This is a genomic window from Desertihabitans brevis (assembly GCF_003327535.1).
In the GTDB taxonomy this organism is placed as follows: domain Bacteria; phylum Actinomycetota; class Actinomycetes; order Propionibacteriales; family Propionibacteriaceae; genus Desertihabitans; species Desertihabitans brevis.
Genome location: NZ_QOUI01000010.1, coordinates 55,937 through 167,215 on the forward strand (window position 1 = coordinate 55,937; position 111,279 = coordinate 167,215).

117 protein-coding genes (2 of these 117 only partly in view) are annotated in these 111,279 nt (G+C 72.7%); 63 read left to right on the forward strand and 54 right to left on the reverse strand.

Annotated features, from left to right (window positions below):
- Window positions 1-36, forward strand: the 3' portion of a protein-coding gene (locus tag DT076_RS15095; RefSeq protein ID WP_158548159.1) for a DUF4245 domain-containing protein. 516 nt of this gene lie to the left of the window's left edge; 36 of the gene's 552 nt are visible here — the last part of the coding sequence; its start codon lies off the left edge, out of view; it ends in the stop codon at window positions 34-36.
- Between the two features lie 78 nt (window positions 37-114).
- Here the strand turns inward: DT076_RS15095 and DT076_RS15100 are convergent, their stop codons facing one another.
- The 4 genes from DT076_RS15100 to DT076_RS15115 are packed head-to-tail and all read right to left on the reverse strand — an operon-like array spanning window position 115 to window position 4,086.
- Window positions 115-1,128, reverse strand: a complete 1,014-nt coding sequence (locus tag DT076_RS15100) for a sugar phosphate isomerase/epimerase family protein (protein ID WP_114127530.1) — start codon at window positions 1,126-1,128, stop codon at window positions 115-117.
- A gap of 32 nt (window positions 1,129-1,160) precedes the next feature.
- Window positions 1,161-2,243: a Gfo/Idh/MocA family protein gene (locus DT076_RS15105; RefSeq protein ID WP_233493993.1), complete on the reverse strand. Its 1,083-nt coding sequence runs from the start codon at window positions 2,241-2,243 to the stop codon at window positions 1,161-1,163.
- A complete protein-coding gene (locus DT076_RS15110; RefSeq protein ID WP_114127531.1) occupies window positions 2,240-3,337 on the reverse strand; it encodes a Gfo/Idh/MocA family protein in 1,098 nt (365 codons plus the stop codon). Before DT076_RS15110 ends, DT076_RS15105 begins: the two co-directional genes overlap by 4 nt.
- Window positions 3,337-4,086 (reverse strand): sugar phosphate isomerase/epimerase family protein, encoded by a 750-nt coding sequence (locus DT076_RS15115; RefSeq protein WP_114127532.1) that lies wholly within the window; start codon window positions 4,084-4,086, stop codon window positions 3,337-3,339. The genes DT076_RS15110 and DT076_RS15115 overlap by 1 nt, the downstream gene beginning before the upstream one ends.
- Before the next feature lie 138 nt (window positions 4,087-4,224).
- Between DT076_RS15115 and DT076_RS15120 the strand changes: the two genes are divergently transcribed.
- Window positions 4,225-5,370: an ROK family protein gene (locus tag DT076_RS15120; protein ID WP_233493994.1), complete on the forward strand. Its 1,146-nt coding sequence runs from the start codon at window positions 4,225-4,227 to the stop codon at window positions 5,368-5,370.
- Here DT076_RS15120 and DT076_RS15125 read toward each other — a convergent pair.
- From DT076_RS15125 to xseA, 5 genes are all read right to left on the reverse strand, one after another.
- Complete coding sequence (locus DT076_RS15125; RefSeq protein ID WP_233493995.1) at window positions 5,354-6,964, reverse strand: ABC-F family ATP-binding cassette domain-containing protein; 1,611 nt, start codon at window positions 6,962-6,964, stop codon at window positions 5,354-5,356. The genes DT076_RS15120 and DT076_RS15125 overlap by 17 nt on opposite strands.
- 226 nt (window positions 6,965-7,190) lie before the next feature.
- Window positions 7,191-7,820, reverse strand: a complete 630-nt coding sequence (locus DT076_RS15130) for a three-helix bundle dimerization domain-containing protein (protein WP_114127535.1) — start codon at window positions 7,818-7,820, stop codon at window positions 7,191-7,193.
- A gap of 87 nt (window positions 7,821-7,907) precedes the next feature.
- Window positions 7,908-8,777: a Rieske 2Fe-2S domain-containing protein gene (locus DT076_RS15135; RefSeq protein WP_114127536.1), complete on the reverse strand. Its 870-nt coding sequence runs from the start codon at window positions 8,775-8,777 to the stop codon at window positions 7,908-7,910.
- Window positions 8,778-8,901: 124 nt separating this feature from the next.
- A complete protein-coding gene (locus tag DT076_RS15140) occupies window positions 8,902-9,168 on the reverse strand; it encodes an exodeoxyribonuclease VII small subunit (RefSeq protein WP_114127537.1) in 267 nt (88 codons plus the stop codon).
- Window positions 9,165-10,430 carry an exodeoxyribonuclease VII large subunit gene (xseA, locus tag DT076_RS15145; RefSeq protein WP_114127538.1) on the reverse strand — a complete coding sequence of 422 codons (1,266 nt, stop codon included), beginning with the start codon at window positions 10,428-10,430 and terminating at the stop codon, window positions 9,165-9,167. Before xseA ends, DT076_RS15140 begins: the two co-directional genes overlap by 4 nt.
- A gap of 68 nt (window positions 10,431-10,498) precedes the next feature.
- Here xseA and DT076_RS15150 point away from each other — a divergent pair, with 68 nt between their 5' ends.
- Window positions 10,499-11,536, forward strand: a complete 1,038-nt coding sequence (locus DT076_RS15150; RefSeq protein ID WP_114127539.1) for a 4-hydroxy-3-methylbut-2-enyl diphosphate reductase — start codon at window positions 10,499-10,501, stop codon at window positions 11,534-11,536.
- Between the two features lie 11 nt (window positions 11,537-11,547).
- Here the strand turns inward: DT076_RS15150 and DT076_RS15155 are convergent, their stop codons facing one another.
- A complete protein-coding gene (locus tag DT076_RS15155) occupies window positions 11,548-12,297 on the reverse strand; it encodes an SDR family oxidoreductase (RefSeq protein WP_114127540.1) in 750 nt (249 codons plus the stop codon).
- An 86-nt stretch (window positions 12,298-12,383) separates the two neighbouring features.
- Between DT076_RS15155 and DT076_RS15160 the strand changes: the two genes are divergently transcribed.
- A complete protein-coding gene (locus DT076_RS15160; RefSeq protein ID WP_233493996.1) occupies window positions 12,384-12,977 on the forward strand; it encodes a TetR/AcrR family transcriptional regulator in 594 nt (197 codons plus the stop codon).
- On the opposite strand, the gene rmuC is transcribed toward DT076_RS15160, so the two are convergent.
- Entirely contained in the window at window positions 12,965-14,533 is a 1,569-nt protein-coding gene (gene rmuC, locus DT076_RS15165; protein ID WP_233493997.1) for a DNA recombination protein RmuC, read from the reverse strand. The two genes, DT076_RS15160 and rmuC, sit on opposite strands and share 13 nt — an antisense overlap.
- A 177-nt stretch (window positions 14,534-14,710) precedes the next feature.
- Here rmuC and DT076_RS15170 point away from each other — a divergent pair, with 177 nt between their 5' ends.
- The 5 genes from DT076_RS15170 (at window position 14,711) to DT076_RS15190 (ending at window position 18,726) form a co-directional block, all read left to right on the forward strand.
- Window positions 14,711-15,448, forward strand: a complete 738-nt coding sequence (locus tag DT076_RS15170) for a YceI family protein (RefSeq protein WP_114127543.1) — start codon at window positions 14,711-14,713, stop codon at window positions 15,446-15,448.
- 68 nt (window positions 15,449-15,516) lie between these two features.
- Window positions 15,517-16,851, forward strand: coding sequence for a M18 family aminopeptidase (locus DT076_RS15175; RefSeq protein WP_114127544.1), 1,335 nt, complete (start codon window positions 15,517-15,519; stop codon window positions 16,849-16,851).
- An 87-nt stretch (window positions 16,852-16,938) separates the two neighbouring features.
- Window positions 16,939-17,340: a DUF6069 family protein gene (locus tag DT076_RS15180; RefSeq protein WP_114127545.1), complete on the forward strand. Its 402-nt coding sequence runs from the start codon at window positions 16,939-16,941 to the stop codon at window positions 17,338-17,340.
- Between the two features lie 7 nt (window positions 17,341-17,347).
- Window positions 17,348-17,827 carry an EVE domain-containing protein gene (locus DT076_RS15185; protein ID WP_199539215.1) on the forward strand — a complete coding sequence of 160 codons (480 nt, stop codon included), beginning with the start codon at window positions 17,348-17,350 and terminating at the stop codon, window positions 17,825-17,827.
- Window positions 17,824-18,726 carry an alpha/beta fold hydrolase gene (locus DT076_RS15190; protein WP_114127546.1) on the forward strand — a complete coding sequence of 301 codons (903 nt, stop codon included), beginning with the start codon at window positions 17,824-17,826 and terminating at the stop codon, window positions 18,724-18,726. Before DT076_RS15185 ends, DT076_RS15190 begins: the two co-directional genes overlap by 4 nt.
- Window positions 18,727-18,745: 19 nt before the next feature.
- Here the strand turns inward: DT076_RS15190 and DT076_RS15195 are convergent, their stop codons facing one another.
- Window positions 18,746-20,812, reverse strand: coding sequence for an MMPL family transporter (locus DT076_RS15195; protein ID WP_199539216.1), 2,067 nt, complete (start codon window positions 20,810-20,812; stop codon window positions 18,746-18,748).
- A gap of 49 nt (window positions 20,813-20,861) precedes the next feature.
- Between DT076_RS15195 and DT076_RS15200 the strand changes: the two genes are divergently transcribed.
- Window positions 20,862-21,326 (forward strand): MarR family winged helix-turn-helix transcriptional regulator, encoded by a 465-nt coding sequence (locus tag DT076_RS15200; protein WP_158548160.1) that lies wholly within the window; start codon window positions 20,862-20,864, stop codon window positions 21,324-21,326.
- A 6-nt stretch (window positions 21,327-21,332) separates the two neighbouring features.
- Here the strand turns inward: DT076_RS15200 and DT076_RS15205 are convergent, their stop codons facing one another.
- On the reverse strand, window positions 21,333-22,028 hold the full coding sequence (locus DT076_RS15205) for a DNA-3-methyladenine glycosylase family protein (RefSeq protein ID WP_158548161.1): 696 nt from the start codon (window positions 22,026-22,028) through the stop codon (window positions 21,333-21,335).
- Window positions 22,029-22,092: 64 nt separating this feature from the next.
- Here DT076_RS15205 and ychF point away from each other — a divergent pair, with 64 nt between their 5' ends.
- Window positions 22,093-23,166, forward strand: coding sequence for a redox-regulated ATPase YchF (gene ychF / locus DT076_RS15210; protein WP_114127548.1), 1,074 nt, complete (start codon window positions 22,093-22,095; stop codon window positions 23,164-23,166).
- Here ychF and DT076_RS15215 read toward each other — a convergent pair.
- On the reverse strand, window positions 23,118-23,594 hold the full coding sequence (locus DT076_RS15215) for a VOC family protein (RefSeq protein ID WP_114127549.1): 477 nt from the start codon (window positions 23,592-23,594) through the stop codon (window positions 23,118-23,120). The genes ychF and DT076_RS15215 overlap by 49 nt on opposite strands.
- Before the next feature lie 107 nt (window positions 23,595-23,701).
- Here DT076_RS15215 and DT076_RS15220 point away from each other — a divergent pair, with 107 nt between their 5' ends.
- Window positions 23,702-24,703 carry a helix-turn-helix transcriptional regulator gene (locus tag DT076_RS15220; protein ID WP_114127651.1) on the forward strand — a complete coding sequence of 334 codons (1,002 nt, stop codon included), beginning with the start codon at window positions 23,702-23,704 and terminating at the stop codon, window positions 24,701-24,703.
- 121 nt (window positions 24,704-24,824) lie between these two features.
- On the opposite strand, the gene DT076_RS15225 is transcribed toward DT076_RS15220, so the two are convergent.
- Window positions 24,825-25,073: a hypothetical protein gene (locus tag DT076_RS15225; protein ID WP_114127550.1), complete on the reverse strand. Its 249-nt coding sequence runs from the start codon at window positions 25,071-25,073 to the stop codon at window positions 24,825-24,827.
- A 353-nt stretch (window positions 25,074-25,426) separates the two neighbouring features.
- Here DT076_RS15225 and DT076_RS15230 point away from each other — a divergent pair, with 353 nt between their 5' ends.
- Entirely contained in the window at window positions 25,427-26,104 is a 678-nt protein-coding gene (locus tag DT076_RS15230; protein ID WP_147264162.1) for a catalase family protein, read from the forward strand.
- Window positions 26,105-26,206: 102 nt separating this feature from the next.
- On the opposite strand, the gene DT076_RS15235 is transcribed toward DT076_RS15230, so the two are convergent.
- Window positions 26,207-26,395, reverse strand: coding sequence for a hypothetical protein (locus DT076_RS15235; protein WP_114127552.1), 189 nt, complete (start codon window positions 26,393-26,395; stop codon window positions 26,207-26,209).
- The gene (locus DT076_RS19445) at window positions 26,392-26,568 is read right to left on the reverse strand and encodes a hypothetical protein (protein WP_158548162.1); all 177 of its coding nucleotides are present in this window, start codon (window positions 26,566-26,568) and stop codon (window positions 26,392-26,394) included. Before DT076_RS19445 ends, DT076_RS15235 begins: the two co-directional genes overlap by 4 nt.
- Before the next feature lie 407 nt (window positions 26,569-26,975).
- Here DT076_RS19445 and DT076_RS15240 point away from each other — a divergent pair, with 407 nt between their 5' ends.
- On the forward strand, window positions 26,976-27,620 hold the full coding sequence (locus DT076_RS15240) for a DUF6357 family protein (RefSeq protein ID WP_114127553.1): 645 nt from the start codon (window positions 26,976-26,978) through the stop codon (window positions 27,618-27,620).
- Between the two features lie 227 nt (window positions 27,621-27,847).
- Here DT076_RS15240 and DT076_RS15245 read toward each other — a convergent pair whose 3' ends face one another.
- The gene (locus tag DT076_RS15245) at window positions 27,848-29,143 is read right to left on the reverse strand and encodes an ADP-ribosylglycohydrolase family protein (RefSeq protein WP_147264163.1); all 1,296 of its coding nucleotides are present in this window, start codon (window positions 29,141-29,143) and stop codon (window positions 27,848-27,850) included.
- A 174-nt stretch (window positions 29,144-29,317) separates the two neighbouring features.
- Window positions 29,318-29,746: a hypothetical protein gene (locus tag DT076_RS15250; RefSeq protein WP_114127554.1), complete on the reverse strand. Its 429-nt coding sequence runs from the start codon at window positions 29,744-29,746 to the stop codon at window positions 29,318-29,320.
- A gap of 59 nt (window positions 29,747-29,805) precedes the next feature.
- Between DT076_RS15250 and DT076_RS15255 the strand changes: the two genes are divergently transcribed.
- The 4 genes from DT076_RS15255 to DT076_RS15270 all read left to right on the forward strand — a co-directional run bounded on the left by DT076_RS15255 (window position 29,806) and on the right by DT076_RS15270 (window position 33,108).
- The gene (locus DT076_RS15255) at window positions 29,806-30,012 is read left to right on the forward strand and encodes a fatty acid desaturase (protein WP_233493998.1); all 207 of its coding nucleotides are present in this window, start codon (window positions 29,806-29,808) and stop codon (window positions 30,010-30,012) included.
- A 71-nt stretch (window positions 30,013-30,083) separates the two neighbouring features.
- Window positions 30,084-30,995, forward strand: coding sequence for a diacylglycerol/lipid kinase family protein (locus DT076_RS15260; protein ID WP_199539217.1), 912 nt, complete (start codon window positions 30,084-30,086; stop codon window positions 30,993-30,995).
- Window positions 30,996-31,246: 251 nt separating this feature from the next.
- Window positions 31,247-31,393, forward strand: coding sequence for a hypothetical protein (locus DT076_RS19450; RefSeq protein ID WP_158548163.1), 147 nt, complete (start codon window positions 31,247-31,249; stop codon window positions 31,391-31,393).
- A 185-nt stretch (window positions 31,394-31,578) separates the two neighbouring features.
- A complete protein-coding gene (locus DT076_RS15270) occupies window positions 31,579-33,108 on the forward strand; it encodes an alkaline phosphatase D family protein (protein WP_114127558.1) in 1,530 nt (509 codons plus the stop codon).
- 9 nt (window positions 33,109-33,117) lie between these two features.
- Here DT076_RS15270 and DT076_RS15275 read toward each other — a convergent pair whose 3' ends face one another.
- Window positions 33,118-33,963, reverse strand: coding sequence for an NAD-dependent epimerase/dehydratase family protein (locus tag DT076_RS15275; RefSeq protein WP_114127559.1), 846 nt, complete (start codon window positions 33,961-33,963; stop codon window positions 33,118-33,120).
- 81 nt (window positions 33,964-34,044) lie between these two features.
- On the opposite strand from DT076_RS15275, the gene DT076_RS15280 reads away from it, so the two are divergent.
- The 7 genes from DT076_RS15280 to DT076_RS15310 all read left to right on the forward strand — a co-directional run bounded on the left by DT076_RS15280 (window position 34,045) and on the right by DT076_RS15310 (window position 38,654).
- A complete protein-coding gene (locus DT076_RS15280) occupies window positions 34,045-34,533 on the forward strand; it encodes a glutathione peroxidase (RefSeq protein ID WP_114127560.1) in 489 nt (162 codons plus the stop codon).
- A 32-nt stretch (window positions 34,534-34,565) separates the two neighbouring features.
- Window positions 34,566-35,219: an alpha/beta hydrolase gene (locus tag DT076_RS15285; RefSeq protein ID WP_114127561.1), complete on the forward strand. Its 654-nt coding sequence runs from the start codon at window positions 34,566-34,568 to the stop codon at window positions 35,217-35,219.
- A 61-nt stretch (window positions 35,220-35,280) separates the two neighbouring features.
- Window positions 35,281-35,625, forward strand: a complete 345-nt coding sequence (gene speD / locus DT076_RS15290) for an adenosylmethionine decarboxylase (RefSeq protein WP_114127562.1) — start codon at window positions 35,281-35,283, stop codon at window positions 35,623-35,625.
- Complete coding sequence (locus DT076_RS15295) at window positions 35,625-36,320, forward strand: hypothetical protein (RefSeq protein ID WP_114127563.1); 696 nt, start codon at window positions 35,625-35,627, stop codon at window positions 36,318-36,320. The genes speD and DT076_RS15295 overlap by 1 nt, the downstream gene beginning before the upstream one ends.
- Before the next feature lie 25 nt (window positions 36,321-36,345).
- Window positions 36,346-36,576 carry a DUF350 domain-containing protein gene (locus DT076_RS15300; protein WP_114127564.1) on the forward strand — a complete coding sequence of 77 codons (231 nt, stop codon included), beginning with the start codon at window positions 36,346-36,348 and terminating at the stop codon, window positions 36,574-36,576.
- Entirely contained in the window at window positions 36,573-38,189 is a 1,617-nt protein-coding gene (locus DT076_RS15305) for a polyamine aminopropyltransferase (RefSeq protein WP_199539218.1), read from the forward strand. Before DT076_RS15300 ends, DT076_RS15305 begins: the two co-directional genes overlap by 4 nt.
- 78 nt (window positions 38,190-38,267) lie before the next feature.
- Complete coding sequence (locus tag DT076_RS15310; RefSeq protein WP_114127565.1) at window positions 38,268-38,654, forward strand: hypothetical protein; 387 nt, start codon at window positions 38,268-38,270, stop codon at window positions 38,652-38,654.
- 25 nt (window positions 38,655-38,679) lie between these two features.
- Here the strand turns inward: DT076_RS15310 and DT076_RS15315 are convergent, their stop codons facing one another.
- Entirely contained in the window at window positions 38,680-40,551 is a 1,872-nt protein-coding gene (locus tag DT076_RS15315; RefSeq protein ID WP_114127566.1) for an ABC transporter ATP-binding protein, read from the reverse strand.
- A 47-nt stretch (window positions 40,552-40,598) separates the two neighbouring features.
- A complete protein-coding gene (locus DT076_RS15320) occupies window positions 40,599-41,717 on the reverse strand; it encodes a carboxylate-amine ligase (protein ID WP_158548164.1) in 1,119 nt (372 codons plus the stop codon).
- A gap of 130 nt (window positions 41,718-41,847) precedes the next feature.
- Between DT076_RS15320 and DT076_RS15325 the strand changes: the two genes are divergently transcribed.
- A complete protein-coding gene (locus DT076_RS15325; protein WP_114127568.1) occupies window positions 41,848-42,699 on the forward strand; it encodes a DUF1206 domain-containing protein in 852 nt (283 codons plus the stop codon).
- A 13-nt stretch (window positions 42,700-42,712) separates the two neighbouring features.
- Here DT076_RS15325 and DT076_RS15330 read toward each other — a convergent pair whose 3' ends face one another.
- From DT076_RS15330 to DT076_RS15340, 3 genes are read right to left on the reverse strand one after another with little or no spacing between them, the layout of a single operon-like run.
- The gene (locus tag DT076_RS15330) at window positions 42,713-43,378 is read right to left on the reverse strand and encodes a TenA family protein (protein WP_158548165.1); all 666 of its coding nucleotides are present in this window, start codon (window positions 43,376-43,378) and stop codon (window positions 42,713-42,715) included.
- Window positions 43,379-43,404: 26 nt separating this feature from the next.
- Complete coding sequence (locus tag DT076_RS15335; RefSeq protein ID WP_114127570.1) at window positions 43,405-44,187, reverse strand: fructosamine kinase family protein; 783 nt, start codon at window positions 44,185-44,187, stop codon at window positions 43,405-43,407.
- A gap of 19 nt (window positions 44,188-44,206) precedes the next feature.
- Window positions 44,207-45,526 (reverse strand): hypothetical protein, encoded by a 1,320-nt coding sequence (locus DT076_RS15340; RefSeq protein WP_114127571.1) that lies wholly within the window; start codon window positions 45,524-45,526, stop codon window positions 44,207-44,209.
- 162 nt (window positions 45,527-45,688) lie between these two features.
- On the opposite strand from DT076_RS15340, the gene DT076_RS15345 reads away from it, so the two are divergent.
- Both DT076_RS15345 and DT076_RS15350 read left to right on the forward strand, forming a co-directional pair.
- Entirely contained in the window at window positions 45,689-46,480 is a 792-nt protein-coding gene (locus DT076_RS15345; RefSeq protein ID WP_114127572.1) for an SDR family NAD(P)-dependent oxidoreductase, read from the forward strand.
- Window positions 46,481-46,513: 33 nt separating this feature from the next.
- Entirely contained in the window at window positions 46,514-47,872 is a 1,359-nt protein-coding gene (locus DT076_RS15350; protein WP_233493999.1) for an MFS transporter, read from the forward strand.
- Window positions 47,873-47,881: 9 nt separating this feature from the next.
- On the opposite strand, the gene DT076_RS15355 is transcribed toward DT076_RS15350, so the two are convergent.
- The 3 genes from DT076_RS15355 to ligD (DT076_RS15365) are packed head-to-tail and all read right to left on the reverse strand — an operon-like array spanning window position 47,882 to window position 51,938.
- On the reverse strand, window positions 47,882-49,291 hold the full coding sequence (locus DT076_RS15355; RefSeq protein ID WP_199539219.1) for a serine hydrolase domain-containing protein: 1,410 nt from the start codon (window positions 49,289-49,291) through the stop codon (window positions 47,882-47,884).
- Between the two features lie 21 nt (window positions 49,292-49,312).
- On the reverse strand, window positions 49,313-50,293 hold the full coding sequence (ku, locus tag DT076_RS15360) for a non-homologous end joining protein Ku (protein WP_114127573.1): 981 nt from the start codon (window positions 50,291-50,293) through the stop codon (window positions 49,313-49,315).
- A 19-nt stretch (window positions 50,294-50,312) separates the two neighbouring features.
- Window positions 50,313-51,938 (reverse strand): non-homologous end-joining DNA ligase LigD, encoded by a 1,626-nt coding sequence (gene ligD, locus DT076_RS15365; RefSeq protein WP_114127574.1) that lies wholly within the window; start codon window positions 51,936-51,938, stop codon window positions 50,313-50,315.
- Window positions 51,939-52,049: 111 nt separating this feature from the next.
- Here ligD (DT076_RS15365) and DT076_RS15370 point away from each other — a divergent pair, with 111 nt between their 5' ends.
- Window positions 52,050-53,351 carry an outer membrane protein assembly factor BamB family protein gene (locus DT076_RS15370; protein WP_114127575.1) on the forward strand — a complete coding sequence of 434 codons (1,302 nt, stop codon included), beginning with the start codon at window positions 52,050-52,052 and terminating at the stop codon, window positions 53,349-53,351.
- Between the two features lie 41 nt (window positions 53,352-53,392).
- Here DT076_RS15370 and DT076_RS15375 read toward each other — a convergent pair whose 3' ends face one another.
- Window positions 53,393-54,394, reverse strand: a complete 1,002-nt coding sequence (locus tag DT076_RS15375) for an LLM class F420-dependent oxidoreductase (RefSeq protein ID WP_233494000.1) — start codon at window positions 54,392-54,394, stop codon at window positions 53,393-53,395.
- Window positions 54,395-54,413: 19 nt separating this feature from the next.
- Window positions 54,414-55,586, reverse strand: a complete 1,173-nt coding sequence (locus DT076_RS15380; protein WP_114127577.1) for a GNAT family N-acetyltransferase — start codon at window positions 55,584-55,586, stop codon at window positions 54,414-54,416.
- Window positions 55,587-55,696: 110 nt separating this feature from the next.
- Between DT076_RS15380 and pepN the strand changes: the two genes are divergently transcribed.
- The 6 genes from pepN (at window position 55,697) to DT076_RS15410 (ending at window position 64,149) form a co-directional block, all read left to right on the forward strand.
- Window positions 55,697-58,162 (forward strand): aminopeptidase N, encoded by a 2,466-nt coding sequence (gene pepN, locus DT076_RS15385; protein ID WP_114127578.1) that lies wholly within the window; start codon window positions 55,697-55,699, stop codon window positions 58,160-58,162.
- 224 nt (window positions 58,163-58,386) lie between these two features.
- Window positions 58,387-60,039, forward strand: a complete 1,653-nt coding sequence (locus tag DT076_RS15390; RefSeq protein WP_114127579.1) for a peptide ABC transporter substrate-binding protein — start codon at window positions 58,387-58,389, stop codon at window positions 60,037-60,039.
- A gap of 113 nt (window positions 60,040-60,152) precedes the next feature.
- Window positions 60,153-61,073 carry an ABC transporter permease gene (locus tag DT076_RS15395; protein WP_114127580.1) on the forward strand — a complete coding sequence of 307 codons (921 nt, stop codon included), beginning with the start codon at window positions 60,153-60,155 and terminating at the stop codon, window positions 61,071-61,073.
- Window positions 61,066-62,019: an ABC transporter permease gene (locus DT076_RS15400; protein WP_114127581.1), complete on the forward strand. Its 954-nt coding sequence runs from the start codon at window positions 61,066-61,068 to the stop codon at window positions 62,017-62,019. The genes DT076_RS15395 and DT076_RS15400 overlap by 8 nt, the downstream gene beginning before the upstream one ends.
- Window positions 62,020-62,026: 7 nt before the next feature.
- Window positions 62,027-63,130 carry an ABC transporter ATP-binding protein gene (locus tag DT076_RS15405; RefSeq protein ID WP_114127582.1) on the forward strand — a complete coding sequence of 368 codons (1,104 nt, stop codon included), beginning with the start codon at window positions 62,027-62,029 and terminating at the stop codon, window positions 63,128-63,130.
- Window positions 63,127-64,149 carry an ABC transporter ATP-binding protein gene (locus DT076_RS15410; protein WP_114127583.1) on the forward strand — a complete coding sequence of 341 codons (1,023 nt, stop codon included), beginning with the start codon at window positions 63,127-63,129 and terminating at the stop codon, window positions 64,147-64,149. The genes DT076_RS15405 and DT076_RS15410 overlap by 4 nt, the downstream gene beginning before the upstream one ends.
- A gap of 46 nt (window positions 64,150-64,195) precedes the next feature.
- On the opposite strand, the gene gdhA is transcribed toward DT076_RS15410, so the two are convergent.
- Window positions 64,196-65,533, reverse strand: coding sequence for an NADP-specific glutamate dehydrogenase (gdhA, locus tag DT076_RS15415; protein ID WP_114127656.1), 1,338 nt, complete (start codon window positions 65,531-65,533; stop codon window positions 64,196-64,198).
- 73 nt (window positions 65,534-65,606) lie between these two features.
- Complete coding sequence (locus DT076_RS15420; RefSeq protein ID WP_114127584.1) at window positions 65,607-66,521, reverse strand: hypothetical protein; 915 nt, start codon at window positions 66,519-66,521, stop codon at window positions 65,607-65,609.
- 62 nt (window positions 66,522-66,583) lie between these two features.
- Between DT076_RS15420 and mshB the strand changes: the two genes are divergently transcribed.
- From mshB to dapC, 5 genes are all read left to right on the forward strand, one after another.
- Entirely contained in the window at window positions 66,584-67,501 is a 918-nt protein-coding gene (mshB, locus tag DT076_RS15425) for an N-acetyl-1-D-myo-inositol-2-amino-2-deoxy-alpha-D-glucopyranoside deacetylase (RefSeq protein WP_233494001.1), read from the forward strand.
- Window positions 67,498-68,130, forward strand: a complete 633-nt coding sequence (locus DT076_RS15430; protein WP_199539220.1) for a flavin reductase family protein — start codon at window positions 67,498-67,500, stop codon at window positions 68,128-68,130. Before mshB ends, DT076_RS15430 begins: the two co-directional genes overlap by 4 nt.
- On the forward strand, window positions 68,127-69,848 hold the full coding sequence (locus DT076_RS15435) for a VanW family protein (protein WP_114127586.1): 1,722 nt from the start codon (window positions 68,127-68,129) through the stop codon (window positions 69,846-69,848). Before DT076_RS15430 ends, DT076_RS15435 begins: the two co-directional genes overlap by 4 nt.
- Window positions 69,849-69,957: 109 nt before the next feature.
- Complete coding sequence (gene fdxA, locus DT076_RS15440) at window positions 69,958-70,284, forward strand: ferredoxin (protein ID WP_114127587.1); 327 nt, start codon at window positions 69,958-69,960, stop codon at window positions 70,282-70,284.
- A gap of 92 nt (window positions 70,285-70,376) precedes the next feature.
- Window positions 70,377-71,477, forward strand: coding sequence for a succinyldiaminopimelate transaminase (dapC, locus tag DT076_RS15445; RefSeq protein WP_114127588.1), 1,101 nt, complete (start codon window positions 70,377-70,379; stop codon window positions 71,475-71,477).
- Between the two features lie 12 nt (window positions 71,478-71,489).
- Here the strand turns inward: dapC and DT076_RS15450 are convergent, their stop codons facing one another.
- On the reverse strand, window positions 71,490-71,996 hold the full coding sequence (locus tag DT076_RS15450; RefSeq protein ID WP_114127589.1) for a hypothetical protein: 507 nt from the start codon (window positions 71,994-71,996) through the stop codon (window positions 71,490-71,492).
- A gap of 96 nt (window positions 71,997-72,092) precedes the next feature.
- On the opposite strand from DT076_RS15450, the gene DT076_RS15455 reads away from it, so the two are divergent.
- Window positions 72,093-74,348: an MMPL family transporter gene (locus DT076_RS15455; protein WP_114127590.1), complete on the forward strand. Its 2,256-nt coding sequence runs from the start codon at window positions 72,093-72,095 to the stop codon at window positions 74,346-74,348.
- Window positions 74,341-75,108, forward strand: a complete 768-nt coding sequence (locus tag DT076_RS15460) for an LmeA family phospholipid-binding protein (protein WP_114127591.1) — start codon at window positions 74,341-74,343, stop codon at window positions 75,106-75,108. The genes DT076_RS15455 and DT076_RS15460 overlap by 8 nt, the downstream gene beginning before the upstream one ends.
- A 25-nt stretch (window positions 75,109-75,133) precedes the next feature.
- On the opposite strand, the gene DT076_RS15465 is transcribed toward DT076_RS15460, so the two are convergent.
- Window positions 75,134-75,841, reverse strand: a complete 708-nt coding sequence (locus DT076_RS15465) for a FadR/GntR family transcriptional regulator (RefSeq protein ID WP_114127592.1) — start codon at window positions 75,839-75,841, stop codon at window positions 75,134-75,136.
- 89 nt (window positions 75,842-75,930) lie between these two features.
- Between DT076_RS15465 and DT076_RS15470 the strand changes: the two genes are divergently transcribed.
- Genes DT076_RS15470 through DT076_RS15490 form a run of 5 tightly spaced genes read left to right on the forward strand, consistent with a single transcriptional unit; the run spans window position 75,931 to window position 80,720 of the window.
- Window positions 75,931-77,238 carry an enolase C-terminal domain-like protein gene (locus tag DT076_RS15470; protein ID WP_114127593.1) on the forward strand — a complete coding sequence of 436 codons (1,308 nt, stop codon included), beginning with the start codon at window positions 75,931-75,933 and terminating at the stop codon, window positions 77,236-77,238.
- Window positions 77,235-78,113 carry an amidohydrolase family protein gene (locus tag DT076_RS15475; RefSeq protein ID WP_158548166.1) on the forward strand — a complete coding sequence of 293 codons (879 nt, stop codon included), beginning with the start codon at window positions 77,235-77,237 and terminating at the stop codon, window positions 78,111-78,113. Before DT076_RS15470 ends, DT076_RS15475 begins: the two co-directional genes overlap by 4 nt.
- Window positions 78,113-79,132, forward strand: a complete 1,020-nt coding sequence (locus tag DT076_RS15480; protein WP_114127658.1) for an aldo/keto reductase — start codon at window positions 78,113-78,115, stop codon at window positions 79,130-79,132. Before DT076_RS15475 ends, DT076_RS15480 begins: the two co-directional genes overlap by 1 nt.
- The gene (locus tag DT076_RS15485; protein WP_114127595.1) at window positions 79,129-79,974 is read left to right on the forward strand and encodes a fumarylacetoacetate hydrolase family protein; all 846 of its coding nucleotides are present in this window, start codon (window positions 79,129-79,131) and stop codon (window positions 79,972-79,974) included. The genes DT076_RS15480 and DT076_RS15485 overlap by 4 nt, the downstream gene beginning before the upstream one ends.
- A 2-nt stretch (window positions 79,975-79,976) precedes the next feature.
- On the forward strand, window positions 79,977-80,720 hold the full coding sequence (locus tag DT076_RS15490; RefSeq protein WP_114127659.1) for an SDR family NAD(P)-dependent oxidoreductase: 744 nt from the start codon (window positions 79,977-79,979) through the stop codon (window positions 80,718-80,720).
- Between the two features lie 18 nt (window positions 80,721-80,738).
- Here the strand turns inward: DT076_RS15490 and DT076_RS15495 are convergent, their stop codons facing one another.
- Window positions 80,739-81,035 (reverse strand): hypothetical protein, encoded by a 297-nt coding sequence (locus DT076_RS15495; RefSeq protein WP_114127596.1) that lies wholly within the window; start codon window positions 81,033-81,035, stop codon window positions 80,739-80,741.
- Between the two features lie 92 nt (window positions 81,036-81,127).
- Here DT076_RS15495 and DT076_RS15500 point away from each other — a divergent pair, with 92 nt between their 5' ends.
- Entirely contained in the window at window positions 81,128-82,015 is an 888-nt protein-coding gene (locus DT076_RS15500; RefSeq protein WP_114127597.1) for a sigma-70 family RNA polymerase sigma factor, read from the forward strand.
- Here DT076_RS15500 and DT076_RS15505 read toward each other — a convergent pair.
- From DT076_RS15505 to DT076_RS15520, 4 genes are all read right to left on the reverse strand, one after another.
- Complete coding sequence (locus DT076_RS15505) at window positions 82,002-82,883, reverse strand: hypothetical protein (protein WP_114127598.1); 882 nt, start codon at window positions 82,881-82,883, stop codon at window positions 82,002-82,004. The genes DT076_RS15500 and DT076_RS15505 overlap by 14 nt on opposite strands.
- 87 nt (window positions 82,884-82,970) lie before the next feature.
- On the reverse strand, window positions 82,971-83,891 hold the full coding sequence (gene dapD / locus DT076_RS15510) for a 2,3,4,5-tetrahydropyridine-2,6-dicarboxylate N-succinyltransferase (RefSeq protein WP_114127599.1): 921 nt from the start codon (window positions 83,889-83,891) through the stop codon (window positions 82,971-82,973).
- Window positions 83,892-83,950: 59 nt separating this feature from the next.
- Complete coding sequence (locus DT076_RS15515) at window positions 83,951-84,535, reverse strand: HAD family hydrolase (protein ID WP_199539221.1); 585 nt, start codon at window positions 84,533-84,535, stop codon at window positions 83,951-83,953.
- A gap of 13 nt (window positions 84,536-84,548) precedes the next feature.
- A complete protein-coding gene (locus tag DT076_RS15520; RefSeq protein WP_114127601.1) occupies window positions 84,549-85,214 on the reverse strand; it encodes a DUF6226 family protein in 666 nt (221 codons plus the stop codon).
- A gap of 62 nt (window positions 85,215-85,276) precedes the next feature.
- Here DT076_RS15520 and dapE point away from each other — a divergent pair, with 62 nt between their 5' ends.
- The gene (dapE, locus tag DT076_RS15525) at window positions 85,277-86,344 is read left to right on the forward strand and encodes a succinyl-diaminopimelate desuccinylase (RefSeq protein WP_114127602.1); all 1,068 of its coding nucleotides are present in this window, start codon (window positions 85,277-85,279) and stop codon (window positions 86,342-86,344) included.
- A gap of 171 nt (window positions 86,345-86,515) precedes the next feature.
- Window positions 86,516-87,382, forward strand: coding sequence for a serine protein kinase RIO (locus tag DT076_RS15530; RefSeq protein ID WP_114127603.1), 867 nt, complete (start codon window positions 86,516-86,518; stop codon window positions 87,380-87,382).
- Window positions 87,383-87,389: 7 nt separating this feature from the next.
- Here the strand turns inward: DT076_RS15530 and ligD (DT076_RS15535) are convergent, their stop codons facing one another.
- Window positions 87,390-89,393, reverse strand: a complete 2,004-nt coding sequence (gene ligD / locus DT076_RS15535; protein ID WP_114127604.1) for a non-homologous end-joining DNA ligase — start codon at window positions 89,391-89,393, stop codon at window positions 87,390-87,392.
- Between the two features lie 91 nt (window positions 89,394-89,484).
- On the opposite strand from ligD (DT076_RS15535), the gene DT076_RS15540 reads away from it, so the two are divergent.
- A complete protein-coding gene (locus DT076_RS15540; protein WP_407642738.1) occupies window positions 89,485-90,300 on the forward strand; it encodes an LOG family protein in 816 nt (271 codons plus the stop codon).
- A gap of 9 nt (window positions 90,301-90,309) precedes the next feature.
- Here the strand turns inward: DT076_RS15540 and DT076_RS15545 are convergent, their stop codons facing one another.
- Both DT076_RS15545 and DT076_RS15550 read right to left on the reverse strand, forming a co-directional pair.
- Window positions 90,310-91,296: a phosphotransferase family protein gene (locus DT076_RS15545; RefSeq protein ID WP_114127606.1), complete on the reverse strand. Its 987-nt coding sequence runs from the start codon at window positions 91,294-91,296 to the stop codon at window positions 90,310-90,312.
- A gap of 39 nt (window positions 91,297-91,335) precedes the next feature.
- The gene (locus DT076_RS15550; protein WP_114127660.1) at window positions 91,336-91,539 is read right to left on the reverse strand and encodes a heavy-metal-associated domain-containing protein; all 204 of its coding nucleotides are present in this window, start codon (window positions 91,537-91,539) and stop codon (window positions 91,336-91,338) included.
- Between the two features lie 66 nt (window positions 91,540-91,605).
- On the opposite strand from DT076_RS15550, the gene DT076_RS15555 reads away from it, so the two are divergent.
- From DT076_RS15555 to DT076_RS15585, 7 genes are all read left to right on the forward strand, one after another.
- A complete protein-coding gene (locus DT076_RS15555) occupies window positions 91,606-91,974 on the forward strand; it encodes a DivIVA domain-containing protein (protein ID WP_114127607.1) in 369 nt (122 codons plus the stop codon).
- Entirely contained in the window at window positions 91,965-92,549 is a 585-nt protein-coding gene (locus tag DT076_RS15560) for a DNA-3-methyladenine glycosylase I (protein ID WP_325048377.1), read from the forward strand. Before DT076_RS15555 ends, DT076_RS15560 begins: the two co-directional genes overlap by 10 nt.
- 2 nt (window positions 92,550-92,551) lie before the next feature.
- A complete protein-coding gene (locus DT076_RS15565; RefSeq protein ID WP_147264164.1) occupies window positions 92,552-93,004 on the forward strand; it encodes an SRPBCC family protein in 453 nt (150 codons plus the stop codon).
- A 57-nt stretch (window positions 93,005-93,061) separates the two neighbouring features.
- A complete protein-coding gene (locus DT076_RS15570) occupies window positions 93,062-93,229 on the forward strand; it encodes a DUF3117 domain-containing protein (RefSeq protein ID WP_114127609.1) in 168 nt (55 codons plus the stop codon).
- 225 nt (window positions 93,230-93,454) lie between these two features.
- A complete protein-coding gene (locus DT076_RS15575) occupies window positions 93,455-93,889 on the forward strand; it encodes a hypothetical protein (RefSeq protein WP_147264165.1) in 435 nt (144 codons plus the stop codon).
- A gap of 369 nt (window positions 93,890-94,258) precedes the next feature.
- Window positions 94,259-94,603 carry an HIT family protein gene (locus DT076_RS15580; protein ID WP_114127611.1) on the forward strand — a complete coding sequence of 115 codons (345 nt, stop codon included), beginning with the start codon at window positions 94,259-94,261 and terminating at the stop codon, window positions 94,601-94,603.
- 41 nt (window positions 94,604-94,644) lie between these two features.
- Entirely contained in the window at window positions 94,645-95,211 is a 567-nt protein-coding gene (locus DT076_RS15585) for a GNAT family N-acetyltransferase (protein WP_114127612.1), read from the forward strand.
- A 57-nt stretch (window positions 95,212-95,268) separates the two neighbouring features.
- On the opposite strand, the gene DT076_RS15590 is transcribed toward DT076_RS15585, so the two are convergent.
- Window positions 95,269-95,925 (reverse strand): class I SAM-dependent methyltransferase, encoded by a 657-nt coding sequence (locus DT076_RS15590; protein ID WP_114127613.1) that lies wholly within the window; start codon window positions 95,923-95,925, stop codon window positions 95,269-95,271.
- A 303-nt stretch (window positions 95,926-96,228) separates the two neighbouring features.
- On the opposite strand from DT076_RS15590, the gene DT076_RS15595 reads away from it, so the two are divergent.
- Entirely contained in the window at window positions 96,229-97,167 is a 939-nt protein-coding gene (locus DT076_RS15595) for a phosphotransferase (RefSeq protein WP_158548167.1), read from the forward strand.
- A gap of 82 nt (window positions 97,168-97,249) precedes the next feature.
- On the opposite strand, the gene DT076_RS15600 is transcribed toward DT076_RS15595, so the two are convergent.
- The 4 genes from DT076_RS15600 to DT076_RS15620 form a co-directional block, all read right to left on the reverse strand.
- Complete coding sequence (locus DT076_RS15600; protein WP_114127615.1) at window positions 97,250-98,254, reverse strand: hypothetical protein; 1,005 nt, start codon at window positions 98,252-98,254, stop codon at window positions 97,250-97,252.
- A 722-nt stretch (window positions 98,255-98,976) separates the two neighbouring features.
- A complete protein-coding gene (locus DT076_RS15610) occupies window positions 98,977-99,666 on the reverse strand; it encodes an ATP-dependent DNA ligase (RefSeq protein ID WP_158548168.1) in 690 nt (229 codons plus the stop codon).
- Window positions 99,667-99,857: 191 nt separating this feature from the next.
- Window positions 99,858-100,199: a GNAT family N-acetyltransferase gene (locus tag DT076_RS20460; protein ID WP_114127618.1), complete on the reverse strand. Its 342-nt coding sequence runs from the start codon at window positions 100,197-100,199 to the stop codon at window positions 99,858-99,860.
- On the reverse strand, window positions 100,094-100,387 hold the full coding sequence (locus DT076_RS15620; RefSeq protein WP_114127619.1) for a hypothetical protein: 294 nt from the start codon (window positions 100,385-100,387) through the stop codon (window positions 100,094-100,096). Before DT076_RS15620 ends, DT076_RS20460 begins: the two co-directional genes overlap by 106 nt.
- Before the next feature lie 203 nt (window positions 100,388-100,590).
- On the opposite strand from DT076_RS15620, the gene DT076_RS19215 reads away from it, so the two are divergent.
- The gene (locus DT076_RS19215; RefSeq protein ID WP_147264166.1) at window positions 100,591-101,298 is read left to right on the forward strand and encodes a hypothetical protein; all 708 of its coding nucleotides are present in this window, start codon (window positions 100,591-100,593) and stop codon (window positions 101,296-101,298) included.
- Between the two features lie 83 nt (window positions 101,299-101,381).
- Here DT076_RS19215 and DT076_RS15630 read toward each other — a convergent pair whose 3' ends face one another.
- The 3 genes from DT076_RS15630 to DT076_RS15640 form a co-directional block, all read right to left on the reverse strand.
- Entirely contained in the window at window positions 101,382-101,957 is a 576-nt protein-coding gene (locus DT076_RS15630; RefSeq protein WP_114127621.1) for a DinB family protein, read from the reverse strand.
- Window positions 101,958-102,144: 187 nt separating this feature from the next.
- A complete protein-coding gene (locus tag DT076_RS15635) occupies window positions 102,145-103,041 on the reverse strand; it encodes an aminoglycoside phosphotransferase family protein (RefSeq protein ID WP_114127622.1) in 897 nt (298 codons plus the stop codon).
- 142 nt (window positions 103,042-103,183) lie between these two features.
- On the reverse strand, window positions 103,184-104,212 hold the full coding sequence (locus tag DT076_RS15640) for a serine hydrolase domain-containing protein (RefSeq protein WP_147264167.1): 1,029 nt from the start codon (window positions 104,210-104,212) through the stop codon (window positions 103,184-103,186).
- A gap of 154 nt (window positions 104,213-104,366) precedes the next feature.
- Between DT076_RS15640 and DT076_RS15645 the strand changes: the two genes are divergently transcribed.
- A complete protein-coding gene (locus DT076_RS15645) occupies window positions 104,367-104,888 on the forward strand; it encodes a GNAT family N-acetyltransferase (RefSeq protein WP_199539222.1) in 522 nt (173 codons plus the stop codon).
- Between the two features lie 68 nt (window positions 104,889-104,956).
- Complete coding sequence (locus DT076_RS15650) at window positions 104,957-105,619, forward strand: HAD family hydrolase (RefSeq protein ID WP_114127625.1); 663 nt, start codon at window positions 104,957-104,959, stop codon at window positions 105,617-105,619.
- A gap of 195 nt (window positions 105,620-105,814) precedes the next feature.
- On the opposite strand, the gene DT076_RS15655 is transcribed toward DT076_RS15650, so the two are convergent.
- Both DT076_RS15655 and glgA read right to left on the reverse strand, forming a co-directional pair.
- Window positions 105,815-106,528, reverse strand: coding sequence for a class I SAM-dependent methyltransferase (locus DT076_RS15655; RefSeq protein ID WP_114127626.1), 714 nt, complete (start codon window positions 106,526-106,528; stop codon window positions 105,815-105,817).
- Window positions 106,529-107,044: 516 nt separating this feature from the next.
- On the reverse strand, window positions 107,045-108,265 hold the full coding sequence (gene glgA, locus DT076_RS15660) for a glycogen synthase (protein ID WP_114127662.1): 1,221 nt from the start codon (window positions 108,263-108,265) through the stop codon (window positions 107,045-107,047).
- Between the two features lie 147 nt (window positions 108,266-108,412).
- On the opposite strand from glgA, the gene glgC reads away from it, so the two are divergent.
- Window positions 108,413-109,636: a glucose-1-phosphate adenylyltransferase gene (gene glgC, locus DT076_RS15665; RefSeq protein ID WP_114127627.1), complete on the forward strand. Its 1,224-nt coding sequence runs from the start codon at window positions 108,413-108,415 to the stop codon at window positions 109,634-109,636.
- A gap of 24 nt (window positions 109,637-109,660) precedes the next feature.
- Here glgC and DT076_RS15670 read toward each other — a convergent pair whose 3' ends face one another.
- Both DT076_RS15670 and DT076_RS15675 read right to left on the reverse strand, forming a co-directional pair.
- The gene (locus DT076_RS15670) at window positions 109,661-110,602 is read right to left on the reverse strand and encodes an SDR family NAD(P)-dependent oxidoreductase (protein ID WP_114127628.1); all 942 of its coding nucleotides are present in this window, start codon (window positions 110,600-110,602) and stop codon (window positions 109,661-109,663) included.
- A gap of 39 nt (window positions 110,603-110,641) precedes the next feature.
- Window positions 110,642-111,279: the 3' portion of an O-methyltransferase gene (locus tag DT076_RS15675; RefSeq protein WP_114127629.1), read on the reverse strand. It continues 16 nt past the right edge of the window; only the last 638 of its 654 coding nucleotides appear in the window; its start codon lies off the right edge, out of view; the stop codon is at window positions 110,642-110,644.

Here is a 111,279-nt window from a genome sequence, read left to right on the forward strand (position 1 = left end):
CTGGTGGCCTTCGCGGGGACGCTGAGCACGGGCTGACGCCGCACCCGGACGAGCTGAGCCCGCCGGGGCACGGTCTCCCGCGCCCCGACGGGCTCAGCCCGGAACCGGTTCAGCTCACTGGTTGCTGAAGGCGGCGTCGAAGGACTGCTCCGGCAGCTTCCACAGCAGCTTGCGGATGGCGCCGACCGCCTCGGCCGCACCGTGCTCGCGGTCCATGCCGGCGTCCTCCCACTCGATCGAGATCGGACCGCTGTAGCCGATCGACTTCAGCGCGCGGAAGGCGTCCTCCCAGGGCACGTCGCCGTGGGTGGTGGAGACGAAGTCCCAGCCGCGCCGCGGGTCGCCCCAGGGCAGGTGCGAGCCGAGGATGCCGGCCCGGCCGTTCTGCGGGCGGAGCCGGGTGTCCTTGCAGTCGACGTGGTAGATCCGGTCGGCGAACTCCACGATGAAGCTCACCGGGTCGATGTTCTGCCACATCATGTGCGAGGGGTCCCAGTTGAAGCCGAAGGCCTCGCGGTGCTCGATCGCCTCCAGGCTGCGCACCGAGCTCCAGTAGTCGTAGGCGATCTCGGAGGGGTGCACCTCGTGGGCGAAGCGGACGCCCTCGGAGTCGAAGACGTCGAGGATCGGGTTCCAGCGGTCGGCGAAGTCCTGGTAGCCCTCGTCGATGACCGAGGCGGGCACCGGCGGGAACATCGCCACGTAGGGCCAGATCTTGGAGCCGGTGAAGCCGACCACGACGTCCACGCCGAGCTTGCGGGCCACCCGGGCGGACCGCTTCATGTCCTCCGCGGCCCGCTGGCGCACGCCCTCGGCGTCGCCGTCGCCCCACACGTAGTCGCGCAGGATGGCCTGGTGGCGGAAGTCGATCGGGTCGTCGCAGACCGCCTGGCCGCCGAGGTGGTGGCTGATCGCGAAGCACTTCAGCCCGTGCTTGTCGAGGATGTCGAGCCGGCTCTGCACGTAGGCGTCGTCCTCGTCGGCGCGCTTGAGGTCGAGGTGGTCGCCCGAGGCGGCGATCTCGAGGCCGTCGTAGCCCCAGGACGCCGCCTTGGCGGCCAGCTCCTCGAACGGCATGTCGGCCCACTGGCCGGTGAACAGGGTGACGGGATGGGTGGACTCGGTCATGGTTCCTCCTGGCGTCGGTGCGGGTGGCGTGGTCACAGCCGGACCCAGGTGCCCTGCTCGCACGAGTCGAGCACGGCCTGGGTGATGCGTCCGGCCCGCAGGCCGTCGGCGAAGCGGGGCAGGCCCTCCGGCTCCTCGCCGCGGGTGGCGGCGTAGGTGTCGGCGGCGAAGGCGTCGAAGGCGTCCTGGTAGCCCATCGGGTGCCCGGCCGGCACCCGGCAGAGCCGGGCCGCGTCCGGGGCGAGCTGGTCGGCGTCGCGGGGGAGCAGCTGGCTGCCGGCGCGGCGTCCGAGCCAGATGGTCTCCGGCTGCTCGGTGTCGAGCCCGAGGGTCTGCTCGGCGCCGGCGATCTCCAGGTGCAGCCGGTTCTTGCGCCCCGGCGCCACCTGGGAGACCAGCAGCGAGCCGATCGCCCCGCCCTCGGTCTGACACGTCAGCGCGACCGCGTCCTCGGTGCTGACCGGCCGGTCGCCGCGGGTGCCGAAGACGGTGCTCTTGGACGCTGCCAGCGCGACCACCCGGTCGGCGGTGATGAACTCGAGCAGGTCGACCAGGTGCGAGCCGATGTCGCCGAAGGCGCGCGAGCGGCCGCCGTCGGTGACGTCGACCCGCCAGTTGTCGTCGTCGGCGGTGAGCAGCCAGTCCTGCAGGTAGCTGCCGAGGACGGTGGTGATCCGCCCCATCTCGCCGGCGGCGAACCGGGCCCGCGCCTCGCGCACCAGCGGGTAGAAGCGGTAGACGAACGGGACGGTCGCCACCACCCCGGCCTGCTCGGCCAGCTCCACCAGCCGCTCGGCGTCGGTGACGCTGGTGGCCAGCGGCTTCTCGCAGACGACGTGCTTGCCGGCTGCCAGCACCGCCTCGGCCTGCGCGGCGTGCAGCGCGTTCGGGGTGCAGACGTGCACCACGTCGACGTCCGGGTGGGCCACCAGCTCCTCCACCGAGGACGCGGCCGAGGCGAAGCCCAGCTGCTCGGCAGCGGCCCGCGACCGCTCGGGGGAGGAGGAGGCGACCGCCACCAGGGTGGCGCCGGCGGCGCGGGCGGCCCGGGAGTGCACCGAGGCCATGAACCCGCCGCCGACGACGCCGACGCCGACCGGGGAGGCGCCGGTCACAGGGTGGCCTCCGTGGGGTCCCAGTCCTCGGTCAGCGGCTCGACCACCTCGAAGGTGCTGGCCACCTCGACCGCCTCGCCCTTCTGGCCGGCCTCGATCGTCGTCTGCATGACGTCGAGGACGTGGTAGGCGAGCTTGCCGGAGGCGCGCTCCGGGCGTCCCGCGCGGATGGCGCGGGCCAGCTCGACCACGCCGGTGCCGCGACCGGCGCTGGCGCCCACCGGCGCGATCGCCTCGGGCTCGCTGCCGGCGACGTGCAGCACGGTGTCGCCGTCGAAGTTGTTGGGGTCGGGCACCTCGACCGTCCCGTCCAGGCCGGCCACCTCGAACTGCATCCGCTTGAGGTGGGAGTCGAAGCTGAAGGTCGAGGTGGCGGTCTGCCCGCTCTCGAACTCGAACAGCGCCGCGACGTGGGTGGGCACCTCGACCGGGAAGGTCTCCCCGGCCCGCGGACCCGACCCGATCACCCGCTGGGTGCGGGGCTGGCCGAGGGTGGACTGCACCCGTCGCACCGGGCCGAAGAACTGGGTCAGCGCGGTGATGTAGTACGGGCCGAGGTCGTACAGCGGCCCGGCGCCCACGGCGAACAGGAAGTCCGGGCTGGGGTGCCACAGGTCGGGGCCGGGGTTGAGCAGCATGGTGTGCGCGGTCTGCGGCGCCCCGATCCGGCCGGAGGCGACCAGCCGCAGCGCGGACTGCAGCCCGGCGCCGAGGAAGGTGTCGGGGGCGGTGGCCACCCGGCGTCCGACCCGCTCGGCGGTGTCCAGCAGCGCCTTCGCGCTGTCGGTGTCGAGGGTGATCGGCTTCTCGTTCCAGACGTGCTTGCCCGCCTCGAGCGCCTGGGTGGCGACCTCGGCGTGGGCGGCCGGGATGGTGAGGTTGATGACGATGTCGATGCCGTCGTCGGCCAGCAGCTCCTCGACCGTGCCGGCGGCCGGGACGCCGTGGGTCTCGGCCTGGCTGCGGGCCCGCTCGACGTCGATGTCGGCGACGAAGCGGACGTCGACGTCGGGGAAGGTGGCCAGGTTGGTCAGGTACTGGGTGGAGATGTTGCCGGCGCCGATGACGCCGATCCCCATCGGTCCGGAGGTCATCAGGCGGCACCCCCGTCGAGGGAGGCGAGGAAGGCGTAGGAGTCGGCGACGGCGGTGAAGCGGTCACCGCGGGAGTCGTCGAGCTCGATGACGTGCAGGCAGCCCGGGGTGGCCGCGACGATCTCGGCCACCGGCTGGGTGCCCTGACCGAGGGCGACCTGGTCCTTGTTCTCGGTGGTGCCGGGGCCGTCCTTGATGTGCACGGCCACCACGCGGGAGCCCAGGTTGGCCAGGATCTGCAGCGGGTCCTCACCGCCCACGGCGACCCAGTAGGCGTCGACCTCGAGCACGACCTCCTCGGCCAGCAGCCCGGCGAAGTACTCCAGGGCGGTGCGGCCCTCGATCTTCGGGGTGATCTCGTGGGCGTGGTTGTGGTAGCCGACGACGATGCCGTGCTCGGCCGCGATGGTCGCGGCGTGGTTGAGGGCCTCGGCGGTGGCGGCGACGCTCTCGGCGTCCTGCCAGCGGTCGGCGGGCACGTGCGGGTCGATGACGGTGCCGATGCCCAGCTCGGTGGCGGCGGCGAACACCTGCTCCAGCTCGGCGTCGGACTTGCCGATGAAGCCCTGGTGGGTGGTCGGGGCGACCAGTCCGGACGCCTCCAGCGCGGGCTTCAGCGCGTCGCCGAAGGAGAGGAAGCTGTAGGGCTCCACGCGGGTGAAGCCGAGGTCGGCGAGACGCTGGAGGGTGCCGGCGAGGTCCTCCTGGGCGAGCTCGCGCACGGTGTACAGTTGGACGGAGAGGTTCACGGTGCTCCTGTGCTGGGTGCGGTAGCTGGGTGGTGCCGCCGTCGGCGGGCCTCCCTGGCTCGCCCCGGCGCGCACCCGCCACTCTGCTCATGCTTCTGACGCCTGTCAAGCAAAAGTCCCGTGTGCTTTACTCAAAAGGTGGATGTCCTCGAGCTGCTCCGCGACGGCCGGGCCCGCACCCGGGCCGAGCTGGTGGCCGAGTCGGGGCTGAGCCGGTCCACCGTGGGCGCCCGGGTGGACGCGCTGCTCGGCCACGGGCTGGTGGTGGTGGCGGGGGAGGCCAGCTCCTCCGGCGGTCGTCCACCGGCCCGGGTGGTGTTCAACCCGACCGCGCGGCTGGTGGTCGCCGTGGACGTCGGCGCCACCCACGTCACGGTGGCCCTCACCGACCTGTCCGGGCTGGTGGTCGACGTGGTCACCCTCGACCTCGCCGTCGCGGCGGGCCCGGACGTGGTGCTCGGGGCGATCCTGCGCGAGGCCCGCCGGATGGTCGCCGCGGCCGGTCGGCGTCCCGCGGAGGTCGTGGGCGTCGGGGTCGGCGTGCCCGGGCCGGTCGAGCACGCCACCGGACGTCCGGTCAGCCCGCCGATCATGCCCGGCTGGGACGGCTTCGACGTGCCGGCCGCGGTGCAGCGCGTGTTCGACGTGCCGGTGCTGGTCGACAACGACGTCAACCTGCTGGCGCTGGCCGAGCAGCACGCGGCCTGGCCGGACGTCACCGAGCTGGTCTTCGTCAAGGTCTCCACCGGTATCGGCGCCGGCATCCTCGCCGGCGGGCAGCTGCAGCGCGGCGCGTCCGGCTCGGCCGGCGACCTCGGTCACCTGCGGGTGCCCTGGGTGCCCGACAGCCCGCGCCCGGCCGACGACCCCCGCGACCTCGAGGCCGTCGCCTCCGGCCCGGCCATCGCCGAGCGGCTGCGCGGGCTCGGTCTGGAGGCGCGCACCAGCGCCGACGTGGTGGCGCTGGTGCGCGGTGGCGACCAGCGGGTGCACGCCGCGGTGCGCCAGGCCGGCCGCGACCTCGGGGCGGTGCTGTCGGGGGTGGTCAACCTGCTCAACCCGTCGGTGATCGTGGTCGGCGGCAGCATCTCCCGGGCCAGCGAGCACCTCATCGCCGGGGTGCGCGAGGTGGTCTACGGACAGTCGATCCCGCTGGCCACCCACGACCTGCGGATCGTCCGCTCCCGCACCGACCACACCGCCGGTGTGCTGGGGGCGGCGCTGCTGGTCACCCGGCAGGTCTTCGCCGAGGACCCGCTGCCCCACCTCATCCGGTCGGGCTGAGCTCGACGACCCGGTCCGGGCCGAGCTCGTCGAGGAAGGTCTGGTCGTGGCTGACCACGAGCAGCGCACCGCGGTAGCCGGACAGGGCCTGCACCAGCTGCTCGATGCTCGGCAGGTCGAGGTCGTTGGTCGGCTCGTCCAGCACCAGCAGCTGCGGGGCCGGCTCGGCCAGCAGCAGGCAGGCCAGGGTGGCCCGCATCCGCTCCCCGCCCGACAGCGTGGACGCCGGCTGGTCGGCGTCACGGCCCCGGAAGAGGAAGCGGGCGAGCCGGGAGCGGATCTCGGTCGGGTCGGCGTCGGGGGCGTGCCGGGCCACGTTCTGGGCCACGGTCAGGGTGGGGTCGAGCAGGGTGCGCGCCTGCGGCATCATCCGCAGCGGCACGTGCACCTCAACCTCGCCGGCGGCCGGCGGCTCCGCCCCGGTGACCGCTCGCAGCAGCGAGGTCTTGCCGATCCCGTTCCGCCCCACGAGGCCGACCCGCTCGGGTCCGCGCAGGTCCAGGTCGACCTCGACGTCGCCGTGGGCGGGCCGGACGCCGGTGAGGGTGAGCACCCGTCGGCGGGGCGGGACGACGGTGGCCGGCAGGTCGACCACGATCCGCTGCTCGAGCCGCAGCCGCTCCTCGGCCTGCGCCAGCTCGTCCTCGGCAGCGGCCAGCCGCTCCTCGTGCACCCGGGTGTAGCGGGCGGCGCTCTCCTGCGCGGCGCGCTTGCGGCCGCCGGCGACGATCCCGGGCACCCGCTTCTCCCGCTCGGCCTTCCGCCCGACGGCGCGGCGGGTGGCGAGCACCTGCTGGCTGTCGGCGACGTCGCGGCGTTCGGCACGCAGCCGCGACTCCGCGGCGGTGACGGCCTGGCGGGCCGCCTGCTGATCGGCGGCCAGGGCCTCGGTGTAGGCCATCCACCCGCCGCCGTACCAGCGCAGGGTGGAGCTGCCCGTGCCGCGGGAGGAGGCCGCGCCGGTGCGGTGCAGCTCGGCGATGTCGTCCACGGTGTCCAGCAGCTCGCGGTCGTGGCTGACCACCAGCAGCGTGCCCCGGTAGCCCTGCAGGGCGGCGCCGAGGCGGGCGCGGGCCGTCCGGTCGAGGTTGTTGGTCGGCTCGTCCAGCAGCAGCACCGGCGGGTCGTCCAGCAGCAGCGCGCCGAGGCTGAGCAGCTCCAGCTCACCGCCGGAGAGCGAGCCGACCCGGCGGTCGAGGTCGAGGTGGTCCAGCCCGAGCCGGCCGAGCTGGGCCTCCGCGCGGTCGGCGACGTCCCAGTCGGAGCCGACGGTGTCGAAGTCGGCCACGTCGACCGAGCCGGCCTCGATCCGGGCGAGCGCGGCGAGGACGCCGGTGATGCCGAGGACGTCGGCGACGGTGTCGGACGGGTCGGCAGCGGGGTCCTGCGGCAGCAGCCGGGCGCCGGGGGCACTGACCGAGCCCGAGGTGGGTCTCAGCCGGCCGGCGAGCAGGTGCAGCAGCGTGGACTTGCCGACGCCGTTGCGGCCGACCAGGCCGTGCCGGCCGGGTCCGGCGGTGAGGTCGAGGCCCTCGAGGACGGGTGTGCCGTCGGGCCAGCAGAAGGTCAGGGCGGAGGTGGTGACGGAGGGCACAGGAGCTCCAGGGGTTCGTCGGGTCGGGACGTCTGGAGACGCTGCGCGGGGACGGTGACGCCGGGAGCCGGCGGACCGAGGGGCCCGGGGTGAGGTCGAGGGACGCGACATCCGTCGCGCGCGCGTCTCGGCCTCACAGATCCACGGGTGGGAGCACTCCTCGGGAGGGGATGGAACGCCCGCCAGTCTATGCGCGCCTTTCAAGGACCTCCACCCATTAAGGCGGTCAGGTCCGTGGTGCCGACGGGCTGATCGCCTCCACCAGCTCCTCGACCCGGGCGCGGATCTCGTCGCGGGTGGCGCGGGTGGTCTCCAGCCCCTGGCCGATCACCGGGGCGATGTCCCACTCGAGGAGGTGTGCGCCCTGCTCGGGCAGCTGCTCGGGCGGGACGCCGATGGCGACGATCGTCTCGGCCGCGCGGGTGGCCGAGCCGGTCACCGGCTTGGGGTAGGACTCGGCGAGGTCGATGCCCACCTCGCGCATGGCCTCGACCACGTCCGGCAGCACCTGGCCCATCGGGTTGATGCCCGCCGACCAGGCGCGCACCCGCCCGGCGCCGAGCTGGTTGGCGAAGGCCGCAGCCATCTGGGAGCGTCCGGCGTTGCCGTTGCAGACGAACAGGACGTCGTGCAGGCCGTGCGGGTCGAGCCCGCGCTCCTCGGCCAGGTGGACCAGCTCGTCGCGGGCGAAGCGGCGGACGAAGACCGGCAGGAAGTCGGGGATGGTGGCGTTGGGCTCGAGGTGCGCGCGGCTGCGGCGGACCGCGGCCTCGACCTCCTCGCGGGTGAACTGGCCCTCGTAGCGGGTGGCCAGATCGGCCACGATCTGCTCGTGGTCGCGGTCGTCGAGCTGCATGGCTGCTCCTGGGGACGGCACGGCGGTGGGGCGTCGGGATATCCATTGAAACTCAGCCTGCGCCCGGCGCGCCAGGGCCGGCGACGCCTACCCGGTGGCGAGGTGGCGCACGAGCACCCGGCCATCCTCCTCGCGGGTCTCGAAGACCGGCTGGGGGCGGGTGGCGGGGCCGGTGACGACCGAGCCGTCGGCGAGGGAGAACCGGCTGTCGTGCCAGGGGCAGCGCACGCAGCCGTCCTCCAGGGTGCCCTCGTGCAGCGGCCCGCCGCGGTGGGTGCAGCGGTCGGCCAGGGCGTGCAGGGTGTCGTCGGCGTCGCGGGTGAGCACGAGCTCGACACCGGCGGCGCTGGCCCCGGTCAGCCGGCCGTGCTCGACCTCGGTCGAGGCGGCGACGTCGACCCAGCCGGGCACCTCGGGGTCGAAGGCGGTGACGTCGACGCCGACACCGCGGGCGTAGGAGAGGTGGCCGCCGAGCGAGCCGGAGGCGCCGAGCAGGGCGAAGCCCGGGATGGTGAGCAGCTGACCGGCGCGGTGGTGGCCGCGGCGGCGGGCCATCCAGCTGGCGGCGTACAGCCCGATCGCGGACACGTTGAGCAGGGCGTGCACCCAGCCGACGCGGCGCTGACCGCCCACGGTGGAGGTCCAGTCGTGGGTGCCGGTCGCGGCGGCCAGCGGAGCGGTGAGCAGCCCCACCCCGATCGCGGTCCGCGCCCCGGACTTGTTGCCGACCAGGTCGAGCACCATGGCCGCCGCCCAGGAGCCGATCGGGACGGTGATCAGCAGCGGGTGCAGCGGGTGGCTGAGCGGGGTGCCGGCCAGCAGGCTGCGCACCCGGGGACCGCCGTAGAGACGACCGGCGCGCTCGGCGACCGGGTCGGCGGTGGCGTCCAGGCTCTCGGCGGTCTCGATCCGCCGCACGAGCCGCTCGAACAGGGTGCCGAACCGGTTGATCAGCATCGGCGGCCTCCGCTCGCGCGGGACGGTACGGGCGGGATCGACGTGGGCACGGAAGCTCCTCCTGCGACGACGGGCCTGGTGACCGGGGGCGTACCCCGTGTGGGCGTGGGCAATCGCGACACCGTCAGCCTGCGCTCTCCGTGCCCTGCTGCCGGGCTGACTCGACCAGCGCACGGGCGCCGTCGAGGCGGGCCTGGCAGACCTGCGCCAGCTTCTCGCCGCGCTGCCAGAGCACCAGCGACTCGGCCAGCCCGGCGCCTCCGGACTCCAGCTCGCGCACCACCTGGCCGAGCTGCTCGCGGGCGTCCTCGTAGCTGAGTGCGTCGAGGCGGGCCAGCTCCTCCTCGCCCAGCTGCGGGGCGACCGGTGCGGCCGGGGTGGGATCGGTCATGGCTGCTCCTCGGGGTCGGGGTCGGTGGGGGTGGCGGGCTCTTCCGCCGCGGGGTGCACGGTGTGGACGGTGAGCTCGGCGGTGCCGTCGCGCAGCCACGCCGTCACCGCCTGCTGCGGGCTGAGCCGCGAGGTGGTGCTGACGGTGTGGCCGTCGGCGTCGGCCAGCACGGTGTAGCCGCGCTCCAGCGTCGCGACGGGGGAGAGGCTGCGGGCCCGCGCCACCAGGTGCTGCACGGTGGTGGCCTCGTGCCGCAGGTGCTGCTCGACGGCCCGGCCGAGCCGGTGGCGCCACCCCTCCAGCTGCTCGGAGTGCACCGCGAACGCGGCCAGCGGGTCGGTGAGCACCCGGCGTCCACGCAGCTCGGCCAGCCGGTGCTGCTCGGCGTCGAGGCGGTGCAGCAGCGCCCGGCCGAGGCGGCTGCGGGCCGAGGCGACCAGCTCGGTCTCGGCGGCGACGTCGGGCACCACCGCGCGGGCGGCGTCGGTGGGGGTGGAGGCACGGTGATCGGCCACCAGGTCGAGGATGGGGGAGTCGCTCTCGTGCCCGATCGCGCTGACCACCGGGGTCCGGCAGGCGGCGACGGTGCGCAGCACACCCTCGTCGGAGAAGGGCAGCAGGTCCTCGATCGAGCCGCCGCCGCGGGCGACCACGATGACGTCGACCTCCTCGTCGCGGTCCAGCGTGCTGACCGCGTCCATCACCTGCGCGGCCGCGTTCACCCCCTGCACCTGGGCGTGGCAGGTGCGGAACACCACCCCCGGCCAGCGGCGCCTGGCGTTCTCGACGACGTCGCGCTCGGCCGCGCTCTGGGCCGCGGTGACCAGCCCCACCACCCGGGGCAGGAACGGCAGCGGTTTCTTGCGGCGCGGGTCGAACAGCCCCTCGGCCTGCAGCATCCGCTTGCGCTGCTCGAGCTGGGCCAGCAGCCGGCCCTCGCCGACCGGGCGGATGTCGTCGCAGTGGTAGGACAGCCGGCCGGCGGGGTTGTAGTAGCTGGGACGCAGGTGGGCGACCACCGTGGCGCCCTCGGTGAGCGGGCCGGCGGCGTCGAGCACCTGCGGGCCGGTGGTGACGCTGACCGAGACCTCGGCCAGCTTGTCGCGCAGCGTGAGGAAGACCGTCGCGGACCGGGCCCGCCGGTTGATCTCGATCAGCTGGCCCTCCACCCAGACCCAGCCGAGCCGCTCGATCCACTGCTTGACCTGCTGGGTGACCACGCGCAGCGGCTGCGGCTGCTCCGGTGACGACTCCAGACCCATGCCGGTGACCCTAACCGGGGCCGCCGACGGTTCCGGCCCGGCGCGGGACGCCACGTAGACTCGCGGCCATGAGCGCCCCCGAGCAGGACCGAGCCCCGAGCGCCCCCGAGCCGACGGCACAGCCTGGTGGGAAGCGGGTGGTCGTGGCCGCGCCCCGGGGGTACTGCGCCGGCGTCGACCGCGCGGTGGTCACCGTCGAGCGGGCCCTGGAGCAGTACGGCGCCCCCGTCTACGTCCGCAAGCAGATCGTGCACAACCGCCACGTGGTGGAGAACCTCGAGGCCAAGGGCGCGGTCTTCGTCGACGAGCTGGACGCCGTCCCCGAGCAGGCGATGGTGGTGTTCTCCGCCCACGGCGTCTCCCCGGCGGTGCACGCCGAGGCCGCCGAGCGGAACCTGCGCACCATCGACGCCACCTGCCCGCTGGTGACGAAGGTGCACAACGAGGCCAAGCGCTTCGCCCGGCAGGACAAGGAGATCCTGCTGATCGGCCACGCCGGCCACGAGGAGGTCGAGGGCACCTCCGGGGAGGCGCCCGACCACATCACCCTGGTGCAGTCGCCGGAGGAGGTCGACGCGCTGGAGGTGAAGGACCCGACGAAGCTGGCCTGGCTGAGCCAGACCACCCTCAGCGTCGACGAGACGATGGAGACGGTGCACCGGCTGCGCGAGCGGTTCCCGCTGCTGATGGACCCGCCCAGCGACGACATCTGCTACGCCACCTCCAACCGGCAGGCCGCGATCAAGCAGATCGCCGCGCGCTCCGACCTGGTGATCGTGGTCGGCTCGGCGAACTCCTCCAACTCCGTGCGGCTGGTGGAGGTGGCGCTGGAGGCCGGTGCGAAGACGGCCTACCGGGTCGACAACGCCGGTGAGATCGACGAGCGGTGGCTGGACGGGGTCGAGCAGGTCGGCGTCACCAGCGGTGCCTCGGTCCCCGACGACCTGGTCGAGGGCGTGCTGGCCTACCTGGAGCAGCACGGCTACCCCAAGGCGGTCGAGGAGCGGCTGACCGAGGAGAACCTGGTGTTCTCCCTGCCCAAGGAGCTGCGGCACTCCGCCCGCCAGGAGGCGGTCGCGGTGGGAGACCTGCAGCCCGGCTCCTGACGTCTCGTCCCTCAGCCCTGCACGGTCGGGCGGATGACGAGGGAACCGATCTCGACGTCCCGGGGCTGCTCGAGGGCGAAGGCCACGGCCCGGGCCACCGCGGCAGGGTCGAGGCCGAACTCCTCCATCCCGGTCCGCACCTGCTCACGGAAGCCTGTGGCCATCCCGTCGGCCAGCTCGGTCCGCACGTACCCGGGTGAGATCTCGGTGGTGCGGACGACGCCGTCGGTGGACTCCGCCCGCAGCGCCTCCATGACGGTGCGGGCGGCGTTCTTGGTGGCGGCGTAGACGCCCATCGTCGGCGAGATCGCCAGCCCGGCCGTCGAGACCGTGGTGACGACGTGGCCGTGGCCCTGCCGGCCGAAGACCGGCAGCACGGCGGCCAGCGCGTTGAGCAGGCCGCGCAGGTTGACGTCGATCATGGCCGACCAGCCCTCGGGGTCGGGCTCGTCGAGCCGGCCCAGCCGTGCCACGCCGGCGTTGCTGACGAGGGCGTCCACCGCACCCAGCTCGGTGACGGCGGTCCGGACCAGGCGCTGCAGGTCCTCGGCCACGGTGACGTCGGTGGGTACCGCGATCGCCGGACGACCCCGGTCGCGGAGGGAGGCGACCAGGGCCTCCAGCCGCTCGACCCGACGGGCGGCGAGGACCACCGAGGCCCCGCGCTCAGCGAGCAGGGTCGCACTCGCCCGCCCGATCCCGCTGCTTGCTCCGGTGACGACGACGACCTGTCCGTCCAACGGCCGCTGAGAGTCTGGCATCTGCTGCTCCAGGTTAAGGTGACATGTGTCCGGTTGTGCGCAACCGTAACCGGACACATGTCCGTTCAGCAACCTCGAGGAGGGCTGTGCCTGACCGCGCACTGCGTGCCGACGCCGCCGACAACCGGGAGCGCATCCTGCAGTGCGCCCGCCGCCTCCTGGTGGAGGATGCCGGGGTGGGGCTCAACGTCATCGCGAAGACCGCGGGCGTGGGCCAGGGCACCCTGTACCGCCACTTCCCGAACCGGACGGCGCTCGTGATGGAGGTCTACCGCGCCGACGTCGAACACCTCGGCGCCGTCGCCCGTGAGCTGCTGCGAGCTGCCGACACCGACGCGCCGTCGGCCCTGCGCCGGTGGTTCGACGAGGTGGCTGACTACGCCCGGGTCAAGCACGGCGTGCTCGCCGCGCTCAGCGTGGAGACGGGTCAGCAGCTGACCGGTCAGCACATCGGGGTGCTGAGCGAGGCGGTCGACCTGCTGCTCGAGGCGGGCCGGCAGCAGGGGGTCTTCCGCCGGGACGTGGGCTCCCCGGAGGTGCTGCTCCTGCTGGGCTTCCTGTCCCGGGTGGAGGAGGCGGGGGTCGGCGACCGGGTCGAACGCACCCTCGACCTGATCGTCGACGGGCTCCGTGCCCGGGAGGACCGGGTGGGAGGGCGTCCCTCCGGTCAGCCTGAGTAGCGCTGCTGCTCGTCGGCTCGTGTCGAGTCGTCGGGCGCCACCAGCTCGTCCAGCGTCGGCTCGCGGTCGAACAGCGCCTCCTCCTGCGCCGGCGGCAGGCTGCGCCGGCGGGTGCGCCCGATCAGCGGCTCGACCCGGGCGGCGTCCTCGACGAGCTCGGCGTCGACGATCGAGCGCACCGGCTCCTCGACCGGCGTGACCGCGTCCAGGTCGGCGTCGGTGACGTTGAGATCGCGGAACCGCCGGGCGCTCACCATCACCCGGGTCTCCAGGGTGCCGATGCTCTGGTTGTAGGCGTTCACGGCCGTCCGCAGCCCGCGCCCGACCCGGTCGAAGTGGCTGCCCAGCGTCCCGAGCCGGTTGTGCAGCTCGCGGCCCAGCCGCAGCACGTCGGCCGCGCTCTCGGCCAGCTTCGCCTGCTTCCAGCCGTAGGCCACCGCCCGCAGCATCGCGATCAGCGTGGTCGGGGTGGCCAGCACCACGTCCCGGGCGGCGGCGTAGTCGTGCAGGTCGGGCAGCACCTGGAACGCCTCGGCCGCCAGCGCCTCGCTGGGCATGAACAGCACCACGAACTCCGGGGTGCCCTCCTCGGCGGCCCAGTAGCGCTTCTGCGCCAGCTGGTCGACGTGGGTGCGCACGTTGTGGGCGAAACGGCCCATCGCGGCCTCGCGTTCGCGGGCGTCGTCGGTCTCGTGCGCGTCGAGGAAGGCGGTCAGCGGCACCTTGGAGTCGACGAAGACGCACTTGCCGTCGGACAGGTCGACCCGCATGTCGGGGCGGACCGTCTTGTCGTCGCTGGTGGTGGTGTGCTGGGCGGTGAAGTCGCAGTGCTCGACCATGCCGGCCACCTCGGCCACCCGCTTCAGCTGCATCTCACCCCACGCACCCCGCACCTGCGGCTTGCGCAGCGCGGTGGCCAGCGCGGACGTCTCGCGCCGCAGACTCTCCCCGGTGAGCTGGACCGCCTGCACCTGGTTGCGCAGGTCGGTGGCCAGCCGCACCCGCTCCTTCTCCACCTCCGACAACCGCTCGTTGACCGCCTTCAGGCTGTCGCGCACCGGCGCCAGCAGCGCCTCGGTGGCCCGCAGCCGCTGCTCGGCCTGGGCGTCGGCCTGCTGGCCCTGCTTCTCCAGCGTCTCGGCCGAGAGCACCTTGAACTGGTTGGCCAGCGCCTCCCGGTCGGCGGCCAGCTCGCGGGCGCGCTGCAGGGCGGCGTCCCGCTCGGCCCGGGCCGCCGACAGCAGCGCCGTCGCCTCGCTCGCCTCGGCGAGCGCGGCCTGCACCTCCGCGCGGGCCTCGGCCACCCGACGTCCCGCGTCGGCCGCGCCGGCCCTCGCCTCGGCCAGCTCGCCGCGGGCCACGGCGGCCTCGCCGCGGGCACGGTCGGCCTCGGCCCGCGCGCGCTCCACCTCCGCACCCGCCCGCTGCGCCTCGGCCTCCTGCTCGGCCCGCCCGACCTCGCGCCGGGACCGGCTCAGCAGCACCGTCGCGGAGAGGCCGAGCAGCAGGCCGACGACGAGGCCGGCCAGCAGGGCGGGGAGAGCAGCGGTGTCCATGCCGAGGATCCTGCCAAGGTGCTCCGACAGTTCCGGGGTGCCGCTCCGGCGGGCCCGCATCGGGGTCCGGCGCGGACGTCGGGGTCCCAGCATCCGAGACGTTCGCGCCGGCCCGGCACCCGACGACGACGGCGCCCGTTCCCCGGGTACTTGAACTTTCAACCGGATGGAGACGTCATGAACCGCCGCACCCGTCTGCTGCTCCTGATCGGCATCCCGGTCGTCGTGGTGGCCCTCGGGGCCGTGCTGTTCGGCCCCCGCATCTACGCCGGCCTGCAGCCCGAGGCACCCGCTCCGCTCTCGGTGCAGGACCCGGCGACGACCCCGACCACCGGCGCCGACGAGGTGAGCACGGAGGAGGAACCTGCGCCCACGGAGACGGCGCCGGAGGAGGCAGCGGCCGACATCGAGGGGGCCTGGCGGGTCGGTGAGGGCTCCCAGGCCGGCTACCGCGTCGAGGAGGTGCTGCGCGGCGAGGACGTCACCGTGGTCGGGCGCACCGACCAGGTGTCCGGGACCGCCGAGGTCGCCGACGGTGCGCTGACCGAGGCGGTGGTCGAGGTCGACGTCGCCTCGATCAGCACCGACTCGGGCAACCGCGACGACTACTTCGCCAACGAGGCGATGAACGCCGACGAGTTCCCGACCGCCACCTTCACCCTCACCGAGCCGGTGCCGCTGCCCGAGCTCGGCGCCGAGGTCAGCCGGGTGCAGGCCACCGGAACCTTGGAGATCGTCGGCCAGAGCCGACCGGTGACCGCCGACATCGAGGTCCTCCGCGACGGCTCGACGGTGCGCGCCTCCGGCTCGGTCGACGTCACCTTCGCCGACTGGGGGATCGAGGCCCCGAGCCTCGGCTTCGTCGAGGTCGAGGACACCGGCCAGGTGGAGTTCCTCGTCGAGCTCACCCGCTGACCGCTACGTCGGGCGGCGGGCGTCGGGGCTGGAGCCCGCCGTCGGACCCGTTTGCTTGGATGGAGCCCATGTCCGTCACCGACCCGCTGCCCCCCGTCGACGACGCCGGCGACCCGCCCGCCCGGCTGCACGCCGACGACCTGGTCGACTTCGTCGCCGCCAGCCCGTCCTCCTTCCACGCCGCGGCCGAGGGCGCGCGGCGGCTGCGGGAGGCGGGCTTCGTCGAGCAGGACGAGACGCTGCCCTGGGACGCCTCCGCCGGAGGCCACTACCTGGTCCGCGACGGCGCGCTGATGGCCTGGTGGGTGCCCGAGGGCGCCTCGCCGGCCAGCCGCTTCCGCGTCGTCGGCTCGCACACCGACTCACCCGGCTTCAAGCTCAAGCCCGACCCGCAGCTGTTCCAGCACGGCTACAGCCAGCTCGGGGTCGAGGTCTACGGCGGCCCCCTGCTCAACTCCTGGCTCGACCGCGAGCTCGGGGTGGCCGGCCGGCTGGTCAGCACCGACGGCGAGCAGCACCTGGTCCGCACCGGCCCGGTGGCACGGATCCCGCAGCTGGCGATCCACCTCGACCGCGGCGCCAACGACCAGCTCACCCTCGACAAGCAGCAGCACACCGCGCCGCTGCTCGACATGGTCGGCGGCACCTCGGTGCTCGAGGTGCTGGCCGAGCAGGCCGGGCTGCGTCCGCGTGAGGTCGCCGGGCACGACCTGGTCGTCTTCCCGACCGAGCGCGGCGGCTACTTCGGCGACTTCGGGCAGTTCCTGGCCTGCCCGCGCCTGGACAACCTCAGCAGCCTGCACGCCTCGCTGACCGCGCTGCTGGCCGCCACCGCCGACGGGGGCACCGACGTCCCGCCGGAGGCGGGCGGTGACATCGCCGTGCTGGCCGGGTTCGACCACGAGGAGATCGGCTCGGCCTCCCGCAGCGGCGCCAACGGCCCCGTGCTGGAGGACGTGCTGCGGCGCACCGCCCGGGCGCTCGGCGCCGACCCCGACCAGGTGGACGCGATGATCACCGGCTCCAGCTGCCTGTCCGCCGACGCCGGGCACGCCGTGCACCCGAACTACCCGGGCCACCACGACCCGGTGAACCGGCCGCTGCTCGGTGCTGGTCCGCTGCTGAAGATCAACGCGAACCAGCGCTACGCCACCGACGCGGTCGGGTCGGCGCTGTGGCGGCGGGCCTGCGACGCCGCCGGGGTGCGCACCCAGCCGTTCGTGTCGAAGAACACCATCCCGTGCGGGTCCACGATCGGCCCGCTGACCGCGACCCGCCTGGGGCTGCGGGTGGTCGACGTCGGCACGCCGCTGCTGTCGATGCACTCCGCCCGCGAGATGTGCGCGGTGGACGACGTGTACGCCCTGTCGCTGGCCCTGGCGGCCTACTGGCGAGGGGCCTGACCGCGCCGGAGGAGGTGCGGTTCGTCATGGTCGGACCACGACATCTCTCCCGGGTGGGCGGCGGCGCCCGGCCCTAGCGTCGGGGCCATGGTCGTCTCCGTCCGTCGTGCCCTGCTCGTCCTGCCCGCCGCCGTCGCCGTGGCCGCCCTGGTCTGGACGCTCGCCGTCGTCGTCGGCGGGCTCGCCCTGACCGCCCGCACCGGAGCCGTCGTCCAGACGATCGGCCTCGGATCGGTGCTGGCGGCCGCCGCGGTGGCCGGTTCGGCCGGCTGGGCCGTGGCCTCGCTGCTGACCCGGGTCAGCCGCCGCGCCCGCACGGTGTGGACCGTGCTGGCCTGCCTGGTGGCGGTGCTGTCCCTGGCCGGTCCGCTGACCGCCGGCACCACCCCCGGCGCGGTCGCGGTGCTCGTGCTGCTGCACCTCGTGGTGGCAGCCGTGGTGGTGCCCGGTCTGGCCCCGCGTCAGCGGGCCGTGGCCGGTGCGGTGTGATGGGCGGGTGAGCCGTACCGTCGACCGCTCCGTCCTGGGCGCCTGGCTGCTCAAGGCCAACCCCGCGGTGTGGGACCTGCGCGGGTTCCTCGCCACGGGGGATCGCCGGATGACGTCGTGGTCGGTCCGTCCCGGCTACCGCAGCGCCCTGATGGCCGTCGACGACCGGGTGCTGTTCTGGCTGTCGGGCGACGGCCGGGACGGTCTGGTCCGCGGGTTGTGGGGCGAGGGACGGGTCACCGGCCCGGCCGAGCCGTGGGTGGAGGGGGAACCCGGGCACTGGCGCCGGCCCGCGGACGCCGAGCGGGTGCGGGCCCGGGTGCCGGTCGACATCACGCTGTTCGACGAGCCGGTGCCGCACACCGAGCTCCGCGCCGTCGGCGTGCACGACATGGAGGTGCAGCGCCAGCCCTTCGGACCCAACCCGTCGTGGGTGTCGCGCGACCAGCTCGCCCGGATCGAACTGCTGCTCGGGTCGGCGCCGTGACCTTCCGGCGCACCCGGGTGCGGACGGGCGTGCTCGACGTCGCCGTGGAGACGGCGGGGCCGGAGGACGGCTGGCCGGTGGTCGCGCTGCACGGGTTCCCCTACGACCCGCACTGCTTCACGGCGGTGGCCGAGCTCCTCGTGCCACACGGTGCCCGCGTGCTCGCGCCCTACCTGCGCGGGTTCGGCCCGACCCGCTTCCGCTCGCCGGGGACGCCGCGGTCGGGCCAGCAGGCCGCGGTCGGGCGGGACGTCCTGGAGTTCCTCGACGCGCTCGACCTGCGCTCGCCGGTCCTGGTCGGGTTCGACTGGGGCGGCCGGGCGGCGTGCGTGGCGGCGGTGCTGGAGCCCGGGGCGGTTGGGGGGGTGGTCGCGCTGGGGGGCTACTCGGTGCAGGACATCGCGGCCTCCGCCGAGCCGGCCCCGCCGCTGGAGGAGAGCCGCGACTGGTACCAGTACTACCTCCACGGCGAGCGCGGGCGGGCCGGCCTGACGCGCTACCGGCGCGAGCTCGCGCTGCAGCTCTGGCACGAGTGGTCCCCGGCCCGGCCGGTGCGCGCCGCCGACTTCGACCGGCCCGCGCCGTCGTTCGACAACCCCGACTTCGTCGAGGTCGTCCTGCACTCCTACCGCCACCGGCACGGGCTGGTGGCCGGCGCCCCCCGCTACGAGGCGGACGAGCGGCTGCTGGCCGGGCTGCCGCCCGTGGACGTCCCGACGATCGTCCTCGACCCCACCGAGGACCCGGCGCTGCAGCCCCGCACCCGCGAGCAGCACGCCGCCTCCCTCACCCGGCTGCTGGACCACCGGCTGGTCCCCAGCGGTCACAACCAGCCGGCGGACGTCCCGGCCGACGTCGTCCGGGCCGTCCTCGACGTGCACGCGCACCTCGGGGGCTGACCCGGCGACCCACCACTCCTCAGCCGGGAGCGGGGGCGGTGACGCGGCGGGCGGGCCACCAGAAGGCGTCGCGGGTGAGGAAGGCCAGCGCCGGGACGAGCAGGGTCCGGACCACCAGGGTGTCCAGCAGGACGCCGAGGCAGACGATCACGCCGACCTGGGTCAGCGCCACCACGGGGAGCACGCCGAGCACGGCGAAGACCGCTGCCAGCAGCACGCCGGCGCTGGTGATCACACCGCCGGTGCTGCCCAGCGCGGTGATCATGCCCTCCCGGGCGCCCAGCCGCGCCCGTTCCTCCCGGGCCCGGGAGGTGAGGAAGATGTTGTAGTCCACGCCCAGCGCGATGAGGAACAAGAAGGCGTAGAGGGTGACGTTGGCGTCCAGCGCCGGGAAGTCCCAGACGGTGGTGAACAGCCAGGTGCCGGCACCGAGGCTGGCGAAGAACGTCCCCAGCACGCTGGCGATCAGGAGCACCGGGGCCAGCGCGGAGCGCAGCAGCACCAGCAGCACCAGCGCCACCACACCGAGGATGAGCGGCACGACCAGCCGCAGGTCGTCCTCGGCGGCGTCGAGGGTGTCCAGCGCGGTGGCGTCGGACCCTCCGACCAGGCTCCCCGCCAGCGCGGGGTCGTCGGCCAGGGTGGCGCGGAGTGCGCGCACGACCTCGAAGGCCTGCTCGCTCTGCGGGGCCGCGGACGTCGTCACCGTCAACCGGGTGAGGTCCTCGTGCTCGGTGCCCGGTCGCACCGACTCCACGCCCTCCACGGCCTGGACGCGCTCGGTCGCCGCCGGGACCTCCTCGCTGGGCACGAGGACGTCCACACCCCCGGACAGCCCGGCGCTGAAGGAGCGGTCCAGCACCCGCTGGGCCTGCACCGACTCGGGGTCGCCGGTCAGCTGCTCGGTCTGCGACAGCCCGACCCGGTAGCCGCCGAGCCCCAGGGCCAGCACCGCGATCCCCACCACGGCGGCCACGGCCACCAGGACGGGACGCCGGGCCACCCCCCGCCCCAGCCGCTCCCAGGCCCCGGCCCGCCGCTCCTCGCCCTCGGCCTGCACCCGTGGCACGAACGGCCAGAACAGCCCGCGTCCGCAGACCACCAGCGCGGCGGGGAGCACCAGCAGCGCGAACACCATGGCGATCCCCACGCCCAGGGCGCAGGCCAGCCCCAGCGCCCGGTTCCCCTGCAGCGACGCCAGCAGCAGGGTCAGCAGGCTGAGCGCGACGGTGCCGCCGCTGGCCGCGATGGCCGGTCCGGCGCTGCGGACGGCGGTCAGCATCGCCGCGTGCCGGTCGCTCTGGCGGGTCAGCTCCTCGCGGTAGCGGGCCACCAGCAGCAGCGCGTAGTTCGTGCCGGCCCCGAAGACCAGCACCGAGAGGATGCCGGAGATGGAGGCGTCCACCGGGAGCCCGGCGAGCTCGGCCAGCGGGGCCACCACCACCCGGGCGAGCCCGTCGGCGGTCCCCACCACGGCCAACGGCACCAGCCACAGCAGCGGGCTGCGGTAGGTGGCGATGAGCAGCACGGCCACCACCCCCACGGTGACCAGCAGCAGCCTCAGGTCGGCGCCGGCGAAGGCGCTGGAGACGTCGTCGGAGAAGCCGATCGGTCCGGTGAGCGCTGAGCGGAGCCCTTCGGGCAGGTCCTCCGCCGCCAGCGCCCGGAAGTGGTCGGCGGTGCCGGCCAGGTCGGCCTCGACGTCCGCGCCGTCCACCGGCACGACCACCAGGGCCGCGGTCCGGTCCTCGCTGAGCTGGGGCCGGACGGCCTGGGGTGTGGGCGACTCCGCGGCCAGCGCCTCCGCCCGCGCGGCGACCGCCGCCTCGTCCTCGTCGGTCAGCGGCTCCCCGCCGCGCTCGAAGACCAGCAGGGCGGCGCTCACGTCGGCGTCGGGGAACTCCTCCAGCAGGGCCTCCACCTGGGCGGACTGCGTCTCGGCCGGCAGACCGGCGGAGGGGAAGGCATCGCTCTCCACGCTCGGCACGAGCACGAAGAGGGCCGCGCTGGCGACCACCGCCAGGCCCAGCACGACCCAGGCCCCGACCCGTCCGACCAGCGCACGCAGCACAACGATCCACCTCACGACTTGGTAACCAAAACTTTTGGCTATCTACGGGTTTAGCATGTCCCACATGTCCACTGCGCACAAGGCCAGCACCGACGGGCCGGCGATCGCCGCCAGGGTGCGGCGCGTGCAGGTGATCTCCGACAAGGTGCAGCGCCGGCTCGCGCGGCTGCTGGAGGTCAACCCCACCGACCTGACGGCGATGGAGCACCTGCTGGAGAGCGGCCCGATGACGGCCAGCGAGCTGGCGAGCCGCATGCAGATGTCGACTGCGGCCACGACGCACGTCATCGACCGGCTGAGCCGGGCCGGGCACGTCCGGCGCGCGGCGCACCCGTCGGACCGTCGCAAGATCCGGGTGGAGACGGAGCCGGAGGCGGTGGAGCGGGCGATGGTGGAGCTGCGGCCGATCATCGCCGGCGTGGTGCAGGTGGCCTCGGCCCGCAGCGCGGAGGAGCGGGCGGTGATCGCCTCGTTCCTCGACGACGTGTCGGCGTTCTACGCCTCGCTGCTGGAGGAGCCGGAGCGCTGACCGGGCTCAGAGACCGTCGAGGCCCTCGACGACCGTCTCGGCGCGCCGCCGGCGTGCCAGGTAGTCGTGCCAGACCACCCGGGCGACGGTGGAGCGGTGCGGCACCCAGTCGCGGGCGACGTCGACCAGTGCCTCGCCGGTGAGCGGTCCGGGGGCGCCGACCACCTCGCCGCAGCCGACCTGCAGGGCCCGGTCGCCGACCGGCCACTCGTCGGGGAACCCGCGGCAGGCCAGCAGCCAGACGTCGGCCGTCCACGGTCCGATGCCGCGGACCCCCAGCAGGGCACGACGGCAGGCGTCCCGGTCGCCGGTGATCACCGCCGCCCAGTCCACCGTGCCGTCGAGGACGCCGCGGGCCAGGTCGGCGACGTAGCCGGCCTTCTGCCGGGTCAGGCCGCAGCCCCGCAGCGCGTCGAGGTCGAGTGGTGCCACCGCCTCGGGGGTGACGGCGCCGGCCAGCGCGCGGAGCCGGTCGAAGGTGGCCTTGCCCGAGGCGAGCGAGACCTGCTGCTCCAGCACCAGCAGCACCAGGGTGGCGAAGCTCGGTGGGCGGCTCCAGAAGCCGGGACGTCCGAACCGGTCGACCACCGCGGCCAGCCGGGCGTCGGCGTCGACCACCAGGTCGAGGGTGGCCGCGAACCGCTCGGCGTCGAGCGTGCCGCCGTCCGGGGGAGGAGGGGAGTCCGGTTCGGGCGGGCGCACCCCGGCACTCTGCCACGCCCGCGGAGGCCGTCGCGGCGGGTGGGCAGCGGTACAGTGCACGCCCGTGGCACTCACCATCGGAATCGTCGGCCTGCCCAACGCCGGCAAGTCGACCCTGTTCAACGCGCTGACCCGCAACGAGGTGCTGGCGGCGAACTACCCGTTCGCCACCATCGAGCCGAACGTGGGTGTGGTGGGCGTGCCGGATCCGCGGCTGCCGGTGCTGGCCGAGATGTTCGGCTCGGCCGAGATCATCCCCGCCACCGTCTCCTTCGTCGACATCGCCGGCATCGTCAAGGGCGCCAGCCAGGGCGAGGGGATGGGCAACGCGTTCCTCTCCCACATCCGTGAGGCCGACGCGATCTGCCAGGTGACCCGGGTGTTCCGCGACCCCGACGTCACCCACGTCGACGGCGCGGTCGACCCCGGCAACGACATCGAGACCATCACCACCGAGCTGGTGCTGGCCGACATCCAGACCTTGGAGAAGGCGGTGCCGCGGCTGCAGAAGGAGTCGCGGATGAACAAGGACCGCGCCGCGGTGCTGGAGGCCGTTCAGCAGGCGCTGGAGGTGCTGAACGAGGGCCGCACCGTCTTCCAGGCCGGGCTCGACCGCGAGCCGCTGCGCGAGTTCTTCCTGCTCAGCGCCAAGCCGTTCCTCTACGTCTTCAACTGCGATTCCGAGGAGCTGGCCGACGAGGCTCTGCTGCAGCGGATGCGCGAGCTGGTGGCCCCGGCCGAGGCGATCTTCCTCGACGCCAAGATCGAGTCCGAGCTGGCCCAGATGGAGCCCGAGGACGCCGCGGAGTTCCTCGCCGACCTCGGCGTGGAGGAGCCCGGCCTGGACCACCTGGCCCGCGTCGGCTACCAGACGCTCGGGCTGCAGTCCTATCTGACCGCCGGCCCGAAGGAGGCCCGCGGCTGGACGATCAAGGTCGGCGCGACCGCCCCGGAGGCCGCCGGCGTCATCCACACCGACTTCCAGAAGGGCTTCATCAAGGCCGAGGTCGTCTCCTTCGACGACCTCGTCGCCGCCGGCTCGATGGCCGCGGCGAAGGCGGCCGGCAAGGTGCGGCTGGAGGGCAAGGACTACGTCATGGCCGACGGCGACGTGGTGGAGTTCCGCTTCAACGTGTGAGGGGTCCCGCTTCCAGCGCTAGGGCGGTTGTCCTTCGCGAACCGGCGCTGGGCGCTCTCGCTGATCGGCGTGAAGAAGTTGATGAGGTTGCCGTCCGGATCCCGGGCGAGCAGCGAGCGGTTGCCCCACGGCATGTCCGTCGGCGCGTTGACGAACGCATCGACGACGTCCTGAAGATCCTCATAGGTCGCGTCCACGTCGTCGACGAGGAAGTCCAGGGTGACGCTGCGATTCGCGCGAGCCTCGGCGGCGTTGTCTCCGAGCAGCTGCACGGTGGCGGAGCTGGCGATGGCCAGCGTGCCCGATGGCGTGCGAAGTTCGGCGAACAGCGGGTGGAGCCGCTCGGCGGTGATTCCGGTGGCTGCTTCGTAGAACGCGACGAGCGCGTCGACGTCGTCGGTGATGATGCGAGTGGCTGCCAGCTGCATGGCCTTCTCCTTCTGTTGTGGATCTGGCCGACGGGCTCGGCCATGGACATCACGGTATGACCTATACCGGGCGAGAACTGTCCTGTATGTGGGCGACAATGGCTGTCATGGCCGACACGACCGCTCGGGCGCTGCGGGTGCTCGAGCTCCTCCAGTCGGCGCAGCAGCGCACTGTCGCCGAGCTGGCAGATCGACTCGGCGTCGACGAGCGGACCATCCGCAGAGACATGTCGCGGCTGGTCGACCTGGGGCTGCCCGTGGAGACGTTGCGGGGGCGCTACGGCGGCTATCGGCTCGCGCCCGGTCGGCGTGTCCTCCCGCTCATGTTCAGCGCCGAGGAGGCCGTCGCGGTGTACCTCGGGCTCGTCCGCGCGCAGGCGGCATCAGGTGAGCCCGAGATCGCCGCGCAGACCGCCCTCTCCAAGATCAGAAGAGCGCTGCCGACCGCTGGTGCGGAGCGGGTCGATGCCCTTCTGGGGGTGATGGCGCGTACCTCCCAGCACGGCGACGCTGCTCCCGACCCTGCCGTGATGCTGACCTTGGCGGAGGCCGTCGCGCGTCGACAGGCACTCGACCTGCGCTACGTCAGCCGTGACGGCGTCTCCTCCCGCCGAGCGGTCCACCCGTACGGCCTGGTCGCGCACTCGAACCGGTGGTATCTCGTCGCCTTCGATACGGAACGCCAGGAGGAGCGGACCTTCCGGGTCGACAGGGTTCGAGCGGCTCGATCCCTGCGCGAGACCTTCACCCCGCCTGACCGCCCGGATGCGGAAGGGCACCTGCTCGATCTGTTCGCCGATGCGGACTACCGGTGGCAGGTGGTGCTGCGCATCCGAACGACGGAGGATCGCATCCGGGTTCACCTGCCGCGGAGCGTGGCCCGGCTCGAGCGGCAGGGCCGCGGAGAGGCCGGGACGGGCGAGGGCAGCCTGCCGTGGTATCGGGCTGAGATCCACGCCGAGAGTCTCGACTGGCTGCCGTCCGTGATCGCGGCTCTCGACTGCGAGGTGACGATCGAAGGCCCAGGCGAGCTCCGAGACCGCGTCCGGGCTGCGGCGGCGAGGATGACGCGCGCCGCGGGCGACGACGTGAGACCGACCGGGCCATGAGCCAGCGGGGCGCGCAGGTGGTTCCCGCCGCGGCGACGTGGTCGAGCTCCGCTTCACCGTGTGAGCAGGTGTGCTTCGACCACCGTCTGACCGAGACGGCGTGGCGGTGGTCGGTTCGGTGTCAGAGCGCAGCGTTGATCCGCGGGTCGCGCGCGATCGCCACCCCCAGCGCGCCGGGGATCAGCCCGACCGGCGCGGGTCTGATCCGCTCGAGGCCGAGCTGCTCGACGAGCGCGGTCACCTTCTCGAACACCCCGTGCTCCTGGCGCTCGTGGTCGGTGGCGACCCAGTAGCACCCGTGCTCGGCGTCCACGCCGCCGTGGAGCCGAATCAGCCGCACCAGCTCGGCGACCTGCGCCTCTTGCGTCACTGCTGCTCTCCTGCGCCGCTTCCCACGGCTCCAGGTGCTCCCGTCCCAGCCGCAGCCGCACGTACCGGTCGATCGATCCGAGGATCCATCGGGGTCGCAATGCGCAAGCGTCGTCAGGTGCGGGCGTTGGAACGCAGGAATCCACCGATCAGCGTCGTCGCCGGGACGCGTCACCGCTTCATCAGGAGGCTGATGATCGTGCTGACGAGGGCACTTGTTCTGCGCCTCGCGCAGACCCGTCGTGCCCTGCCTGGGGCGTCCAGGAATCCAACGTCTGAGGCTGCCAGGAACAGGGGGTTATCTCGGCACCGCTCAGTCGGGATGATGGCCGCATGCTCGCTGGACTTGCACAGGTGGCCGGATCCGCGCTGCGCGGCTTCTTCTCTCTGCTCCGGCGCGTCCGTCATCCGCGCCCTATACATTCGCGCGGGCTGGTGCTGACGGGGCAGGCCACCCCGATTCGCGAGGCGGGGCCGTCAGGCATCAGCTGGATCGACGACCTCCGGGGAAGGCCGCTCGAGGTGACCGCGCGGCTGTCCCGAGGAGTCGGGCTGCCCGATGAACTGCCAGACGTGCTCGGCCTCGCGTTGCGATTCCACGCCGACGACGGTCGGCACGCGGATGTGCTGCTCGCGTCGACGGGCACCGGGTTCCCGTTCCGGTTCGTCCTCGTGCCCCGGCGCTCGGCGACGGGCACGACGTTCGGGAGTCTCCTGCCGTACCGCTCGCCACGGGGACCGGTGCTGATCTGTGCCCGGAGCGTCCCCTCGCGTGTGCTCCCGGCGGAACTCGGCGCTCTGCGGCGGTCGCTCGAGGAGCAGCCGTGGCGGGTCCGGCTGTATCACGCGGCACCGACCCGCGTGTGGCGTCCCTTCGCGCAGGTGCTGCTTCGGCCTGCTGCCGAGGTGGACTCAGCGGAGCTTCGTTTCGATCCGGTGGGGCATCCGCTCCCCGGGTCCACCACCTACCCTTGGGTGCGCAGAGTGCGCGAGCCGAGCTACCGCGCCGCACAGCGCGTGATCTCCGAGTAGGTCAGGGGCGGCGTACCCCTGCATCGCGGTCTGCGTGAAGTTGATCGTTGCGGGACGTGGTGGGGTTCCGCTTCAACGTCTGAATCTGCGTCATCACCCTGGTCACAGGGCTTGGGTGGTCCGTCGGGGCACGTGAGGACCAGGCGGTGTCGACGGCCCGCCGCCTCGGTCCTCCGAATCGGGCACCAGGTGCCCGAAGGTGGAGAGCACCTGCGGGTCGATGGTCGGGTCCACCCCGCCGTGGAGCCGGATCAGCCGCACCAGCTCGGCGACCTGCGCCTCGCGGGTCATCTGCGGCTCTCCTGCGCCGCTTCCCAGGCCTCCAGGTACTCCCGTCCCAGCCGCAGCCGCACATGGCGGTCGATTCCGTCGAATGTTCTCGTCAGCGCCTCGCGGGTGGGCTCGACCAGCGTGAGCCGCTCGCCCAGGACGCTGCTGACGGACACCCCGCCCGGCAGCAGCACGCCGAGCCCCAGCTGGTGCCCGAGCCGTAGTCGTCCTGCGCGCCGGTGACCACGAAGGCGTCGTAGAGGACGAAGGTGACCGCCTGCTCGACCGCGGGGAGCCCCGGGGTCTGCCGAGGCGGCACTGGCTCTGCCGCGGGCCGAAGTGCTCGTCGACGAGCTGCGCCATCTCCACCGCGTCCATGCGCCTCAGGCCTCCGGCTCGTCGGGCGTGGGGTGGACGCCTCGGTGGTCGGTGTGCGCACCGATGCCTCGCCCGTCCGTGACGATGGTCGGGCTGCGGGTCGGGGCAGTCTGGCAGGCCCGGTCGGCTCAGCTGGGGTGCAGCCGTCCAGCCGGAGGGTGGGAGGGAGCGCACCACGACCGAGCAGGGAGGATGCTCAGCACGACCCCGACGGAGGACAGGCATGGCACCGAGACAGTTCATCTTCCGCGCCGGCGAGGCAGAGCAGCAGCGGTGCCCGGACGGCGCGCAGGCGGCCTACGAGGCGTTCCAGGCGTACGCCGACGAGCACGCGGACGCCGAGAGCCTCCGCATCGAGGACGAGGCGGCGGGCGAGGCGCTGGTGCTGCTGCTGACGCGGGGCGCCGTCGCCCGCACGAGAGCAGTCGCGGGATCCGCCGAGCCGCACACCGAGTACTGCGCGGTCGCCAGGCCCACCCTGTACGGGCGGTTCGTGATGCGGTTCCTCGAGGACGGCTACGCCGGGGTCGACCACTCCGGTCTGTGGCTCCGCGAGCTCGCCGACCTCGACGCCCCGCCAGAGGAGCAGGGCGAGCGGCGGGCCGCGGCGGTGTCGACGGAGCGCGAAGCCCTCGACGAGGTGCTGCGGATGTGGAGCGACTCGGGCTACGTCGACCCGACCGACCAGTACTACGTCTTCTTCGACACGCACACGCTGGAGATGTCGCGGGCCGAGCGGGCCGAGCTGCTGGCGCTGGTCGGGCGCCTCGGTCTCGAACGCGCCGACCCGCCCGCGGGCGCGGCGAGCGGCGAGGTCTGGGTGCGCAAGGACGAGCGCCTCGAGGCCGAGCTCGAGCAGTGGTCGTGAGGCCAGCGGCTGTCAGGACGCCGGTGTGCGCCCAGCACCGCGAGCAGCGGCTGGCTGGCGGTCACCCGGGTGCGCAGGCCCACCCCGACCGCGCCCACCAGTAGCCACACCGGCGTGGGGCGAGCAGGCGTCTGGCGGAGCCATCCGCGGGCGCGCCCCGTCGAGGTGCGCGGTACCGGTGGGGGTCGACGTCATGGTGGTTCCCCGCGGGCAGGGCACCCCGTCGGTCAGGCCGCGAACTCGGGCAGGAGCGCCAGCGTCCGCTCCGCGAGGCTGTCGAGAGAGTTCCCCGTCTCGCCGAACACGGCGCTGCGGACGTCCCCTCGCAGCGGGTCGGCCCAGACCCGGGGGATCTCGTCACGGCCGACGAAGGCGCCGAGCACCGAGCCCACCGTGGCCCCGTTGCTGTCGGTGTCCCAGCCGCAGCGCACGACCAGGCCGATGCTCGACGTGAGGTCTCCCGCACCCCACAGGATCGCGACGAGGATCATCGCCGCGTTGTTGATCGTGTGCACGTCGCTGTAGTGGCCGTACTCCTCGACCACGGCGTCGCGCGCCTGGGGGAAGGTCCAGCCCGCCTCGTGCCAGCCGACCACGGCATCGAGTGCTCCGGCCAGACGCGACCGTTCGGGGACGACGGCACGCGCCCGGTCGACGACCTCCCGCAGGTCGCGGGCGACGAGGGCGGAGGCCACCAGCGCAGCGGCCCAGCGCGCTCCGTGGATGCCGTTGGCCGTGTGCGACAGCCGGGCATCCCGCTCGGCGAGCGCTGCGGCGGCCGACGGGTCGCCCGGCTTCACGTACCCCCAGAAGTCCGCCCGGATCAGTGCGCCGATCCACTCACGGTACGGGTTGCGCACCCTCGCCGCCCTGCTCGCCGGGACGCCGTCCACCAGGTTCCGCATCGCGGCCCGCTCCGCGGTGAAGACCTGGTGGTACGGCAGGCTCCTCAGCCAGGCCGAGGCGACGTCCTCGGTCGTGAAGGACGCACCGTGCTGTTCGGCGAGGGTGAGCGCGAGGATCGTGTAGTCGATGTCGTCGTCGCGGGCCATCCCGTCGATCTCCCCGCGGAACGTGCCGACGGCTCCGCCCGCGTTGAACGGCGGCTGCTCCGCGTCCGGGTCCAGCCGGGGGAGGTAGTCCTCCACCGTCTCGATCCCCGCCCGGGCGAGGTAGCGCTCGATCTGCGGCCACGACCACCCCTCGACCGGTTTCCCCAGCAGGCAGCCAGCAGCCCTGCCGAGCCACGTCCCGCGGATGCGCTCGGGGAGCGCGTCGCCGTCGACCGGTGCCGGCGGGATCGCCGGGGCCGGGTCATCGGTCTCGTCCCAGGGCCACCCCCGGACGCGGAGGCCGGCGGACAGCTCCGTGAGCAGGGCGACCGCATCGCCCCCGGATCCGGAGCGGAGGCGGTCGACGGCCGGCCGCAGGTGCTCGACGTCGACGCCTGACTCCCGGAGCTGGTTGAACTCGTGGATCGCGAGCTCGTCCCCGACGGCGTCGAACCGGATCTCGATGGTCATGTCGTGCCGCCTCCTGGGAACTGCGCCGTCGCCTGGCTCCGAGACACCTCCGCAGCCGTCGCCGTCCGTCAGGCCTGGAGGCCGCCCGCGGTGCGTGCTCGCTCCCGAACGTAGCCGAGGGGGACCTCTGCTGGAGGGCGACCAGCCGAACCCGGGACGGGTCTCGCGTCGACCTCATGCCCCCGAGGCCGAAGGCGAGGCGCCTCGGGGGACGTCCGGCCCGCCGATCGGCGGCCACCCGGAGAAGGCCGGGCCCCGCCGGTCACCAGCCGGCGTCACCAGCCCGGAGGTGTGCAGCCGCTGCAGGTCGATCAACCGGACCCAGCGGACGTCCTCGGTGAGGGAGCCGGCGGTGACGGCCGTGGTGGGGGAGTCGACGGTGGCCTCGACGTCGACCCCGCCGCCCGGGTCGGTGCGGCGGATGAGGAGGTCGCCGCAGGTGGGGCAGTCGTCGTCCTCGGGCGGCAGGCCGGCCCGGACTGCTCCGCGGTGACGGTGCTGCTGAGGAGGTTCCCCGCGTCGTTCCAGCCCCGGCCGTCCCCGACGTCCAGCCGCGCGTACCCGCCGTCCAGGGTGGAGCGTCCACCTCAGCCAGCGACGCACCCGGCACCCCCCAGGTGATGGGCGTAGGTGTTCGCCGCTGGCACCACCCCGTGGGGACCGTGCCGACGACGACGGGTGGGCTGAACCACCAGATCGAGCACCACCTGTTCCCGTCGATGGTCCGCCCGAGCCTGCGCAAGGTGCAGACGATGCTGGCCGAGCACTGCGCCGCGGTCAGCGTCCCCTGCAGCCAGACCCCGCTGATCGAGGCCCACCGCGTGGGACAGTCGAGGCGGCGGCATGAGCGGCGCTCCCAGACGCTGTGAGTGGCTTGTCAGTCCCGCCAGTCCAGCCCGAGCCTTGCTGGGTGTCCACGCGGCCGTGCTTGGATGCTGCCGTGGCCGATGTCGAGGAGTCCTTCGACCGGGTGGTTCTGGTCTTCAACCCGGTGAACCGGCGCGTGCCCCGCACCATCGCCGAGGGGCTGCAGGAGGAGCTGCGCGTCCGCCGTCCCGCGCTGCCGGTGACCCTGGTGCCCACCACCCACGCCGGTCATGCCCGTGAGCTCGCCGCCGCCGAGGCGGAGGTCGGGCGGCCGTTGGTGGTCGCGGTCAGCGGCGACGGGGTGTTCAGCGAGGTGGTCAACGGCGTGATGGAGGTCGCCGACCGCAGGCCGGGGACGTCCCGGCAGGCGGTCGCGGCGGTGGTGGCCGGCGGCAACGCCAACGACCACCGGCGCAGCACCCGGCGGATGTCCACCGTGGACGCCGTGGCCAACGGGCGCACCCGCCGGCTGGACCTGCTCCGGCTCACCGTGACGACCGACGTCGGCGTGACCACCCGCTACGCCCACTCCTACGTCGGCCTGGGACTGACCCCGCTGATGGCGATCGGGCTCAACCGCGCCTCCCGCGGCACCTGGAAGGAGCTGCTCGCCGTCGTCCGCACCGTCGGCACCCTCGCCCCCGTCGAGGTCGTCACCGCCGACGACGAGGTCCTCTGCCTGGACAGCCTCGTCCTGGCCAACGTGGAGCGGATGGCGAAGTACGGCCGGGTCAGCCGGTCCGGCCAGCCCGACGACGGGCTGTTCGAGGTGCTCGCCTGGCCGCACCGCCGCCGCTGGCGGCTCGGACTGACCGCGGTGCGCGCGGCGACCGTCGGGCTGGGTCACCAGACCCGCACCCGGCGGTACGCGTTCCGCACCACCAGCGACCTGCCCGCGCAGGTGGACGGCGAGCTGGTCGCGCTGCCGGCCGGTGCCCAGGTCACCGTGGAGTGCGCGCACCACGCCCTGCTCACCATCGGCTGACCAGACAGCCCTCAGGACCGCGACGCCTCGCCGGTGAGGGTCCTCGAGCTCGCCCGCCAGCCCTCCTACCGCTGGCTGGCCCAGCCGGTCACGCCACGAGATCGTGACCAGGCCGCCTTGGCCAACGCCTTGTTCGACGCCCACCGTGACGACCCGGAGTTCGGTCACCGACTCCTTGGTGACGAAGCCCGCGCGGCGGCTACCAGGGGTCGCGACCGGACGGTATGGCGGATCTGTGCCGACAACGGCTGGTGGAGTGGTCCCCGCCGGTGATCGGTCTGGCGAACCTGCACACCGGGCCGTTGCTGTGGGTGCCGGCCCGGGTCTCGCCCGACGCCAGGCCCGAGCACCTCGCGCTGTGGATCGCCGCCTGGCTCGAGTTCGAGAGCTCGTACTGAGCCGCGATCGACCGCGCGGGCGGCAGCCAGCGGCCCGGTGGTGCGGCCGGGAGCGTGCCGCAGCCCGCGGGGTGGGGGCACCGTCGCGTCGCCGGACGTCCGCCCGGTGTTCGCCCGGCGTCCGTTGCGGCACCACCCCCGGCACCGGTGGGGTGGTCCGTGCTGCCCCACCGGAGGAGACCCGCATGAACGCCCCCGTCGACGCCCCGATCGCCCGCCGCCGGCTGCTCACCACCGCGGGCGCCGGCCTGGCCGCCGCCACGCTGACCCCGGCGCTCCCGGCCCGCGCCGAGCTCGCGGCCGACCCGTTCCGGCTGGGGGTGGCCTCCGGCGACCCCGACGCCACCTCGGTGGTGCTGTGGACGCGTCTCGCCCCGGCCCCCACCGACGCCTCCACCTCCTTCGGCATGCGCGGGCAGGGTGAGGTGCCGGTCACCCTGCGGGTCGCGACCTCCGCGGCCCGGTTGGCCGAGGAGCGGACCTGCCTGCGGGTCGAGACCCACACCGCGGTCCAGAGCGAGGGCTACTCGGTGCACGCGCTGGTCGAGGGGCTCCAGCCGCGGACGCGGTACTACTACCAGTTCCTGGCCGGGGGCCACGCCAGCCCGGTCGGGGAGACCCGGACGCTGCCGGCTCCCGGCAGCCTCACCCCGGTGCGGTTCGCGGTGATCAACTGCCAGAACCTCGTCGAGGGCCGGGCCGAGCTGCACTTCACCGCGATGACCGACCTGGCGCGTCACCACGACGTCGACTTCGTGGTCCACCTCGGCGACTACATCTACGAGTTCGGCCGTGCCGCGCACCTGCCGCCGGAGCCGGTCACCAACCTGGTCGGCTACCGCACCCGCTACGGGCAGTACAAGCAGCGGGAGAGCCTTCGCGAGCTGCACCGGCGCTTCCCGGTGTTCGCCGTGCCCGACGACCACGAGTTCTTCAACGACGTCCGCGGCGGCAACCTCGGTGCGCGGCCCGTGCGCTGGAACGCGGCGCTGCGCGTCTACTGGGAGAACCTGCCGTTCCGCAACCGGCCCGAGCAGGACGCCGGCGGCCGGTTCTGGATGCGTCTGCACCAGCGGGTGCGGTGGGCCGACACCCTCGACCTGTTCCTCACCGACATCCGCCAGCACGAGGGCGCCGACGGGCTGCTCGGTGCCGCCCAGCAGGCCGAGCTGCTCGAGTTCCTCGACACCAGCGACGCCCGCTTCACCGCGATCGGCACCCAGAGCCCGATGTCGAGCTGGGCCGGCCGCGGCGGCATGTGGAGGAGCCACCCGGGTGTCCGACGCCAGGTGACCGACCGGCTGCTGGCCCGCAAGCAGGCCGACCCCCGTGGCTTCAACCCGGTGGTGCTGGCCGGGGACCTGCACTGCGGGATGGTCACCCACGTCCAGGCCGACCCCGACGACGTCGCCTCCACCCCGGTCGCGACCGAGTTCGTCAACGCGGCGATGACCAGCGGCAGCGCCACCAACTGGGAGCAGGTGCTCGCGGCCGGCGACGGCGGCCCCGGCTTCCTCGCCGCCTACGGCTACACCGACGGCGGCGGCTGGAACCAGTACAACGGCCTGACCGTGCACACCGTCACCGGGACCAGCTGGACCACGACCTACCACCTGACCAACCAGATCCGTGACCCGCAGGGCGGCATGAGCGGGACGCGGACGTGGATGCTGCGCCACGGCGCCCGGGTGGGCAGCGTCCGCAGCACGGGCTGAGCCGGACCGCTACCGGTCGCGCCAGCTGTGGCTGGGCGTCCAGCCGAACAGGCGCCGCATCCTGCTGCAGTCGAAGGCCGACCGGGGGTCGGTGTAGTCGTCGGCGAAGGAGTCGTAGCCGTCGTAGTACTCCGCCATCAGCTCACGCAGGCCCCGCTTCGCGCGGGTGTCGGCGGCGGCGATGAGGCAGACCTCGTGGCCGCTGCTGGTGCCCTCGGCGGCCGCCCGGTAGGCGGTGCCGACGTCGCGGGCGTCGATGTAGCTCCAGAAGTTGGCCATGCTGAGGCTCGGGTCGCCCCACTCCGCGGCGAACCGGTCGTAGCCGTCGGGGTCGATGACGTTGTTGATCCGCAGCCCGACCCACGCCGTGCCGGGGGAGGCGAGCGCCATCGAGTCGGCGATGACCTCGCTGATGTACTTGCTGAGCGCGTAGGTGTTGGGGGAGGGGCGCCGTTCGCTCTCGTCGAAGGGGATCCGCGCCGGCGTGACGCCCTCGGTCAGCAGGCCGGTCGCCATCTCGCTGGAGGCGTAGACCACCCGGGGGACGCCGAGGTCGCCGGCGGCCTGCAGCACGTTGTGGGCGCTGACGACGTTGGTGTCGAAGACGTCGATCCGGGCCTGCCCGCTCGGCGACGGGTTCGCCGCCAGGTGGCAGACCACCTCGGGCCGGAACTGGGCCAGCGCGTCGTAGACCCGTCCCGCGTCGGTCAGGTCGACCCGGCAGAACGTCCCCGGCAGCTCCAGCTCAGGCCGCTCGTGGAGGTCGAGGTTGACCACCTCGTGCCCCGCCTCGGCCATCTCCCGGACCACCCACTGACCCGCCCGGCCCGTCCCACCGGTCACGACGACCTTCATCCGCAGCTCCTCTGCTCGACGCGGTACACCTCCGACCGGGGCGAGGTACCCCGGCTCCGGACGCCGACGCAGAATGGGTGGATGACGACCCTCGCCGACTTCTCCGCCGACTCCCTCGACGGCCGCGACACCGACCTCGCCGACCACCTCGGCCAGGTGGTGCTGGTGGTCAACACCGCTTCGGAATGCGGGCTGACTCAGCAGTACGAGGGGCTTCAGCAGCTCTATGAGACCTACCAGGACCGCGGGTTCACCGTGCTCGGCTTCCCCTGCGACCAGTTCGCCCACCAGGAGCCGGGCGACGCCGCCCAGATCGCTGAGTTCTGCCAGCGCAACTTCGGCATCACGTTCCCGATGTTCGCCAAGATCGAGGTGAACGGCGACGGCGCGCACCCGCTCTACCAGTGGCTGCGCGGCGAGGAGGGTGACGTGCCCGGCGCGGCGATCGAGTGGAACTTCACCAAGTTCCTCATCGACCGCGACGGCCGGGTGCTGGAGCGTTACGCCCCGCAGACCGAGCCCGCCTCGCTGACCGGCGACATCGAGCGCGCCCTGGCCGACCCCGCCTGAGCGACCCGCCGCTCCCGGGGTACCACCCCCGCATGAGCACCGACCCCCCGCTGCTGCAGATCGACCGCTCCACCGTCCGCTGGTCGCGTCCCCGCACCCCCGACGACCCGGTGCTGCTGGTGCTGCACGGGCACGGGATGGACGAGTCGATGGGCTTCGAGCTGCACCGCCGGCTGCCGTCCGAGCTCGCCGTCGCCTTCCTCCGCGGCCCACTGCGTCGCCAGGGCGGCTACGGCTGGTTCCCGCTCGACGCCAGCGTCACCCCCGCCCAGATCCGCGCCTCGGCGCACGCGGTGCTGGAGTGGATGGACGCCGAGGGCTTCGACCGCCCCGTCCACGTGCTCGGCTTCTCCCAGGGCGCCTGCACCGCGGTGGAGGCGGTCTGCGCCGCACCCGAACGCTTCGCCAGCGTGGTCAACCTGTCGGGGTTCGTCTCGCCCACCACGGTCGCCCCCGAGGCACTGCGACGACGCCGGCTGCCCGCCCTCTACGCCCGCGGTGAGTCCGACACCCTGGTGCCGTCCCTGCTGGTCGGTTGGACGCAGCAGTGGATGCGGGACCACCTGCAGCTCACCGAGCACAGCTACCCCGGTCTCGGCCACTCCGTCGCCGACGCCGAGCTCGACGACCTCTCGGACTTCCTCCGGCACCAGCTCGGCGGCACCCCGGCCCGGCACGTCGGGTAGCGGCCCCCGGGAGCACTAGCCTGCGGGCTGTCCGCAGCAGTCGAGCAGCCCAGGAGCGCGTGTGGTCCCGGCCCGCAACACCGTCCACCTCTTCGAGGTCGGTGCCGCCGACGCCGCACGCCTGGACGACCTGGACGGCGTCCGCGCGGTGCTGGCCGAGGTGGTGGAGGGTGCTGGGCTGACGCCGCTGGGGGAGACCTCGCACCGTTTCCAGCCGCAGGGTCTGAGCATCGCGGTGCTGCTGGCGGAGTCCCACATCGCGGTGCACACCTGGCCCGAGCAGGGCACCGCCTACGTCACCCTCACCACCTGCCGCGAACCCGACGCCGACTTCACCGCCCGCACCGTCGCCCTGCTGCGGGAGCGGTTCGGCGCCGCCGCGGTGGACGTCCGGGAGCTCCGCTGATGGCGCGCCCCCGGCTGAGGATGCGGCTGGGTCGCCATCTCATCGGCGAGCCGCCGTGGCGCTCGATGCCGCACGGTGTCGCGGTCTACAAGGAGTGGGACCCCGAGGACCGGAAGTTCTACCACTGGGAGGAGTGGGAGCTCCTCGGTTATGAGAACCTCGACTTCTGGGTCGCCTACGACCACTACTCCCGCGAGGTCTCGCTGTACTGGCCGGCGACCAGCGAGCCCCAGCTCGATCCCACCCAGCTGCGCCAGCACCAGCAGGTCGTCGCCGCTGTCGACGGCCACCAGCGCACCTGGAGGGTGGTGGAGGCCGGTGCCGGCACCATCGACCACCTCGAGGGCGGGTTCACCTACGACATCACCCACGGCCAGCAGGTCGCCTACGCCGAGCTGCGCGAGGTCGGCGGACCGCACCGGGTGGTGGTGGAGCGCTTCGACGACCGCGTCCTCGACACCTACGCCGCCCGCACCCTCGACGTCACCGCCCAGAAGCAGCACTTCGGACGCCGGATCGCCCCGCGCAGCTGGCGGGGTCTCCTCACCGCGCTCGCCGTGCTCGCCTTCGTCCTCATCAGCGTGGTGACCTGCGGCGGACCCGGCCGCGCCACCGACTGCACCCCCCGCGCCGGCCAGACGGTCGACGACTGCCGCACCGGCTACGGCGGCGGAGGCGGCGGGATCGGCAAGTGAACGACCACCGACGAAAGGCCCGACCATGACCGAGGACACCTCCTCTCTCAGCCTGATGCCCCTGCTGTCCACCGTCGTCTACTCCGTCGTCGGCATCGTGCTGATGGTGCTGACGATCGTGGTCGTCAACAAGCTGTTCCGGCTGCAGCTGCACCGCGAGCTGGTCAAGGAGCACAACGTCGCCTTCGGCGTGATGCTCGGCGGGCTGGCGGTGGCGATCGCCATCATCATCGCCGGCACCATCATCTCCCCGTGACGAGCACGTCCGCGACGGTCGCGGGCCGGGGCGGGCGGCGCCGCGCGCAGCTGGACCGGCCCACCGTCTTCGCCGCCGCGCTGCTGGTCGCGGTCGGCGGCATCGTCTACGAGCTGATCCTCGGCACCACCGCCTCCTACCTCTTCGGCAACTCCGTGGTCGCCTTCTCCCTGGCCACCGGGCTGACCCTGTTCGGGATGGGCCTGGGGTCCCTGCTGGCGTCCCGGCTGACCGCCGACCCAGGGCTCAACTTCGCCCGCAACGAGGTGCTGCTCGCGCTGGCCGGCGGCAGCTCGGTGCTGCTAATCCACTGGGCGTTCGCCGCCACCGACGTCTACTGGGTGGTCTTCGTGGTGCTCTCGCTGGCGGTCGGGATCGGGATCGGGGTGGAGATCCCGCTCCTGGTCTCGGTGGTGCGCTCCAGCGGCCGCGACGAGTCGGTCGACCTGCTGTCGAAGGTGCTGGCGCTGGACTACTTCGGCGCCCTGGTGGCCTCCCTGCTCTTCCCCTTCCTGCTGCTGCCGGTGCTCGGGCTGGCCCGGACCGCCGCCGCGGTGGCCGTCCTCAACGTCGGGGTGGCGCTGTTCATGCTGTGGCGGATGGGCGTGCGCACCCGCTGGAACCTCGTCGGCCTGCTGGCCCTGCTGCTCCTGCTCGCCCTGTTCGCGGCCAGCTCCTCCCTGGAGCGGGCGGCGGTCGCCCGCCAGTACCCCGACCCGGTGGTGCACCAGGAGACCACCCGCTACCAGCGGCTGGTGGTGACCGCCTACGGCGCCGACGTCCGGCTCTGGCTCAACGACCAGCTGCAGTTCTCCACCGTCGACGAGGCGCGCTACCACGAGACGCTGGCCCACGCCGCGATGACCTCCCACCCCGATCCGCGCACCGTGGTGGTGCTCGGTGGCGGGGACGGCATGCTGGCCCGGGAGGTGCTGCGCCACCCCGGCGTCGAGCGGGTGACGGTGGTCGACCTCGACCCGGCGGTGACCCGGCTGGCCCGCGAGCACCGGCTGCTGGTGCAGGCCAACGACGGCGCGCTGACCGACCCGCGGGTGGAGGTGGTCAGCACCGACGCCTTCGGCTGGCTCGACGAGCCCGGCCCCGCCGCCGACGTCGTGCTGGCCGACCTGGTCGACCCCGCCGACGACCGGGTGGCCAAGCTGTACTCCCGCGAGATGTACCAGCGGGTCGCCGACCGGCTCGCCCCCGACGGCGTCTTCGCCACCCACGCCACCTCCTCCTTCTTCACCCCCACCGCGCACCGCCAGGTGGCCGCGACCGTCGCGGCCGGGATGCCCGGACGCACCGTCGTCCCGCTGTCGGTCAACGTGCCCACCTTCGGCGAGTGGGGGTTCGCGCTGGCGGTCCCCGGCGGGCCGGGCGGCGTGCTGGTGGAGCCGGAGCGCGGGAGCGTGCCCGGCCTGCTCGAGGCGTCCCCGCTGCCGCCGGGGCTGCGCCACCACGACGCGGACACGCTGTGGACCAGCACCCGGCTCGCCCCGGCCGCGGACGGGCGCCCGGTCGTCGAGGGCTGGGACGTCGCGCCGTCGACCCTGCTCACCCCGCGGGTGCTGGCGGCCTACGACGGCGACATGCGGCGGTGGCGCTACTGACCGCCGCCGACCGGCGCTGTGGGACCGCCTCGCTACAGTGAGCCCGACACGCGACGGCGTGAGCGGACGGGAGCAGCGGTGGCCTTTTGGGACAAGTGGTTCCGACGAGGGGACGACGAGGGCGAGGACGTCCCGATCGAGCTCGACGTCGACGCCCGGCGACGACAGCTGCACCAGCTCGAGCAGTCCTTGGACGCCCTCGTCCGCGGGCTGCGCGAGCACCCGCGGCTGAGCGCCAACCCCGGCTGGCAGGCCCGCACCGCCGAGTACGACCGGCTGGCGGGGGAGGCGATGATGCTGCGCCAGCGGGTGCCCACCCGCGAGGAGCTGCTCGACCTGGCCTTCGAGGTGCGCCCGGTCTTCAACGGCCAGGTGCCCGAGGGGCTGGACGACCTCGTGCCGCTGCAGGACGCGGTGCTGCAGCGCACCCAGGCCCTGGTGGACGTGCTGCCCGGCGAACGGTGACCCGCGGGCTGCGCGACCCGGCGGCTCAGCCGGCGGCGCGGCCCTCGGCGAACTGGGTGCGGTACAGCTCGGCGTAGCGCCCGTCGGCGGCCAGCAGCTCGGTGTGGGTGCCGCGCTCGACCACCCGGCCCGCCTCCAGCACGACGATCTGCTCCGCGGCCCGCACGGTGGAGAGCCGGTGGGCGATGACGATCGACGTCCGCCCGGCCAGCGCAGTGGCCAGTGCCGCCTGCACCGCCGCCTCGGAGGTGGAGTCGAGGTGGGCGGTGGCCTCGTCCAGCACCACCACCCGCGGACGGGCCAGCAGCAGCCGGGCGATGGTCAGCCGCTGCCGCTCACCGCCGGACAGCCGGTAGCCGCGTTCGCCGACCACGGTGTCCAGACCGGCCGGCAGCGAGCGCACCAGGGTCGCCAGCCGGGCCTGCTCGAGCGCGTCCCACAGCGCCTCGTCCTCGGCCTGCGGCCAGGCCAGCCGCAGGTTGGCCCGGATGGTGTCGTGGAACAGGTGCCCGTCCTGGCTCACCAGTGAGACCGAGGAGCGCAGCGAGGCCAACCGGGCGTCGCGGACGTCCACCCCGCCGATGAGCACCTGGCCGCCGTCGACGTCCTGGAGCCGGGTGACCAGCTGGGCGATGGTGGACTTGCCGGCACCGGAGGAGCCGACCAGTGCGGTCATCGTGCCGGCGGGGACGGTGAAGGAGACGTCGTGCAGCACCTGCTCGTCGGGGCGGTCGTCCAGCACGGTGACGTCCTCCAGGGAGGCCAGCGACACCTGGGAGGCGGTCGGGTAGGCGAAGTCGACGTGCTCGACCTGGACGTCGAGGGAGCCGTCGGGCAGGTCGACGGCGTCGGACCGCTCCCGGATCAGCGGCACCAGGTCGAGCACCTCGAACACCCGCTCGAAGCTCACCAGGGCGCTCATCACCTCCACCCGGGCATTCGCCAGCCCGGTCAGCGGCGCGTACAGCCGGGTGATCAGCAGCGCGAGCGAGACCACGGTGCCGGCGTCCAGCCGTCCGTCGCTGGCGAGCACCCCACCGATCCCGTACACCAGGGCCAGCGCGAGTGCGGACACCAGGGTCAGCGCGGTGATGAAGACGGTCTGCGCCATCGCGGTCCGCACCCCGATCTCGCGCACCCGGTCGGCCCGCTCGGTGAACTCCGCGGTCTCGGCCGCCGGATCGGCGAACAGCTTGACCAGCTGGGCGCCGGGGGCGGAGAACCGCTCGGTCATCCGGTTGCCCATCGCGGCGTTGTGGTCGGCGGCCTCGCGCTGCAGGCCGGCCATCCGACGTCCCATCCGACGGGCCGGCAGCACGAACACCGGCAGCAGCACCAGCGCGGCCAGCGTGATGGGCCAGCTGAGGGTGAGCATCACGGCGAGGGTCAGCCCGAGCGCGACGATGTTGGTGACCAGCCCGGACAGGGTCTGGCTGAAGGCCCGCTGCGCCCCGATGACGTCGTTGTTGAGCCGCGAGACCAGCGCCCCGGTGCGCGTGCGGGTGAAGAAGGCGATCGGCATCGTCAGCACGTGGGCGAAGACCTGGCTGCGCAGGTCGAGGATGAGCCCCTCGCCGATCCGCGACGACAGCCAGCGCGTCAGCAGGCCGAGACCGGCCTCGGCGACCGCGGCAGCGGCGATCAGCAGGGCCCAGCGCACCACCACCCCCGCCGGGTCCCCGGCGCTGATGGCGTTGACCACCTCACCGGCCATCACCGGCGTCGCCACCGCCAGCGCCGCGGCCAGCACGCTGGTGACCAGGAAGGCGCCGACCAGCCGGCGGTGCGGGCGGGCGAAGGCGAGGATCCGGCGCAACGTCGCCCGGGTGACCGGACGCTGCTCGCCCCCACGCATGGCCGACCACATCGACTGGTAGGCCGTCAGCTCCATGCTCATGGGCCCCAACCTAGGAGCTCGACCGCGCTGGAGGTCCAGTGCGGCGCTCAGGCGCTGCGGGCCGCGTTCGTGCTCGCCTCGGTGGTGGCCTCGGCCAGGGCGTCCACCACGTCGGACAGCGAGCCCGCCGAACGGGTGGCCCGCTGCAGCGCCGCCCCGGTGCCCCGGCTGCGGATCCGCTCCAGGCCCTCGGTCACCCGCTGCGTGTCGCCGGCGGCGTCCAGGGCAGGACGCACCATCTCCAGCAGGGTCTCGATGTGGTCCCAGGCGGAGACGGTCGACCCGTCGACCGGGTCGACCAGCCGCTCGCGCACCCCGAAGCGGGCGGCCCGCCAGTAGGCGGCGCGGAGCAGCTCGTGGCGGAACCGCGGCGCCGGACGTCCCTCAGCCCACTGCTCGGCGGCGGTGCTGACCAGCGCGCGGGTGAGCCCGGCGATGGTGGCGGCGTCAGCGCTGCGGGCGCAGACGTCGGAGACCCGGACCTCCACGGTGGGGTAGCGCTCGGCGAGCCGGGCCGAGTAGTACACCATCCCCTCGTCGAGGGCGGCCCCGCTGCGGATGAGCTGCTGCTGCGCCTCGCGGTAGGCGGCGGGGGAGCCGAAGGGCTGGGTGCCACCGGCGGTCGGCCACTGCCGCCAGACGATGCTGCGGTAGGAGTCGTAGGTGGTGTCGTCGCCGCCCCAGAACGGTGAGTTGGCGCTGAGCGCGGTGAGCGCGGGCAGCCAGGGCTGCATCCGGTCGACCGCCCCGACCCGCTCCTCGTCGGAGTCCAGCCCCACGTGCACGTGCATCCCGCAGGTGAGGTTGAGCACCGCGACCGGGCCGAAGAGCTCGTCCATCCGCCGGTAGCGGCTGTGCGGGGTGGTGGCCGCGTCGTCCTGAACGGGGCTGGTGCCCACCGCGACGAGCCGCGCGTCGCGGGCCCGTGCGGCCGCGGCGAGCTCGGCGCGGCGGTCCCGCAGCTGGTCGGCGACCTCGGTGAGGTCGACCGACGGCGCGGTGGCCAGCTCGGCCTGCGGCTGCTTGAACTCGTGCTCGAACTGGCCGGTCCCGCGGCGGGTGGCCTCGTGGGCGACGGCCTCACCGACCGGGGCGAGACGGGCGGAGCCGTCGCGGAAGAGGAGGAACTCCTCCTCGACGCCGAGCGTCCGGACCTGGGCTGCCAAGCGTGCTCCTCGGTGTCGTGGTGGTGGGCACCCTGGGGCTGGAGCGACCGTCGAGCATCGTAGTGGCGTCGCGAGGGCGGGCCGAAACCTCCGCGGACCGGTGCGGCGAGGCCGGACTAGAGTCCGCCGCATGGGCATCGACGAGGCGACCGGCGGGGTGCGGGAGAAGGCCGACGAGGCCCAGGACGCGGCCCAGGACGCCGGGCGCGCCATCCAGGACAACCCGCTCTACCGCTGGCTGGTCACCGTCGGGCTCGTGGCCTACGGCGTCGTGCACCTGCTGGTGGCCTGGCTGGCGGTGCAGCTGACCTTCGGCGGGTCGCAGGAGCAGGCGTCCAACACCGGGGCGATGCAGGAGCTGGCCGAGCAGCCCTTCGGCGGCATCATGCTGGTCGTGGTGGCGGTCGGGCTGCTCACGCTCAGCCTCTGGCAGCTGCTCGAGGCCGCCCTCGGCCACCTGGACCGGACCGACCTGGAGCGGGTCCGCAAGCGGCTGAGCTCGCTCGGGCGGGCGGTGCTCTACGCCGCGCTGGGCGTGAGCGCGCTGCTCACCGCGCTCGGGTCGGGCGGCGGTGGTGGCGGGGCCGAGAAGAGCCTGACCGGCCGGCTGCTGGGGCACCCGGCCGGGGTCGTGATGGTGCTGCTCGGCGCCGCAGCGATCGCCGCGGTGGCCGTCGCGATGGGTCTCAAGGGCGTCCGGCGGAAGTTCCGCGAGGACCTGCGCGGCGATCCCGGCACGGTCGGCACCGTGCTGGGCGTGCTCGGCCACGTCGCCAAGGCGATCGCCTTCCTGGTGGTGGCCAGCCTGTTCGTGGCCGCCGCGGTGACCCACGACCCCAACCGCGCCGGCGGTCTGGACGTCGCCTTCAAGGCGGTCCGCGACCAGCCGTTCGGGGTGGTGCTGCTGCTCCTGATGGCCTTCGGGGTGGCCTGCTACGGCCTGTACTGCTTCTTCTGGGCGCGCCGGCCCGCGCACGGCTGAGCCCGCGCGGCGCTCACCAGCACTCGTCGAAGAAGCGCTCCTCCAGCGCCAGGGTGCGCTGCATCAGCGCGGTCAGCCGCTCGTGGTCGTCCGGGCCGCACACCCGTTCCAGCTCGTCGACCAGCCACTGGCACCAGCGGGTGAAGTCGGGTCCACGGTGCAGCTCGACCCAGCCCAGGTGCTCGGCCCGGGTGGGCTCCCCGAGGTCGTCCCGGCTGCCCCAGTCGAGGTAGACCCCCTCCATCACCACCAGCACGGCCAGCAGGTCGGGGTAGCGGCGGGTGTCGACGACCTCGCTCATCAGCTGCTGGAACGCCTGCGTCGACGGCCGGAGCCGGGGTGCGGACGCCTCGACCGGATCGACGCCCAGCGCACGGAAGCTGTCGGTGAAGTAGGTGTTCTCGTCGTCGGCGAGCATCCCGAGCTGCCGCGCCAGCACCAGCCGGGACCCGAGCCGGTCGGCCGAGGCGAGCGCCTGGCCGAGCAGGCGGAGGAACCCGTCGAAGAACTGGTGGTCCTGCACCAGATAGCCGGCCAGCACGGCGTCGTCGAGGACGCCGGCGAAGAGCTCGCGGACGAAGCGGTGGTCGACGCAGCGCCGCCACCCCGCCTCGAGGGCGGGACGGGCCCGGTGCAGCAGGCTCCCGGTCGGCGCGGTCGTGGTCAGCGGCAGCGTCACGGGCCCCATCCTGCCGGGCCCACCGCTCAGGCCCAGCGTCGGGCCGCGGCGACCGCCTGCGCCCCGTAGCCGCCGCCGAAGAGCGCGGCGTGCACCAGCAGCGGATGCAGCTGGTGCAGGCCCACCCGCTGCTGCCAGCCCGCGGCGAGCGGGGAGACCTCCTGGTAGCCGGCGAGCAGCTCGGCCAGGTGCGGCGCCCCGAACAGCGCGAGCATGGCGAGGTCGGTCTCGGCGTGGCCGCCGTGCGCGGCGGGGTCGATCAGCACCGCCTCGGCCCGGCCCTCGACCGCCGTCCAAAGGAGGTTGCCGCTCCACAGGTCGCCGTGCAGCCGCGCGACGCCGTCGCCCACCAGGGCGGGCTGGTCGGCCTCGAGCGCGCCCTCGGCCAGCCGGTCGGCGCACCGCTCCACCACCCGGGCCCCGGCGGTGTCCAGGGCGCCGGCGTCGACGGCGAGCCGGAGGTAGGGCAGCACCCGGTGCTCGGCGTAGAACACACCCCAGGCGCTCGGGGGCTCCTCGGGGGTGGGCAGCACGGTGGCACCGAGGAAGCCCTCGCCGGTGGCGCCGGGCGGCGGGGCGCCCCAGCCGGGAGCGCCGGCCGCGTGGGTGCGGGCCAGGGCGGCACCGCAGGCGCGGGCCGCCGCCGCGTCGGGCCGGGCCGGCTCGACCCGCTCCAGTCGCAGCCCGTCACGGCTGACCTCGAGCACCCGCACCACCCGGACGCCGCCCGGCGCCGCGCGCAGCCACTCCAGCCCGGCGGCCTCGCGGGCGGCCTCCGCCGCGGAGGCGGGTTTCAGCCAGTCCCGCACGCCGCCTCCCCGCCTCGGGTCAGCTCCACTCGACGGCCGGGTCCTCGGCCGCCATGTCCACGGTCGGGGTGCCGAAGGACGGGCCGAACAGGATCTCGCAGTCCCTCATGCGACGGCCACCCACCTCGCACTCTCCGGCCTGGACGTCGACCGACCCGAGGTAGTCGTAGGTCGAGACGAGGGTGGGGTTCTGCGAGCTCAGCTCGTACTCCAGCGACTTGAGGTTGGCCTTGGTGTCCGGCGGCATCGAGCGCTCGATGGTGCCGTCCTCGAGCTTGGTGCCGTCGTCCAGGGTGGCCGGCAGGTCCAGCCCGCAGCCGGCCTCCAGCTTCTTGCTGGCCACGCAGGCCTCGGCCGCCTCGGTCACCAGCCGGCGGAACAGCTCGGCGCTCTCCTCCTCCAGGACGACCTCGAGGTCGCTCAGGCTGCCGCCCTCGTAGTCCTCGGGGGAGGTGATGGTGAACTCGCCGTTCTCCACGGCGAACCGCTCGGCGGTGGTGTCCAGCCGGTAGCTGCCCGGGAAGACCTCCATCTGCTGGGGGTCCTCCGGGGTCGCGCCGTTGACGGTGATGTCGATGCCCTTGACGCTGTAGGCGCCGGCGGTGGCGGTGCCGTTGGACAGGCTCCACTCCTCGTCAGGGCCGCGGAACAGCCGGTACGTGGCGGTGACGGCCTCCGAGCCCAGGGTGTAGCTGGCCGAGATCTCCGCGGAGTAGTCGTCGACGCGCACGGGGGTGACGGTGATGCCTCCCAGCGGCGCGATCGCGTTGGACTCCTGCAGCACCGCGTCGGTGAGCAGCGAGGTGTCGTCCGGGGCCCGGTCGAGGTAGCCGAGGGCGTCGGTGGCGCGGCTCTCCGAGATCGCCTGCAGGTAGCCCTGGACCGTCTGCTCCGGGGTCTGCCCGGCGTCGCCGCCGCCCGGGCTGGCGGCCACGTCACCGTCGCCACCGCGGAGGGCGGCGACCAGACCGATGGTGGCGAGCAGGACGAGCACCAGCGCGCCGGCGGCGATGCCGATGATCAGACCGGTGCGGCTCTTCCGGCCCGGCTGGCCCGGACCCCCGGGCGTCGGACCGTACCCGGGTGGCGGCTGACCCGGTCCACCGGGCTGGCCGGGCCGCTGCTGCCAGGGCTGGCCGGGTGCCTGGCCGTAGCCGGGAGGCTGCTGGCCCTGCCCCGGCTGCCACGGCCCGGGCTGGCCCGGCTGCCACTGACCCGGCTGACCGGGCTGACCGTGGCCCGGCGGCTGCTGACCCGGTCCGGAACCGGGCTGGCCTCCCGGACCTCCGGGTGCCTGGAAGCCCGGTCGTCCCGGCTGCTGCGGGTGCTGGTCGTTCATGGGTCCCCTTGTCGAAGGTCTCGTCGGAGGTGGCGGTCGGAGCCGGCGTCGGCTGGCGGGCGCGATGCTAGTTCCCGGACGGGTCGCGCGCCGACCGACGAGGCCGCTGCGGACCGCGCGCGCCCGCTAGCGTGGGCGGGCACCCAGCCGACCGGAGGACCCATGCCGTTCAGACCATCGCTCGCCCTCGTCACCGGAGCCAGCTCCGGGCTCGGCGAGCTCATCGCCCGGCGGTTCGCCCAGCGCGGCGCCGACCTGGTGCTGGTCGCGCGGCGCGAGGACCGGCTGCGGGCGCTGGCCGACGAGCTCGCCGCGCCGGGCCGGCAGGTGCACGTGCTGGCCCGCGACATCGCGGTGCCCGGGGCCGGGCCGGCGCTGGCCGCCGCGGTCGGCGAGCTGGTCGGGGACCGGCTGGTCGACACCGTCGTCAACAACGCCGGGTTCGGCTTGTACGGCCCGCTGCTGGCGCAACACCCGGGACGGCTGGAGCAGATGCTCAGCCTCAACGTCACCGCCCTCACCTCGATCACCCGCACCTTCCTCGAGCCGATGGTCGCGGCCGGGCGCGGGACGCTGGTCAACGTCGCCTCCACCGGCGGGTTCCAGCCGGCGCCGGGGCTCGCCGCCTACGTGGCGTCCAAGGCCTACGTGCTGCACCTGACCGAGGCGCTGTGGCAGGAGACCCGGCGCAGCGGGGTGCGGGTCACCGCGCTGTGCCCCGGGCCCACCGAGACCGCGTTCTTCGACGCCGCCGGCAGCGAGCACGGCCCGCTCGGCGGCAACGTCACCACGCCCGAGCAGGTGGTCGGGGCCCTGCTGAGGACCCTGGACGGCCGGACGGTGCCGCCGTACCTGGTGCCGGACCTGCCCAACCGGGTGCAGTCGGTGGCCGCCCGCCTGCTGCCGCGCCGGCTCACCCTCGAGGTCGCCGCCCGGGTGATGAAGCAGCGCTGAGCCGCCTCCCGGCCCGGCGTAGCGTGGCGTCCCGTGACGTCGACCACCTCGTCCCCGACCCGCACCGAGCGCCTCGACCGGCTGCCGTTCACCCGCCGGCACGCCCGCCTGCTCGGCGGCTCCGGGATCGGCTGGGCGCTGGACGCGATGGACGTCGGGCTGATCTCGTTCGTGCTCGTCGCCCTCGGCGAGCAGTGGGGGCTGAGCGACAGCGAGAAGGGCTGGGTGGGCTCGGTCGGCTTCGTCGGCATGGCGCTCGGGGCGAGCCTGGGCGGGCTGCTCGCCGACCGGGTCGGGCGCCGACAGGTGTTCGCGCTCACCCTGCTGGTCTACGGCCTGGCGACCGGGGCGTCCGCGCTGTCGGTCGGGCTGGGGATGCTGCTGGCGCTGCGCTTCCTCGTCGGGCTCGGTCTGGGCGCGGAGCTGCCGGTCGCCTCGACCCTGGTCAGCGAGTACGCCCCGCGGGCGATCCGGGGCCGCGTGGTGGTCGCCCTGGAGGCGTTCTGGGCGCTGGGCTGGGTGCTGTCGGCGCTGATCGGCTACTTCGTCATCCCCACCGGCGAGGCGGGCTGGCGGTGGGCGCTGGCCCTGGGCGCGGTGCCGGCGGTGTACGCGCTGGTGGTGCGGCTCGGGCTGCCGGAGTCGGTGCGGTTCCTGGAGGCGCGGGGGCGCCACGCCGAGGCCGAGGACGCCGTCCGCCGGTTCGAGGAGTCGGCCGGCGACCCGGCCCCGGCGGACGGGTCCGGGCCCGACGTCGGGCGGCGGACCGGCACCGGGGCCCCCGTCGCGGGGCCGCAGCAGGGGACGGTGTCCATCTGGTCGCGCCCGCTGCGGCGGCGCACCGCCGCGCTGTGGGTCGTCTGGTTCTGCATCAACCTCTCCTACTACGGCGCCTTCCTGTGGCTGCCGAGCCTGCTGCGCGACAACGGCTTCACGATGGTGCAGTCCTTCGGCTACACGCTGGTGATCACGCTGGCCCAGCTGCCTGGCTACGCCGCGGCGGCCTGGCTGATCGAGGTGTGGGGGAGACGGGCCACCCTGGCCACCTTCCTGCTCGGCTCGGCGGTGGCCGCGTTCCTCTTCGGCACCGCCGACAGCACCTCCGCCGTCCTCGGGTTCGGGATGCTGCTGTCCTTCTTCAACCTCGGCGCGTGGGGTGCCCTGTACGCCGTCGGCCCCGAGCTGTACCCGACCACGGTCCGCGGCACCGGAGCCGGGGCGGCGGCCGCCTTCGGCCGGGTGGCCTCGATCCTGGCGCCGCTGGTGGTGCCCCCGCTGGTCGGCCTCGGCGGCAACCCTGCGGTGTTCGCGGTGTTCGGCGCCGCCTTCGCCCTGGCCGCCGCGGCGGCGTTCGCGCTGCCGGAGCTGAAGGGGCGCGCGATCACCGAGTGAGGCGCGGGCTCAGACCGGGCAGCGCATCTCGGCCAGCCGGCCGCGGTGCAGCGGGACGGTGCGCCAGGCCACGTCAGCCTGGCCGTCGGCGTGCAGGGTCAGGTCGAGGGCGTGCGGGGTCTCCAGCAGCAGCACCGCCACCGCCAGCGCCGACGTCCCGTCCGCGGTGGTGACCGGGCCGGCCGACACCGCCACCGGAACCGGCCCGTCGGCACCCTGGGCGTCCCCGACCGCCCAGTCACCCGCTCCCAGCGGGACGGTGAACAGCTCACCGGCCTGGTGCAGCGTCAGCGTCCAGCCCTCGGGGCCCTCGGACAGTTCGAGCGCGTCCAGCCCGTCGGGGGTGCGCTCACCCGGCGTGACGGTGCGGTGCCCGGCCCAGCGGCCTTCGACCGCGCCCCCGTCGCCGGCCGGGCGCAGCCGCAGCCCGGCGAGCCGCTCCGCCAGCCGGGCGTCGGCGTCGAGGTCGCCCTCGGCGCCGAGGGCGGGCAGCAGGTGCTCCCAGACGGCGTCGAGCAGGGTCTGCATGTCCTCGGTGGCGGCGGTGGTGACGACCACCGCGTCCTGCTCGGGCAGCACCAGGCAGAACTGGCCGAAGGCGCCGTCGCCGCGGTACCCGTGCCGGCTCTGCCAGACCTGGAAGCCGTAGCCCTGCCGCCAGTCCGGGTTCGGCTCCCCGTCGGTGGCGACGTGGCTGCGGGTGGCCTCGGCGACCCAGCCGTCGGGCAGCAGCTGCTCACCCTCCCACCGGCCTCCGGACAGGTAGAGCTGGCCGAGCCGGGCGACGTCCTCGGTGCGGGCGTGCAGCCCGCTGAACCCGAGCTCGACGCCGTCGCGGCTGAGCCAGCCGACCGGGCCGGCGCCCAGGCGGTCCAGCAGCGGGCGCAGGTACTGGGTCAGGGTGCGTCCGGAGCGGCGCTGGACCACCGCGCCGAGGCTGAAGGTGCACGGCTGGTTGTAGGCGAACAGCGTGCCGGGCTCGGCCTGCGGCGGCAGGCGGAGGAACCCGCGGACCGGGTTGGCCGGGTCCTCGGCGAGCGCCTCGGGCAGCGTCTCGTGGTCGTGCCCGCTGGCCATCGCCGCGACGTGGCGCAGCCGGATCGCACGGCTGCGGGGGTCGGTGACGTCGGCGTCCAGCTCGGGGAAGTGGGAGAGCAGGGTGTCGTCGAGGTCGAGCAGCCCCTCCCCGCTGGCCAGCGCGGCGGCGGTGGCGGTGAAGGTCTTGCTGAGGGAGTAGAGCAGGTGCCGGCGCCCGGCGGAGTACGGGCTCCACCAGCCCTCGGCGACCACGGAGCCGTGGCGCAGCACCATCAGGCTGTGCAGCTCGGTGCCGCTGCGCTCCCACGCGTCCAGCGTCGCCTGCACCCCCTCGGCGTCGACCTGCTGCTCGGACGGGGTGCTGCGCGGCAACGGGCTCACGGGGCCCACCCTAGGGCCGGGTCAGCCGGCTCGTCGCCGACCCTCCTCCGACAGCGCCTCGAGCAGCTGCTTCCGCGACATCGAGGAGCGGCCCTTCAGCCCCACCTCCTGCGCCATCGCGTAGAGCTCGTCGCGCGACAGCGAGGAGAGATCGGCCTCCCCGTCGGCGCCGGCCTCGCGGGTGGACAGCTTCTCCCGGCGGTGCTGGTTGCCCGGCTTGTGCCCGCGGGCGGCGTCCAGGGACGCCTTCAGCGCGGCCACCAGGTCGACCACCTCACCGCCCTCCTCGGGCTCGGTCGAGGTGACCACCTCGCGGTCGTCGCGCTTGGCCTCGACCAGCTGCTCGACCCGCTCGGTGTAGCTGTCGGTGTAGTTGGCCGGGTCCCAGCGGCTGGTCATCGCCTCGATCAGGTCGATCGCCATCTGGACGTCCTTGCCGCGGGCCGAGGGCGCCTTCGGCACCTCGGGCAGGAACTCCGCCGGATCGCGCACCTCGTCGGCGAAGTACATCGTCTCCAGCACCAGGACGTCCCCGCTCGGGCGGATCGCGGCCAGGTACTCCTTGCTGCGCATGACGAAGGTGGCGACGGCGATCTTGTCGGCCTTGGTCAGCGCGGCGACGAGCAGCCCGTACGGCTTGGCCGCGGTCTCGTCGGCCGGGGCGAGGTAGTAGCTCTTCTGGTAGTGGATCGGGTCGATCTCGGCGGCCTCGACGAAGTCGGTGATGTCGACGGTGCGGCTACGGCCCGGCTCGACCGACTCCAGGTCCTCATCGCTCAGCATCACGTACTCGCCGTCGCCGACCTCCGCGCCCTTGACGATGTCGTCGTAGCCGACCTCCTTGCCGGTGTCCTCGTTGACCCGGCGGTAGCGGATCCGCGAGCTGGTGCCGCGCTCGAACTGGTGGAAGCGGACCTCGTGCTCCTCGGTGGCCGAGTACAGCCCCACCGGGATGCTCACCAGGCCGAAGGACAACGCCCCCGTCCAGATCGCTCTCGCCATCGTTCCTCCTCGTGCGGGCTCAGTGCAGGTCGGGCAGGGTCTGGTGGTGGTCGAGGACGTCGGCGAAGAGGTCGCCGCGTTCGGCCAGGCGTCTGGGCATCTCCCGCAGCGTGACGCCGTCGGGACGCAGGTCGGGGTCGTCGAGGTCGTCCCAGTCGATCGGGGCCGAGACCGGCGCGCCGGGGGCCGGCCGGGGGCTGTAGGGGGCGACCAGGGTCTTGTTGATGGCGTTCTGGGTGTAGTCGAGCCGGGCCAGACCGCGGCGCTCCTGCACCGACCACTTCCAGCTGACCAGCTCCGGCACCACCGTGCCGACGCTGCGCGAGACCGTCTCGGCCCAGGCCCGGGTCTGGTCGAACCCGGGGCCCTCCGCGATCGGCACCCAGACCTGGATGCCCCGGCGCCCGGTCAGCTTGGGACGTCCGCGCATGCCCAGGTGCTCCAGCGCGGTGCGGTGCAGCCGGGCGAGGACGAGCACCTCCTCCCAGCTGGTGCGCTCACCGGGGTCGATGTCGAACAGCACGTAGGAGGGGCAGCGCGGCTGCTCGGTGCGCGACGTCCACGGGTGCCACTCCAGGGCGCCGAAGTTGGCCGCCCACACCAGCGCGGCGGCCTCGTCGACCACCAGGTAGGTCTGGGTCTCCCCGCGTCCGGCGTCGGGGTTGCGCCAGCGTGGCACCCAGTCCGGGGCGTGGCCGGGCAGCTCCTTGTGCCAGAACCCCTTGGTGTCGGCCCCACCGGGGTAGCGGTGCATGTTGAGCGCGCGCCCGGCGAGGTAGGGCAGCAGGGTCGGCCCGACCTGGGCGGCGTAGCGGATGAGGTCGCGTTTGGTCACCGGCGGCTGGTCGTCGCGGGCGCCGAACAGCTCCTTGTCGAGGTTGGTCACCCGCAGCGTCCGGCCGAAGACCGTCCATCGGCCGTTCTGGCCGAGCTCGTCCAGGGCGGCCAGCTCGTCCTCCGACACCGGGTCGGGGACCGCCACCTTGAGGGCGACCGAGGCCTGGTCGGCGGGCAGGTCGGAGCGCCAGAGCCGGTCGGGGTCGTCCTTGACCTCGTCGTTGGTGCGCCCGCTGAGCACGGAGTGCGGATGGTCCTCCGCGTCCCAGCCGGCGACCGTGTGGTCGTCGCGCTTGTGCACCATCATCCACTGCTCCTTGCCGCCCGAGCCCTCGCGGCTGGTGCGGAAGAGCACGAACCGGCCCTGCAGCTTCTGCCCGTGCACGGTGGCGTGCAGGGTGCCCCCGGCCAGCTCCTCGGCCGGGTCGACGCCGGGGTTGGGCTCCCAGGTGCCGGTGTCCCAGACGATGACGTCGCCGCCGCCGTACTGCCCGCCGGGGATGACGCCCTCGAAGTCGAGGTACTCCACCGGGTGGTCCTCCACGTGCACCGCGAGCCGACGGACGTCGGGGTCGAGGCTGGGGCCCTTGGGCACCGCCCAGCTGACCAGCACGCCGTCGATCTCGAACCGGACGTCGTAGTGCAGCGCCCGGGCCCGGTGGCGCTGGACGACGAACCGGCGCTGCCCGGGCCCCGGGTCCGGTGCGGGGGATCCCGCGGGTTCGGGGGTGTGCTGGAAGTCCCGCATCGACTGGTAGCGGGCCAGGGGGACGTCGGGATCCGCCCTCCTGCTCCGCTGCCGCGCCATGGTCCCACCGTGCCACGCCGCCGTCGGGGCGCGGTTGCGGGGCCGCTCTTCCGCCTCGACCGTGCCCCGGCGCAGGCATCGGTCGACCGCTTCGTCACTACGGTGTCGCCCATGCGGACGCGGAACAGGCAGCTGGCGTCGGCGCTCCTCGGCGTCGCGGGTCTCGCCCTGGGGGCCGCCACCGTCGTGCTCGCGCTCGGCTGGCTGTGGTGGGTCCTCGCGCTCGCCGCGGTGGGTGGCGCGGTGGTGCTGGTGCTCAGCGGCAGCCGGAGGTCGGCGCTGGTCGGCCTCGGCGCGGCTGCTGCGGTGGTGGGCGTCGGCATCCTGTCCGTCGCCGTCCCGCCGCCGCTGCCTCCGGGTGCGGTCGAGCTGCCTCCGGCCACGCCGGAGGACGAGGACGACGTGACCGAGGTGGGCCGCGACGACCGGGTGCGGGTCCTGGTCGACCACCAGCGCACCGAGCTGGTCGGCTCCTCCCTCGACGGGGAGCGGCTGTGGGTCAACGAGGAGGCCTATCCCGCCGGGAGCCGGTCCGCGGTGCTCGCCGGCGACTCGGTCGTCACCGTCACCACCGGAGGGCAGCGGGAGCCCGCCATGGCCGTGTCCACGGCGACGGGGGAGACGCAGTGGTCGGCCGAGGTGGGCGGTGCCCGGCCGTTCGCCGCCGACGAGGAGGTGGTGGTGTTCGCCGACGAGGGCCGCACCCTCGCCCTGGACCGACGCAGTGGTGAGTCGCTGTGGGAGGTCGCCCAGGAGGCGGTCGCCAGCAACCAGGGTGCGGCGTCGTTCAACCCGCGGCGCTGGAGCGGGCAGGCGGAGTGGGTCGTGGTCGGGGACCGCGAGCGGCTCCGGTTCCGGGTGCTGGACCTCCGGACCGGTGAGGTGGCGACCGAGTTCGACGTCGGGCAGTTCCAGGTGGGGGACTGGGCGATCGCCGGCGACACGCTCATCACCTTCGCCTACGACCAGCACCGGCGGATCGCGGTGGGCCGGTTCCTGACGGGTGGCGGCGGCTGGACGACCGAGGTCGGCGACGACGTTCCCTCGCCGTCCTACGAACCGGTCGGCGACGACCTGCGGATCACGACGGCGACCTCGGTGCGGTGGCTCGAGGCCGGTTCCGGGCAGCTCACCACCGTCGAGCTGCCCCAGGGCTGGCGCCTCGCCGCGGAGCACCCCGGGGTCCCCGGAGCCCACGTGCTGCTCGCCGAGGAACGCGATGACGAGCACCACCTCCTCTCCGTCGGCGTGCTCGACCCCCGGACCGGGGCGCTCACCGAGCTCGACGGTGCGTACCGGGAGGACGCGGCGGTCGTCGGCGTGACGCCGACCGGCACCCTGCTCGCCCTGCCGTACCGCGACGCCGTCGGCGGCGAGCACGAGCGGACGGTGCTGGTGCCGCACCCCCGCTGATCCGGCCCGGCGCCTGCCGGTCCCGGAGCGGAGACGTGGCGTCAGCGGAGCGCGGGGATGACCTCGTTCTCGAAGAGCTCGATTCCGGAGGTGTCGTAGGCCGCCTCGGGGAAGTAGAAGATGCCGTAGGTCATCCCCAGGTCGCGCATCTGGGTCAGCTTCTCCACGACCTGCTCCACGGTCCCGGTGCCGGGCATGCCGTCGAAGCCGCCGAGCTGCTGCTCGATCTTCTCCTCGCTGAGGTGGCCCTTGACCCGGTTGACGTAGGTCTGGCGGCGCTCGGCGACCTCGGCCTCGTCGCGGCCGATGAACACGTTGTAGTTGGAGGAGCGGGTGATCGCGTCGAAGTCGGTGCCGACCTCGCGGCAGTGCTGGGCCAGCACCTCCGACTTGTGGGTGAAGTCCTCCGGGGTGCCGGCGAAGTTGGTGTAGCGGGCGTGCTGGGCGGCGATCCGCAGGGTGACCTTCTCCCCACCGCCGGCGATCCACAGCGGCGGGCCGCCGGCCTGCAGCGGCAGCGGGAAGCACAGCGCGTCGTCGACCTGGTAGTGCTGGCCATCCAGGGTGGCATGGCCGGTGGCCCAGGCCTGCTTGAAGATCTGGACGCCCTCGTCGAGCATGCCGAGCCGGACGCCGGCGCGCGGGAACCCGTAGCCGTAGGCCCGCCACTCGTGCTCGTACCAGCCGCCGCCGATGCCCATCTCGAGCCGGCCCTGGCTGACGTGGTCGATGGTCGCGGCCACCTTGGCCAGGTACATCGGGTTGCGGTAGGCCATGCAGGTGCACATCTGGCCCAGCCGGATGCGCTCGGTGCTGGCGGCGAGCGCGGCCATCAGCGTCCAGGCCTCGTGGGTGGCCTCCTCGCTGGGCACCGGCGTGGTGTGGAAGTGGTCGTAGACCCACAGGCTCTGCCAGTGGTCACCGCGGTCGGCCCGCTGGGCCAGGTCCCGCATCACCGACCACTGCCGGGCGTCCTCGACCTCGGTCAGGTCGAAGCGCCACCCCTGCGGCACGAACAGTCCGAACTCCATCGCAGCAGCCATGGGCCTCACCCTAGACGGGTCAGAAGTGGTCCAGGACGTGGGCCTCGCCGGTGAAGAGGGCGTCCAGCCACGGGTCCTGGCGGTCGTCGCCGCGCAGGTGCCCGGCCGCGCGCAGGCTGGCGCAGGACTGGCTGCCGGCGTAGCGGGCTGCGAGCCCGCGCCGGGTGAGCACCGGCATGTCGAAGGTCAGCGGCACCTGCTCGCAGACGCCGCCGCCGAGCCCGTCCAGGGTGAGCCGGTAGCCGTGCACCGCCTCGTCCTCCACCGCGAGCTCCAGCGTGTGCTCCACCGGGAGCCAGCGGCGTCCGGAGAGGGCGGCGGGGATGTCGAGGACCGCCAGCATGTACGGGTTGCGCGAGACCACCTGCCAGTGCGAGGTGCGGTGCAGCAGCCGGACCACGTCGGAGCCGGACGTGCGCAGGTCGATGCTGCCGACCACGGAGGCGTGCGAGCCGAGGGAGGCCAGCAGGGCCAGGTAGCCCTCGCCGGTGGTGGCGACCAGGTCGCTGACCTCCACGGTGGCCTCCGGGCCGTAGCCGGTGCCGCGGTCGAAGGAGCAGTAGCCGACGCAGACACCGTCCACCTCGGCCAGGGTGATGCCGCTGAACTCCGCGAGCACCTCGGCGTCGGTGGCCCCGAAGGCGGGTCCGGTGCGGCTCAGCGGACCGTTGTGGCCGACCGCCCAGGCCCGGTACACCGCGCGGACCGCCGGCAGGTCGGCCTCGGTGGCGCGCCGCAGCCGCACCGGCTCGGGGACGGCGAGGGTGGCCAGCGAGCTGGTCGGCACCCGGACGGTGATGAGGTCGGTGACCACCTCGTAGCCCAGCCGGCGGTAGATCGCCGGCGCGGTCGGGTAGAGCGTGGAGACCGCGACGCCGTTCTCCCGCGCCGGCGCGAGCCCGACCTCGAACAGACCCCGGAGCAACCCGCCCCGGCGGTGCTCGACCGCCACGGTGACTCCGCCGATGCCGGCGGTGGTGAGCTCGGCGCCACCCCAGAACGAGGTGTACTCCGCAGCCCCGAGCTTGGCCACCAGGCGCCCGTCGACGAAGGCCCCGACCCGGTGCCGGCCGGGCGGCAGCGGACGCGGCTCGGGGTCGCGGTCGGTGCGGGGGGCGCCGAAGGCCTCGTGGCTCAGCGCGTCCGAGGCGCGTCGGTCGTCCTCGGTCAGCTCGCGGAACTCGACGCTCATGCCACTCCTCGCTGCCGGTGCCGGACGTGAGCACGCTACTGCCCGGCGCCGACGGCGTCACCTGACCGCCTCGTCCCGGACGCCGTCCCCACCGGCACTACGGTGAGCCCATGCCCGCACTGCGCCGCGCCGAAGCCGTCGACCGAGCCGCCCTGCTGCAGGTGGAGTCGATGGCGGTCGACCTCGACCTCACCGCGGCCCGGAGCAGCGACACCTTCACCTCGACCACCACGCTGGTCTTCACCGCCGAGGAGGGGGCCGCTACCTTCTGCGACCTGCGCTGCGAGCGGCTGGGGGAGGTCCGGCTGAACGGGCGCGTCCTCGACGTCGCGGTGGCCGACGGCCGGCTGCCGCTGGAGGGGCTGGCGCGGGACAACACCCTCGAGGTCAGCGCCGAGATGGCCTACAGCAGCGACGGCGAGGGCCTGCACCGCCACCTCGACCCGGTCGACGGCGAGACCTACCTCTACGCGATGAGCTTCCTCGACGCCGGTCCGCGGTGGTTCGCCTGCTTCGACCAGCCCGACCTCAAGGCGCCCTACCGGCTGTCCGTGGCCGTCCCGGAGGACTGGCAGGTGCTGGGCAACGGGCCGGCGGTGCGCGCCGCGCCCGGCCGCTTCACCATCGAGCAGCCGCGTCCGCTGGCCACCTACTTCGTCACCCTGGTCGCCGGCCCCTGGGCCAGCGTCACCGCCGAGCACGACGGCATCGTGCTCGGCGTGCACGCCCGGGCCTCGCTGGGCGAGCACCTGCGCCGCGAGGCCGAGGACGTCCTCGAGGTCACCCGGGCCTGCTTCGACGAGTTCCACCGGCTGTTCGGCGTGCGCTACCCGTTCGGGGAGTACCACCAGGCCTTCGTGCCCGACTTCAACGCCGGCGCGATGGAGAACCCGGGCTGCGTCACCTTCCGCGACCAGATGGTCTTCACCGGGGCGGCGGGAGAGTTCGAGCGCGGCGCCCGGGCCAGCACGATCGCCCACGAGATGGCCCACCAGTGGTTCGGCGACCTGGTGACCATGCGCTGGTGGGACGACCTGTGGCTCAACGAGTCCTTCGCGGAGTACCTCGGCCAGCGGGTCACCACCGAGGTCACCCGCTACGACGCCTGGAGCGAGTTCGGGATCGTCCGGAAGGCGTGGGGGAGCGTGGCCGACCAGGCCCCCTCCACCCACCCGGTCGCCGGCAACGGCTCGGCCGACGCGGCCGAGGCGCTCAGCCAGTTCGACGGCATCTCCTACGCCAAGGGGGCGGCCCTGCTGCGCCAGCTGGCCGCCCGGCTCGGTGACGACGTCTTCCTGGGCGGACTGCGCGACCACTTCGCCACCCACGCCTACGCCAACGCCGAGCTGGCCGACCTGCTGGCCAGCTGGGAGCGGGCCGGGGCGGTCGGGCTGCAGGAGTGGCAGCAGGCCTGGCTACGCACCAGCGGGATGGACCGGCTGGAGGTCGGGCACGCCCACGGCGCCCGGGCGGTGCGGGCCGTGCCGCCGGCGTCGGGGCCGAGCGGACGCCGGCACGCGGTGGCCGTGGCCGCCCTCGACGCGTCCGGGCGCGAGCTGGCCCGGGTGCCGGTGGACGTCGGCGGCGACCCGGTGGTGCCCGACGGGCTGCCGAGCGGGGACGACATCGTCTGGGTGCCGGACGCCGGTGACGAGAGCTGGGGGCGGGTCCGGCCGTCGGGCGGCTGGGACGCGCTGAGGCGGATCGCCCGGATCGCCGACCCGGCCACCCGGATCGTGCTGTGGAACGCGCTGCGCGACGGCGTCCTCGACGCCGAGCTGGACCCCCTCGAGGCGGTGGCCGTGCTCACGTCCCAGCTGCCGGGGGAGCCCCTCGACATCGTGGTGCAGACGGTGCTCGCCTTCGCCACCGGCCCGCTGGCCACGGCGTTCGTCCCCGCCGACCGCCGGCCCGAGGTGCTCACCGACCTGGGCGCCCTCGCCGGCACCGTGCTCGAGCAGGGTGTGCCGGGCAGCGACCGCCAGCTGGTCGGCTGGCGGCAGCTGATCGACCTGACCGACGACCGGGCGCTGCTGCGCCGCTGGTGGTCGGGGGAGGACCTGCCGGCGGGCCGGGAGCTGGACGAGGAGCTCACCTGGCGGATCACGGTCCGGCTGAGCGAGCTCGGCGAGCCCGACGTCATCGGGCCCACCCGGGAGCGCCACCCGACCTCGACCGGACGCGCCCGGGCCGCCCGGGCCCGCGCCGGCGTCCCCGACCTGGCGGACAAGGAGTGGGCCTGGGAGGTGCTCACCCGGCCGAGCGAGCTCAGCGCCTACGAGGTGTACGCCGTCGCCGACGGGTTCTTCCGGCCCGGACAGGAGGAGCTCACCGAACCCTTCGTGGCGGCCTGGTTCGAGGCGGTGCCCGGCACCGCGGCGTTCCGCAGCGGCTGGTCGCTGAGCACCGTGGTCACCCGCTCCTTCCCGCTCACCTCCGTCACCGCGGCCACCGCCGAGGCCGCCGGCGGCCTGCTCGCCCGCACCGACCTCGACGCCGGGCTGCGACGCGCCGTGACCGACCAGACCGACCTGCTGCAGCGTGCGCTGCGCTCCCGGACGCGCTTCGGCCACTGAGACCCGCGACGCGGCTCGACGGCCCAGGCACACCCGCGTCCGCCGCTGGTGACGTCTCACATCACGATTGCGTTGCGAACCCGCGCGAACCCCGGGATTGCTTGCACCGACCGGACCGGTCGATTAGAAAGACCCAGTCTGTACCGGGAGAGCACGAAATCTTGTCGGCTCCCCACCTGTCAGGGGTCCGCGATCCGGACGCCCATCACCAAGGAGGACACCACATGCGGGCACGCTCGCGAGCGATGGTCGCCGCCCTCTTCACCTCCGTCGCCCTGGTGGCGACGGCCTGTGGAGGCAGCGGCGACGACGGCGGCAACACCGGTGAGGAGCCGCAGGCCCCCGGCGCCACCGGTGGAGAGATCACCATCAACGGCTGCACCCCGGAGAACCCGCTGGTGCCGGGCAACACGTCCGAGGTGTGCGGCGGCAACGTGCTCGACGCGATCACCGCGAAGCTGATCCACTACGACCCCGACACGACCGAGCCGCAGATGGACATCGCGGAGTCGATCGAGACCGAGGACAACCAGAACTTCACCGTCACCCTGAAGCAGGGCTACCTGTTCCACGACGGCACCGAGGTCAAGGCCCAGAACTTCGTCAACGCCTGGAACTACACCGCGGCGGCCGAGAACGGGCAGACCGCCTCCTACTTCTACTCCCCGATCGAGGGCTACGAGGCCACCCAGTGCGCCGAGGGCGACTGCGAGGCCAACCCGGCCGAGACCAACGAGCTGAGCGGTCTGGCGGTGGTCGACGACTACACCTTCACCATCAGGACCACCGAGAAGGTCTCCAACCTGCCGGTCCGTCTGGGCTACACCGCCTTCGCGCCGCTGCCCGACATCTTCTTCGACGACCAGGCCGCCTACGAGGCCGACCCGGTCGGCGCCGGCCCGTTCCAGGTCGAGTCGCTGTCCAGCACCGAGATGGTGCTGACCAAGTTCGCCGACTACGCCGGTGAGTTCCCGGCCAGCGTCGACAAGGCCACCTTCCGGATCTACCAGGACCCGGCCGCCGCCTACGCCGATGTCGTCGCCAACAACCTCGACGTGATCGACCAGATCCCGACCGACAACCTCATCGGCGACCAGTACCAGGCCGATCTGCCCGACCGGAACGCCCAGCGCGAGACCGGTGGCCTGCGCTGGTGGACCTACTCCCCGGCTGATGAGCAGCTCGCCGACAACCCCGACCTGCGCAAGGCGATCTCGATGGCGGTGGACCGTCAGGCCATCGTCGAGACCGTGCTGAGCAACAGCGCCACCCCGGCCACCGGCTGGGTCTCCCCGGCCGTCGACGGCTTCATGCCCGACGTCTGCGGCGAGGCCTGCGTCTTCGACGCGGCCGCGGCCAAGGCGCTCTACGACCAGGCCGGCGGTTACGAGGGCACCCTGACCTACACCTCGAACACCGACGGCGCGGGCAACCAGCAGATCGGTGAGGCCATCTGCAACCAGATCTCGAACAACCTGGGTCTGGACTGCCAGTTCCAGGGTGTGGTCGACTTCGCCACCTTCAACGAGGGCATCGACAACGACGAGTACAAGGGCATCTTCCGCTCCGGCTGGCAGATGGACTACCCGTCGATCGAGAACTTCCTGGCCCCGATCTACGCCGAGGGTGCGGACTCCAACTGGTCGGACTACTCCAACCCGGAGTTCCAGCAGCTGCTGGTCGACGCCGCCGCGGCCGAGGCCGGGGACGAGTCCAACCAGCTGTACCAGCAGGCCGAGCAGGTCCTCGCCGAGGACTTCCCGACCGCCCCGTTCACCTACGCGAAGGCCACCATGGGCTGGTCGGACCGGGTGACCAACGTCAAGATCACCGCCTTCGGCACTCCTGACCTGGCCAGCATCCAGGTCGTCCAGTGACCGACTGACCCTCACGGTCGACCCCGGGACCCACCGGTCCCGGGGTCGACTGTGTCACTTCCGGGCCGGTCTGCTCTGATGGGACGACGACCGGCCCCCAGAGAGGAGGCAGCGTGGGCAGCTACGTGCTGCGGCGCCTGCTGCAGATGATCCCCGTCATCATCGGGGCCACCTTCCTGATCTTCGCCATGGTCTTCGGGATCGGCGACCCCGCCGCCGGACGGTGCGGCGAGCGGGCCTGCCCGGAGGCGTTCCTGGTGCAGTTCCGCCAGGAGTACAACCTCGACGAGCCGCTGGTCGTGCAGTACGGGCTCTACATGGCCAAGCTGCTCAGCGGCGACTTCGGCGAGTCCTTCAGCGGGCTCAGCGTGGCCGAGGAGCTGCTCAACCGGTGGCCCACCACCATCCGGCTGGCCGTCATCGCCGTCTGCTTCGAGGCCCTGGTGGGCATCGCGGCCGGCATCCTGGCCGCTCTGCGCAAGGGCCGGTTCCTCGACTACCTGGTCACCCTGTCGAGCCTGCTGATCATCTCGATCCCGGTCTTCGTCGTCGGCTCGCTGTCCCAGCTGGTCTTCGGCATCCGGCTCGGGATCTTCCCGGTGACCGCCACCGAGGGCGGCTGGTTCGACCTGCTGCTGCCCGGTCTGGTGCTGGGCTCCTTCTCGGTGGCCTACATCGCCCGGCTGATGCGCAGCACGATGATCGAGAACCTGCGCTCGGACTACGTCCGCACCGCCCGGGCCAAGGGCCTCGGCCCCGGTCGCACGGTCGGGGTGCACACGCTGCGCAACTCGATGATCCCCGCCATCACCTACATCGGCTACGACCTCGGTGCCCTGATGGGTGGCGCGGTGGTGACCGAGCGGATCTTCAACATCAACGGGATCGGAGGGTTCCTCTTCTACGGCATCAACACCAAGGACGGCACCATCGTGGTGGGTACCGTGACCTGCCTCGTGCTCGTCTACCTGCTCGCCAACCTGCTCGTCGACGTCCTCTACGGCGTCCTGGACCCGAGGATCAGCCATGACTGACCCCAGCGGCGTGGCCGTCTCCGAGTTCGGCACCCCGCCCGCCGGGGAGGAGCGCGAGGGGCAGGAGCGCCAGCAGGCGCGCTCGCTGTGGAGCGACGCCTGGCGCGAGCTGCGGCGCAACCCGCTGTTCTGGATCTCGGTGGTGCTCATCGTGGTGCTGCTGACGATGGCGGTCGCACCGCAGCTGTTCACCTCGACCGACCCGCGTTTCGGTGACCTGGCGGTGGCCCGGCAACCACCCTCGGCCGAGCACCTCTTCGGCACCACCAGCCAGGGCTACGACGTCTACGCCCGCGTCATCCACGGCGCCCGGGCCTCGATCCTGGTCGGGGTGCTGACCAGCATCGGCACCGTGGTCGTCGGCGGCCTGATCGGGCTCGTCTCCGGCTTCTACGGCGGCTGGCTGGACGCGCTGCTCTCCCGGGTCGGCGAGATCTTCTTCGCGATCCCGCTGCTGCTGGCCGGCATCCTCACCTTCTACCTGTTCCCGCCCGACCTGGAGGACCCGCTGATCCTGCAGGTGCTCACCGTGGTCGGGGTGCTGGTGCTCTTCGGCTGGCCCTCGCTGGCGCGGCTGATGCGCGGGGCGGTGCTGCAGGTGAAGCCGAACGACTACGTCAACGCCGCCCGGGCGCTGGGGGCGTCCGCGCCCCGGCTGATCTTCCAGCACATCCTGCCCAACGCGGTGGCGCCGATGATCGTGGTCGCCACCCTCAACCTGGGCACCTACATCGCGGTCGAGGCCACCCTGGCCTTCCTCGGCATCGGGTTGCGCTCGCCGGCGATCTCGTGGGGCATCGACATCTCCCTGGCGTCCTCGATCGGGCTGGTCCGGGCCGCCCCGCACATGCTGATCTTCCCGTCCATCTTCCTCACGGTCACGATCCTGGCGTTCATCATGCTGGGCGACGCGATCCGTGACGCGATCGACCCCAAGCTGAAGTGAGCCGCTGATGAGCGACACCCTGTCCGAGACCGACGTCGCCCGCGGCGAGTCGTCGTGGACGCCGACCGACGGCCGGCTGCTCGACGTGGAGGACCTGCAGGTCGAGTTCCGCACCCGAGACGGCGTGGCCAAGGCCATCAACGGCGTCAGCCTGCACCTGGACGAGGGCGAGACGCTGGCCGTCCTGGGGGAGTCCGGGTCGGGCAAGTCGGTGACCGCGCAGGCGATCATGGGCATCCTCGACACCCCGCCCGGGTTCGTCACCGGCGGCAGCGTCCGCTACTGCGGCACCGAGCTGCTCACCATGACCGAGAAGCAGCGCCGCGAGATCCGCGGCCCGGAGATCTCGATGATCTTCCAGGACGCGCTGAGCTCGCTGAACCCGGTGTTCCCGGTCGGCTGGCAGATCGCGGAGATGCTGCGGGTGCACCGCGGGGCCAACCGCAGCGACGCCCGGGAGGCGGCGATCCGGCTGATGGAGCGGGTCAACATCCCCGGCGCCCGGCAGCGGGTCAACGCCTTCCCCCACCAGTTCTCCGGCGGCATGCGGCAGCGGATCATGATCGCGATGGCGATCGCCCTCGACCCGGCGGTGCTCATCGCCGACGAGCCGACCACCGCCCTCGACGTCACGGTGCAGGCCCAGATCATGGCGCTGCTGGCCGAGCTGCAGGAGGAGCGCCGGATGGGGCTCATCCTCATCACCCACGACCTCGGGGTGGTGGCCGACGTGGCCGACCGGATCGCGGTGATGTACGCGGGCAAGCTGGTGGAGACCGCCGACGTGCACTCCATCTACGCCGCCCCGGCCCACCCCTACACCCAGGGTCTGCTGGCCTCGATCCCACGGCTGGACCAGAAGGGCCAGGAGCTGGCGGCGATCGGTGGCCTGCCGCCCAACCTCACCCGGATCCCGCCGGGTTGCCCGTTCAACCCGCGCTGCCGCTACGCCCAGGACGTCTGCCGGCACGACCCGCCGCCGGCGCTGCGGGAGGTGCGGCCCGGACGACGAGCCGCCTGCCACTTCGCCGAGGACGTGCTGGCCGACAGCGCCCGAGAGTTCGACCACCCGCACCACCTGCACGGTGACGGGGGAGAGGAGCGACGATGAGCGACGTCATCCTGAGCGCGCGCGACCTGGTCAAGCACTACCCGATCCGTTCCGGGGTGGTGAAGCGCACCGTCGGCCAGGTCAAGGCCGTCGACGGCGTCAGCTTCGACCTCTACAAGGGCGAGACCCTGGGCATCGTGGGCGAGTCCGGGTGCGGCAAGTCCACGCTGGGACGGCTGCTGGTGCAGCTGGAGCGGCCGACCAGCGGTTCGCTGGTCTTCGACGGGGTCGACATGACCCAGCAGTCGGGGAACGCCCTGCGCCGGCTGCGCCGCGACATCCAGATCGTCTTCCAGGACCCCTACACCTCGCTCAACCCGCGCAAGACGGTGGGCGACATCGTCGGCGAGCCCTTCGACATCCACACCGACGTGGTGCCCAAGGGCGGCCGACGCCGGCGGGTGCAGGAGCTGCTCGACCTCGTCGGGCTCAACCCCGAGCACGTCAACCGCTACCCGCACCAGTTCTCCGGCGGTCAGCGCCAGCGGATCGGGATCGCCCGCGGGATCGCGCTGAACCCGAAGGTGCTGGTCTGCGACGAGCCAGTCTCGGCGCTGGACGTGTCGGTGCAGGCGCAGGTGGTCAACCTGATGGAGCGGCTGCAGGACGAGCTCGGGCTGTCCTACGTGTTCGTGGCCCACGACCTGTCGGTGGTGCGTCACATCTCCGACCGGGTCGCGGTGATGTACCTCGGGCGGATCGTCGAGATCGGCGACGAGGAGCAGATCTACGAGCGTCCGACCCACCCCTACACCCAGGCGCTGCTGTCGGCCGTCCCGGTGCCCGACCCGACCCTGCGCGGCAAGCGGGAGCAGATCGTGCTGAGCGGGGACGTCCCCAGCCCGGCCAACCCGCCGCGCGCCTGCCGGTTCCACACCCGCTGCTTCAAGGCCCAGGACGTCTGCTCGATCGAGGACCCGGCGCTGGACCCGCGCCCGGACGGCCGCGGCGCCCACCCCTCGGCCTGCCACTTCGCCGAGCCGCGGACCATCGTGGAGACCGTCCACCTCTCGTCCTGACGTCCCCCGACGGGCACGCCGGACGCCGGCGTGCCCGTCGCGGTCGTCAGACCAGCCCGTGGGCGTGCACGGCCTCGGCCACCCGCAGGAACCCGGCGACGTTCGCCCCGAGCACCAGGTCGCCCGGGCGCCCGTACTCCTCCGAGGTGGCCTGGCAGCGTTCGTGGATGGCCCGCATGATCTCCTCGACCCGCGCCTCGGTGTGCTCGAAGGTCCACCGGTCGCGGGAGGCGTTCTGCTGCATCTCCAGGGCTGAGGTCGCGACCCCGCCGGCGTTGGCGGCCTTGCCCGGGCCGAACCCGACCCCGGCCTCCCGCAGCACCCGCAGCGCACCCGGGGTGGTCGGCATGTTCGCGCCCTCCACCACGACCCGGCAGCCGTTGCGCACCAGCGTCGTCGCCGCCTCCTCGGGCAGCTCGTTCTGGCTGGCCGAGGGGATCGCCACCTCGCAGGGGACGTCCCACACGCAGCCCCCGGCCACGTAGCGGGCCGAGGGCACCCGCTCGGCGTACTCGCTGATCCGGGCCCGCTCCACCTCCTTGACCTGCTTGAGCACCTCGAGGTCGATGCCGCGCTCGTCGACCACGTAGCCGCCGGAGTCCGAGACCGTCAGCACCCGGCCGCCCAGCTGCTGCACCTTCTCCACCGCGTAGACCGCGACGTTGCCCGACCCCGAGACGCTGACCGTCCGGCCGTCCAGGGAGCTGCCTCGGGCGCGCAGCATCTCGGCGGCGAAGTAGGCCGCGCCGTAGCCGGTGGCCTCGGTGCGCACCTGCGCCCCGCCGTAGGACAGCCCCTTGCCGGTGAGCACCCCCGCCTCGAAGCGGTTGGTGATGCGCTTGTACTGGCCGAAGAGGAAGCCGATCTCCCGCCCGCCGACGCCGACGTCGCCGGCCGGGACGTCGGTGTGCTCGCCGAGGTGGCGGTACAGCTCGGTCATGAAGGACTGGCAGAAGCGCATCACCTCCGCGTCGCTGCGGCCCTTGGGGTCGAAGTCGGCGCCGCCCTTGCCGCCGCCGATCGGCATCCCGGTCAGGGCGTTCTTGAAGATCTGCTCGAAGCCGAGGAACTTCACCACGCCGAGGTTGACCGAGGGGTGGAAACGCAACCCGCCCTTGTAGGGGCCCAGGGCGCTGCTGAACTCGACGCGGAACCCGCGGTTGATGTGCACCTCGCCCCGGTCGTCCTGCCACGGCACCCGGAAGATCAGCTGCCGCTCGGGTTCGCAGATCCGCTCGACGGTCTTGCGGGCCGTGTACTCGGGGTGACGGTCCAGCACGACCGTGAGGGAGTCCAGCACCTCCCGCACCGCCTGGTGGAACTCGGGTTGGGCGGGGTTGCGCCCCACCACGTCGTCGTAGATCTGCTCGACCCGGTCGCGGATCTCTGCCTTCACTCGTGCTCCCTCGCTCACCGCCGACTGAGGGCACCACGCTAGTGCCCCGGCCGGGACGGGCTCAGCCGGAGTCGGAGGTCCCGGGCAGCGGCGTCACCCGGAACACCAGCGGACGCCACGGGCGGTAGGGCTCGCGGACCTCCAGGTTCTCGAAGGCCACCCCGCCCGGGATGGGGGCCGAGCTGGCCCAGTAGGTGACCCGACCGTTGACCTGCGCCCGCAGCCGCGGGTGCGGGTCGGGCACCACCCAGGCCTGCTCGGCCCGCTCGCCCTGCCAGTGCCAGTGCGGCAGCACCGACGGCTCGTAGTCCGCACCGGCCGGGTCGTCCTCGTCGCCCCGGGCGGCGACCACCGCGGTCCCGTCGGGCTCGCGCGGCAGCGCGCCCAGCCCGAAGGAGGCCCGCAGGGTGAACCGGTCGCCGCGGTGCCATGGCCACAGCTGCCGCGCGTGCACCTCGCGCCCGGCCAGCCGCAGGGTGCGCAGCCGGGCGTAGTTGCCCATGGTGGCGGTGAGCACGCAGCTGCGCAGCGGCCGCGAGGTGGCGGTGGCGGCGGCGGCCAGCTCGACCTCGTGCGGCCGGTCGGCCCGGAACCGGACGCGCAGGTCGACCTCGGCCCCGCTGGCGAACCGCTCGCAGCGCACCAGCACGGTCAGCACCTCGACCCCGTCGACCACGGCCAGCCGGCCCGGGTCGGGGAGGCGGCCGTCCCCGGTCCACATCGTGAGCCCTGGCTCGTCGTCCAGCCGGCTGCGCTCGAGCTCGGAGAAGCCGCGCCGCAGCCCCCGGCGGGTGACCGGCTCGACCGCGACGTAGTTGACCATCCGCTCCGGCCGGTGCCCGAGGTAGGGGGTGTAGACGCGGAGCAGGCCCCGCGGGCCGGGCAGCGGGGACAGCCCCACCGTGAGCCCGTCGCGGTGGCCCCAGCGCGGAGGGTCGGCGGGTCCGGGACGGAGCCAGTCGGCCTCGGTGCGCACGGGGCGAGGCTAGTGCTCCCGGTGTGCGCCGGACTGTCCTCCCCGCCTCCTAGAGTGAGCGGGTGATTTCGCACGAGGTGCCCGCACGACGGGTGATGTTCGTCCACGCCCATCCCGACGACGAGTCCAGCCAGACCTCGGCCACCATGGCCCGCTACGCCGCCGAGGGCGCCCAGGTCACCCTGGTCACCTGCACCCTCGGCGAGCGCGGCGAGATCGTGTCCGACGAGCTGTCCCACCTCAGCCCGGGGGAGGAGCTGGGCCGGCACCGGGTGGGTGAGCTGGCCGAGGCGATGGCCGTCCTCGGCGTCACCGACTTCGTCCGCCTCGGCGGCGACGGCGCCTACCACGACTCCGGGATGGTCGACGGCGAGGACGGGATGGCCACCGTCGGCGCCGAGCTCGACCCGCGCGCGTTCTGGCTGGCCGACCTGCGCGAGGCCGCCGAGCACCTGGTCGCGCTGATCCGCGACCGGCGTCCGCAGGTGCTCGTCACCTACGACCAGATCGGCGGCTACGGCCACCCCGACCACGTGCAGGCCCACCGGGTGGCCACCTACGCCGTCGCGCTGGCCGGGGTGCCCAGCTTCCGCCGCGACCTGGGCGAGGCGTGGGCGGTGCCCCGGGTGCTCTGGTCGGCGATGTCGGCCTCGGCGATGAAGCGGGCTGTCGAGCGGGTGCGGGAGAGCGGCGGCGACCTGGGCGACCTCGGCGCCTTCGACCTCGACAACCCCCCGCCCATGCTGATCCCCGACGAGGACCTCGCGGTCCGCGTCGACGGCACCCCCTGGGCGGAGCAGAAGGCGGCCGCGCTGGCGGCCCACCGCAGCCAGGTCAGCCTGGAGGACCCGTTCTGGCGGATCTTCACCACCGGCACCGGCTGGGCCGACGAGTACTACCGGCTGGCCCAGGGCGTCCCGTTCCCGGACGGGGTGACCGGCGACGGGCTGGCCGACGACCTGTTCGCCGGCCTGCGGTGACCGCCTCCCCGGACGGCGCAGGAGGAGGCGTCGACGGCAGCGAGCTGCGCGCCGCGATGAGCCACTTCGCCTCCGGGGTCACCGTGGTCACCTGCCTGCGCGCCGACGGCTCACCGCAGGGGATGACCTGCAGCGCCTTCACCTCGATCTCGCTCGACCCGCCGCTGGTGATGGTCAGCATCCGCCGGGACGGGCGTCTGCACCCGGTCCTGCTGGCGGCCGGCAGCTGGGCGGTCTCGGTGCTCGCCGCCGACCAGGCCGAGCTCGGTCGCCGGTTCGCGCGGTCCACCCGCGACCGCGCCCAGCAGTTCGAGGGCGTGCCCACCAGCCCCGCCCCCTCCGGCGGGGCGCCCGTCCTCGACGGCGCGCTGACCTGGCTGGAGTGCCGCACCGAGCACGTCACCCCGGCCGGGGACCACTCGCTGGTGCTCGGCCGGGTGCTGGCCACCGCCGGCACCGAGACCGACGCGCCCGCCCTCGTCTACCACCGCCGCCGCTTCCTCGACCTGACCGGCGCGACGGACCCGGGCCGCGGAACCCGGGCCGACGGAGGGCGTGACGTACCATCGACCAGTCCACGTCCGGGCGCGCCGAGGCACGCCACCGACCCACGAGGCTCATCGCATTGACCAGCACCGACTCGTCCCGGCCCCGACGCAACCGCGCCCTCGTCCCCGTGGTGGCGGTCGCCACGGTGCTGCTCGTCCTCGGCGGCATCTACGTCGCGGGGTACCTGCTCGCCGGCGACCGGGTCCCGCGCAACGCCACCGTGGCGGGGGTCGCGATCGGTGGGATGGCCCGGGCCGAGGCGGTCAGCACCCTGCAACGTGAGCTCGCCGACGAGGCGGGTGCACCGCTCACGGTGTCGGCCGACGGGGCCACCCGCGAGATCGTCCCGGCCGAGGCGGGTCTGGCGCTGGACGCCGAGGCCTCGGTCGAGGCGGCCGGGGCCGGCCGCTCGTGGAACCCGCTGCACATCTGGCAGGTGCTCACCGGCGGCGGTGCCCAGCGCCCGCTGGCCACCGTCGACGAGGAGGCGCTCGCCCAGGCGGTGGACGCCTACGCCGAGGCCGTGGAGGGCGAGCCGAAGAACGCCACCCTCGGCTACGACGGGACGGCCGTGGAGGTCGGCGAGGGCAGCTCGGGGATCACCATCGACCGGGAGGCCACCGCCACCGCGCTGAGCCAGACCTATCTCCGGGGCACCACCGTCGCGGCCGCCGCCACGGTGACGCCGCCGGAGGTCACCACCGAGGAGGCCGAGCAGGTGGCCGAGGAGGTGGCCGAGCCGGCGGTCAGCGACGACGTCACGGTCCGGGCCGGTGACGCCGGCGAGTTCGAGGTCAGCCCCGAGGCCATCGCCGGTGCCACCACCTTCGAGATCGCCGACGGCACCTACGTCGCCCGCTACGACGCGGGGAAGCTCCGCGAGGGCAGCGAGGAGGCGATCGACGAGCTCGACATCACCGAGCCCCGGGATGCTTACTGGACGCTGCGCGGCGGACGGCCCCAGCTCGTCGAGGCCGTCGACGGCACCACCGTCGACGCCGAGAAGCTGCTCGCCGCGGTCGAGCCGGTGCTCACCCGCCAGGGCGAGGACCGCACCGCCACCGTCGAGCTGACCCCCGACAAGGCCGACTTCACCACCGAGGAGGCGAAGAAGGCGCAGGTCACCGAGGTGGTCGGCCAGTTCACGACCAGCTACGACCACGCCGACTACCGCAACATCAACCTGGGCGAGGTGGCCGAGCGGGTCGACAACCACTGGCTCGCTCCCGGCGAGACCTTCTCGATGAACGACGTGGTGGGGGAGCGGACCGCGGCCAACGGCTTCGTGGACGGCTACGTCATCCAGGGCGGGGTGCTGAAGAAGGAGTCCGGCGGCGGGGTCTCCCAGGCGGCCACCACCCTGTTCAACGCCGCCTTCTTCGCCGGTCTGGAGGACGTCGAGCACCACCCGCACACCCTCTACTTCGACCGCTACCCGGCCGGGCGCGAGGCCACCGTCTACTACGGCTCGCTCGACCTGCAGTTCAAGAACAACACCCCCTACGGCGTCATCATCGAGGCCGACCGCAAGAAGAGCGCACCGGGCAGCAGGGGCTCGCTGACGGTCAAGATCTGGTCGACCAGGGTCTGGGACGAGGTGCGCAGCCCCGACGCGGAGAAGACCAACTTCACCAGCGGGCGCGAGCTGACCAAGAGCGGGCCGAGCTGCGAGTACCAGGCCCCGATCCAGGGCTTCGACGCCACCTACTACCGCGCCTTCATCAAGGACGGCAAGGAGGTCAAGCGGGAGAACTACTTCTGGCGCTACAGCCCCGGCGACGAGATCAAGTGCGAGTGACAGCAGGTGACCCTTCGCTGCGAGGCGGAGGGGGAGCCGACATACTGGACCAGGTCTCCCGCCCGTGGGCGAGGACGGCCGTGAGCACGCGCAGCTAAGGAGAACGAACGTGACGTACGTCATCGCGCAGCCCTGTGTGGACCTCAAGGACCGGGCCTGCGTGGAGGAGTGTCCCGTGGACTGCATCTACGAGGGCAACCGGATGCTGTACATCCACCCCGAGGAGTGCGTCGACTGCGGCGCCTGCGAGCCGGTCTGCCCGGTCGAGGCCATCTTCTACGAGGACGACGTCCCCGAGGAGTGGCAGGAGTACTACGACGCCAACGTCAAGTTCTTCGACGGTCTCGGCATGCCCGGCGGTGCGGCCAAGATGGGTCCGATCGACAAGGACCACGAGCTGATCAAGGCCCTCCCGCCGCAGGAGCACGATGAGTGACGCGCGCGCGGAGCGCGACGAGTGACCGAAGGATCGGCAGGGACGGGCCACCTGGCCCCGGGCCTGTCGCAGGGCCCCGGGCCGGCGGACGCGTGAACCGCGCGCTGCCCGACTTCCCCTGGGACACCCTGGCGGAGGCCGCCCAGCGCGCCCGGGCCCACCCGGACGGGCTGGTCGACCTCTCCGTCGGCACCCCGGTCGACCCGACGCCGGAGCTCGCCCAGCGGGCGCTGGCCGCGGCCGCCGACGCCCCGGGCTACCCGCAGACCGCGGGCACCCCGGAGCTGCGGCGGGCGATGGCCTCCTGGCTGAGCCGCCGCTGGGGTGCGCGCGACCTGGCCCCGGAGGCCTGCCTGCCGGTGCTCGGCACCAAGGAGCTGGTCGGCTGGTTGCCCACCCTGCTCGGCCTGGGCCCCGCGGACGTCGTCGTCTTCCCCCGGGCCGCCTACCCGACCTACCGGGTGGGTGCGCTGATGGCCGGGGCGCGGGCGGTGGCGGCCGACCACCCCGACGAGCTCGACCCGGGGGTCGGACCGGTCCGGCTGGTCTGGGTGAACTCCCCGTCCAACCCCACCGGTGAGGTGCTCGACGCCGAGCGGCTCGGGGCCTGGGTGCGCTGGTGCCGCGAGCACGGTGCGGTGCTGGCCTCCGACGAGTGCTACGGGGAGCTGGGCTGGGAGGCCGAGCCGGTCTCGGTGCTGCACCCGTCGGTGTGCGGCGCCTCCTCCGAGGGCCTGCTGGCGCTGCACTCGCTGTCCAAGCGCTCCAACCTGGCCGGCTACCGGGCTGGGTTCGTGGCCGGTGACGCCGCCCTGGTCGGCGCGCTGCTGGCCGTCCGCAAGCACCTCGGCATGATCATGCCCGCCCCGGTGCAGGCGGCGATGACCGCGCTGCTGGACGACGACGAGGAGATCGCGGCCCAGCGCGAGCGCTACCGGCGCCGCCGCGCCCTGCTGCGCCCCGCGCTGGAGGCGGCCGGCTACCGGTTGGACCACTCCACCGCCGGGCTCTACCTGTGGGCCACCCGCGGCGAGGACGCCCGTGCCACGGTGGACCGGCTCGCCGACCTCGGCATCCTCGTCGCCCCTGGCGACTTCTACGGCGAGCCCGAGGTGACCGGCCAGCACGTCCGGATCGCCCTCACCGCCACCGACGAGCGGGTGGCCGCGGCAGCCGAGCGGCTCGGGGCCTGAACCCCCCCGGCGTCAGCCGGTGGGTGAGGGCAGCGGCGTCCCACCCGAGGAGGGGGGTGCGGACGGGGCCGCACTCGGGGTGGGCAGCACCGCCTCGCTGTCCACCCGGCAGTCCCCCAGGTCCCGGGCGAGCCGGGGCTGGATCGGCTGCAACCTGCGGACCATGTCGTCGAGCTGCTGGAGGTCGACGTCCACCACGGCCTCGTCCACGCCCTGCAGGACGTTGTAGACGTCCTGCGCCTCGTTGATCACCCGCAGGCACGCGGCGTTGACCTCCGCCCGGGCCACCACGGGGACCCCACCGGTGGGAGCCGGTGCCGGCTCCTCCGGCGTCGCCCCGCTCCCGGCGGTCCCGCCGAAGTCGGGGGTGGTGGTGTTCAGCAGGCCGACGGCCAGGACACCGACCACCACGCCGGCGACGAACAGCACCAGGCCGAGCCACCAGCGTGGCCGGTCGGGCGCGCTGGTCGCGTCGGCGTCGGCGTCGTCGGCAGCCGGCGGATCCTGCGGACTCGTCATCGGTTCCTCCTGGGTGCACTGCTGCCGACTCTGCCTCACCGAGATGGTAGGACTGCACCCACAGGGCACGGAGCCCCTGGGTGAAGGGGGTCGGTCGTGCGGGCAGCTCGCATCCTGACCTCCGCGGTGGCCGGGCTGGGCCGGCGGTACCGGTTCGCGGTGACGAGCGGACGATGGGTGGTGCTGGCCCTGTGGCTGGCCGCCGCCACCGTGGCGGTGGTGGTGCCGTCCCCTCCCTCCGGTCCCGGCAGCGGGTTCGGTGACCTGCTCCCCGACGACAGCGCGGTGGTCCGGGTGGAGGAACGCGTCCTGGAGCAGTTCGACGTCCCGGTGCTGTCCGGCACCACCGTGGTGGTGCACCAGCCGGGCGGCCTCAGCCTGCTCACCCAGGCGGACTCCCTGCTGTGGGCGCTCAGCACCACGCAGCAGGTCCTGGAGGCACCGGGGGAGCCGAGGACCGGGCAGCTCCTCGCCGCGATCCCCGTGCCCACGGGACGGTCGGACACCACCGTCACCTACCTCTTCTTCAGCGAGGGGACCGGGCTGTCCCAGTCCACGCGGCTGGCCGCGCGGTACGCGGCGCACTTCGACAACCAGGCCGAGGTCCAGACCCACGTCACCGGCTTCGTGCCGGCCCAGGTCGCGCAGAACGACTACCTGCAGGCCAGGCTGCCGCTGTTCGAGCTGGCGAGCGTGCTGCTCATCGTGCTGGTCGTGGCGGGCGTGTTCCGCTCGCTGCTGGCTCCGCTGGTGGTGCTCGGGGTCGCGGGCGTGGGCTACCTGGTGTACTTCCTGCTGCTCGACCGGGTGTCGGAGACCCTCGGCGTGGCCGTCCCCAGCCAGCTGGAACCGGTGATGGTGGCGCTGCTGCTGGGGGTGGTGACCGACTACTGCGTCCTCTTCTTCGCCTCGCTCCGCCACGAGCTGGCCGACGAGGAGGACTCCGTCACGGCGGTGCGGCGGGTGCTGCAGCACGACGGACCGGTGGTCGCCATGGCGGGGCTCACCGTGGCCGGGGGCACCCTGGCCCTGCTGGTGGCGCCGTTCGCCATCTTCCGCGGCCTCGGCCCGGCCCTCGGCCTGACCGTGCTGGTGGGTCTCGCGGTCAGCCTCACCCTGACACCGGCGCTGATGACGCTGCTCGGCTGGCGGCTGTTCACGGTGCTGCCGGTGCGGAGCTCCCGGCGGGCGGTCCTGGACCGTCGTGGGGGCGGTGGCGGGGGTGACCACCGTCGGGCGACCGCGCTGGTCACCGTCCTCACCCGCCGTGGGCCCGCCGTCGGGGCGGTGCTGGCGGTGGTCGGGCTGCTCGCCCTGGCCAGCCTGCCCGCGACGCAGGCGAGGCTGGACCTGTCGTTCACCGCGAGCCTGCCCGAGGACGACGGCGTGGTCGAGGGGGCCGAGCTGCTCGGCCAGGTGGGGCTGCGGGGGCTGTCGGCTCCCACCGAGGTCCTCATCGAGCAGTCGGACGTGGTGGCTGCGCGGCCCGAGCTCGGCCGGCTGCAGGACCTGCTCGGCCAGCAGCGCGGGGTGGTCGCGGTCCTCGGCCCCGGCGACTCACCGTTGGACGAGGGCCGCGGCGTGGTGCTCGCCGCCAGCGGTGACGCCGCCCGCTACCTGGTGGTCTTCGACAACGACCCGCTGGGTGCGACGGCCATCGCGGACGCCCGGGCGCTCGAGCAGCGGCTGCCGGCACTGGTCGAGCAGGCCGGTCTGACCGGGGCCGCCGCGATGACCGGTCAGACCCTGATCGCCTCCGAGTTCGTCTCGCTCACCCGGACGAGCCTGGGGCTGACCGTGGTCGCGGCGCTGCTGGTCGAGCTGCTGCTGCTGGGCCTGTACCTGCGCTCGGTGGTGGCTCCGGTCGTGCTGCTGGCCGCCAGCCTGCTGGCCGTGACCGCCGCGCTGGGGGTGACCACGTGGCTGTTCCAGGAGGCCCTCGGTGCCCAGGGACTGACGTTCTACGCCCCGTTCGCCGTCATCGTGCTGCTGATCGCCCTCGGGGCGGACTACATCGTGTTCTCCGTGGGTGGCATCTGGCGGGAGGCCCGCCGCAGACCGCTGGCCGAGGCGCTCCGGGTGGCCGTCCCCCGCTCCTCCGCCGCGATCACGACGGCCGGGGGCATCCTCGCCGGCACCTTCGTCCTGGTGGCGATCATCCCGCTGTCGACCTTCCGCCAGATCGCCGTGGCGATGGCGGTCGGCCTGCTGCTGGACACCTTTGTGATCCGTCCGGTGCTGACCCCCGCCGTCCTCACCCTGCTCGGACGGGCCGCCGGGTGGCCGAGCCGGCGGATCACCGTCGACGCCGTGGCCGCCGCGGACGAGGTCGCCGAGGACCGTCGTGGCTGAGCGTCTGGCGCGGGGGAGCGCGCACCACCGGCGCCGTCGGGCGGTGCCGCGGCTCGCCACCGTCCTGCAGGTGGTGGCGAGCCTGCTGGGTCTGGGCGCGCTGCTCTGGGGCGCGGACGCGGCGGTCCGGGTCGGCGCGGAGAGCCTGCTGGCCCGCAACCTCCAGGCCTCGACCGGCGTCTCGGACCGCCCGGAGGTGGAGCTGCACGGCACCTTCGTCCTCCCGCAGGTGATCCGTGGCTCCTACGGTTCGGTCGACGTGTCCATGCAGGGGATCGTCACCGGGCCGTTGCGGGTCGAACGGGTCGACGCGCAACTGGAGGACGTCCGGATCCCCTTCCACGACGTGCTGGTCCGCGACCTGCGCGAGGTGGGCGTCGGTCGGGCGAGCAGCGTCGTCACACTGACCTACGGCGACCTCAGCTCCTACCTGCGCGAGACCGGGCGACCGCTGACCCTGTCCGCCGCCGACGACGACACCGTGCGGGTCAGCGGCACGGTCGACCTGCTCGACCAGCGGGTGGACGCCGCCGCCGTGGTGGCCCTGTCCGCGGGCCGGGACGGCGTGCGGGTGACACCCACGCAGGTCGAGGGCATCGGCGCGCTCGACCCGCTGGACCGGCTCCTGCTCGGGCAACGACTCACCTTCACCGTCCCCCTCGACACGCTCCCCTTCGGGTTGCAGGTGACCGAGGTCGCCCCCGACGCCACCCACGTGGTGGTGCGGGTCCAGGGTTCGCGGCTGGTGGTGGACCCCTGAACGGCGACACCCGGGCCCCGATCCGTTACCCCGGGTCGGCCGCCACGTCGGGCAGCAGCCCCTCCACCCCGTAGAGGTGCACCTCCATCCAGCTACGCGCCCGGCGGGGGGAGTGGTCGACGCAGGCGGCCAGGATGGCCTCGTGCTCGCGGTGCGTGTCGTGCAGCCGCGGGGAGTTGAACAGCGCCTGCCACCGGGTGGCCAGGGTGGGCGCCGACATGGCGTCGATGAGGGCCGCCAGCACCGGGTTCTCGGCCGCCTCGGCGATCAGCCGGTGCAGCTCCAGGTCGGCCTGCATCGCCCGCTCGTGGTCGACCTGGTCGGCGAAGATCGCCGCGTGCGCGTCGTCGAGGATGGCCCGTCCGCGTGCGGCGTGCTCGGCGGTGAAGCGCACCGCCGCGCGCTGCACCGACTCCACCTCCAGCGCCCGCCGGACGCTGTGGGCGTGCTCGGCCTCGTCCCCGGCCTGCAGCCGCACCCAGAACCCCAGCCCGCCGAGCAGCCGGTCCGGCGCCAGGCTGGTGACGTAGGTGCCCGCCCCCTGCCGGGTCTGCAGCACCCCCAGCGCCGACAGCGCCCGGACCGCCTCGCGCAGCGACCCGCGCGAGACCTGCAGCTCCTCGGCCAGGTCCTTCTCCACCGGCAGCCGGTCGCCCGGCCGCAGCCGGCCCGAGGCGATCATCTCCTGCACCGCGTGCAGGACCACGTCGGTCTGGGAACGCTGGTCACTCATGGGAGCCAGTGTGGTGGATTCATCCGATCTTTACTAGAGTCCGAGCGGCGGGTCGCCCAGACCACCGCACGCCGAGCACGAGGAGCACCATGTCGACGATCACGGAGATCGAAGTCCACGACCTGAGGTTCCCCACCTCGCTGGACGCCGCGGGCTCGGACGCGATGAACGTCGACGCCGACTACTCCGCGGCCTACCTCCGCATCGTCACCGACGGGCCCCTGTACGGATGCGGCTTCACCTTCACCATCGGCCGCGGCAACGAGGTGGTGTGCGCCGCGATCCGCGCCTGGGCCGACCGGCTGGTGGGCCGGGACGCCGGCACGCTCGACCCGACCGCGCTCTACCGCGAGCTCAAGACCGACTCCCAGCTGCGCTGGCTCGGCCCGGAGAAGGGCGCGGTGCACCTGGCGATGGCGGCGGTGATGAACGCGGTGTGGGACCTCGCGGCGCGCCGGGCCGGCGTCCCGCTGTGGCGGCTGCTGGCGCAGATGACGCCCGAGGATCTGGTCGAGGTGGCCGACCTGCAGTACCTGAGCGACGTCCTCACCGCCGAGGAGGCGCTGGAGCTGCTGCGCCGCCAGGAGCCGACCCGTCAGGAGAGGATCGCCGAGCTGGAGCGCACCGGCTACCCCTGCTACACCACCTCCGCGGGCTGGCTCGGCTACTCCGAGGAGAAGCTGCGCCGGCTGGCCCAGGAGGCCGTCGACCAGGGCTACACCCACATCAAGCTCAAGGTCGGCCGCGACCTGGCCGAGGACAAGCGCCGGCTGGCCATCGCACGGGAGGTGCTCGGACCCCAGGGTCACCTGATGATCGACGCCAACCAGGTGTGGGACGTGGGCCAGGCGGTCGAGTGGGTGCGGGCGCTGGCGGAGTTCGACCTGCACTGGATCGAGGAGCCCACCAGCCCCGACGACGTGCTCGGCCACGCCGCCATCCGGCGGCAGGTGGCGCCGGTCGGGGTCGCCACCGGAGAGCACGGCATGAACCGGGTGCTGTTCAAGCAGCTGCTGCAGGCCGAGGCGATCGACTTCTGCCAGATCGACGCCTGCCGGCTGGCCAGCGTCAACGAGATCGTCGCGGTGCTGCTGATGGCGGCGAAGTTCGGCGTGCCGGTCTGCCCGCACGCCGGCGGGGTCGGCCTGTGCGAGCTGGTGCAGCACCTGTCGATCGTCGACTACGTGGCCGTCTCGGGTGATCTGACCGGCCGGGTTACCGAGTTCGTCGACCACCTGCACGAGCACTTCGTCGACCCGTGCGTGGTGCGCGACGGCGCCTACGTGCTGCCGAGCCAGCCGGGCTACTCGGCCGAGATCCGGGCCGAGACCCTGGCCAGCCACTCCTTCCCCGACGGCAGCTACTGGCGCGAGCGGGCCGCCGCGGAGGCGCGGTGAGCGGCGTGGGCGAGCCGGTCACCGACACCCACCTGCACCTGTGGGACGTCGACCGGCTCGACTACCCGTGGCTGTCCGGTGCCACCGCGGCGGGCACCGGACGGCGCCTCGACCGCACCCACGACGTCGCCGAGGCTGCCCGGGAGGTGCCGGCCACCCGGTCGGTGATGGTGCAGGCCGACTGCCGCGACGAGCAGGCCCTGGATGAGGTCGTCTGGGTGAGCGAGCAGGCCGGGGCCGGACGCGCGCTCGGGGTCGACCTGGTCGGGGTGGTCGCCTTCGCCCCGGTCGAGCAGCCCGGGCTGGCCCGTCACCTCGACGCGCTGGCCGAGCAGCCCCTGGTGGTCGGCATCCGGCGGCTGCTGCAGGGCCAGCCGGCCGCGCTGCTCGCCTCCGACGAGCTGGTCGCCGGGCTGCGGCTGCTGGGGGAGCGCGGGTTGACCTTCGACGTCTGCGTCACCGCCGACCAGCTGGACGCGGGCGCCGACCTCGTGGCCCGGGTGCCCGGCACCCGCTGCGTGCTGGACCACCTCGGCAAGCCGCCGCTGGCCGAGCCCGCCCGCCGGGACGCCTGGCGTGCTGCGCTCGCCCGGCTCGCCGCGCAGCCGCAGGTGGTGTGCAAGCTCTCGGGGCTGGCCGCCGAGGCGGCCCCCGGCGTGCCGCTGGCCGAGCAGGCGCCCTGGTACCTGCAGCAGGCGCTCGAGCTGTTCGGCCCCGACCGCTGCGTGGTGGGCTCGGACTGGCCGGTCTCGGCGTCGACCGGCTGGACGGAGTGGCTCGAGCTGGTCGACGACGCGCTGGCGGGTACGTCGCCGCAGGAGAGGACCGCGGTGCTAACCGGCACCGCGGCACGCATCTACCGGTGGGAGCGCTGATGGAGATCACGACACGACTGCAGTCGCGGGGGATCGAGCTGAGCCGGATCGGGCTGGGCACGGCCCCGTTCGGCAACCTCTACCGCGAGGTCGGCGACGACGGTGCCGCCGAGGCGGTCGTCACCGCCTTCGAGGGCGGCATCCGCTACTTCGACACCGCCCCGCACTACGGGCTCGGGCTGTCCGAGCGCCGGCTGGGCCGCGCGCTGCAGCAGCTGCCGCGGGACGAGGTCGTCGTCTCCACCAAGGTCGGACGGCTGCTGCGGCCCAACCCCGACGCCCGCGGACGCGACAGCGACCTGTTCGAGGTGCCCGACGACCTGGTCCGGGTCTGGGACTTCAGCGCCGCCGGCGTGCGCCGCAGCGTGGAGGAGTCGCTGGAGCGGATGGGCCTGGACCGGATCGACATCGTCTACCTGCACGACTGCGACGACCACCTCGAGCAGGCGCTGACCGAGGGCGGGCCCGAGCTGTCCCGGATGCGCGACGAGGGCCTGATCCGGGCCTGGGGCGCCGGCATGAACCAGGCCCCGGCGCTGGCCCGGATCGCCCGGGAGACCGACGCCGACGTGATGATGATGGCCGGCCGGCACACCCTGCTGCGCCAGGAGGGCGACGAGCTGTTCGCCGCCTGCGACGAGACCGGGGTCGCCGTCGTCGCGGTCGGGGTGTTCAACTCCGGCGTGCTGGCCGTGGAGGAGCCCGGCGCGGACACCCACTTCGACTACGCCCCGGTGACGCCGGACGTCCTCGAGCGGGCCCGCGCGATCGCGGCGGTCTGCCGTGAGCACGGGACCACGCTGCCGGCGGCCGCGATCGCCTTCCCGCTCCGCGAGCACTGGGTGACCGCGGTGGCGCTGGGGGTGGAGGACGCCGGGCAGGTGCGGGAGAACCTCGCGCTCGCCGCGCAGGACGTCCCGGAGGCGCTGTTCGAGGAGCTGAACGAGCGGGGGCTGGTGGGCGGCTCCCGCTGGACGATGAGCTGGGACGACGAGACCGAGGGAGAGGCACAGGCATGAGGATGATGAGGGTCGGCGAGCGGGGCCGGGAGCGTCCCGTCGTCGAGGTCGACGGGCAGCACTACGACGCCAGCGGGGCGGTGGCCGACTACGGCCTCGACTTCTGGGCCGACGGCCCGGCCCGGCTGGCCGAGGCGGCCCGCGCCGGCACCCTGCCCGCCACCAGCGTCGAGGGCGAACGGGTCGGGGCGGCGCTGCCCCGCGGCGGCGCCCTGATCTGCATCGGCATGAACTACGCCGCGCATGCCGCCGAGAGCGGCTCCGCGCCGCCGGAGCGTCCGATCATCTTCCTCAAGAGCCCCGCCACCCTGGCCGGACCCGACGACGAGGTGACCATCCCGCGCGGCTCCACCAAGACCGACTGGGAGGTCGAGCTCGGCGTGGTCATCGGGCGCGAGGCGACGAACCTGGGCCCCCAGGACGACGCGCTGGCGCACGTGGCCGGCTACGTGCTGGCCAACGACCTCTCCGAGCGCACCTTCCAGATCGAGGAGAGCGGCGGGCAGTGGAGCAAGGGCAAGTGCTGCCGCGGGTTCCTCCCGCTCGGGCCCTGGGTGGCCACCGCCGACGAGGTCGACCCGACCGGGCTGCGGCTGCGCAGCTGGGTCAACGGCGAGCCGCGGCAGGACTCCAGCACCGCCGACATGGTCTTCTCCGTCGCCGACCTGGTCCGTGACCTGAGCCGGTACATGACGCTGGAGCCGGGCGACCTCATCCTCACCGGCACCCCGGAGGGGGTCGCGCTGTCGGGGCGGTTCCCCTACCTGGCCCCGGGTGACGTGGTGGAGCTGGAGATCGACGGTCTCGGACGCCAGCGCCAGAGCTACCGGAGCGGGGAGTGAGCGTGGCAGCCGAGTTCGAGGGTCTGGTCGCCGTCGTCACCGGCGGCGCGTCCGGGATCGGGGCGCGCACGGCGGAGGTGCTCGCCGAGCGCGGGGCCACCGTCGCCGTGCTCGACCTGCAGCCGTCGGAGCGGTTCGCCTCGCACCGCGTCGACGTCACCGACACGGCGTCGGTGGAGGCGGCGGTGGCGGCGGTGGTCGCCGAGCACGGACGGCTGGACGTCGTCGTCAACAACGCCGGCATCGGCGCCCAGGGTGACATCACCGGCAACGACGACGCCGAGTGGCACCGGGTGCTCGACGTCAACGTCGTCGGCATGGTCCGGGTGGCCCGGGCGGCGCTGCCGCACCTGCGCCGCTCGCCGTCGGCGGCGATCGTCAACACCTCCTCGATCGCGGCGACCGCCGGGCTGCCGCAGCGGGCGCTGTACTCGGCGAGCAAGGGCGCGGTCTCCGCGCTCACCCGGGCGATGGCCGCCGACCACCTGCGGGAGGGGATCCGGGTGAACTGCGTCAACCCGGGCACCGCCGACACGCCGTGGGTGGCCCGGCTGCTGGAACGCGCCGACGACCCGGCCGCCGAGCGCGCCGCACTGGAGGCCCGCCAGCCGCACGGGCGGCTGGTCAGCGCCGACGAGGTCGCCCAGGCGATCGCCTACCTGGCCAGCCCGCTGAGCGGTTCCACCTCCGGCGTCGAGCTCGCCGTCGACGGCGGCATGCAGGGGCTGCGGCTGCGGCCGCTCTGAGCCGGCCCGGATGCGGGCTCAGCCCTCGTAGCGGGCGACGACGCTCCACCGCTCGGCCACCGGCGGGGCGGCCGCCCAGCGACGGATGCCGTCCTGGAACACCGCGAACTCGGGCAGGGTGGGCAGCGGGTTCTCGACCCCGTCGGCGAGCTCGAGCAGTGTCAGGTAGGTGATGCCGTCGGCGAGCCGGCAGGAGGTGTAGCGGATGCCGGCGAGCTCCTCGCGGCGCAGGGCGGCGAAGAAGCCACCGACGGCGGACTCGACCTCCGCCGCGTGCTCGGGGCGCACCTGGGTGCGGATCGTCATGATGATCATCGGAGGGCTCCTGTGTCGTCGTGGGTCGGTGTCACACCGGCCCTTGCTGGGGGGTCACACCATCGACCCGCGGCGACGGAGGAGTGTGACCGATGGTGGATGAGGACCTGGCCGAGCAGTTCGAGCAGCGGCGCCCCCGGCTGCACGCGTTGGCCTCCCGGCTGCTCGGCTCGACCGGCGAGGCCGACGACGCCGTCCAGGAGACCTGGCTCAGACTCCAGCGTCAGGGTGCCGGGACGATCGACAACCTCGACGGCTGGCTGACCACGGTGCTCGCCCGGGTCTGCCTCAACCTGCTGCGGGCTCGTCGCACCCGCGGGGAGCAGGAGCTCGGCCCGCTGGAGGGGGCCGAACCGGTGGACGCCGGGCCCGAGGAGCAGGCGCTGCTGGCCGACTCGGTCGGGCTGGCGCTGCTGGTGGTGCTGGACGCCCTGGGCCCGGCGGAGCGGCTCGGGTTCGTGCTGCACGACGTGTTCGCGGTGCCGTTCACCGAGATCGCGCCGGTCATCGACAAGACCCCGGCGGCCACCCGCCAGCTCGTCAGCCGGGCCCGCCGCAAGGTCCGGGGTCGGGCGCCGGTCCCCGACGCCGACGGCGCCCGCCAGCGTGCGGTGGTCGAGGCCTTCCTCGCTGCCGCCCACCACGGCGACTTCGAGCGGCTGGTCGAGCTCATGCACCCCGATGTCGTGCTGCGCTCCGAGGGCGGTCGCCGCCGCCGGAGCGCGTCGATGGTCGTCCGCGGCGCCCGGCCGGTGGCCGTCAGCACCCGGACCTACGCCGGCCTGGCTCCCAGCGCCCGCGTCGTGCTGGTCGACGCGGCCACCGGCGTGGTGGGTGTCGTCGTGGCCCCGGGCGGCGAGCCCTTCTCGGTGATGGCCTTCACCGTCGTGGACGGGAGGATCTCCGCCATCGACGTCCTCGCCGACCCGGACCACCTCGCCGCCTCCGATGCCACGGGCCGGTCCGTCAGCCGATGGTGAAGGTGATCCGGACGGTCCGGCCGAGGTCCTCCTCCGACGGCTCCCAGCCGGTGAGGGCCTCCGGGTCGTGCTGCCACACCCTGTCGCCGACGGCGACGGTGGTGACGCCGTGGCGGGCGGCCTCGGCCAGCGCGTGCGAGGCGACCGCCCACGCGGTGGCGTCGGCGTCGGTGTCGACCTCGAGCACCGCCGGGCCGTCCTCGCCCGCCTCGCGCAGGTCGGTGTCGAGGTCGCCGAGGGTCTCGGTGAGGGAGACGACCAGCGCGTCGGGGTCGGCGCCGGTCAGCGGACCGAGCGCGCAGCGCAGCCCGGCGGGGGAGTGGCCGGTGAACACGCTGGCCAGCACCCGGCCGTCGGCCTCGTGGTCGCGGTAGGCCTCGGGGTAGCCGCTGCGCTGGACGGCCTGGGCGACGTCGTTGATGTCACCGCTCTCCCAGCCGTCGACCTGCACCAGCGCGTCGTAGAAGCGTCCCGTCGCGTAGTGCGGGTCGAGGATCTCCTCGACCGTGCCCCAGCCCTGGGAGGGGCGCTGCTGGAAGAGCCCGACCGAGTCGCGGTCACCCCAGTCGAGGTTGCGGATGTCGGTCTCCTGGTAGACCGTCGCCATCGCGATCGAGGCGGCGCGCGGGGCCAGCCCGCGGCGTACCGACACCCCGGTGATGATCGCGGTGTAGTGGGCCTGGTCCGGCGTCAGCGTCACCGAGCGCTCCCCGGCGGTCGCCACGCACCGCGTCTGCGGCGGGGGTGGCTCGAGCACCCCGCGGGAGCGCACCAGCGCGTAGCCGCCGCCGGCCACGGCCAGCACCAGCGCCAGCACGACGAGGCAGCCGACGGCGGTGGCGCCCCGGCGCGGGTGGTCGTCGGTCATCTGGTCCTCGGGATCGGGGCCCACGGTCGGGCGAGCAGCCCGATTCTGCCCGAGGTGGTCAACCCGGCCCGGTCGCGCGGCGCAGGGTCAGTTGGCGTGCAGCGCCTCGTTGAGCAGGAAGGTCTTGCCGGCTCGGGGCCGGGCCTCCACCACCCCGGTCTGGGAGTTGCGCAGGAACAGCAGCCCGCTGGCCCCGGACAGCTCGCGGGCCTTGACCACCGCGCCGTCGGGCAGCAGCACCTTGGTGCCGGCGGTGAGGTAGAGGCCGGCCTCGACCACGCAGTCGTCGCCGAGCGCGATGCCCAGCCCGGACTGGGCGCCGAGCAGGCAGCGCTCGCCGATCGAGACCACCTCGGTGCCGCCGCCGGACAGGGTGCCCATGATCGAGGCGCCACCGCCGATGTCGGAGCCGTCGCCGACCACCACGCCCTGGCTGATCCGGCCCTCCACCATGGAGGAGCCGAGCGTGCCGGCGTTGAAGTTGATGAAGCCCTCGTGCATCACGGTGGTGCCGGGGGCGAGGTGGGCGCCGAGACGGGCCCGGTCGGCGTCGGCCAGCCGGACGCCGGAGGGCACCACGTAGTCGACCATCCGGGGGAACTTGTCCACCCCGAGCACCGTGACGTGGTCGTCACGGGCCCTCAGCGCCGCCCGCACCGACTCGAAGCCCTCCACCGCGCAGGGGCCGGCGGTCGTCCAGACGACGTTGGGGAGCACCGCGAACAGCCCGTCGAGGTTGACCGTGTTGGGCCGGACCAGCCGGTGGCTCAGCAGGTGCAGCCGCAGGTAGGCGTCGGCGGTGCTGGCCGGGGCGGCGTCCAGGTCGATGGCGACCTCGACCACCTCGGTGCGCACCCGGCGGGTGGCGTCGGTGGTCGGGACCAGCTCGGCCGGTGCCTCGGCAGTGCCCGTGCCGAGCACCGGCGCGGGGAACCAGACGTCCAGCACCTGCCCGTCCTCGGTCGTCGTCGCCAGTCCCCAGCCGTGCGCGGTCCGTGTCTCTGCCATGGGCGTGAGGGTAGTGGAGCGGCCTGACATCCACCGACGCCGACGACCGGTGACCGCGCTCAGCCGAGGAACGCGCGCAGGGCGTCGACCGTGGTGTGGTGGTGGGCCCGGAGCCCCACCTCCCGGGCCGCCTCGACGTTGGGCAGCGTGTCATCGACGAACCAGCAGGCCTCCAGCGGGTGCCCCACCCGCTCGGCCGCTGCGGCGAACACCCGTGGGTCCGGTTTGGCGACCCCGAGCTCGCTGCTGTTGAGGACGTGGTCCACCTCGTCGAGCAGGCCGAGGGCGGCCAGGTCGTCGCGCAGCCGGCTGGTGGCGTTGGTCAGCAGGGCGACCTCGGCCGTGCGGCGGACCTCGCGCACCACCTGGAGCACCTCGCGGTCGACCGCGCCGGCCGGCGCCGACCACTCGGCCACCGCCCCGGCCGCCCGTGGTCCGTGCTCCCGCACCAGGCGCTCGGTGACGCACCGCCGCCAGCTCGGGTCGTCGACGGCGCCGGTGACCACCCGGGCGAGCAGCTCGGGTTCGAAGGCGGCGGCGGCCAGGGCGCCGGTGGGCAGGCCGGCCCGCCGCTCCGCGCCGGCGATGATGTCGGGATCCCAGTGGCGCAGCACCCCGTCGAGGTCGAGCAGCAGGCAGCGCACGGGAAGCACCCTGTCAGGCCGTGGGGTCGGCGTCCCGCCGCGGCCAGGCCGGCCAGCGACCGTCCGGCAGCCGGGCGAGGTGCCGCCCGAGCTCGGCCCGGGCCCGCGGCGTCAGGTCGGAGCTGGTGCGGCTGCTCCGTACGGGGGAGCCGACCGGGTCGACCACCACGGTGCCGGTGGCCGGACGGCCGTCGAGCTCGGTCAGGTGCTCGCCGTAGCGTCCCTCGACCAGGGCGAAGACGTCCTCCTCGAGCTCGTCGGCCGCCGACTCCCACGTCTCGTCGCAGGCCTCGCAGCCGCACTGCGGGTAGGCGGCCCGGCCGAGGTGGCCCCACTCGAGCCGGAGCCCCGGGTAGCGGCTCCAGGCGACGGTCAGACCGGAGGCGTCCGGCGTCGCCGGCTGGAGCCGGACGGTGCGCAGCATCTCCTCGGTGTCCAGCGGTCCGCGCCGCTGGAGCGCCGCCGGCTCGACCCCAACCCGGTACGTGCTCACCAGGTGCTCGACCACGGCGTCCGCGACCCGGTGCAGCGGCTCGAACCGCTCCGGGTGGCGGTCCACGCCGTACAGCTCCTCCGGCGGCCCGGCGAGGTGCTGCCACCGGCGTCCGAACGGGACGACCCGACCCGAGGAGTCCCGCACCTCGGGGGCGTCCAGCGCTGGACGTCGGTAGCCGGTCACCGCAGCACGGTAGTCCGTCCGGCCGGCGGTGTCGTCTGAGTTCTCTGCCCTAGGGTCGCGGCATGAGCCTCGACCCCCGCGCCGATCTGCCCGACCTCCTGCAGCAGCTGATGGACCTGGAGTCGGTGAGCGGGGCCGAGGGGCCGCTGGCCGACGAGGTGGAGCGGGTGCTGCGCGGCTGCGGGCACCTGGAGGTGCTCCGCGACGGCGACACCGTGGTGGCCCGCACCCAGCTCGGGCGCGAGGAGCGGGTGGTGGTCGCCGGGCACCTCGACACGGTGCCGGTCGCGGGCAACCTGCCCTCGCAGCGTCGCGAGGTCGACGGCGTGGACGCGGTCTGGGGCCGCGGCGCCTGCGACATGAAGGGCGGGGTGGCGGTGCAGCTGGCGCTCGCGGTCGAGCTGGCCGAGCCCACCCGCGACGTCACCTGGGTCTTCTACGACAACGAGGAGGTCGAGGCCGAGCGCAACGGGCTCGGCCGGGTGGCCCGCACCCACCCGGAGTGGCTGGAGGGGTCCTTCGCGGTGCTGGGGGAGCCGTCCAACGCCCGGGTCGAGGGCGGCTGCCAGGGCACCCTGCGCGTCGAGATCACCCTCACCGGCACCGCCGCCCACTCCGCCCGGGCCTGGATGGGGCACAACGCCGTGCACGACGCCGCGGAGGTGCTGCAGCGGCTGCGGGACTACCAGCCGCGCCAGGTCGAGGTGGAGGGGCTGCGCTACCACGAGGGCCTCAACGCGGTGCGGATCAGCGGCGGGATCGCCGGCAACGTCATCCCCGACCGGTGCGTGGTCGAGGTGAACTTCCGCTTCGCCCCCGACCGCAGCGAGGACGAGGCGGTCGCCTTCGTCACCGACTTCTTCGCCCCGCTCCCGGTGGAGGTCACCGACCTCTCACCCGGTGCCCGCCCCGGGCTGGACCGCCCGGCCGCCGCGCAGTTCCTCGCCGCGGTGGGTGGTGAGCCGCAGGCGAAGTTCGGCTGGACCGATGTCGCCCGCTTCTCCGCCCTCGGCGTCCCGGCGGTCAACTTCGGCCCCGGCAACCCCAGCAAGGCCCACGCCGACGACGAGTTCTGCCCGGTGGCCGACCTCCGCACCTGCGCCGACGCCCTGCGCCGCTGGTTGAGCTGAGCCCGGCCGGCACAGCGGTGCCACGAAAACCCGTGGACACCTGAGCGCCGGTCCGGTCACGCTGTCCGTGCCGGGCCCGCGGGGGCCCCAGTCCGGGAGGAGGTCGAGCAGTGCCCACCACCGCGTGCACGCTCCGCGTGCCACCCCACCCGAACTGGGAGAGCTCCACCCGTGCCCGAACACACCGCCCGGCCGGACACCCCGGCCAACCCGCATCCCGCTGACCCCGCGCCCCGTCCCGTCGACTGGGTCACCGTTGAGGACCCGCCCGAGGGCCGCTGGTCCACCTGGACCTCGGTCACCCGGCTGAGCCGCGGCCCCGAGCCCCGCCCCTCCTGGGTGGTCACCGCCGACGCCGCCGTCGACACCGAGCTCGGCGTGCTCAAGAGCGGCAAGGAGGCCGTCTGCCACCTGCTGCGCCGAGCCGTCCCCAGCGACCCCGACCGCGACTCGCTGCTGGTGGCCAAGCGCTACCTCGACGCCAGCCACCGCGACTTCCAGCGCTCGACCGTCTACACCGAGGGCCGGCGCACCCGGAACAGCCGGGACGCCCGCGCGCTCGCCCGGCGCTCGAGCCACGGGCGTGCCGTCGCGGCCGGGCAGTGGGCCCAGGCCGAGTGGGACACCCTGGTCCGGCTGTGGCAGGCCGGGGTCAGCGTGCCGTACCCGGTGCAGGTCGACGGCACCGAGATCCTCATGGAGTACATCGCGGTCGACGGGGAGGCCGCACCGCGGCTGGCCGACTGCCGCGGCACCCGGGAGGAGCTCCGCGGCTGGTACGACCAGGTCGTCGACGCGATGGAGCGGATGGCCTCCCTCGGACTGGCCCACGGCGACCTCTCGCCCTACAACCTGCTGCTGGCCGGCTCGCGGGTCGTCGTCATCGACCTGCCGCAGGTGGTCGACGTCACCGTCAACCCCAACGGCATGGAGCTGCTGCACCGCGACTGCCGCAACGTCGGCGACTGGTTCGCTCGCCGCGGCCTGGACGTCGACGCCGAGGACCTCTTCGGACGGCTGGTCGCGGCGCTGTGGTGAACGGGCGTCAGGGGAGGGGCTGCTCGGCGCGGACGTCCTCGGGCAGCACGTCGGGCCGCCACCCCCGCCAGGTGGGGTGGCGCAGCCGGCGGACGTCGGTCCAGTCCATGTAGTGCACCTCGCCGACCAGCAGCGGATCCACCCAGTGCACCCCGGCCGCGTCGGCCCGGGGGACGTCGCCCACCGGTGCCTCGGCGCGGGCCAGCGGCTCGAGCAGGCCGGCTGCCTCCCGCAGCGAGCGCTGGCTGAACCCGCTGCCGACCTTGCCGACGTAGTGCAGCCCGTCCTCGCCCTGCACGGCCAGCACCAGCGCGCCGATCTCGCCGGTGCGGCCGTTGCGGCCCTCGGTCCAGCCGACCACGACGACGTCCTGGGTGCGGATGTTCTTCACCTTCATCCACTGCTCGGAGCGGAGCCCGGGGGTGTAGCGCGACCCGCAGCGCTTGGCCACCAGCCCCTCCCCGCCGAGACCGCGGCTCACCTCCATCGCGGTCTCGAAGTCCTGCCCGAGCACCGGCGGCACCTGCACCCGCGGGCCCAGGCCCGCCGTGCCCTGCACCAGCTCCTCCAGCGCCGTGCGCCGCTCCTCCAGCGGCCGGTCGACCACCGGTTCGCCGTCGAGCACCAGCAGGTCGAACAGCAGCAGCTGGACCGGCGTGGACGTCATCGCCCGGCTGATGTCGGAGGGACGGGTGAGGTTGATCCGGTGCTGCAGCCGCTCGAAGCTGGGACGGCCCTGCTCGTCGAGGGCGACCACCTCGCCGTCGAGCACCACCCGGCGTCCCGCCAGCGCCGCCAGGTCGCGGGCCAGCTCGGGGTAGGTGGCGCTCATCGCCAGCCCGCGCCGCGAGGTCAGCTGCGCGCCGTCGGCGTCCACCGCGACGAGCGCCCGGACGCCGTCCCACTTCATCTCGAAGACCCAGTCGCCGGTCTCGGTGAACGCGGCGGTGCGGCCGCGGGGGGAGCTGGCCATCATCGGGGAAAGGGCCGGCAGCGGGGCGGGTGCGTCCTCGGTGTCGGCGGGAGGGTCGGCGGACCGCCCTTCGACGGGCTCAGGGCGTCGGGCTCGGGTCGGGAGCTGAGATCGGCTCGGGTGCCGGGGTCGGGTCGGATGCTCGTCGGCGGGGTCGTCGAGGAGTGCGGCCATGGGGTCGTCCATGGTGGCGGCCCGTTCGAGCACCTCGGCCAGCTCGAGGTGGGTGAGGTCGGGTTCGTCCAGCTCCTCCCAGATGCGCGGGGCGGCCACCCACGGGCGTCCGCGGCCGCGCAGCGAGTACGGCGCGATGGTGGTCTTGGCGGCGTTGTTCTGGCTCCAGTCGATAAACACCTTGCCGACCCGTTCGCTGCGCCGCATCACCGCGATGACGAGGTCGGGGTGCATCCGCTGCAGCACGCCGGCGATCTGGCGGGCCAGGTCGCTGGCCTCCTCGCTGGTCCGCTCGCCGTCCAGGGCGGCGTAGAGGTGGATGCCCTTGCTGCCGCTGGTCACCGGCACCGAGGCGAGCCCGACCTCGGCCAGCAGGTCGCGGGCGCTGCGGGCCACCAGCGCGCACTCGGCGAGCCCGACACCGGGGCCGGGGTCGAGGTCGAGCACCAGGCGGTCGGGGTGGCCCGGGGTGTCGTCGTCGTCGAAACGCCACTGCGGCACGTGCAGCTCGACGGCGGCCAGCTGGGCCAGCCAGGTCAGCGTGGCGACGTCGCCGACGACCGGGTAGTCGACCGGGCGGTCGGAGTGCTCGACCCGCACCCGCGGCACCCAGTCCGGCGTCCCGGAGTCGAGGTTCTTGGTGAAGAACACCAGCTCCCGCCCGCTGCCACCGGCGCCCTCGGGCCAGCGCTTGCGGGTGCACGGACGCCGCCGCAGCTGGGGCAGCAGCAGCGGGGCGATCTCGCTGTAGTAGTGCAGCATCTCGCCCTTGGTGGTGCCGGTCTCGGCGAACAGCACCTTGTCCAGGTTGGTCAGCCTCAGCGTGCGGCCGTCGACGGTGATCTGCTGACCCTGGGCAGGCATGGGCCCATCATGGCCCGTCCCCGAGCCCGGCGGGCGTCTCCTAGGGTGTGCGCGTGACCAGCAGCGCCGCAGACCGTCCCAGGAGGGCCCAGTGAGCACCCCCGAGCCGCGCAACCCGTCCACCGGACCCGCGCCGGTGGAGTCCCGCCGCGTCGCCCGGCACCGGCAGGGCCCGGTGGAGCGACGCCGGGAGGACCAGAGCACCACCGACCAGCGGCTGCTCGACAGCCGCGGCCCGACCGACTGGGTGCACTCCGACCCGTGGCGGGTGCTGCGGATCCAGTCCGAGTTCGTCGAGGGCTTCGGGACGCTGGCGGAGACCGGTCCGGCCATCTCGGTCTTCGGCTCGGCCCGGCTGGGGGCCGACCACCCGATGTACGCCGTCGCGGAGGAGATCGCGGCCCGGCTGGTGCGGGCCGGATACGCGGTGATCACCGGCGGCGGGCCGGGGATCATGGAGGCGGCCAACAAGGGCGCGGCCGAGGCCGGCGGCACCTCCATCGGGCTCGGCATCGAGCTGCCCTTCGAGAGCAGCCTCAACGACCACGTCACGCTCGGGATCAACTTCCGCTACTTCTTCGCCCGCAAGACGATGTTCGTCAAGTACTCCCAGGGCTTCGTGGTGATGCCCGGCGGGTTCGGCACCCTGGATGAGCTGTTCGAGGCCCTCACCCTGGTGCAGACCCAGAAGGTCACCAACTTCCCGGTGGTGCTCTTCGGCACGCGCTACTGGAGCGGCCTGGTCGACTGGGTGCGCGACCGGCTGCTGGAGGAGGGCTGCATCAGCCCCCGCGACGTCGACCTGCTCCAGCTCACCGACGACGTCGACGAGGCCATCGACATCATCGTCAACCACCGCGTCCCCGAGCTCACCGAGCGCGCCGGCACCGCCGAGACCGAGTCCTGAGCGGGGCGATCACCGTCCGGTGAGGGCGCGCACCAGCGGTGCAAGGTCCCAGAACTGCCGGGGTATCTCGTCGAGGTCGAGACCCCGGCGGTGGATGTCGAGCCGGCTGTCGATGAGTCCGCGGGCGTCGTAGACGAGCTGCCGGGTGATGCTGTCCGGGTCGCTCGGCTGGGCGCCGTAGCCCTGCCAGAAGGCGTCGCGCTCGGTCCCCGGCCGCTTTCTCGCCATGGTGATGGTCCAGTCCGCCCACGGGTCTCCCCAGCTGGCGCGGTCGGTGTCGATCAGGCCGGTGATCGTCGGTTCCGGAGCGTCGGGGTCGAGCAGGAGGTTGACGTGCCAGAGGTCTCCGTGGAGCAGCCTGGGCTCGACGGCGTCGAAGAGGTCGGCCCGCGCGGCGACGAAGCCTCCGACGACTTCGACGGCCGTGGCATCCAGGCCGGCCTCCCGGTAGAGGTGTACCTCGGAGGCGAAGTGCTCGACGAGAGCGGCGCTCCAGGTGGCGGAACGCGGGTCGGCCACCGGTCCGAAGCTCGTGCCCCGGACGGCGTGGATGCGGCGGGTGATTGTCCCGAGCTGTCGGTAGAAGACGGCCCACCGGGCCCGGGGGAACCGCGCCAGCACCTCCGGCGCAGGCCGTCCGGGGAGCAGGGTCTGGACCAGGTAGTCGCGGTCGACCAGCTCGCGGGTGAAGTCGGCCGCGATGATCGATGGCACCAGGTCGCCCAGTCCGGCCAGGTACGGGGCCGCTGCGTACTCGTTGCGGAGGCCGATCGTGTGCTCGACGCCGGCCGTCGTGGGCGATGGCGCCACGCGGAGCACGACGCTCCGGTCGTCGAGATCCAGCCGGTAGGTGGTGTTGAAGGTGCCGAGACCCAGCTCCTCGGCACGGAGGACGGTGCCGCCGGGAAGCGTCCGGGCGCAGATCGCCTCGATCTGCCCAGCGGACAAGGGGCGCTGGAAGGCCGCTGCCTCACGCTTGATCGATGTGAGCTGCACGGCGACATCCTGCCCCGTGCGGCAGGAGGAGCGCGGCCCTCAGACGAGGGTGTAGCCGGCCTCCTCGACCGCGGCGGCCACCTGCTCGCGCGGCAGCGGCGCCTCGCTGCTGACCTCGACCTGACCCGAGGCCAGGTCGACGTCGACCGAGCGGACTCCGGGGAGCCCGCCGACCTCCTCGGTGACGGAGGCGACGCAGTGCTCGCAGGTCATGCCGGTGACGGTCCAGGTGCTCGTGCTCACCGCGCCAGCGTAGGCGACCGGGAGAGCCGTCACCCGGTGCCGACCGGTGTGGCTACGATCGCCGCCATGGAGTGGGTGCTGCTGGTGGTGGCCGTCGGCGTGCTCGCCGTCGGCGCGGTCGCCGCTGCCGGCCGGTTCGGCGGCATGGCCGAGGAGCCGGTGCACGACACCTTCACCCCGGAGCTGCCGGCCGGGTCGTGGTCGGGTCGCGACGTGGAGGCCCTGCGGTTCTCCACCGCGTTGCGCGGCTACCGGATGGACCAGGTGGACGAGGTGGTCGACCGGCTCGCCCACGAGCTGGACCGGCGCGACGCCCGGATCGCCGAGCTGGAGGAGACGCTGGCCCGGCGGGCACCGTCCACCCCGGCGTCCCCGCCCGCACCGGTCTCCCCGCCCGCACCGATGCCCGAGGACGTCGAGCGGCCGTGGAGGTGACCGCCTCGGGGGCCGTCCGGGGCGAGGACGGCCTGCTGCGCTGCCCGTGGGGCCTGTCCACCCCCGACTACGTGCGCTACCACGACGAGGAGTGGGGACGTCCGGTCACCAGCACCAGCGGGCTGTACGAGCGGCTGACCTTGGAGGCCTTCCAGTCCGGGCTGAGCTGGCTGACCATCCTGCGCAAGCGCGAGGGCTTCCGGGACGCCTTCGCCGGCTTCGACCCCGAGAAGGTGGCCGCCTTCGACGCCGACGACGTGGCCCGGCTGCTGGCCGATGCCCGGATCGTGCGGAACCGGCTGAAGATCGAGGCGGCCGTCGACAACGCCCGCGCGGTGGTGGCGGCGGGGGAGCGCTTCGCCGCGACGGTCCTCTCCTTCGCCGAGCCGGGCCGTCCGCGACCGGTGACGCTGGCCGAGGTGCCGGCGCAGACCGTCCGTTCGAAGCAGCTGGCGAAGGAGCTCAAGGGGCTCGGGCTGCGCTTCGTCGGCCCCACCACGGCCTACGCCCTGATGCAGGCCGTCGGTCTGGTCGACGACCACCTGGTCGACTGCCACGTCGAGCCGGGGAAGTGACCATGGCGTACCGGTTGCAGGTCGAGCACCACAGCCCGGCCCGGCCCGAGCAGCTCTGGTCGGTGCTCAGCGACTGGGAGGGCCAGCACCGCTGGATCCCGCTGACCAGCGTCCGGGTGCTGGAGGGTGACGGGTCGCAGGTCGGTGACCTGGTCGAGGCGGTCAGCCGGCCCGGCTGGGGGGAGCGCCGGCGTGGGCTGGTGGACCGGATGCGGGTCACCCGGACGGTGCCGGGCTACCTGCTGGAGGTCGAGCACCTGGGCCCGTTCTTCCGCGGGCTGGGCCGGTTCACGCTGGTCAGCGACGGCCAGGGGACCCGCATCACCAGCCTGGAGGAGGTGTCCGGCCCGGCCCCCGCGGTGGCCCTCGCCCCACTCTCCGGGCCTGCGCTGCGCGTCGGTCTGCGCGGCAGCCTGCGCTCGCTGTCGGAGCTGGCCGGACGGGTGTCGGTATGACGCAGGTCTCCCCGTGCGGGATAATGGCCCCGTCCCACGAACAGAGATGAGGTTGGCATGGCTGCAATGAAGCCCCGCACCGGCGACGGTCCCATGGAGGTCACCAAGGAGGGCCGGGGCATCGTGATGCGGGTCCCGCTCGAGGGTGGCGGTCGACTCGTCGTGGAGCTCAACGCCCAGGAGGCCGAGGAGCTGGCCGGCGCGCTGCAGGGTGTGGTCGGCTGATCGCCGACCCCCGCCGGGGTGCCCGCACCCCTCCGACCGCACCGACGGCCGGCGCACCCGGGACGACCGGGGGCGTCGGCCGTCGTCGTGCCCGGCCCTGCGCCGTCCGGTAACCGGGTCGGGATGGCTGTTCGAACCGGAGTGCGACGGCTGTCGGTTCCATCGGCCGTTCTGCACATCGACGAGGGCCGGGCCGGATCTGGGCCCGATCCCATGCTGACCGGCATGCGCGCCTTCCCCGTCGGTCTGGCGATGACCCTCAGCGTCCGGAGCCGCGTGCGGACGAGGCGGTTCGATCTCAACGACGGGCTGTTTGGCGAGCCACCCCGTCATGACGACGACGGCCAGTGGGCCCGCGACCGGCTCAAGTGGGGCTTCGAGTTCGCCGACGGACGACGCGCCACCAATGTCGGGGCACGGGTGCCCTGGTCCGGTGGCAGCGACCTCCCGAGCCACCCCGTCCTGTCGGGCGGAGGCGGCGGTGGTGGTCCCCAGGCCGCTGACCGCGACTACTGGCTGTGGCCGCTGCCTCCGCCAGGCCCGCTCCGGGTCGTCTGCCAGTGGCCGGCGTACGGCATCGACCAGACCAGCCACGAGCTCGACGGCGAGATGCTGGCTGCAGCCGCTTCCCGCGCCGTGCCCATCTGGCCCGGGACGTGAAGCGGATGACCCGGCGGAACACCAGCACAGCGCTCCTGTGCACGTGCGCTCACTACCTCGACCTGCGTGCGGGCAATCGACGTCGCTGAGCTGGCTGACTTCATGCCTCGACTAGCCCGACGAGCGCGGGCAGTCCTCCCGGTCCCGACCGTTCCCGAATCGACCGGTGCAGCATGTAGTGCCGCCGGAAGACCGGGACTGGGCGCCGACGAGCGGACGGCGACGATGAGGGGCAACTGGATCTGAGCGATCAAGGAGCCGGAGGCGGGCGACCGACGCGTCGCTGTCGTCCTCGTGGCGGTGATCCCGCCGAAGCCCGGGCGGAACGCCACCTCGGGGTCTGGGCAGCGAGCGTGGCAGGATCAGCAAATGGTGGATGACCATGACGGGGACGACTTCTACTGCGACATCGCCCTTGCTGACCCGAGCCAGCTCGACGTCGTCGCTGAGAGCAGCAACGTCCTCGCCTACCACCACACCAGGCCCCATTGGCCGGTGCACATCGTCGTGGTGCCCAAGGTGCATGTCCCGTCCCTGACCGACCTGGGGGGCGCGGACGCGACGCTGCTGGCTGATCTGCTCACCACGGTCCGCGAAGTCGCCCGACAGGTTGAGCAACAGCACGGTGCGGCGATGGTGCTCACCAATCTCGGCCGGTACCAGGACTCCAAGCACCTGCATGTGCACGTCGCATCCGGTGACGCGAAGCAGTAGCGGCCACGCTCTCCAGTCCACCGAGGCGGTTAGATGTCGATGTGGCTCCGGCAGAGGGAACTGATCCGGTCCTGACCGACCGGTTGCTGCTGACGCCGATCGGCATCGAACACTCCGACGACCTGGAGCGCCTCTACAGCGATCCGCTAGTCGACCACTGGACCGGGCCTTGGACGCCTCTCGATGTTCGAGCATGGGCGCAAGACATGGCAGACCGTTGGGCCAGTGACGGCGTCGGGAAGTGGGTCGCACACGACCGCTCGGACGGCACGCTGGTCGGTCGTGGCGGGCTCAGTCGCGTGGTCCTCGGCGACAAGACTGTGCTCGAGGTGGGCTGGGTGGTGCGCGACGAGTTGACCGGCCGCGGCTATGCCTCCGAGATCGGGCGAGCTGCCCTTGGTTGGGCGGCGACCTTCTTCCCCGACTTTCCGGTCGTCGCCTTCACCGAGGTGCACAACCTCGCCTCGGTAGCGGTCATGCGCCGCCTCGGCCTGGAGAGCTCGGGCGTCATCTACCGCGAGGGGCTGGTCGAGGGCCAGCCCGGTCTGCATGCCAGAGCACCCTTTGCGCTCTACCGCCAGGTCCCGACGGATCGGGCATCACCGTGAGTCGATCGTCCTGCGGGACGACCATCACGTGAATGGCACGTAGGTGGTCAGCTGACTTCAATCCGCTGGTAGGCCTTCAGCGTTCCTGGCGATGATGATCGCTCCCGGAACCTCCTCGTCCGGTCGCATCACCAGCTCGGCCTCGACGGCGAAACCCGCCTGCCGCAGCCACCCGGCCACCTGGTCCGGCCGCCGACGGTAGCTGTCAACGTCGACCGGGCGACCCGAGTAGCCCTCGGCGGTGTGACGCTTCTCGGCACCGACGTGGAAGCCCACCAGCAACGGACCGCCGGGTCGGAGGACCCGGTGGAACTGGGCGAACACCCCGGGGACGGCGTGGTCAGGCACGTGGATCACCGACCAGAAGGCGAGCACGCCGGTGACCGAGGCGTCGGGCAGGTCGAGATCCGTCATCGTCCCGACGCTGAACTGCAGGCCCGGGTAGTCGCGCTGGGCGAGAGCGACCATCTCGGGCGACAGGTCGATACCGGACGCGTCGACACCGAGGTCGTTGAGGTGGCGGGTGACGTAGCCCGGGCCGCAGCCGACGTCGACGACCGGCCCGCCGCCGGCGTCGCGCACGAGCTCGGCGAACAGCGCCAGAGAGGCTCGCAGGTAGGGGTTGCAATCGAGCAGACCACGCACCTGCTCGGCGTAGCCGGCGGCATCGGCGTCGTAGGAGCTGCGGGTGGTGGAGAGCCAGCGCTCGGTCATGGGGCTGGACGATAGGACGCTCCGCAGACTCCTGGGAACAGGCAGCCGGCCGAGAGGTGCTCACCACAGGCCAGCTTCGACGTGAAGCACGCCTGAAGCGGGCGGCCGACGTATGGGAGAGACGGTAGTCGCTCGTCGATGAGGTCATCGCTGAGCCAAGCGCAGACTGGAAGACGCCGTGTCGTTCGGGTCATAGGTCTTGCGGATCGAACGCGGTCCTGATACTTCTCTGGCGGGATGCCTCCAGGCCATCTCCCCTGTCGACCCCGTATCCGGGACCAGCGACCAACAGGGAGAGCTGCCATGACGCCCGCCGATGAGATCACGAAGGTGGAGCACCACCTAGCCCGGGTCATCGCCCAGCGCTACGACATCGGTGAGCCGAGCGATGTGCGGACCCTCCAAGCCACCCGCAACCACACCTTGGCCGTAACCACCGAGTTGGGCCGCTACGCCGTCCGGATCCGTGGTGAGGCGTGGTGGATCGGCGATGAGTCTGAGCTGGAGTTCGAACTCGATCTGCTCGACCACCTAGCGCGAAACGGTGTCGCCGTCTCCACCGCAGTCCGGCAACGCGACGGGTCGCGCATCGGTGTCCTTGATCACGGCGAGCGACGGACCTACTCGCTATTCACCTGGGCGTCTGGACGCCCCGGCGCCCGCAACCCGTCCGGAGCGCACCGGGTTGGACAGGCGCTGGCTCAGATCCACGTCACCGCCGACACGTTCACCACTCGGCACCACCGCTACGCGCTCGACGAGGCCGCCATGCTCGACCGGCACCTTCCCGCGATCGAGGCTGACCTCGCCCACGCCAGCCCAGGCGCCGCCGCCGCCATCCGCGCCCACATCACGACGATCCGCCGCCGGCTCCGCAACTTCGATCCTGGCCCGGGCGGATGGGGCGTCATTCACGGTGATGTTCAAGAACTCAACTTCCATCGTGATAAACAAACGGTTCGGTTCTTCGACTTCGACCTGTGCGGGTTCGGCTGGCGTACCGCCGACATCGCTGAGTACTACACCCGCATCCCGCCGCCGCATCGACAACCGTTCCTCGACGGCTACGAGACGGTGCGCCCGCTCAATCCCTCCGAGGCCGACATGCTCCTCACGATCGCCCAGCTCGCCTGGATCCGAGAAGGCTGCCGCCAGCCGAACCTGCTCCCGATGCTTGACGATCCGTTCATCCGCTACACACAGGACGACCACGGAAACTGGCACATGATGCCGCCGACATGACCGCCATTCCCGGGGGTTCTTCCTCCTAGATGGCTGTCGATGGCCCGTCGGCGTAGGCGGAAAGCAGGGCCATATCCGCTGGCTATCGTCCTGGATTTGCGGTGTCGATCGCCTGGTGAATGACGGCGGCCATACGATCTGCTGAGGGGTGGGTGGACAGCACGGTTGGGTCGATATCGGAGCGTCGACTCAAGCGGTGCCGCCAGGCGATGCCTCGTCTTGGCACCCCTCCGCCGAGGGCGCTGTGTGGCAGCCTGGCGTTGAGGGCATCAGTCGCGTGACGCCCATAGAGGTGGTCCGTGTAGCAGCCCGGCCCAGCGACCGACATGTCTGCCGGGCGCAGGTAGCGCTGCCCAGGGAGTGCTGCCTCGTCAGGGATGCCGGGCAGACCGCGCAGCTGCGTCCCGGCCCCGGTGTTGTCACGTGGCCAGACGACGGCTTCGACGTGGGCTGCCCAGTTGCTGGCGATGACCCAGCCGGCAACCCAGCGCCGGCCTTCTCGGCGGGTGTCAGGGTTGTCGAGGACGACCCGACGGATGAGCAGGGTAGACGCCCACATCGACTGCTCGGCCCAGCCGCGGAGGTCTTCGAGTGCGGCTTGCCAGGGGTCAGCGTTGCCAGAAGGCGGCTTGACCTCCCACCACGGGCGTTCCTCGACGGGCAATTGGATGTCGCCTGCTCGAGGTGGTCGATACCCCGACCAGGGGGAGGTGAGGTGACCGGGGTCTCGGTCCCAGACGATGCCGTCCTTCACCCAGCCCTGAGTGCGCCACCGAGCGACGGTGCGGGCGTCGAGGTGGGTCAGCGTCGCCACCGTCTGCCACACGCTGGCGTCGATGACTGAACGCAGCGCTCCGCTTGGGGCGTCTTCGTCGCCGGCGGGTGGGTCGTCGACCATGTGGCGGTCGACGGTGACCCCGATCGGGCCGGTGCTCAATTGGTCGAGGACGCAGACGAAGCTGCCTGGGCTGACTGGCCAGGCACCGAGCAAGGTGAACCGCTCGAATTGACGGCGGGTGGCCATCACCCATAAGAAGCGTTCGAGCTGGTCCAGCGACCACGGCTCGCAGCGCTGCAGCTCGCGCATGCCGTGGAGGAACGCGTGTACGGGTGGGCCTTCTTCACGGCTCGGCTTGGACCTGGGACCTGTGATGAAGAGGTAGCATGAATTGTGGGGCTCCGGCGACAGCCAGTACTCGTCCAACCAAGCTTCTGACGAAGGCGGGGTAGCGGATCCCGACGGGTCTGAGTTTGTGGTCCTTTGCTCCTCAGCGCCATAACTGGTCACGCGGCTAGTGTCGCCTGCAGCGGCCGTGGGTGCACCGACCAAGCCAGTTGGTATTGGGAGCGAGGCGACATTCCTGCCGGTGATGCAGCCCCTCGGCGGGCAGGCCACGAGTCGCCGGATCGACGTCCAACGTGGGGACCGACAGGCCGGCCCCACTTGCGCCGTCCCCATCGCGGCACGGCTCACCAGCCCACAGTGAGCAAGCATTCATGCGTGCACGCGGCCTTGTCCGAGGTCGAACTGGGGCAGCAGAACGCCACGCCAGGGTTGGTGACCGGCCGGTGTCGGCGGGGCCGCGACGGCGACGGGAAACTCAGGGAGACTCGGATGGTGACGAGCTTCGCCGATCTCCTGGATCCACTGCGAGAGTGGAGGCGACCCCGTATGGAAGAACCGCTCACGCTGGAGTGTCGACTCAGTGCACCGGTGGCCGATGCCGCCGGCTGGGTTCCCTCGGCCCCGGAGGAGCTGAGGGATCTTAGGGGCGTGGGTAGCGAGTCATGGCTGTTCTACGACCTCGACTACGGACAGTGGGGGATGTACCTGTCGATCTGAGCGGCCTGGCGAGGGGTCAGCGGAGCGCGACCCAGGATGCGCAGAGTTCCGTCCTCGTCCCAGGAGCCCACGACCAGCGCCTCTGGCCGCTGTAGGGGTCCGATCACGGCGCCCACGACCCCTTCCAGGCTTTGGCGGTGCTTCACCTTCACCCAGCTGCCAGCGACGCCGTAGCGGGCGCTGACCCGCTTGGCCACGACACCCTCGATCCCCATCGGCGCGAGTGCCTCCATCCAGCCGGCGGCCTCCTCGACGTCATCGGTGTACGGGGTTAGCTGGATCGGGGGTCGCCAACTGGTGGCCAGCAGCTCGAGCCGTTCCCGCCGGCGAGTCCACGGCTCGGCCGTGGGATCGATGCCCTGGTCGGCCAGGACATCGAAAACCATCAGCGTGGCCGGCGTTTCCCGGGCGAGGGTCAAGGCTCGACGCCTGCCGGTGGCCATCCGCTGCTGGAGCGCATCGAAGCTGAGCCGCCCGTTCTGGTAAATCACGACCTCGGCGTCAAGCTGGGTGCCGTCGGGCACCTGGTCGACGACGGCGGCCGCCACCTCAGGGAACGAGGGGGTCAGGTCGGTGCCGCGTCGAGAGAGCAGTCGCGCAGTGCCGACTTGGACGGCGATGGTGGCCCGATAGCCGTCGTACTTCGGCTCGAACACCCAACCTGGGCCAGTCGGCAGCCGCTCGGCTGGCTGCGGCTTCATCGGCGCTGAGCACACCGGATCAGTCTCGCAGTTCGACGAGGTGCCGTACCTCGGTCGCGACTATGGAGCAGCGCTCACTCATCGTTGGGTTCCGAGAGTCCGTGCCGCGAAGCCAGCGCCGGTGGCGCCGCTTGCTGGAGGGCCATTCACTCGATAGTCGCCGCGAGGAAAGCAGGCGGGTACCTGACGCGCCCGGCCAGCCGCCGGTAGGACGTCAGCGGGCGAAGCTGTCCCGCTCCTGCTGGTGCTCCGGGGGGCAACGGGAAGCGGACGCCGTGGATGCGTGCGTCCTGGAAGCCAAATCGGCTGTAGAACCCCGGAGACCCTTCCAACAGCAGGAACGGGGCGCCGGCGAGGTCGACGGCGTCCACGATTGCGGCAATCAGCGCCGAGCCGGCCCCGCGCCGCTGGTGTCCGGGCAGGACTGCGAGGGGGGACAGGTGCGGCAGTCGACCGATCCACCGCCGTCGAGGTCGAGGAATGTCCAGCTCGCCATCCCATGACCAATCAGCACATCGTCACGCTCGACCACCCACGACCACCCCGGCACGAACTGCGGGCTTGAGCCGATCGCGGCCGGAAGCCGGCCATGCAGATTTGAACTGAACGCTGCTCTGTGGACGTCATAGATCAGGTCTTGGTCCTCGTCGCGCTGCAAACGGCATGTCATCGCCATGCCTGATCCTGATCCACGCGAGCGAACGTGGCGACTGGTTATGGGCGATCGGTCGGCGGCATCGCCCGACAGCGGCGAGGGGGGGCGAACGCGGACCCCGGCTCCAACCTCGGACACCAGTCGTCAGATCAGGCCCGCAGGCTGCAGACGGAGGTCGGCGATAAACCGCTAGGTTGCGCGTAGCCGACCCGGAAGGACTGGCGATGGCCTCGCAGCGATCCCAACTAGTGCTCATTCTGGTTTTAGTTGGCGTCATCGTCGCCCTGGTGGCCGCGTTCGCCGGCTACCTGCTGGGCAGCCGTGATGAAGCCGCGCCGACTGACGCGCCACCGATGCCGGTGGATGAGGTCACAGCTGATGCGATGCCTACACCGAGTCCGAGCCCGTCCGCCACGAGTACTTGGACACCCCGCCCCGATCCGACAGCTCTCCCCGAGCCGTCGCCCTCAACCTCGGAGCCAACTCCTCCGACGTCCGACCCAACCGGCGGGCCAGATGAGGGAGTTGAGACCAGCGGCCCCAGCGGTCAACGTGCCTACCTGGAGTTCGGTGACTACTACGTCGGCCCGAACGTGTCGATGAGGCTCACTGACTACGACCCTCTGTTCCCGCTGAATAGCGGTTCGACGGCCCCAGCGGTCTACGTCGAAGCCTGCCTAACGGCTGCTCCCGACGGTGCGACCTCAGCGCCAATCGGTCTGAGCCCCTGGGCCGGCGTGACCACCGACGGCCAGCAGGTTGCTGCTCGGCAGCCGATCACTGAGATGAGCACCTATCCGATTGCGACAACGATTGCTCTAGACCAGTGCATCGGCGGCTGGATGGTCATCGGTCCAGAGGAGTCGACAGTGACCGAAGTGCTCTACACCAGTTTAGAGAACGGCAACGCCAGTTGGGCGCTGGAGAACTGACGACGACCCTCGAGCGCCAAGCGAGTCATGCTCGATCCGGACGGCCACTCCTTCTGTCTCTACCTGGATGCGTCCTCGCCTGGTTAGGGCGAGAAGTGTCGAGCGACGGCCTCCAGATGCTGCCGGTACTCGGTCCACCAGGCTTCGTCGTGCTCGGACCGGTCATCACCGGCCTGACCGTCGATCAGTTCCCGCAGGATCTGCAGTTGCCCGGCGTGCGTCGCGGTGTCCTTGAGAACTCGTGACAGCAGAGCGCCGGCTGTGGTGGACCTGGACCGCTCGGGCCACCACGGCACGCTGGCCGGGTGCCCTGACCCCACCTCAGCCAGCACACGGTCGGAGTGAGCACAGGCCTGCTCGTACAAGTCGACGATGTAGGCCCGCGACTCGTCGATGGTCGCCCACATGTCCGAGTTCGCCGCGGCTGCTTGAGCATCGATCCAGGGAAGCGCGCGTGGGAATGGCCGTTGCAGGCAGAGACCTAGGTAGCCGGCCTCGATGCCGATCAGGTGCTTGACGACGCCGAGCAGGTTCGTGCCGGTCGCTGTCATCGGGCGCCGGACCTGGTACTCCTCCAGGCCTTCGAGTGAGCGCAGGACCTGACGACGTGACTCGTGTAGATAGCCGTGATCATCGTGATGGATCGGCGTGCTGGGCATTGCCGTGATGGTAGTCCTGATCCGGAGCAGCCCGTTGGGGATACAAGGTCAGCGACAGGCGCCCGGACTATGGCTGGACGACGCGGCGGACCCACGGCACAGACTGCTTCAGTGACGATGGTTTTCGAGCAGCCTGGGCCGAACGACCGTGAGGCCGAAAGGGGCCCGCTAGACAGGGTGAGCGGTGCTAGGTCGTGTTCTTGGTCTGCCAGTCCTCGATGGTCTGCGCGATGGCGTGTCGTCCCGGGATAGCGAGCGTGGGGTTGGTGTCCCCGTACACCGCAACGGCTCCTAGACCCGCGCTCAGGGCCCAGCCCCGACCACGGTTCCAGGTGTCGTCATCGACACCGACCTGGGCTCGGAAGGCCTCACGGGTCGACGTCGTCAGAAGTGACCATGCCGGCAGCAGGTCACAGGCGGGGTCGCCCACACCAAGCATTCCGAAGTCGATAACAGCGCTCAATCGACCGTGCTGTCCCAGAAGGTTGCCGGTGTAGAGATCACTGTGAATCCATACCGGCGGCCCGGTCCATGCGGGTGTCTCCAGCGCTGTCTTCCAGACCTCCAGAGCTGGGGTCGGATCGAGCAGGCCCGCAGTGGCGAGCTTGTCGATGGTGGCGCACACGCCGGTGTCGTCATTGGGGGTCACCGGTCTCGCGCGTACAGAGGTTGGGCCACCGGTGGGATCGATCGACTGAAGTGCTCGGACGAACTGCCCCAGCCGGTGGGCTGTATCAGCCAGATCGGCTGAGGGACAATCGAGCAGGTTGTCGCCGTCGAGCCAGCGGTAGACCGACCACGGATAGGGGAAGGCCGGATCCGGGACACCGACACCGAGCGGCTCCGGGATCTCCAGAGGCAAGTGAGGGGCCAGGCGGGGCAGCCAACGGTGCTCCTTGCTGACCACTTCCGCTGCCCGTGCCTGACGGGGCAGACGAACCACCTTGTCCTCGCCCAGCCGGTAGAGGTGGTTGTCGGTGCCACCGCCAGGGCCGCGTTCGATGACAAGACCAGCCCATGCAGGAAACTGGCTCTCGACCAGGTGCCGAACCAGAGCAGGCCCCTGATCGATGATTTCGCCCATGAGCAGTGACGCTAACAGCCGTGCAGCCGGGACCCCGTCGGGTGACGTTGGTGACCTCGGCAGTTCAATCTCCGGTGGTGCAGCACCGCGGCCCAGCCGACCCGATCCCGCCGTTCAGTGACGATCGTTTGTGAGACGCCCCTCAGGGGGACGCGGCGAGGTCCAGGAGTTGCGTCGCGAAGTGGACCTGGAAGGGGTGGTCATCGCTGTTGGTGAGCACCGCCACACCCACCCCAACCATCGGATCCCAGGCCAGATCGCAGAGGAAACCGAACCCCCCACCGCCGTGGTTGCGCACCAGCCGACCGTTCCAGATGCCGGTGTCGATCCCGAGCCCGTAGCCGACCCGCTGACCTGGAGAAGCATCGGGCACCTCATACATCTGCCGCAGCAGCTCCGGCGCGAGGAGGCTACGGCCACGGTCCAGGTGGAACGCGATGTACCTCAGTGCGTCGTCAACGCTGGCGTAAGCTCCGCCTGCGCCCAGCATCGGGACTGCGAGTCGCGGTGGCGCGCTCTTGGAGTGTCCGACAGCACGGTCAGGATCGGCCTCGATACGGGCGATGTCGAACGTGGTGCGATGTAGACCGAGCGGCTGCAGCACAACCCGGTCGGCGTAGGTCGGAAAGCCGACCCCGCTGACTTTTTGGAGCACCAACGCCGCCAGGTCGATTCCCAGGTTTGAGTAGGAGTAACGCTCCCCGACGGGAAACTGCAGCCACGTCTCGCTGATGCTCGCGCAGTGGTCTTCGAACGATTCGTCGCTGTTGTCGTAGTTGGAGCCGCGCGGCGCCTCATGGACAAAACCCGCCCGGTGCGACAACAGGTGCCGCAGCGTGATTCGTGCCTCCGGCGTGGACTCCCAACGGCTGTGAACGGTGAACCCCGGCAGGTACGTGGGCAGGGCCAGGTCGAGGTCGACGAGGCCGTCGCGGACAGCGCACATCACCGCCGTCGCGGTGTACATCTTCGACGCGGACTGGAGGCTGAAAAGGGTGCCGGTGGACACCGATTGACCGGCCTTCAGTGCCGTCACACCAACGCCGATCGACCAGAGCGGTCCGGTGCGATCACACACGCCGACGGCAAGACCAGGCACTCGGTGACGTGCGAGCAGGCGAAGGGCTTCCTCACCGGCCCAGAGCTGAGCAGACTCCGACACGCTGGTCATCGCCACAAACTCGCACGCCGATGAGGCCTCTGTCCAAGAGTTGCCTCACAAACGATCGTCACTGAGTAGGTGCGACTGCCGGGGCGCTCCTGTCATTCTTGAGCATGTGCCGTCCTTCTTGTCCCCAGTCGTCCCACCCGGTCGTCTGGGTGGCATGGGCCAACCTCATCTCGACGCGGGGACAGTGCATCTGCGCCCCTGGCGGAACGAGGATGCCGAAGCGCTGGTTGCCGCCTACTCGGACCCAGTCATCCAGCAGTGGCACTGTCGCTCCATGACGTTCGATGAGGCGCTGCAGTGGGTGACCGATGCTCGCGCGGGCTGGAGAGACGAGACACCGGCCAGTTGGGCCATCGCCGCAGACGACGGGCTCGCTGGGCGTATCACTTTGCGACCCCACCTGGCTGACGGCTGGGCAGAGGCGGCGTACTGGGTGGTAGCCGCAGCGCGAGGCCGAGGGGTTGCCCCACTTGCTCTACAGACCGCTACCAACTGGGCGTTTCAAGTCCTTGGCCTCCATCGCGTCGAGCTCGAGCACTCGACCGGCAATCCGGCTTCCTGTCGCGTAGCGCTCAAAGCAGGCTTTGCCGCAGAGGGCACCAAGCGCAGCCACACGCTGCACCCGGACGGGTGGCACGACATGCACCTCCACGCTCGCATCGCGGCCATCAACTGACATACGGTCTCGCCGAAACTTTCCTCAGCACCACTTTCGTGGGTCAGTCGATCCGACATGATGAGGCTGTGAGCTTCTCCTCCATCATCTTCGACTGGCGTGGCACGCTCGTGACGACGCTGTCGTGGTCGAAGTGGATCGAGCACGCACTTCACATCACCGGCCGGGATTCATCTGCACCCGACGTGCAGCGGGTAGAAGACGCTCTGGCTGCTGTTGACCCAGGCGAAGCACGCTTGGACGCACCCGGAGTGGACTGCGACGCCGATCTGCACCGCACCATCTACTTTGAGGTCTTCAGCGACGCCGGACTAGATAGAAGTCTTGCCGAAGCTCTCTATGCCGTTGAATCGGACTACCGCTACAATCCGTTCGCCACTGACGTCGCAGAGACGTTTAAGAAGCTGAAGGACCGTGGCAAGCGCATCGCTGTGCTCAGCGACCTGCACTTCGATCTGCGTCCAGCCTTCTTCGAGGCAGGCTTGGGAACCATGGTGGACGCCTTCGTGCTCTCTTTCGAACAAGGCGTGCAGAAGCCGAACCCGGCGATCTTCGAGGCCACGCTGAACTTTTTAAGTGCCGAGAAGGAGACAACGCTGATGGTCGGCGACCGGTCGAAGCCTGACGGTGCCGCCGTTGAGCTCGGGATCACCACGCTGCTGCTCCCTCCGCTGCGGAGCGTCGAGGACCGTCGGTTGCACCGGGTAACAACCCTCTGCGGCCTCAGATAGACGCCCACCGCAACCTATCTGAGTCAGAGACTCACCACACCGGCTCGCAAAGGTGGGTAGCCGACACAAGCGCGCACAGCCCTTGTCTGTCCGCAACAAGCACCATCGTTTGCCATCAGGGTGGTGGCGCAGGAGGTCCAGGTGGCTGACGTGCCGAGCGATAGGGGGAGTCAACCGGTGTCCGCTCGGGAGGCTTTAACGCGCACTGAGCTCGAAGAGGATGACGCCCAAGTACCGGTTGAGCCACTCCTGCTTGTGTGGGTAGCGCTCCCGGGCTTCGTCGGATAGCTGCGGCTCACTCGCATGATCGACAGTCAAGCCGGCGGCCGCGAAAGTGTTGAGCATGGTCGAAAACGTCTCGGTGGAGTGGGTCAGCGCGACGGAGCTGTTCCACCCCGACTGGTAAGTATACGGCTCCGTCGAGTAGTACTCCTCGCCGAGGGAGGTTCCATTGGCTTGAGCCCTCTCCACGGCGAATCGGATGGGATGCGATCGCTGGACGAGGATCCTGCCCCCGTCTGCCAACAGATGTCGGGCATCGACGAGAGTGCGCACCTGATTCCTGGAGTAGCTGATCGACTGGAAGAACACGATCGTGTCGAACGTCCGGCCCTGGGCGGCCGGAACTGAGGCCAGGTCCGACAGGTCGGCACGCACCAACTCAACGTTGCTGAGCTGGTGCTCGATGAAGGCGCCCGCGATATCGATCCCGACGACCTCCGCAGCGCCGTCCCGGGCCAGCGCTATCGCCTTGGCGCCACTGCCACAACCAGCATCGAGGATCCGCTGGCCTGTGACGTCACCCAGCGCGCTCCGCTGTGCGGGCCACTCCAGAAGGCGGTCGAAGGAGTCGTCACGCTGTCGAGCCAGCTCGTAGTCACCCGCGAGGTCCTCCCATGCGTTTGCCACGCTCCCGACTGTAGGTGCATCTGATCCGGGCCGCGGGGAGCCAGCATGCCTTCAGTCCCCTGAGCGGGGTGTGCCCGGTGAGCCAGTCCCTCATGGGGCCGCGGCGTCCGTCGATTGCCGGCACCGCACCTGGTGAGCAGGACGCACGTATGCCCCGCACGATGGATGCACGGTGACGAGGCGACAACTGGCAACGCGGGAGAGCCGAGCAGGGATACGTCACAGATCCCGCGACCCTCCGACGGCGGGCCAGTAACGATCCTTTTCGAACAGTTCCAGCGGTAGCGCGAACCACCGCTGCAGGGCCGTCCGAAAACACTGCTCACTGCACAGGCTGTCCGGAACGGTCGATCCAGGCGACTTCGGAGCCGGGTCGAACTCCGCCTGCGCGACGACCAGCCCAGGGCTCATGCCGCCGCACTCAGCGGCACCCTCTAGACCTCTTCGACGGCATCAGCCGAGTCACCCACAGCGTCCACCGTCGACCAGCCCTTGCCCCCTTCGGCGTCGTCGGGCTCATCCTCGCCGTTGCCACACCCATTCGCTGCTAGACCGGGCAGCGGCCCGGCGCTCCAGCGCAACCCGGTACACCTCGACCGTCTCGGCGGCGATCCGCTCCCAGCTGAAGTGCTCCAGGCAGCGCTGGCGGCCCGCCCGGCCCATCTGGTCGGCCCTCCCCGGGTCGGCGACCAGCTCGTTCAGCCGGGCCGCGAAGGCCGTCTCGAACTCCGCCACCGCGGCCGGGTCGTCGGCCCGGGCGGGGTCGTAGGGCACCAGCAGCCCGGTCTCGCCGTCGACGACCACCTCTGGGATGCCGCCGACCGCGCTGGCCACCACCGCCGTCTCGCAGGCCATCGCCTCGAGGTTGACGATGCCCAGGGGCTCGTAGACCGACGGGCAGGCGAAGACGGTGGCGGCGGTGAGCACCTGCCGGACGCTGGCGCGCGGGAGCATCTCCTGCACCCAGATGACGTCGCCGCGGCGCTGCCGCAGCAACTCGAACGCCTCCTCCAGCTGACGGCCGATCTCGGGGGTGTCGGGGGCCCCGGCCAGCAGCACCAGCTGGGTGCCGGCGTCCAGCTGCTCGGCCGCCCGGACCAGGTGGATCAGCCCCTTCTGGCGGGTGATCCGGCCCACGAAGACCACCGACGGACGGTCCGGGTCGATGCCGAGGCCGCGGACCACGTCGGTGCCGGGGTCGGGCCGGAACTCCTCGGGGTCGATCCCGTTGCGCACCACGTGCACCTTGTCCGGGTCGAGGTCGGTGTAGGAGTCCAGCACGTCGCGACGCATGCCGGCGCTGACCGCGATCACGCCGTCTGCGGCCTCGTAGGCCGTCCGCTCCGCCCACGACGACAGTCGGTAGCCCCCACCCAGCTGCTCGGCCTTCCACGGCCGGTGCGGTTCGAGGGAGTGCGCGGTCACCACGTGCGCCACGTCGTGCAGCAGCGAGCCGAGGTGGCCGGCCAGGTTGGCGTACCAGGTGTGGGAGTGCAGCAGGTCCACCGGACCGATCGCCGCCGCCATCGACAGGTCGGCGCCGAACACCCGCAGCGCCGCGTTGGCGCCGGCCGGGAACGTCTCGGGGTGGGCCGTCGCCCCTTCGCGCGGCTCGCCGGTGCAGTGCACCTCCACCTCGCACAGCCGGCGCAGCTGGGGGACCAGCTGGGCGACGTGCACCCCGGCGCCGCCGTAGACGCTCGGGGGGTACTCCCGGGTGAGGACCGAGACCGACAGCCGGTCCGCCACGCTGCTCATGTCGGCATCGTGGCACAGCCGGCCGGGGTCGCCGGGGGCGCGGTCCCGGGCACCGGCGCAGGACCGGCTGAGACGGGGCGGCGGGGCGCGTTGTCGCGCCGTACCACCGCGGTCTAGGTTCGGGACATGTCGCGTCCCAAGGTCCTGTCGATGGTGCTGGCCGGTGGTGAGGGCAAGCGGCTGATGCCCCTGACCGTGGACCGGGCCAAGCCGGCCGTGCCGTTCGGCGGGACGTACCGGCTGATCGACTTCGTGCTGTCGAACCTCGCCAACAGCGGCCTGCACCGGATCGCGGTGCTCACCCAGTACAAGTCGCACTCGCTGGACCGGCACATCTCCCAGACCTGGCGGATGGCGACCATGCTCGGCGACTTCGTCACCCCGGTGCCGGCCCAGCAGCGGCTGGGCCCGCGCTGGTACCTGGGCAGTGCGGACGCGCTCTACCAGTCGATGAACCTGGTGATCGACGCCGACCCCGACTACATCGTCGTCTTCGGTGCCGACAACATCTACCGGATGGACATCGGGCAGATGCTCACCGCCCACATCGAGTCCGGGCTGGCCTGCACGGTGGCGGGGCTGCGCGTGCCGCGCTCGGAGGCCAGCGCCTTCGGCATCATCGACGCCGACGCGTCGGCGCGCATCACCAGCTTCCTGGAGAAGCCGGCCGACCCGCCGGGGCTGCTGGACAGCCCCGAGGAGTCCTACGCCTCGATGGGCAACTACATCTTCACCCGCTCCGCGCTGCAGACCGCGCTCGGGGAGGACGCGGCCAACCCCTCCTCGCGTCATGACATGGGCGGCGACATCGTCCCCTACTTCGTCGAGCGCGAGCAGGCCCAGGTGTACGACTTCACCCACAACACCGTCCCCGGCACCAGCGAGTCCGACCGCGGCTACTGGCGCGACGTGGGGACGATCGACGCCTACCACCACGCCCACATGGACCTGGTCTCGGTGCGCCCGGCCTTCAGCCTCTACAACGAGGAGTGGCCGATCGTCACCAACGCCCCCCAGGCGCCGGGGGCGAAGTTCGTGCTGCGCGGGACGGCCGAGGACTCCATCGTCAGCCCCGGCTGCATCATCTCCGGCGGAGACGTCGACTCCTCGGTGCTCTCCCCGCGGGTCCGGGTGGACAAGTGGGCCAACGTCGAGCACTCCGTGCTGCTGGATCGCACCACCGTCGGCCGCAACGCCGTCGTTCGCAAGGCCATCCTCGACAAGGGCGTGGTGGTCGACGACGGCGCCGAGGTCGGCGTCGACCACGAGCACGACCGCGCCCGCGGGTTCACCGTCTCCGCCGGCGGGATCACCGTGGTCGGCAAGAACGTCCGGGTGCCGGCGACCTGAGCCGCCGGCCCGGACGCCGGCGCCTCAGCGGCGGTGCGCCCGGGTGTTGTAGCGGTCGGCCGCGCGCCGGCCCAGGGTGGTCAGCACCGTGACCAGGCCGGAGGACGAGCGGCGCCCGGCCTCGTGCCCGGGGACCGTCCCGGTCGGTCCGTCGGCGGCGTCGGGCAGCAGCCGGGAGACCAGCCCCATCGCCCTGGTGGTGAGCCCCGGGGCGATGCCGTGCACCCGCTGGGCGAGCGAGGCCGCCGGGGTGAGCACGATCCGGGCCCGACCGGCCAGCACCCCGTCGACGATCCGGGACGCCGCGCGCTCGGCGTCGGTCGACAGCAGCGGCAGCGAGGCCGCGGGGGCGAACCAGTCGTACTCCAGGGCCTGGTCGCCGGTGAAGAGGGCCTCCTCGTGGGAGCCGGTGCGCATCAGGCCGGGCACCACCGCGGTGGCGGTCACGCCGCTGCCGGCGAGCTCGGCGACCAGCCCCTCGGCGAACCCCAGCGCGCCGAACTTGGCCGTGGCGTAGGGCAGCAGGTGCGGGGGAGCGACCACGCCGCCGATCGAGGTCACCACACCGATCCGGCCGCGGCGCCGCTCCCGCATCCCCGGCAGCGCCGTCCACACCAGGTGCAGCGGGCCACGCAGCATGATGTCGATCGCTTCGTCGAAGTGCTCCAGCGTCATCTCCTCCGCCGGGCCGACCTGGATCACCCCGGCCACGCAGAACAGCGCGTCCAGCGGCCCGTGCGCCGCCTCCACCGAGGAGATCAGCCGCTCGACGTCGGCGCGGTCGGCGACGTCGCAGGTCTCCCCGTGCACCTCGCCGTGCTCGGAGAGTCGTTCGACGGCGCTCTGCACGCCGTCGGGGTCGCGGGCGCAGAGCACGACACGGTGCCCGCGCTCCAGCAGCTCGCGGGCGATGAGGAAGCCGAGGCCGCGGGAGGCACCAGCGACGAGGGTCAGCGGAGCGGTCATACCAGCAGCCTTACCCAGCCGCGCGGGCCTCTCCCCGGGTCAGTGCTTGACCGCGACCAGCACGCCGTCGCCCACCGGCAGCAACGAGTAGGTGAGGTCCTCGGCCTCCGCGACCGCCTCCAGCGCCTCGCGGATGACGATGGTCTCGTCGTCCTCGTTGCTGGCGTCGGCGGTGCGCCCGCCCAGCAGCACGCTCTCCACCACCACCAGCCCGCCGCTGCGCAGCAGCCGCTGGGCCTGGGCGATGTACTCGACGTACTCCAGCTTGTCGCCGTTGATGAGCACCAGGTCGTAGCCGCCGTCGCTGAGCCGGGGGAGCACGTCCAGCGCGCGTCCGGAGATCAGCCGGAACCGGTTGCTGGGGATGCCGGCGGTCAGCAGGGTGCGGCGCGCGTCGGCCTGCGGCTCGGCCTCGGTGTCGACGCTGGTGAGGATCCCGTTGGGCACCATCCCGGCGAACAGCGCCAGGGCCGACACGCCGGCACCGGAACCGATCTCGACGACCGCCCGGGCCGAGACGGTGCGGGCCAGCAGCGTGAGCAGGGCTGCCCCGCCCCGGCTGACCGTCAGCTCCCCGGCCTGCTCCGCGGACGCCCGCGCCTCGGCGGCGTGCGGCGGCTCGGGGACGAACGTCTCGGTCCAGGCCCACAGCTCGGGGGTGGGGGCGGTGGGACCCT

Coding starts and splice junctions, on each gene's coding strand:
- DT076_RS15670 (WP_114127628.1), bottom strand. CDS start 110,602: ATGACCGCTCCGCTGACCCTCGTCGCTGGTGCCTCCCGCGGCCTCGGC.
- DT076_RS15175 (WP_114127544.1), top strand. CDS start 15,517: ATGTCCGTCACCGACCCGCTGCCCCCCGTCGACGACGCCGGCGACCCG.
- ligD (WP_114127574.1), bottom strand. CDS start 51,938: ATGGCGCGGCAGCGGAGCAGGAGGGCGGATCCCGACGTCCCCCTGGCC.
- DT076_RS15220 (WP_114127651.1), top strand. CDS start 23,702: ATGGCCGACACGACCGCTCGGGCGCTGCGGGTGCTCGAGCTCCTCCAG.
- DT076_RS15325 (WP_114127568.1), top strand. CDS start 41,848: ATGGGCATCGACGAGGCGACCGGCGGGGTGCGGGAGAAGGCCGACGAG.
- pepN (WP_114127578.1), top strand. CDS start 55,697: ATGCCCGCACTGCGCCGCGCCGAAGCCGTCGACCGAGCCGCCCTGCTG.
- DT076_RS15200 (WP_158548160.1), top strand. CDS start 20,862: ATGTCCACTGCGCACAAGGCCAGCACCGACGGGCCGGCGATCGCCGCC.
- DT076_RS15565 (WP_147264164.1), top strand. CDS start 92,552: ATGGCGTACCGGTTGCAGGTCGAGCACCACAGCCCGGCCCGGCCCGAG.
- dapD (WP_114127599.1), bottom strand. CDS start 83,891: ATGGCAGAGACACGGACCGCGCACGGCTGGGGACTGGCGACGACGACC.
- DT076_RS15300 (WP_114127564.1), top strand. CDS start 36,346: ATGACCGAGGACACCTCCTCTCTCAGCCTGATGCCCCTGCTGTCCACC.
- DT076_RS15400 (WP_114127581.1), top strand. CDS start 61,066: ATGACTGACCCCAGCGGCGTGGCCGTCTCCGAGTTCGGCACCCCGCCC.
- ku (WP_114127573.1), bottom strand. CDS start 50,293: ATGGCGAGAGCGATCTGGACGGGGGCGTTGTCCTTCGGCCTGGTGAGC.
- DT076_RS15370 (WP_114127575.1), top strand. CDS start 52,050: ATGCGGACGCGGAACAGGCAGCTGGCGTCGGCGCTCCTCGGCGTCGCG.
- DT076_RS15140 (WP_114127537.1), bottom strand. CDS start 9,168: ATGACCGATCCCACCCCGGCCGCACCGGTCGCCCCGCAGCTGGGCGAG.
- DT076_RS15135 (WP_114127536.1), bottom strand. CDS start 8,777: ATGCTGATCAACCGGTTCGGCACCCTGTTCGAGCGGCTCGTGCGGCGG.
- DT076_RS15235 (WP_114127552.1), bottom strand. CDS start 26,395: ATGACCCGCGAGGCGCAGGTCGCCGAGCTGGTGCGGCTGATCCGGCTC.
- DT076_RS15410 (WP_114127583.1), top strand. CDS start 63,127: ATGAGCGACGTCATCCTGAGCGCGCGCGACCTGGTCAAGCACTACCCG.
- rmuC (WP_233493997.1), bottom strand. CDS start 14,533: ATGGACACCGCTGCTCTCCCCGCCCTGCTGGCCGGCCTCGTCGTCGGC.
- DT076_RS15390 (WP_114127579.1), top strand. CDS start 58,387: ATGCGGGCACGCTCGCGAGCGATGGTCGCCGCCCTCTTCACCTCCGTC.
- DT076_RS15620 (WP_114127619.1), bottom strand. CDS start 100,387: ATGGCGATGACATGCCGTTTGCAGCGCGACGAGGACCAAGACCTGATC.
- DT076_RS15380 (WP_114127577.1), bottom strand. CDS start 55,586: ATGAGCGTCGAGTTCCGCGAGCTGACCGAGGACGACCGACGCGCCTCG.
- glgC (WP_114127627.1), top strand. CDS start 108,413: ATGTCGCGTCCCAAGGTCCTGTCGATGGTGCTGGCCGGTGGTGAGGGC.
- DT076_RS15555 (WP_114127607.1), top strand. CDS start 91,606: ATGGAGTGGGTGCTGCTGGTGGTGGCCGTCGGCGTGCTCGCCGTCGGC.
- DT076_RS15635 (WP_114127622.1), bottom strand. CDS start 103,041: ATGGGCGAAATCATCGATCAGGGGCCTGCTCTGGTTCGGCACCTGGTC.
- DT076_RS15270 (WP_114127558.1), top strand. CDS start 31,579: ATGAACGCCCCCGTCGACGCCCCGATCGCCCGCCGCCGGCTGCTCACC.
- dapE (WP_114127602.1), top strand. CDS start 85,277: ATGAGCCTCGACCCCCGCGCCGATCTGCCCGACCTCCTGCAGCAGCTG.
- DT076_RS15630 (WP_114127621.1), bottom strand. CDS start 101,957: ATGCCCAGCACGCCGATCCATCACGATGATCACGGCTATCTACACGAG.
- DT076_RS15155 (WP_114127540.1), bottom strand. CDS start 12,297: ATGCCAGACTCTCAGCGGCCGTTGGACGGACAGGTCGTCGTCGTCACC.
- DT076_RS15285 (WP_114127561.1), top strand. CDS start 34,566: ATGAGCACCGACCCCCCGCTGCTGCAGATCGACCGCTCCACCGTCCGC.
- DT076_RS15405 (WP_114127582.1), top strand. CDS start 62,027: ATGAGCGACACCCTGTCCGAGACCGACGTCGCCCGCGGCGAGTCGTCG.
- DT076_RS15170 (WP_114127543.1), top strand. CDS start 14,711: ATGAACCGCCGCACCCGTCTGCTGCTCCTGATCGGCATCCCGGTCGTC.
- DT076_RS15600 (WP_114127615.1), bottom strand. CDS start 98,254: ATGCGCGAGCTGCAGCGCTGCGAGCCGTGGTCGCTGGACCAGCTCGAA.
- DT076_RS15595 (WP_158548167.1), top strand. CDS start 96,229: ATGACGCCCGCCGATGAGATCACGAAGGTGGAGCACCACCTAGCCCGG.
- DT076_RS15340 (WP_114127571.1), bottom strand. CDS start 45,526: ATGAACGACCAGCACCCGCAGCAGCCGGGACGACCGGGCTTCCAGGCA.
- DT076_RS15215 (WP_114127549.1), bottom strand. CDS start 23,594: ATGCAGCTGGCAGCCACTCGCATCATCACCGACGACGTCGACGCGCTC.
- DT076_RS15470 (WP_114127593.1), top strand. CDS start 75,931: ATGTCGACGATCACGGAGATCGAAGTCCACGACCTGAGGTTCCCCACC.
- DT076_RS15480 (WP_114127658.1), top strand. CDS start 78,113: ATGGAGATCACGACACGACTGCAGTCGCGGGGGATCGAGCTGAGCCGG.
- DT076_RS15280 (WP_114127560.1), top strand. CDS start 34,045: ATGACGACCCTCGCCGACTTCTCCGCCGACTCCCTCGACGGCCGCGAC.
- DT076_RS15180 (WP_114127545.1), top strand. CDS start 16,939: ATGGTCGTCTCCGTCCGTCGTGCCCTGCTCGTCCTGCCCGCCGCCGTC.
- xseA (WP_114127538.1), bottom strand. CDS start 10,430: ATGGGTCTGGAGTCGTCACCGGAGCAGCCGCAGCCGCTGCGCGTGGTC.
- DT076_RS15375 (WP_233494000.1), bottom strand. CDS start 54,394: ATGGCTGCTGCGATGGAGTTCGGACTGTTCGTGCCGCAGGGGTGGCGC.
- DT076_RS15130 (WP_114127535.1), bottom strand. CDS start 7,820: ATGCAGCTCGACGACCGCGACCACGAGCAGATCGTGGCCGATCTGGCC.
- ligD (WP_114127604.1), bottom strand. CDS start 89,393: ATGCCTGCCCAGGGTCAGCAGATCACCGTCGACGGCCGCACGCTGAGG.
- DT076_RS15240 (WP_114127553.1), top strand. CDS start 26,976: ATGGCACCGAGACAGTTCATCTTCCGCGCCGGCGAGGCAGAGCAGCAG.
- DT076_RS15315 (WP_114127566.1), bottom strand. CDS start 40,551: ATGAGCATGGAGCTGACGGCCTACCAGTCGATGTGGTCGGCCATGCGT.
- DT076_RS15110 (WP_114127531.1), bottom strand. CDS start 3,337: ATGACCTCCGGACCGATGGGGATCGGCGTCATCGGCGCCGGCAACATC.
- DT076_RS15645 (WP_199539222.1), top strand. CDS start 104,367: ATGGGCCAACCTCATCTCGACGCGGGGACAGTGCATCTGCGCCCCTGG.
- DT076_RS15345 (WP_114127572.1), top strand. CDS start 45,689: ATGCCGTTCAGACCATCGCTCGCCCTCGTCACCGGAGCCAGCTCCGGG.
- DT076_RS15275 (WP_114127559.1), bottom strand. CDS start 33,963: ATGAAGGTCGTCGTGACCGGTGGGACGGGCCGGGCGGGTCAGTGGGTG.
- DT076_RS15100 (WP_114127530.1), bottom strand. CDS start 1,128: ATGACCGAGTCCACCCATCCCGTCACCCTGTTCACCGGCCAGTGGGCC.
- DT076_RS15500 (WP_114127597.1), top strand. CDS start 81,128: ATGGTGGATGAGGACCTGGCCGAGCAGTTCGAGCAGCGGCGCCCCCGG.
- DT076_RS15505 (WP_114127598.1), bottom strand. CDS start 82,883: ATGACCGACGACCACCCGCGCCGGGGCGCCACCGCCGTCGGCTGCCTC.
- DT076_RS15580 (WP_114127611.1), top strand. CDS start 94,259: ATGGTGGATGACCATGACGGGGACGACTTCTACTGCGACATCGCCCTT.
- DT076_RS15575 (WP_147264165.1), top strand. CDS start 93,455: ATGCGCGCCTTCCCCGTCGGTCTGGCGATGACCCTCAGCGTCCGGAGC.
- DT076_RS15465 (WP_114127592.1), bottom strand. CDS start 75,841: ATGAGTGACCAGCGTTCCCAGACCGACGTGGTCCTGCACGCGGTGCAG.
- DT076_RS15485 (WP_114127595.1), top strand. CDS start 79,129: ATGAGGATGATGAGGGTCGGCGAGCGGGGCCGGGAGCGTCCCGTCGTC.
- DT076_RS15495 (WP_114127596.1), bottom strand. CDS start 81,035: ATGATCATCATGACGATCCGCACCCAGGTGCGCCCCGAGCACGCGGCG.
- DT076_RS15450 (WP_114127589.1), bottom strand. CDS start 71,996: ATGACGAGTCCGCAGGATCCGCCGGCTGCCGACGACGCCGACGCCGAC.
- DT076_RS15590 (WP_114127613.1), bottom strand. CDS start 95,925: ATGACCGAGCGCTGGCTCTCCACCACCCGCAGCTCCTACGACGCCGAT.
- DT076_RS15295 (WP_114127563.1), top strand. CDS start 35,625: ATGGCGCGCCCCCGGCTGAGGATGCGGCTGGGTCGCCATCTCATCGGC.
- DT076_RS15245 (WP_147264163.1), bottom strand. CDS start 29,143: ATGACCATCGAGATCCGGTTCGACGCCGTCGGGGACGAGCTCGCGATC.
- DT076_RS15150 (WP_114127539.1), top strand. CDS start 10,499: ATGAGCGCCCCCGAGCAGGACCGAGCCCCGAGCGCCCCCGAGCCGACG.
- DT076_RS19215 (WP_147264166.1), top strand. CDS start 100,591: ATGGCCTCGCAGCGATCCCAACTAGTGCTCATTCTGGTTTTAGTTGGC.
- DT076_RS15640 (WP_147264167.1), bottom strand. CDS start 104,212: ATGACCAGCGTGTCGGAGTCTGCTCAGCTCTGGGCCGGTGAGGAAGCC.
- DT076_RS15570 (WP_114127609.1), top strand. CDS start 93,062: ATGGCTGCAATGAAGCCCCGCACCGGCGACGGTCCCATGGAGGTCACC.